This window comes from Nocardia iowensis (genome assembly GCF_019222765.1).
Taxonomy (GTDB): Bacteria; Actinomycetota; Actinomycetes; order Mycobacteriales; family Mycobacteriaceae; genus Nocardia; species Nocardia iowensis.
In genome coordinates this window covers 4923426-5038768 of record NZ_CP078145.1, presented here as the reverse complement: position 1 = coordinate 5038768, position 115343 = coordinate 4923426, and the positions used below count along the sequence as shown (strand labels likewise).

General features: G+C 66.3%; 64 protein-coding genes (1 of these 64 only partly in view). 40 read left to right on the top strand and 24 right to left on the bottom strand.

The genetic code is table 11. From position 1 onward, the window contains the following. The first annotated feature begins 389 nt into the window (after positions 1-389). Positions 390-1310, top strand: coding sequence for an alpha/beta fold hydrolase (locus tag KV110_RS23150; RefSeq protein WP_218469379.1), 921 nt, complete (start codon positions 390-392; stop codon positions 1308-1310). Positions 1311-1353: 43 nt separating this feature from the next. On the opposite strand, the gene KV110_RS23145 is transcribed toward KV110_RS23150, so the two are convergent. Continuing rightward, the gene (locus tag KV110_RS23145; protein WP_218469378.1) at positions 1354-2058 is read right to left on the bottom strand and encodes a TetR family transcriptional regulator; all 705 of its coding nucleotides are present in this window, start codon (positions 2056-2058) and stop codon (positions 1354-1356) included. A 77-nt stretch (positions 2059-2135) separates the two neighbouring features. On the opposite strand from KV110_RS23145, the gene KV110_RS23140 reads away from it, so the two are divergent. From KV110_RS23140 to KV110_RS23120, 5 genes are all read left to right on the top strand, one after another. Next, complete coding sequence (locus tag KV110_RS23140) at positions 2136-3023, top strand: alpha/beta hydrolase (RefSeq protein WP_218469377.1); 888 nt, start codon at positions 2136-2138, stop codon at positions 3021-3023. Positions 3024-3179: 156 nt separating this feature from the next. Beyond that, the gene (locus tag KV110_RS23135) at positions 3180-4325 is read left to right on the top strand and encodes an FAD-dependent oxidoreductase (RefSeq protein WP_218469376.1); all 1146 of its coding nucleotides are present in this window, start codon (positions 3180-3182) and stop codon (positions 4323-4325) included. Positions 4326-4460: 135 nt separating this feature from the next. Next, positions 4461-4646, top strand: coding sequence for a thiamine phosphate synthase (locus tag KV110_RS23130; RefSeq protein ID WP_218469375.1), 186 nt, complete (start codon positions 4461-4463; stop codon positions 4644-4646). Positions 4647-4672: 26 nt separating this feature from the next. After that, positions 4673-6574 (top strand): ABC transporter ATP-binding protein, encoded by a 1902-nt coding sequence (locus tag KV110_RS23125; protein WP_246633923.1) that lies wholly within the window; start codon positions 4673-4675, stop codon positions 6572-6574. 364 nt (positions 6575-6938) lie between these two features. Next, complete coding sequence (locus tag KV110_RS23120; protein ID WP_218469374.1) at positions 6939-7520, top strand: hypothetical protein; 582 nt, start codon at positions 6939-6941, stop codon at positions 7518-7520. 482 nt (positions 7521-8002) lie between these two features. Here the strand turns inward: KV110_RS23120 and KV110_RS23115 are convergent, their stop codons facing one another. Beyond that, entirely contained in the window at positions 8003-8326 is a 324-nt protein-coding gene (locus KV110_RS23115; RefSeq protein ID WP_218469373.1) for a hypothetical protein, read from the bottom strand. Continuing rightward, positions 8308-8634, bottom strand: a complete 327-nt coding sequence (locus KV110_RS23110; protein ID WP_218469372.1) for a hypothetical protein — start codon at positions 8632-8634, stop codon at positions 8308-8310. Before KV110_RS23110 ends, KV110_RS23115 begins: the two co-directional genes overlap by 19 nt. 288 nt (positions 8635-8922) lie before the next feature. On the opposite strand from KV110_RS23110, the gene KV110_RS23105 reads away from it, so the two are divergent. After that, a complete protein-coding gene (locus KV110_RS23105) occupies positions 8923-9207 on the top strand; it encodes a hypothetical protein (RefSeq protein ID WP_218469371.1) in 285 nt (94 codons plus the stop codon). Between the two features lie 655 nt (positions 9208-9862). Continuing rightward, positions 9863-10588, top strand: a complete 726-nt coding sequence (locus KV110_RS23100) for a hypothetical protein (protein ID WP_218469370.1) — start codon at positions 9863-9865, stop codon at positions 10586-10588. A 426-nt stretch (positions 10589-11014) separates the two neighbouring features. Here the strand turns inward: KV110_RS23100 and KV110_RS23095 are convergent, their stop codons facing one another. The 6 genes from KV110_RS23095 to KV110_RS23070 all read right to left on the bottom strand — a co-directional run bounded on the left by KV110_RS23095 (position 11015) and on the right by KV110_RS23070 (position 18320). After that, positions 11015-11341 carry a hypothetical protein gene (locus KV110_RS23095; RefSeq protein ID WP_218469369.1) on the bottom strand — a complete coding sequence of 109 codons (327 nt, stop codon included), beginning with the start codon at positions 11339-11341 and terminating at the stop codon, positions 11015-11017. Positions 11342-11676: 335 nt separating this feature from the next. Then, positions 11677-12321 (bottom strand): hypothetical protein, encoded by a 645-nt coding sequence (locus KV110_RS23090; RefSeq protein ID WP_218469368.1) that lies wholly within the window; start codon positions 12319-12321, stop codon positions 11677-11679. Between the two features lie 607 nt (positions 12322-12928). Continuing rightward, a complete protein-coding gene (locus KV110_RS23085) occupies positions 12929-14767 on the bottom strand; it encodes a glycosyltransferase family 39 protein (RefSeq protein ID WP_393539231.1) in 1839 nt (612 codons plus the stop codon). Positions 14768-14918: 151 nt separating this feature from the next. After that, entirely contained in the window at positions 14919-16502 is a 1584-nt protein-coding gene (locus KV110_RS23080; protein ID WP_281427675.1) for a sensor histidine kinase, read from the bottom strand. After that, positions 16496-17209: a response regulator transcription factor gene (locus KV110_RS23075; protein WP_246633922.1), complete on the bottom strand. Its 714-nt coding sequence runs from the start codon at positions 17207-17209 to the stop codon at positions 16496-16498. The genes KV110_RS23080 and KV110_RS23075 overlap by 7 nt, the downstream gene beginning before the upstream one ends. Positions 17210-17333: 124 nt before the next feature. Beyond that, entirely contained in the window at positions 17334-18320 is a 987-nt protein-coding gene (locus tag KV110_RS23070) for a helix-turn-helix domain-containing protein (protein WP_218469365.1), read from the bottom strand. A 47-nt stretch (positions 18321-18367) separates the two neighbouring features. Between KV110_RS23070 and KV110_RS23065 the strand changes: the two genes are divergently transcribed. Both KV110_RS23065 and KV110_RS23060 read left to right on the top strand, forming a co-directional pair. Continuing rightward, positions 18368-18724 (top strand): cupin domain-containing protein, encoded by a 357-nt coding sequence (locus KV110_RS23065; RefSeq protein ID WP_393539660.1) that lies wholly within the window; start codon positions 18368-18370, stop codon positions 18722-18724. Positions 18725-18831: 107 nt separating this feature from the next. Beyond that, positions 18832-19431, top strand: a complete 600-nt coding sequence (locus KV110_RS23060; RefSeq protein ID WP_218469363.1) for a methyltransferase family protein — start codon at positions 18832-18834, stop codon at positions 19429-19431. Positions 19432-19464: 33 nt separating this feature from the next. Here KV110_RS23060 and KV110_RS23055 read toward each other — a convergent pair whose 3' ends face one another. Then, on the bottom strand, positions 19465-22758 hold the full coding sequence (locus tag KV110_RS23055; protein WP_218469362.1) for an AfsR/SARP family transcriptional regulator: 3294 nt from the start codon (positions 22756-22758) through the stop codon (positions 19465-19467). A gap of 572 nt (positions 22759-23330) precedes the next feature. On the opposite strand from KV110_RS23055, the gene KV110_RS23050 reads away from it, so the two are divergent. The 3 genes from KV110_RS23050 to KV110_RS23040 all read left to right on the top strand — a co-directional run bounded on the left by KV110_RS23050 (position 23331) and on the right by KV110_RS23040 (position 60545). Continuing rightward, the gene (locus KV110_RS23050; RefSeq protein ID WP_218469361.1) at positions 23331-38687 is read left to right on the top strand and encodes a non-ribosomal peptide synthetase; all 15357 of its coding nucleotides are present in this window, start codon (positions 23331-23333) and stop codon (positions 38685-38687) included. Then, entirely contained in the window at positions 38687-59614 is a 20928-nt protein-coding gene (locus KV110_RS23045) for a non-ribosomal peptide synthase/polyketide synthase (RefSeq protein WP_218478785.1), read from the top strand. The genes KV110_RS23050 and KV110_RS23045 overlap by 1 nt, the downstream gene beginning before the upstream one ends. A gap of 205 nt (positions 59615-59819) precedes the next feature. Beyond that, positions 59820-60545 (top strand): DUF899 domain-containing protein, encoded by a 726-nt coding sequence (locus KV110_RS23040; protein ID WP_218469360.1) that lies wholly within the window; start codon positions 59820-59822, stop codon positions 60543-60545. Positions 60546-60578: 33 nt separating this feature from the next. On the opposite strand, the gene KV110_RS23035 is transcribed toward KV110_RS23040, so the two are convergent. Continuing rightward, the gene (locus KV110_RS23035) at positions 60579-60974 is read right to left on the bottom strand and encodes a hypothetical protein (protein WP_218469359.1); all 396 of its coding nucleotides are present in this window, start codon (positions 60972-60974) and stop codon (positions 60579-60581) included. A gap of 623 nt (positions 60975-61597) precedes the next feature. On the opposite strand from KV110_RS23035, the gene KV110_RS23030 reads away from it, so the two are divergent. Then, entirely contained in the window at positions 61598-68404 is a 6807-nt protein-coding gene (locus tag KV110_RS23030) for a non-ribosomal peptide synthetase (RefSeq protein ID WP_218469358.1), read from the top strand. Positions 68405-68504: 100 nt separating this feature from the next. Here KV110_RS23030 and KV110_RS23025 read toward each other — a convergent pair whose 3' ends face one another. Both KV110_RS23025 and KV110_RS23020 read right to left on the bottom strand, forming a co-directional pair. Beyond that, positions 68505-69245, bottom strand: coding sequence for a hypothetical protein (locus tag KV110_RS23025; RefSeq protein WP_218469357.1), 741 nt, complete (start codon positions 69243-69245; stop codon positions 68505-68507). 350 nt (positions 69246-69595) lie between these two features. Continuing rightward, positions 69596-71008, bottom strand: a complete 1413-nt coding sequence (locus tag KV110_RS23020) for an aldehyde dehydrogenase family protein (protein ID WP_218469356.1) — start codon at positions 71006-71008, stop codon at positions 69596-69598. Between the two features lie 297 nt (positions 71009-71305). Here KV110_RS23020 and KV110_RS23015 point away from each other — a divergent pair, with 297 nt between their 5' ends. The 19 genes from KV110_RS23015 (at position 71306) to KV110_RS22925 (ending at position 89413) form a co-directional block, all read left to right on the top strand. Beyond that, positions 71306-72694, top strand: coding sequence for a cytochrome P450 (locus tag KV110_RS23015; RefSeq protein ID WP_218469355.1), 1389 nt, complete (start codon positions 71306-71308; stop codon positions 72692-72694). A 128-nt stretch (positions 72695-72822) separates the two neighbouring features. Then, complete coding sequence (locus KV110_RS23010; protein WP_218469354.1) at positions 72823-73530, top strand: LmbU family transcriptional regulator; 708 nt, start codon at positions 72823-72825, stop codon at positions 73528-73530. Beyond that, positions 73527-74537: a ferritin-like domain-containing protein gene (locus KV110_RS23005; protein ID WP_218469353.1), complete on the top strand. Its 1011-nt coding sequence runs from the start codon at positions 73527-73529 to the stop codon at positions 74535-74537. The genes KV110_RS23010 and KV110_RS23005 overlap by 4 nt, the downstream gene beginning before the upstream one ends. Beyond that, entirely contained in the window at positions 74534-75703 is a 1170-nt protein-coding gene (locus KV110_RS23000; protein ID WP_218469352.1) for a steroid 3-ketoacyl-CoA thiolase, read from the top strand. The genes KV110_RS23005 and KV110_RS23000 overlap by 4 nt, the downstream gene beginning before the upstream one ends. A gap of 10 nt (positions 75704-75713) precedes the next feature. Then, complete coding sequence (locus tag KV110_RS22995; protein ID WP_218469351.1) at positions 75714-76934, top strand: CaiB/BaiF CoA transferase family protein; 1221 nt, start codon at positions 75714-75716, stop codon at positions 76932-76934. A 124-nt stretch (positions 76935-77058) separates the two neighbouring features. Continuing rightward, positions 77059-77799: a 3-oxoacyl-ACP reductase FabG gene (gene fabG, locus KV110_RS22990; protein ID WP_218469350.1), complete on the top strand. Its 741-nt coding sequence runs from the start codon at positions 77059-77061 to the stop codon at positions 77797-77799. Continuing rightward, positions 77796-78254 (top strand): 3-hydroxyacyl-ACP dehydratase FabZ family protein, encoded by a 459-nt coding sequence (locus tag KV110_RS22985; RefSeq protein ID WP_218469349.1) that lies wholly within the window; start codon positions 77796-77798, stop codon positions 78252-78254. The genes fabG and KV110_RS22985 overlap by 4 nt, the downstream gene beginning before the upstream one ends. Then, the gene (locus KV110_RS22980) at positions 78254-78775 is read left to right on the top strand and encodes a 3-hydroxyacyl-ACP dehydratase FabZ family protein (RefSeq protein ID WP_218469348.1); all 522 of its coding nucleotides are present in this window, start codon (positions 78254-78256) and stop codon (positions 78773-78775) included. The genes KV110_RS22985 and KV110_RS22980 overlap by 1 nt, the downstream gene beginning before the upstream one ends. Beyond that, complete coding sequence (locus KV110_RS22975) at positions 78772-79029, top strand: acyl carrier protein (protein WP_218469347.1); 258 nt, start codon at positions 78772-78774, stop codon at positions 79027-79029. The genes KV110_RS22980 and KV110_RS22975 overlap by 4 nt, the downstream gene beginning before the upstream one ends. A gap of 2 nt (positions 79030-79031) precedes the next feature. After that, complete coding sequence (locus KV110_RS22970) at positions 79032-80249, top strand: beta-ketoacyl-[acyl-carrier-protein] synthase family protein (RefSeq protein WP_218469346.1); 1218 nt, start codon at positions 79032-79034, stop codon at positions 80247-80249. Beyond that, positions 80246-81310 (top strand): beta-ketoacyl synthase N-terminal-like domain-containing protein, encoded by a 1065-nt coding sequence (locus tag KV110_RS22965; protein WP_218469345.1) that lies wholly within the window; start codon positions 80246-80248, stop codon positions 81308-81310. The genes KV110_RS22970 and KV110_RS22965 overlap by 4 nt, the downstream gene beginning before the upstream one ends. Then, complete coding sequence (locus tag KV110_RS22960; protein WP_218469344.1) at positions 81288-82412, top strand: beta-ketoacyl synthase N-terminal-like domain-containing protein; 1125 nt, start codon at positions 81288-81290, stop codon at positions 82410-82412. The genes KV110_RS22965 and KV110_RS22960 overlap by 23 nt, the downstream gene beginning before the upstream one ends. Before the next feature lie 224 nt (positions 82413-82636). Next, positions 82637-83440, top strand: a complete 804-nt coding sequence (locus KV110_RS22955; protein ID WP_218469343.1) for a beta-ketoacyl synthase N-terminal-like domain-containing protein — start codon at positions 82637-82639, stop codon at positions 83438-83440. Then, a complete protein-coding gene (locus KV110_RS22950; RefSeq protein WP_218469342.1) occupies positions 83433-84362 on the top strand; it encodes an acyl-CoA thioesterase in 930 nt (309 codons plus the stop codon). The genes KV110_RS22955 and KV110_RS22950 overlap by 8 nt, the downstream gene beginning before the upstream one ends. Beyond that, on the top strand, positions 84362-85087 hold the full coding sequence (locus KV110_RS22945) for a 2-hydroxychromene-2-carboxylate isomerase (RefSeq protein ID WP_218469341.1): 726 nt from the start codon (positions 84362-84364) through the stop codon (positions 85085-85087). The genes KV110_RS22950 and KV110_RS22945 overlap by 1 nt, the downstream gene beginning before the upstream one ends. A gap of 16 nt (positions 85088-85103) precedes the next feature. Next, positions 85104-85856 (top strand): class II aldolase/adducin family protein, encoded by a 753-nt coding sequence (locus KV110_RS22940; protein WP_218469340.1) that lies wholly within the window; start codon positions 85104-85106, stop codon positions 85854-85856. Positions 85857-85866: 10 nt separating this feature from the next. Further along, the gene (locus tag KV110_RS22935; protein WP_218469339.1) at positions 85867-86595 is read left to right on the top strand and encodes a nitroreductase family protein; all 729 of its coding nucleotides are present in this window, start codon (positions 85867-85869) and stop codon (positions 86593-86595) included. Beyond that, positions 86592-88169: an AMP-binding protein gene (locus KV110_RS22930; protein WP_218469338.1), complete on the top strand. Its 1578-nt coding sequence runs from the start codon at positions 86592-86594 to the stop codon at positions 88167-88169. The genes KV110_RS22935 and KV110_RS22930 overlap by 4 nt, the downstream gene beginning before the upstream one ends. Further along, a complete protein-coding gene (locus tag KV110_RS22925) occupies positions 88166-89413 on the top strand; it encodes a cytochrome P450 (RefSeq protein ID WP_218469337.1) in 1248 nt (415 codons plus the stop codon). Before KV110_RS22930 ends, KV110_RS22925 begins: the two co-directional genes overlap by 4 nt. Here KV110_RS22925 and KV110_RS22920 read toward each other — a convergent pair whose 3' ends face one another. The 8 genes from KV110_RS22920 to KV110_RS22885 all read right to left on the bottom strand — a co-directional run bounded on the left by KV110_RS22920 (position 89414) and on the right by KV110_RS22885 (position 97697). Next, the gene (locus KV110_RS22920) at positions 89414-89815 is read right to left on the bottom strand and encodes a VOC family protein (protein WP_218469336.1); all 402 of its coding nucleotides are present in this window, start codon (positions 89813-89815) and stop codon (positions 89414-89416) included. It abuts the gene before it with no gap. A gap of 84 nt (positions 89816-89899) precedes the next feature. Further along, positions 89900-90925, bottom strand: coding sequence for a methyltransferase (locus KV110_RS22915; RefSeq protein ID WP_218469335.1), 1026 nt, complete (start codon positions 90923-90925; stop codon positions 89900-89902). Continuing rightward, positions 90922-92634 (bottom strand): carbamoyltransferase family protein, encoded by a 1713-nt coding sequence (locus KV110_RS22910; RefSeq protein ID WP_218469334.1) that lies wholly within the window; start codon positions 92632-92634, stop codon positions 90922-90924. Before KV110_RS22910 ends, KV110_RS22915 begins: the two co-directional genes overlap by 4 nt. A gap of 69 nt (positions 92635-92703) precedes the next feature. After that, on the bottom strand, positions 92704-93069 hold the full coding sequence (locus KV110_RS22905) for an MmcQ/YjbR family DNA-binding protein (RefSeq protein WP_218469333.1): 366 nt from the start codon (positions 93067-93069) through the stop codon (positions 92704-92706). Positions 93070-93085: 16 nt separating this feature from the next. Continuing rightward, complete coding sequence (locus KV110_RS22900) at positions 93086-94096, bottom strand: methyltransferase (protein ID WP_218469332.1); 1011 nt, start codon at positions 94094-94096, stop codon at positions 93086-93088. Then, positions 94096-95319, bottom strand: coding sequence for a cytochrome P450 (locus KV110_RS22895; protein ID WP_218469331.1), 1224 nt, complete (start codon positions 95317-95319; stop codon positions 94096-94098). Before KV110_RS22895 ends, KV110_RS22900 begins: the two co-directional genes overlap by 1 nt. Then, positions 95316-96347 (bottom strand): methyltransferase, encoded by a 1032-nt coding sequence (locus KV110_RS22890; RefSeq protein ID WP_218469330.1) that lies wholly within the window; start codon positions 96345-96347, stop codon positions 95316-95318. The genes KV110_RS22895 and KV110_RS22890 overlap by 4 nt, the downstream gene beginning before the upstream one ends. 138 nt (positions 96348-96485) lie before the next feature. Next, the gene (locus KV110_RS22885) at positions 96486-97697 is read right to left on the bottom strand and encodes a cytochrome P450 (RefSeq protein WP_218469329.1); all 1212 of its coding nucleotides are present in this window, start codon (positions 97695-97697) and stop codon (positions 96486-96488) included. Between the two features lie 282 nt (positions 97698-97979). Here KV110_RS22885 and KV110_RS22880 point away from each other — a divergent pair, with 282 nt between their 5' ends. Genes KV110_RS22880 through KV110_RS22865 form a run of 4 tightly spaced genes read left to right on the top strand, consistent with a single transcriptional unit; the run spans position 97980 to position 108727 of the window. Next, entirely contained in the window at positions 97980-101420 is a 3441-nt protein-coding gene (locus KV110_RS22880) for a non-ribosomal peptide synthetase (RefSeq protein WP_218469328.1), read from the top strand. Beyond that, a complete protein-coding gene (locus KV110_RS22875) occupies positions 101417-106402 on the top strand; it encodes a non-ribosomal peptide synthetase (RefSeq protein ID WP_218469327.1) in 4986 nt (1661 codons plus the stop codon). The genes KV110_RS22880 and KV110_RS22875 overlap by 4 nt, the downstream gene beginning before the upstream one ends. Further along, positions 106399-107526 (top strand): Gfo/Idh/MocA family oxidoreductase, encoded by a 1128-nt coding sequence (locus KV110_RS22870; RefSeq protein WP_218469326.1) that lies wholly within the window; start codon positions 106399-106401, stop codon positions 107524-107526. The genes KV110_RS22875 and KV110_RS22870 overlap by 4 nt, the downstream gene beginning before the upstream one ends. Before the next feature lie 58 nt (positions 107527-107584). Then, on the top strand, positions 107585-108727 hold the full coding sequence (locus KV110_RS22865; protein WP_218469325.1) for an acyl-CoA dehydrogenase family protein: 1143 nt from the start codon (positions 107585-107587) through the stop codon (positions 108725-108727). 3 nt (positions 108728-108730) lie between these two features. Here KV110_RS22865 and KV110_RS22860 read toward each other — a convergent pair whose 3' ends face one another. Beyond that, entirely contained in the window at positions 108731-109954 is a 1224-nt protein-coding gene (locus tag KV110_RS22860) for a cytochrome P450 (protein WP_218469324.1), read from the bottom strand. A 91-nt stretch (positions 109955-110045) separates the two neighbouring features. Between KV110_RS22860 and KV110_RS22855 the strand changes: the two genes are divergently transcribed. Then, positions 110046-111320: a condensation domain-containing protein gene (locus KV110_RS22855; protein WP_218469323.1), complete on the top strand. Its 1275-nt coding sequence runs from the start codon at positions 110046-110048 to the stop codon at positions 111318-111320. A gap of 99 nt (positions 111321-111419) precedes the next feature. On the opposite strand, the gene KV110_RS22850 is transcribed toward KV110_RS22855, so the two are convergent. Further along, on the bottom strand, positions 111420-111740 hold the full coding sequence (locus tag KV110_RS22850; RefSeq protein ID WP_218469322.1) for an acyl carrier protein: 321 nt from the start codon (positions 111738-111740) through the stop codon (positions 111420-111422). Next, positions 111737-113443: an AMP-binding protein gene (locus KV110_RS22845; RefSeq protein WP_218469321.1), complete on the bottom strand. Its 1707-nt coding sequence runs from the start codon at positions 113441-113443 to the stop codon at positions 111737-111739. The genes KV110_RS22850 and KV110_RS22845 overlap by 4 nt, the downstream gene beginning before the upstream one ends. Before the next feature lie 314 nt (positions 113444-113757). Here KV110_RS22845 and KV110_RS22840 point away from each other — a divergent pair, with 314 nt between their 5' ends. Together KV110_RS22840 and KV110_RS22835 are read left to right on the top strand one after the other, a co-directional pair. Further along, positions 113758-114909 carry an LLM class flavin-dependent oxidoreductase gene (locus KV110_RS22840; protein ID WP_218469320.1) on the top strand — a complete coding sequence of 384 codons (1152 nt, stop codon included), beginning with the start codon at positions 113758-113760 and terminating at the stop codon, positions 114907-114909. Continuing rightward, positions 114906-115343 carry the start of a (2,3-dihydroxybenzoyl)adenylate synthase gene (locus tag KV110_RS22835; protein WP_218469319.1) on the top strand. It continues 1206 nt past the right edge of the window, so the window shows 438 of its 1644 coding nt (coding positions 1-438); it begins with the start codon at positions 114906-114908; the stop codon falls past the right edge of the window. The genes KV110_RS22840 and KV110_RS22835 overlap by 4 nt, the downstream gene beginning before the upstream one ends.

Here is a 115343-nt window from a genome sequence, read left to right as displayed (position 1 = left end):
CCTGCGGTTGACCTCCAACGCATCGTTGTTGCGTTGGATACATCCAACAGATGGATGACGCGGCTTGCTCCCGGTTCAGCGCATCTGATGTTGGCGGGCAACGTCGTTCATTACCGCTTGCGCGGCGTGTACCGCGCACCACCGAACGCGCGGCAAGGCCGATTTCCGTGCACGTCACGTTGACGGCGGATGTGTTCGATGATGAGGACTTTTGCGGCGTGACTTTCGACGAGTTCGATCGCCTCGTCCCTCGAGTTGTCTGTGCATTACGAGCACGCTTCAAAAGGCAAGCGACACGGCCGAGGTGTGACTTGACGCACACCTCGTCACAGCGAGCTGCGCTCTCCTGTCCAAGTAGCAGAAAGATCCGTTCGTCAGAAGGTTCCGCAATGACATCGAAGCTGCTCAAAACATTCGCCGCCGTGGCGGTCGCGTTGGTCGGCGCGCTCACGATCCACGCCCCCGTGGCATCGGGACAGCCGCAGAGTTCGCAGTACCTGACTCGTGTGGAGTCCTCGTTCGTGGACACCGATCTCGCTCGCTTCCACTACACCCGGACCGGCGCCGGGTCGCCCGTCGTGCTGATCGCCGGGGGTGGGCTGTGGGGGTATTCCTGGCGGGATACGGTCCCGGCTCTGGCGGCTGAGCACACCGTCTACACCGTAGACCTACCCAGCCAGGGATTCACCGAACTGCACCGGCGCGATTTCGCCTACGACCTGCCCGCCATGTCGCGGGCGCTCGCGACTTTCCTCGATGCCCTCGGTCTGCACCGGGCAGCTCTCGTTGGCCACTCCTGGGGCGGGGCCTGGAGCCTGTACTTCGCCGAAGAGCACCCCGACCGCGTCGAACGCCTCGTCCTGCTCGACGCGCCCGGACTGGACGCCGAAAAGGCCCCAACCACACCGTTGTTCACCACACCCGTGCTCGGCGAGCTAGCCACCACCCTGACCGACCGTACCTTGTATGCCGAGAGCATCCGCGGCACCTTCCACAACCGCGAACTGGTAACCGACGAGGTAATCGACGAGCTCTACGCACCATTCTCCCGGCCCGCCAACCGTGCCGGCTTCCTGGCACTGTGGCGCAACCTCGACTATCGGCTCACCGACGCCTGGCTCGGCCGGATCACCGCGCCCACGCTGGTGCTCTGGGGCGCCGAGGACACCTGGCTGCCCGCCTCGCAGGCGCACGGACTGGCGGCACGGATCCCGGGTGCCACCGCGGCCACCCTCCCCGGTTGCGGACACACCGTCCATGAGGACTGCCCGACCCCAGCCAATTCGATGATCAGCGAATTCCTGCGCTGACGAGCAGGGCCGGGAGGTCGCATCTCATAATCAGATCTCATAACTATTTGTTTTTGAGATGGCGGTAGAGAGTCGCGCGCGATACGCCGAACCGATGGGCGAGTTCCTCGGCGTCGGCACCGTCGGCGTACAGCGAGCGCGCCTGTTCGACCTGTTCGCCGGTGAGCTTCACGGGCCGCCCGCCGTTACGGCCTCTGGCCCGCCCGCGCGGCCGAGCCGGGCCTGGTTCACCCAGCAGCGCCCGGGCGCCGTCCAGGATCAGCCACCGGAGCCGGTCGGCCGGTTCGTGGCGGAACAGCACCACCGGATCGGCCAGGCCCGCAACCACCTGGGAGGCCCGCACCCGCTGCTCGATCCCGGCCCCTGGACCCGCCACCAGCTCGTTAGCCAAGGCGATCGCGGTCCGGAAACGGTCGCCGACCGGGGCCTCGACCAGCAGGGTCATATCTCTGACGAGCATGGTCAGCGTGTGGCGGTGACGCAGGTGCACATCGACGTAGCCTTCGATCGCGCGCCACCGCACCGCCTCTGCGGTCGGTTCGGACTCGGCCGCGGCCAGCACCGCGTCCAGTTCGTCGAGCAGCGGCCGGGTGAGCTGGTGCAGGATCGTGTCTTTGGAGTCGAAGTAGTAGTAGAGGCCGGCCTTGGTGATACCCACCTCGTCCGCGATGGCCTGCATCGAGGTCGCGCGGTAGCCGCGGGCGGCGAACAGGGTGCGCGCCGCCGCCAGGATTCGCTCGAATGTCATTCAACCACTTACCTACGGTCAGGAGATTCGCTATGGTGCTTACCGATAGTCAGTCTATTGCCGTAGGGGCGATCCGTATGCGAACCAAAGTCTCGTTCAACGCCGCCGGAACCCGGTGCGCCGGATATCTCACACTTCCCGCCGAGACCGTAGGCCTGCCCTGTGTCGTGCTCTGCCACGGCTTCAGCGGAACGATGGACCGGCTGTTCGACTATGCCGAACGTTTCGCGAGCGCCGGCTTCGCGGCTCTCGTGTTCGATTACCGCAGCTTCGGCGAGAGCGCCGGCGAACCACGGCAGCTTCCCGATATCGGCGGCCAGCTCGCCGATATCCGTGCCGCGGTGGCGTTCGCCCGCTCACACGAACGCATCGACGCCGAGCGAATACTGCTGTGGGGCAATTCTCTCGGCGGGGCACACGCGGTGGCCGTCGCGGCCGACGACCCACGCATCGGGGCCGTCGTGGCGCAGATACCGTTCAACGGGTTCCCGAAGCAGGTCGAGGGCAGAAAGGCCCGTGAGACCTGGAAACTGCTCGGTGCGATTGTCTACGACCGACTGCGTGGCGCCGCGGGCATGCGGCCGTACTACATTCCGATGGTCGGCCGTCCGGGTGAACTTGCCGTCACCGCGACATCGGAAGCGGACAACCACATCCGCACCCTCACCGGCGGTGGAGAAACTTTGTGGCGCAATAGGATCGCGCCCCGAGCGCTGCTGAGCATGATGCGCTACCGACCCGGCGCGGCCGCCGGGCGGCTGTCGTGCCCATTGCTGGTCTGTGCCGCCGCCGACGACCGCGAAACACCGGTGGCTACGAGTCGCGAACTGGCCGAGGCAGCCCCGGAGGGCGAGTTGCGGGTCTATCCCGGAACACATTTCTCCTTCTACACCGATCCGTCGTTCCGCGACACCGTCGTCGCCGACCAGATCGACTTCTACCGGCGAGCACAGGCCGAGGTCTGACACCCCGCCACATCTACGCTCCCATCAGCCCGGAACCCGCGGCGGCCGAACGCCCGGTTCCTCTTCTCGCCGCCGAGCATCTCCGTGGCACATGCTTGCCGACTTCCGTTGGCCACCACTCGTCGACAAACCCGAACTCGACCCCAAGGAGTCACCATGAACACCCCGATCGCAGACGTTCTGATCGTCGGAGCCGGACCGGTCGGCCTCACCGCCGCGGTGGCGCTGAAACAACTCGGCCACGACGTTGTGGTCGTGGACCGGCAGGCCGAGGGCGCCAACACATCCCGCGCGGCGGTGGTACATCCGCACACCTTGGAAATCCTCGAGCCCTACGGCGTGGTCCCGGCGTTGGTGCAACGGGGCGTGCACACCCCGACCTTCGCCATCCGCGACCGGGATCGGCTGCTGCTGGCGGTGCCGTTCAGCGATCTGCCCACCGCTTACCCGTACACCCTGATGATCTCGCAGGCCGACACCGAGAAATTCTTGCTGGAACGGCTCACCGAACTCGGCGGGAAAGTGACCCGCCCGGCCGTGGTCACCGGTCTCACCCAACAACCGGATTCGGTCGTCGCCGCGCTGTCCGACGGCGAACCGATCGGTGCCCGCTACCTGCTCGGGGCCGACGGAATGCACAGCCTGGTCCGGGAACAGTCGGGTATCGGGTTCACCGGCGGCACCTACGCCGAATCGTTCACCCTCGCCGACGTCCATCTCTCCGGCGGGGTGCCCAGGGACGAAGTGATCCTGTATTTCTCACCCGCCGGGCTCGTGGTGGTTGCACCGTTGCCCGACAACCGATTCCGGATCGTGGCCACGGTCGACGAGGCTCCGCACGATCCCGATATCGCGTTCGTGCAAGGGCTGCTCGACGAACGCGGACCTCAGGCCAACCCCGCAACAGTCGACGACGTGGTGTGGGGTTCGCGTTTCCGTGTCCATCACCGGATCGCCGACACCTTCCGCCACGGCCGGGTCCTGCTCGCCGGCGACGCGGGCCACGTGCACTCACCCGCCGGCGGGCAAGGGATGAACCTGGGAATCGAGGACGCCGTGAACGCCGCGACAACCCTGTCCCGGGTCCTGGCCGGGGAACCGGACAGCTTGCTCGACGACTACGCCGCCGCCCGGCGCCGCACCGCCGACGCCGTGGTCGCCATCGCGAGTCGGCTCACCGACCTCGCCACCGCCTCGGCGCGCGTGCGCCCGCTGCGTAACACCGCCATGGCACTGGCCGGGAAGGCTCCGGCTGTACGGAACAGGCTGGCCTGGCGCCTGTCCGGCCTCGACCGCCGCTGAACCCCACTCAGTCCGCCTCACCACACCCACCGAGAACGGTTTTTCTGCTCCTCGCCGCCGAAACAGGCGGCTGGGCCGGGCCTTTCCCGCTGCGGCCCGAGCCCGGCGTCGCGCCCTCGCCCGGATCCGCCCGCTGTGTGCGCAACTGGCCCGGCCCGCCCGTGCTTCGCCATCGGTGGCATCGACCGAGAGCGCCTGGACGAGGTGCTCGCCGCCGGTGCCGACCGAGTGGTCGTCGTGCGTGCCATCACCGAGGCCCGCAACATTGAGGCCGCCGCGCGGGCGTTGAAGCAACGCTTGCTGGAAAACGGTTTGCCATAGCTCTTTTCGACGACCATGATTCCGCCGTGCCCGATGGACCGAATTCACCGGCGGTTTCCGACGAAGCGCTCGACAAGACCGCCGACCCGTGGGCGGCATACGACGAGACGGTTGCCGCGACCGGCTTCTGGACTATGGCCCGACAGTTACCGGCCACCTTCGGCCGGGTCCTTCGGGAGTGCTGGCAGGTAAGCCGGAGCGATACCGCCGCGTTGGTGCTGTGCACGCTGATCGCCGAGATCGGTACGGCGGTCGGATTGTTGGCGACGACATCGATACTCGATCACCTCCTGGAGGCCGGGCCGACTCCCGACCGGATCCGCGCGGCAGCACCCGCGCTGCTGCTCGTGACGGCGATGGTGGTCGGTCGGGGCGTGATGCGAGAGGTCGCGGACTGGACACGATCGCGACTCACCCCTCAGCTTCGCCGTAGCCTCCAGATCCAATTGCTCAGGCTGACAACCAGTGTCGAGCTGGTGGCCTTCGACGACGACGCCTTCCAGAACACTTTGCATCGAATCCGCCTGCGCTCGCCCCATGCGATGGAGGCACTGCTCGACGGTGTCCTTCGGCTGCTGTCCGCCGCCATCGGGCTGGCCATGATCGCTGGCGTCCTGGGTGTCCTGCATCCCGTGCTGGTGCCGTTGTTGCTGCTCGCTCTCGCCCCGACCTGGTGGGCGTCGGTACGGTCGGCACGAATGAGCTATGAGGTCTACGCAGCGACCGGCGGCGCCGAGCGCAGGATGGAAACCCTCACCGATCTCATGGCCGACCGGGTGCCCGCCGCCGAGATCCGCGCTTACACAATGCGCTCCTTCCTACTCGGCGAGTTCGATCGGCTGTCCGCGCTGGTCCAGCAACGAGCTTTGCGTCTGGAGCGCAAGCAAGCGGAGACCCGCGCCATCGGCGGGGCGCTTGCGAGCCTGGGTGTCGGAGGGGTCTATGCGACACTGGGACTGCTGTTGTTCACTGCCGCAATGCCGTTGGCCGTGGCGGGCACCGCGGTCGTCGCCATCCGCACCGCCATGAACTCCCTGCGAGGACTTGTGGACAGCATGAACTGGAGCTATGAGAACGCGCTGTTCTTTCGGGACTACCTCGAATTCCGCGACCATGCCGCACAGCGACAGGAACGCAGCGGCGGCACGACGGCACCCGCGGACGTGGACAGGATCGTCGCCCGCGACGTCACATTCACTTATCCGAGTGCGGACCGGCCCGCGTTGAACAGTCTCAGCATCGACATCGAACCGGGGGAGATCATCGCCATTGTCGGCGAAAACGGCTCCGGGAAAACGACTCTCGCCAAGATACTCAGCGGCCTCTACCAGCCCGACAGCGGGTCGGTCACCTACGGCGGTGTGCCACTGCGCGAGATCGATCTGATGTCGCTGCGTGACCGAATTGCCGTGGTGGCCCAAAATTTCACCCACTGGCCGTTCTCGGCAAGGCAGAACGTCACCATCGGCCGCCACGACCATCGGGAAGCCAACGCCGGATTTGCCGCAGCAACCAGCGCATCCGGCGCCGACGAGGTTTTCGCCGGACTGCCCGCACGAGCCGATACACTGCTCGACCCGACCTATCAGGGCGGCGTCGAGCTATCGGGTGGGCAATGGCAACGCATCGCCGTGGCGCGCGGGCTCTATCGCGATGCCCCGCTGCTGATCTGCGATGAACCGACTGCCGCACTAGATGCGCGCACCGAGCATGCCATCTTCGAGACGATTCGCAAGCATGCCGCTCAGCGCACCGTCGTTCTGATCACCCACCGCCTGGCCACGGTCCGGTACGCCGACCGAATATTCGTGCTCGAACAAGGTCGTGTCATCGAACAGGGCAGCCACGACGAGCTGATGGCCCGCGATGGCGTCTACCGCGAGTTCTACACGTTGCAGGCGCAGGCATACCACAGGGCCTCCGCCTAACCCTTGCCCGGCGACGACCGCGTCCAGGCGTACCGGGACACCATTGAGACCGTGCTGTGGAACCGAAACCGGCAGCAACGGTCCTCCACTATCGAGCCGGCAGCACAGGCGATGGGACAACCAAGAATCTGGTGACCGCCTGATCACCCTGAGTGTGCTGCACAGTTTCCGGGTCTGCCATCCGTATGCTCATCTGCAACGAATATCCCTCCGGCCGGCCACTCCAGGTACGGGCGCATGACGGCTCGAGAAGCACCATGTCCGTGCCTGGCCACGGATCTGGGCAGGGCGGGCCGCGGAAAGGTTCGATCAATCACCGACCGGCCGAGCACAGCGTCCGGACACGAGACGGAAGGTCTGCCGCATGCGGAAGCCCTGCGCTTTCCTGCTCTCCACGCTCACGATCTCGACCATCCTGGTCCCTGTGTTGGCCGGAGCCGCCGCCGCCGCGGAGCCGACCCCGAACGACAACGACTTGAAACGCTATCTGCTCCGGGTTCCGTTGCCCGACGACGACAGCGACCTGAAGATCATCACGCCGGAGAAGTATCAGAAGCTCAACGAAGCGTTCTGCACCACAAATTCGATGTCCACGGAGATGCTGGCGGATATCGACAACGTGTACAAAAACGTTCTCCCGGTGACATTCGGTACGCCGGACACACCCGAGGACCCGATAGGCAAGGCTCGTCTGAAGGTCCTGGGCACGGCCGAGCTCACCGATAAAGCCAGGAAGAAGCTGTGTACGGAGGTAGATCTCCAATCCGACTACTACGAGGCATTAGTGCAGCAGATCGAAAAGGCTGGAACCACGGCCGTGCCCGAATTGCAGGCGGCCGGACTGACGGCCGAGAAGAAGAGGAAGATCACCACCAGGATCTGGACAGATCGGCTGATGGGCTTCAAAGCCGCCTTCCAGAACTTGCTCACCGGTACCGAGATCTGAGCCCCCGACCTCGCCTGCTCCCGAACGTCACCCCCCGCCTCGAGGCACGGGCTATACCGCGCGTCGCGTACGGCTGATGGTGATCAGCGGCCGCCCGTGCCGCCGGTTAAGGCCCGACATCGCCGCTGGGCGCGCGTTCTGCATGGCGAGATCAACTGCGGCGCAGGACATCCGATATTGCCGCGGTGCGCGCGTGTTCGACGGCCGCGTCGGCATCGTGGAGCGCGCTTCACTGGAGCGCGGAAGGTCAGTGGGCGCGTCGCCGAAGGACCAGGGGATTCCGCCCTTCGGCGACGCTCGTATCCGACCCGCGCGTTCGGCCGGGCCGCAGCCGGTGCCCGGCAGTCGATCTGGCGAACTTCCGGATCTGCCGATGTGCGTACCACAGGGCTTGACTCGCACCGGACGTCGTATCTGCCGCTGGCCCCGAGAGCGCTGCGCACCTGCATCACTGCCGCTGCAGGCGGTAGCTCGTCGGTTCGTTACTCATATTTACTGGCCAATGACTCTGCCTTCTCGTACAGCTCATCCTTCTTCTTGGCATCCGTTTCGTCCTCAGCCTGGAACGTTATCTGAAACGCCTTGAGCTTGTCTTTGAAGAAATCCTCCAGGCCCTTTTCTGTTGTACAGCACGGCTTGATATCGCCCTTCAAGTCGATCACGAACTGCTTGAGCTCTTTGGTATATTCCTTCATACCTTGACACATCTTCTTCAAGGTTTCCTGGTTCAGGCTCGCATCTCGGTACAGACTCTTGCGAGTTTCCGCCGGGATAGACGTGGCCTTTTTCAGCTCGTACGGTGCCATGTTCTAATGGTTTTATACCACCGATCCTCGTGCTTGTAGTCGTTCTCGTCATCGCACAACCGAGCCTGGATCTTTTTGACCAGCTTGAACTCCTCCTCTTCTGGATTCTCGGCGATAAAGGAGATCGGTTCCGCGACCGCAGGTGCGGCCAAGGTGTACGCGGACAGCGGGAAGTACAACGAGGCGTACTTCTCAACGCACGCAAATGCCGAATAGGTGGTGACTCGCGGCGCGAGGCGCTGTTGGTCCAGGGTTGCGAGCGGCTTGTCGCTGTTGGACGAGGACGCCGGTATCGCCCGGCAGGTCACGCTGGCGGGATTGCCTCACCTTGTCGGAGTCCCGCATCCAGCATTTCCTCACCCATCCCCGCTTTGTCACCAAAGCCGAACACACGACCCGCCTGCCGCACTACCGCCCTCACCGTGAAGGCGTAACCGAACAGCACTGATATAGCCGCAGGCACAGCGAGGAACCCCAGGCCCCACCATGAGCCGTACCATGTTGTGCCAGAGATCAACAACGCCGCGGTGATCCACAAGATGTGGCGGCGAGCTCGAGCGTCGGACTCCAGTCGCGACAGCCACGGAAACGTCAGCATGAGCACCGTGCAACACGGAAACACCATCATCAGCAGACTCAAATCGCTGCTCCCAGCCCAAAAGGCGTTCGTCAACGCGAAACACGACACCGCAGTAGCTATCGCGACCCTGCATATATGGCGGCGGGCCCGAGGATCGGTCTCCACCAACAACAGCCACGGAAATGTCGCCACGAACGCTACCCAGGTCGGAAGCATCAACGTCAGTGCCCCCGATCCATTGCTCGCCACCGCGAAGTACGCAATTGTGCCGACTATCGCGACCAGGCAGATCCCCCAGTAGTAGTCCAACGCACGTCGTCGCGGCGATCGGGTCGCGCTCATCATGGGATGAGCGTATCGACGAGCAGATGTCGGCTCGAAAGCAGGCGCGAGTCGCTCGGCAGGCAGCGATATCGATCCAAGCGGCACCAGCGACGACGGGCATGAACAGCAGCGTGGCCGAACGTCCGCTGCTGCCGCGACCCGCGCGTTCTTGAACGTCTGCATCGGCAGCGTCCGGCCCGGCGTGGATGTGGGCTGACCCGTCCATACGGCGGTCGGCACCGAATTCTGTCGTGGTACGCGCGGTGACGCACGATCACGGTGTGCCAGTTCGGATACGAGCTGCCGAGGAGGTGCCGGGTAGGTCATCTTCTCGGCAGCGCCGATCCCGTGTCCTGCGAACGTCCGTATCTGCCGCTGGGCGGGCGTTCTGCGTGGCGAAATGGATTGCGGCACAGAACGTCCGCTACTTAACTGTGAAGGATTGAGCTCACCTGTCAGCGGCGGAGGCAGTGGACGGTTCCGAGGGCCGGTCACGCCAGGCGTGACGCCACGCCCTCCACGGACTGACCGGTCCTGAACTTTTTCGGCATGCGGGTCCAATTGCTCGCCGCACATCCGGAGCGCGGTCAGAATGGAGGTTCCTACGCGCTGCGGCGCAGAAGGGCTGCACCATGGATGAAGCGGAAAGCTTGGACGACATCTCTGAACGGTTGCGCCAGATCCGGTTCGAACCATGGGGACCAGACGGAGTCCGGTACCTCTGCATCCTCTTCTGGAACGAACTCGGCTACCGGATGCTGTACAACCGCTTCAACAGCAGAGCCTGGACTCAATGGTCGAAATCGTCCGGCGACTTTTGGGACCTGCACTTGGCAGGATGCCACGGCTACAAGGACGAACCACCCAACGGACGCCGCAGCTCCCGGGGCGAAACACAGTCGCTCCCGCTCGCCACAGGGTGGACTAAGCGGCGCGCTATCTACTGGAACTATGACTCTGCGATGCGCTTCGCCGACGAGGTCGCCTCGGTAGCCTCCAGGGCGGGAGTGACGCCAGGCTGGCGGTTCGAAGGGCCCATAGAACTTGTGGTCATAGGGGCTCGCAGGCCTCACAGTACTGGGATCCCGTTCGACTCTCCTCCCGCTGCTGGGTGCACGATCGAATACGCTCACGAGCTCGACTGGGCGAGCATGCGCACCAAACAGTTCACCGCTGCCGAACTGCCGGACGCTGTCTCGTATTACACCGAAGCTCACGTCCTACACGATGCTGATGTCATACCCGACAATCTTCCGAAACCGGGCGACTTCGTTGATTCGTTGCCGGGGGAGATACGGCGAGATTTCAAGAAGCTGATCGGGCCGTTGGCGGGCCTCCTATTCAGGGCGGGGACCTAGGCGTTGTAGGTCATGACGGTGGGACACGGCGGGTCTTTCCTGCTGGGATAACCGGCGCGATTCGACCAGCTCCAGATCGGGCTTGAACGTGCGGAATGCCACTGAGCGCTCGGCCATGGCTCGGGCTGGTTCCGCGGCGAACGCACGCACATGCCGCGGTGCGGGCGTTCTGCGCGGCGAGATCGACTGCGGCGCAGAACGTCCGGTAGTGCCGAGTTGAGTGTCGTCGGCTGACTCGCCATCCAGGATGAGCCAGCCGGTTGCCGAACGTCCGAATCACCGCCGGTCGCCGCGGTGTCGCAGCCGACACCTGCTCGCTGCGTCGGGCGTCGCCGCGACGGCACGAGCACACTGACCGCCGGCATCTGCGACTGGTAGGTGTGGTTGGTGATCGGCGGTCGGACGCCAACCTCGGCGGGTTCGGTGCTATCCGAACAGGACGTAGGTCGGGTAGGGGGCGGAATACTCGTCTGATTGGCGGGAGCCGAGGTACCTCGGAGATGAGGTGCAGCTGGAGTTCGTGTAGAGGTGGGCGTCGGTGTCTGTGTCGTTGGTCGCCTGTGTTGCTCCGCCGTGAACGGCTATGCACTGGCCATTGGGTGTGCTGCCGAGGAGGGTCTGCTGGCCGGTGTCGGCTCTGGTGTAGAAGAACGTGCCCTCGGCAGCGTGAGACGTTCCGGTCAGACCGATCAGCATTGCAGCGGTCGCTCCGGTGGTCACCGCGATTCTCGGTATCGAGTGGAACTTGCGCATCGGGCGGGCTTCCCTTCTATCAGCCAGCACTGGCGTTGCCAGGGCCGGATGCGTTGGAGTCGACTCGGTCTGGGTTGTTCGCGATGGAGCTGGTGGTTGCTTCCACGTAGAGGCATTCGTCGCCGACGGTCAGTTGGACGGATATCCAGTGCGGTGTACTACCGAACGGGTGGTGGTGTTTTTCGGCTCGACCCGTTCGCGATGTCAATCGCACATCGACAAGAGCGCACGTTCTGCGCAGTCGATCTGGTCGCGCAGAACGGCCGCCACGCGGCATTACAGTGCGTTCGCAGCGGTCGGTTGTAGACATACGACAGACGGAGATGTCTACTGCGTCACTCGTCGATTTTCTCGATTTCCGGAGGTGCCTCTTTGTCGGGATACCGGATACGGACAGTGGCCCATGTGGCGGCCTCCTCAGCTTTCGCCGCGTCATTGGCCAGCTTCGTATCGGTAGGAGACTCCGCGGCGGCAGCTTCGGCGTCGGCGGCGGCACGAGCTGACTTTTCGGCTGCGCGGGCCCGTGGGAGCGCTTCTTCGGCTTCCTCCTTCGCGCGCGTGTGCAGGGCATCCTCGATCATCTGAGGAAGGACGCCGACGAGGCAGGTGTAGGCCGGGAGGGCGGCCTCGGCGGCATCGGCAGCGGCGCGGGATGCCGATGCCGCGTCCTCAGCCGAATCAGCCGCCTCGACTGCGCTTTTGACAGCTTTTTTGGCCTCGAGCTCGGGATCCTCACATTCCTTGGGCGTGAGAAAGGAGGCTACTACTCCGGTGCGACCCTCGACGTAGCGAGCACGGGTGCGAGCCTGGTCGATCAAAGCATCGTCGGAATCAGTAGCAATATGGATACCGACACCTGTGGTCGGCAGCGCCCGAGCGGGACCCGCCACCGGGCCGACGAAAGAGGGCACTGCTGCTACAGCAACAGCTGCGAGCGGCGCATACAGAACGCGTATACGACCTCCACCACCGAAACCCACGAACTCTCCCTCCAGACGACGAAAAGACATCGGTCCCCAGGTATTCGATCCAGAGCTGGCCCGAGATTGGTCGCCTACCGAAATCGCGCGATACCGACAGCTCGCACATCGGCATTACCGCGTGTTGTCAGGACCGCCGACCATGACAACCGAACTCGCCATCGCAGCCGGCCACCCGGTTGACGCAAGACACCGGAGGAGTTCAGCCCGTCACTGCGTCAGGTCGTCGAACCTCCGAGGCCTGTCATCGTTGACCTCGGCCAAGCGATCTCGACCCAACACTCAACCTTCGGCCCGAAGAAGTCGGTACCGCTACGGCTCAGATCGGGCGGCTTGCGCCTGACCGGAACCGTGCCCGGACTGCTGCACGCCTGGGCCCGGGCTTGGAACGGGGTATGGCTGGGACTCGTCGAGTTCATCGCCTCTACCGGTAACGGCCGCGGCCAGCTCGTCTTGCGCCGGTGGTGTCCCGAGCAGCCCCTAAAACCGCCGCCCAAGACGATCGTCTCCATGGCCGACACGGGCGGTAGCTGAAGTCCCACTCGCTGGAGGCGGAGGAATTGTGCAACAAACGAATACATGCATTCCACCGGTTCGGACGCCGCGATCAACTTGCGGTGTGTGGTGTTGTCAGGTCATAGAGGGTTATGCCGTCCACGGTGGTCGGTGTGAAGGTTTCTTGCACCCACTGGGTGATCTTCGCGCCCTCGGTGTCCGTCGACGCGCCCATTGCCTTGCCCGCAATGAAGTAGTGGATCCGGGCTTGGGCGACATCGTCCTGGAACTGCGCGAGGGTGGGCGCCGGGTCGCCACCGGCGAAACCGCCGATCGGCATCACCGGCCGCCCCGAATCCAGCTGGAACTCGGCCGCTTTCATCGAACTGACCGCGGCGGCCACCCAGGTGTAGTCGGTGCCGTTCTGCGTCAGCCGCGCTAATACCTGGTCGCTGGGTGCGCCGGCTGGCTCCGGGCCGCGCGCTTGCTCGTCGCGAACGGTGGGTCCGGCCAGCGGGATGCCGCCGGTGTGGGGGTTGGCGATGGTGTCTGCGGTATAGGCGGCTGGTCCGGCGAGCGCGACGAGCACAGCGGCCACTGCGGCGCCGGTGGCCGGACGTGACGCACCGAACGAGAGGGTAAGGGCGGTAACGACTCCGACGGACAGCACCACCCAGCGCAACCATGGCAGGAACACCGCGTCGCGGGATAGCATTACCCAGGCGGTGACGGTGGTCGCCAGCAGACATAGCGTCAGAACCGCACGCGTCCAACGCTTTTCCCGCTCCCGCCACAGCATGACCGCACCAGCCCCGACCACGGCGGCCACAGCCGGGGCGAGCGCCACGGTGTAGTACTCGTGGAAGGTGCCGCTCATGAAGCTGAATACCAGCCCGGTCACCAGGCCCCAGCCGCCGAACAGGATCAGCGCCGCACGCTGTGGATCGGTGCGCGCTGCCCGGCCGCGCAGCACCAACCCGGCTACCAGGAGCAATAGCGCCGCCGGGATGAGCCACGAAATCTGCCCGCCCACAGTGGAATCGAACAGTCGACCGATGCCCCTGCCGCTGGTGAACATCCTCACCCATGGTGAGTCGGAGGTCGCCGAAGGGGCACTTCCCGCGATCCGGTCGAGTCCGTTGTATCCCAGGGTCAATTCGATGATCGAGTTGTGCTTGGAGCCGCCGAACCAGGGGCGCGAGGAGGCGGGCCAGAGTTGCGCGATCAGCAGCCACCAGCCCGCCCCGGCGACCATTGCCGCAGCCGCGGCGAACAATTGGAGCACCCGTTTGCCCAGCTCGGGCGGTCCGGCGATGAGGTAGGTCGCTGCCAGGGCGGGCAGCACCAGCAGCACCTGGAGTTGTTTGGCGAGAAAGCCGAATCCCACCAGCGCGCCGCATAATACGAGCCACCGCCAGCGACCGTCGTCGAGTGCCCTGGTCATCGCCCACACCGCCGCGACCATCAGCAGCACGAGCAGCGCGTCGGGGTTGTCGAATCGAAACATCAACGCCGCCACCGGAGTCGACGCGAGCGCCAGTCCGGCGAGTAAGCCAGCGGTGGGACCGAAGGAACGGCGCACGGTCACCCACAGCAGCGCCACCGCCGCCACGCCCATCAGCACCTGCGGCAGCTGGATACTCCAGCTCGACAGTCCGAAGATCCGGACGCAGATCTCCATCGGCCACAACGACGCGGGCGTCTTGTCGACGGTGATCGTGTTCGCCGCATCCGAGGAGCCGAAGAAGAACGCCTGCCACGACTGCGAACCTGCCTGCACCGCAGCGGAATAGAAGGTGTTTCCCCAGCCGTTGGCGGACAGATTCCACAGGTAAGCGCACGCGGTGCCGAGCAGTAGCGCCGCCAACGCCACGTACTCACGACTCGCGTGGGGACGGCGCACGGCGGTGACGGCGGTGGCCTGGCCGAGGTCGCTCGCGGTTGTGGTCACCGGCCGACGCTCACCGGCGCGGTCGTGGCCGTACCGGTCGGGGCGGTGACGGGGACGATGGTCGGCTTGCTCATGTCGACAACGTTCGTCCGGCATCCTGCAAAGCCCCTGGACGGAAGCTGGGAGAATGCTGGGAACCGATCGTCCTGCCTCAACACCGTTCACCCACCGCCGGGGCGTGCGTCTGCTGAGAACTGTCGCCCTCGGCGGAGGACGGTGCGGCGGGGATGTCGTCGTTTCGGGGGAGGACGACCGTGAAAGTGGCGCCGTTGCCCGGTTCGCTGTCGACGCTGACGCGGCCGCCATGCGCGGCCACCAGGGCTCGGACGATCGACAAGCCGAGGCCCGTGCCGCCGCTGGCGCGGGTGCGAGAGGTGTCGGTGCGGTAGAAACGTTCGAAGATCCGCGCCGTGTCCTCGGGAGCCAACCCTGGCCCGGAGTCGGCGACTTCGATGCGGACGTCACCGGCACCTGGGATGAGTCGGACGACGATCGGTGTGCCGGGTGGGGTGTGGGTGAGCGCGTTGCCGAGCAGGTTCGCCAGGATTTGGCGCAGTCGTGCTTCGTCGCCGAGCACGACCATGGTGCCGTGGCCGCGGACCGCCAGGCTGATCGGCCGGTCGGGGGCATCGGGCTGTTGGCGTGCGGCCACGGCGTGCGCGTTGTGCACCGCGTCCCCGGCCAGCGCGAGCAGATCCACCGCCTGCTGTGCGAGCGGTCGGTTGGCGTCCAGGCTGGCCAGCATCAGCAGGTCTTCGACCAGCACACCCATTCGAGCCGCCTCGGCTTCGATGCGTGTGAGCAACTGGACCGGGTCGGTGTCGCCGCCGTGCCGATAGAGTTCGGCGAACCCGCGAATCGTGGTCAACGGCGTACGCAACTCGTGGCTGGCGTCGGCGACGAACTGCCGCATCTTCGCCTCGGAGCGGCGCGCGGCTTCCTCCGACGCCTCGGTCGCCGCCACGCCGTACTGGATTTGGGTCAGCATCGCGTTGAGTGAGCGGGCCAAATGGTCGACCTCGGTATCCACGTCGCGCACCGGCACTCGCTGCCTCAGGTCGCCCGCGGCGATGGCCGCGGCGGTGTGCTCGACCACGCGCAGTGGCCGCAGACTACGCCGGACCATCAGGTAGCCGAAGACCCCGAGGAGCACCAAGGCGCTTGCGCCAGTGGCAATTTCGACGATGACCAGCCACGTCACCGTCTGCTCGTTCTCGGTCAGTGGAAGCCCGATGGTCACCGAGCCGTATTGGTTGGTCGCGGTCAGCACCCGCCACCGGACGTCGGCGTCGCCGACCGATCCCACCGTCGTCGGTCCCACGGTGTTCGACGACGCCACGTCGGCCACGACCGCCGAACCGTCCGCGTCGCCGGGTATCTGGAAGTAGACCTGACCCTGCGGGCCGGTGCGCCGCTCGAAGAAGCGGTGCGGCTGCACACCGAAGGACGGTGGCGGCGCGGGAAAGCCAGCGGGTACCCAATGCAGGTGCCCGTCGCTATCGGCGATCTGCCGCATCGGGCTCGGCTCGGCCCAGGAGTGGGCCGCGTCGACGAGTTGCTCATCGATCCGATCGGTCAACGCACGGCTCATCACCGAGGTCAGCACCACCCCCGCGCCGAGCAGAACGCTCGCCGCCAGCGCGACGAGGACCACTACCAGCCCAACCCGTAACGGGATCGCCGCGATGCGTCGTTCCAGTGCCGCACCGAGCCTCGCCAAGCGACGTTTCACCACGAACCCGGTTGTGGTTCGCGCAGTACATAACCGACGCTCCGGAGGGTGTGAATCAACTTCGGCTCGGTGGTGTCGATCTTGCGCCGCAGATACGACACATACGATTCGACGACGCTGGCATCGCCGCCGAAGTCGTAGCGCCACACGTGATCCAGGATCATCGGTTTGCTCAGCACCTTGCCCGCATTGACCATGAAATAACGCAGCAGCGTGAACTCGGTGGGGGACAACAACACCGGCGCACCGGCCTTCCACACCTGATGGCTTTCGTCGTCGAGTTCGATATCGGCTACGGTCAGCCGCTCCACCCGGCCGCGGCCCAACGTCCCGGCGCGGCGCAGGATGACCCGCAATCGCGCGATCACTTCCTCCAGGCTGAACGGTTTGGTCACGTAGTCGTCCGCGCCGAGACTCAACCCGGTCAGCTTGGCCTCGACCTGATCGCGAGCCGTCAGGAACAACACCGGAGCATCGAACCCGCCCGCCCGCAGCCGCCGGAGCAGACCGAACCCGTCCATCCCCGGCATCATCACGTCCACGATCAGCACATCCGGCCGGAACCGGCGCGTCATGTCCAAACCTTCGTTACCACTGAGCGCGGTAGCCACCTCGAACCCCTGATAACGCAGGCTCGTGCGCAACAACTCCAAGATCATCGGCTCGTCGTCGACAACGAGAACACGGGTCAGAGGCTCGGCGCTGCTCATCCCAACAGAATGCGCCCGCCCCATCCAGCCAACCTGGACCCCAGCTGGGAGTTCCCTGGGAGTACCCCAATGCAGGCCGCCGAGCGGTACATGGTGGAGGGCTCAGGTGGGGGGCGGTACTCGGTCATTCCGCCAATTGTTCGTTCTGGAAGCCGACCGAGTGCTCCGGTTCGGTTCTGAACGCCCTACGGTAAGCACCCGGTGTCGTGCCGAGCGTGCGAAGAAAGCGCCTGCGGAGGTTGGTGGCCGAGGAGAGTCCGACGCGGCGTGCGACGGCGTCCACCGGCAGATCCGAGGTTTCCAGCAATTCCCGTGCGGCCGTGATTCGCCGGGTGAGCAGCCACTGTCCGGGGCCGACGCCGAGCTGGTCGATGAAGCGGCGGGCGAGCGTCCGTGACGAGACGCCGGCCCGCGCGGCCAGGTCCTCGACCGTGAGCGGTTCACCGAGCCGACCGATTACCCACTCCAGCAACGGCGCAAGCGAACCATCGATCTGCATCGGGTGTGGCGGTGCCGCGTACTGCAACTGCCCGCCCTCGCGGTGGGGTGGCATCACCATGCTCCGTGCGACCTGCGCGGCGTATTCGGCCCCCTGGTCGGTACGTACCAAATGCAGGCACAAGTCGATGCCTGCTCCGGCGCCCGCGCTGGTGGCTACGTCACCGTGATCGACGTAGAGCACGTCCCGGTCGAGCTGGACGGCTGGAAAGCGGGTGGCCAGTTCGTCCGCTCGGGCCCAGTGCGTGGTCGCCCGACGCCCGTCCAACACGCCGGCGTGCGCCAGCGCGAAGACGCCGGTGCAGATGCTGACCAGCCGCGCGCCGCGGGCGTGTGCGTTCCGCAGCGACCGGATGACCGCAGCTGAGGGCGGCTCGTCGGTGGGCAACCAGCCAGGGACGAGCACCGTATCCGCCCGGTCGAGCGCATCGAGTCCAGCTGTCACGAGCATGTCGTACCCGGCGGACGTCGCGACGGGTCCAGGGTGTTCCGTGCACACGTCGAACGCGTAGCGCGCCGGAATTCCTCCTCTCTCGATCCCGAACACCTCTGCCGCGCAACTGAGTTCGAAGGTCGACTGTGGTGAGCGGACAAGTGCCACAACGCGGTGCATGGCAGAAAAGTACCTCGAGATGTCATCTCTGACACTCGGCGGGAGGCATACCGGTCGGGGAGGCTGACTCCATGACGACAGACCAGAACATGTCCGGTTACGTGTGGTCCGCTGTGCAGGACGCCCCGGTTCGTGAGCTTTTCCCTGGCATCCGCTCGCGCTCCCTGTGGGTCGGCGACAACGGTGCGAAGGCATATTTCCTCGAGATGGATCCGAACGCCTGCTGGCAGGGGATCGACGTGCACGAACCGGGCCCCGAGGAGGTCTTCGTGGTCTCCGGCGTCTTCAATGACGGAAACCGGGACTATCCCGCCGGGTCCTTCATTCATGCCCCCGCAGGTTCCTCACACATCCCACAGACGACCACGGGTTGCACGCTGTTCGTCTTCTATCCCGAAGGTTAGGTCGCCGATCCGGCGGGCAGCGGCAGCATCCGGATCAACGAAACGGATACCGTGGGAGGAGTGGGGCCGACGTGGTCGGTGCTGGCCCGGGGAGAAGAGGTTCGGGGATGGCGTTAGCCGCGCTTGTCCTGATCGGCATGTGGTTGTTGGTGGCCGTCGGTGCGCGCACGGTCGTCCAGTTCCGGCGCACCGGGAACACCGAGATCCGAGTCCGTGACCGGCCCGGTACCGCTCAGTGGTGGGCGAAGACGATCTCCACCGTCGGCTTCCTCGGGATCGTTGCCGCGCCGATCGCCGAACTCGTTGGGCTGGAGCCCTTTCCGGTGCTCGATGCGCAACCGATTCGCGGCGCGGGTGCCGCACTCGCCGTCGTCGGCATCGCGCTCACCTTTGTGTCCCAGCTGGGCATGGGCGCGTCGTGGCGGGCCGATGTCGATCCCGGCGTGCGCACAGCGCTGGTCACTACCGGCCCGTTCCGGTGGGTCCGTAATCCTGTGCTGACTGGCGTAGCGGCCACCTTCTCGGGCCTGGCTTTGCTGGTCCCCAACGCGGTCGCGCTTGGCGGGCTCGTGTTCGCGGTGGTCGCCATCGAAATCCAGGTCAGACAGGTCGAAGAGCCGTATCTGCGCTCTGCCCACGGGGCCGCATACGGGGACTACGCAGCCCGCACGGGCCGATTCCTGCCCTTGCTCGGGCGGCAGCGGTAACTTCGCTGGCGGCCGGGACGAGGCGGCCAACCGTCATGGTGGCCCCGGGTCGACCATCATCGCCATGGCGGACGTGCGATGCGAGGGCGGAATATTGCACCGGAGCAAGTCCGCGGCTCTGCGGAACTCGGCCGAGCGCGATTCGGCGGCTTGCGTTGCCGTGCTGAGCACAGTGGAGTCGATGTCGGCGATATGGTCGGCGATGCGTTGGGTTTCGGGTATTCCCAGACCGGCGGCGATCGTCAGGGCAGCCTTCCAGTGCTGGCGGGCAATGGAAAAGCGCGCCGAGTGATGGTTGACCGCGGCGATAGCGTCATAGGCGAGCACCTCTTCGTAAGGTGAGCCGGACGCGTAGGCAATCTGGAGTGCGCGCTCGTAATGTGCGAGTGCTTCCCGAGGGTGTTCTTGCCGCCGATGGACATCGCCGATACCTAAATGTGCGCAACACTCGAGAATCAGATCATTGTTGCGCTCGGCGAGAGCCAGCGCCGTCCGGAAGTTGTCGAGCGCGTTCTCGTACTGCTTCGTAAGACAAGAGGCGTGCCCGATTCGAATCGAAAGATAGTTGTGGAAGAGGGTGTTCGACGACATCGGCGCCAGCGTTTTCCTGGCGTCCGCCAGGTGGGCGAGAGCGTCGTCATATCTGCCGATCCGAATGTCGGTGTCGCTCATGCGCATCAGAGCACAGGAGCGGAGGTAGGGGTCGCCGGTGTCGTCGGCGACGCTGAGGGCTTGCCGGAGATGGTCGAGTGCGTCGTCGCAGTAGCCCATCCGCTCGTAGACCTGCCCGATACCCTGTAGCGCGTAGCCTTCCATGAACTTGTCATCGATCGAGCGCGACAACGACAAGGCTTGGTGGTAGCCCATCAGCGCATCCCGATAACGAGCCAAGCGGAAGTAGACCAGCCCACTGTGGTGCATGGCTCTGGCCGCATTGGAATAGTCACCCATACCGTGGGCCAGCCGTATGGCATCGTCGAGCACCACCAGGGCCTGCTGGTAGTGCCGAATTCGCCAGAGCGTGTAGCCGAGATTGACGAGCAGACGGCACTCTTCCGCGTGTTCACCGCTGCTGCGGGCGACCTCGACAGCGTCGAAGTGCAATGTTATGACGTCGTCGGAGCATCGAAGGCCGGTCACGTACGGCCACCACAGCACTTCGGAGAACAGCCTGGTGTAGTCGGACCAGCGGGCCCGGGTCGCTTCTCTGGCAATGGCCAGCAAGTTGAGCCGTTCGCGGTGCAACCAGGCCACACATTCATGGTGACCGGCCAGTGCGGGTGTCGGTGTCGTCGGCTTGGGCAGGTGACCGATACGAATTGTGCGGTCCGGCAAGATTTTGCTGCCGACCGCCCAGGCGGCATACCGGTAGTAGTCGAACAACCGGGTCAACGCCGCGCTGCAGTCGATATCGGACGGCTCACTCAGGGTCGCGGCGTAATCCCGCACCAGGTTGTGAAATCGGTAGCGCCCGGACACCACTTGCTCCAGCAGATGAACATCGACAAGGCCTTCCAGGATCTGTTCGGCGGCGTCGACCCCGATGTCGGCCAGGGCAGCGGTGGCATAGGTATCGAAGTCGCGGCCAGGATGCAAGCCGAGCAGCCGGAACACGCGTTGTTGTTCGATCGGCAGATCTTGAAAGCTCGCGGTGAGTGCGGCGGCCACGCTCCTCGACCCCGCGGACAGGTGCTCGAGTCGATGGCTGGGGTGGCGAAGCCGCTCGGCCAAACGGTCGATCGGCCAGACCGGCCGCGCGCGGAGGCGGCCTGCCGCGATTCGGATCGCCAGCGGAAGATAACCGCACAGCCGAACGGTTTCGTCCACCGCGTCGGGCTCGGCCAGGACTCGGTCGTCGTTGACGATGGTGGTGAACAGTGCCGTAGCGTCCTCGGCCGAAAGCACGTCCAGCGACAGCGTTTTGGCGACGTCCAGCTCGACCAGCCGCCGTCGGCTGGTGATCAGGACCAGACAGCTGGGTGTGCCAGGAAGCAGCGGCCGAACCTGGTCGGCGTCGGCCACGTTGTCCAGGACGAGGAGCGCCGAACGGGAAGCGATCTCGGTGCGCCACAACGCCGCTCGGGCATCCAGATCGGGGGGTATCGACTCGCTCGGTACCCCTACGGCGCGTAACAGCCGGTCCAGCGCCACCATCGGTTCGATGGGCGCCCGTTCGTCGGCATGCCCGTGCAGGTCGATGTAGAGCTGAGCGTCGGGATAGCGGCTGCTGAGTCGATGGGCCGCGTGAATCGCCAGCGTCGTCTTACCGACACCGGGCATGCCGTCGATGGCCTCGATCAATACGGCCGGGCGGGCCTCGGTCGCCGGGGTGTCGGCAAGCAGGCGACGCATCTCGTCGTTGCGGCCGGTGAAGTCCGCGATATCGCCGGGAAGCTGGTTCCGGCTCGTCGCCACCTCGGGCCGCGATTCTGTGCTGCCGGCGTCGGTTGTACCACCGATGGCGCTTATCGTGGGGGCTCCTTCCGCCGGAATGTTGAAATCCGCGACGCCGTAGGCAGATTCATTCCGACCGGTCGGTGCTCCCGATGGCGCGTCGAGCGGTGGTTCGATCTCGTCGCGCAGGATCCGGCGGTGCAGTTCGCGAAGTTCGCGCCCCGGTTCGATCCCTATCTCCTCGGCGAGACGGCGTTGAGCGTCCTGGAAAACCATCAGCGCCTCGGCCTGGCGCCCGCAGTGGTAGAGACCGAGCATGAGCAGCGTCCGGAACCGTTCCTGCAACGGGTACGAACTGACCAGCGGGGCGAGTTCGGCGACTGCTTCGGCGTAGTGGCCGCGGGCGAGCTTGATCCCGGCACGGTGCTCGAGCGCGGTCAGGTAGCGCTCCTGCAACCTGCGGCGTTCGGCCTCGATGATCGGACCCGCCAGACCGCTGAACGGTTCACCGCGCCACAGTGCCAACGCGGCATCGGTGTGGGTGGCCGCCGCGTCGAGGTCGCTTTCGCGGCGGCATCGCTCGGCGGTCGCGATGAGCCGGTCGAACGCGACGTGGTCCGACAGCGAAGGGTCGCCATGTAGCACGTACCCGGTCTCGGCCCACACCAGCGCGGGTTCCGCGGTCTTACGGCACGGAGCAAGGACGCGACGTAGCCTGCTGACGTAGGTCTGCACACCGTTGCGCGCGTCACCAGGGGGGTGTTCGCCCCACACCCCGTCGATGATCGCGTTCACCGTTACCGGCCGGTTCATCTCTAGCATCAGTGCCGCAAGCACGGCTTGCTGTTTCGCTGGGCCCAACTCGATTTCACGGTCATCTCGCATTGCCGTGAACGAACCGAGCACCCCGTATCTGATCTGTGTGTGCGCCATGGACAAGCCCTCCTGAACCATGTGCTACCAGCGCTGAGCATAGGTGGCGCCGGACATTTCCGACGCAGGAACGCAGGATAGTTACCACTTTGACCAGTCATTTACGCACTAGTACAGCGGCAGTTACGCAGCTCGAGACATCCTGATCGAGTGTGCGGCAGCATGATTCGGGGGCTACGAGTTCATCGGCAGTCGACGAGCTGTCTGGTCAGCAACGGCTCATCTAGTTGTGAGCAAGCGTCCACTTCCCGGCTCTACCACGCGCCGCACCAGCTGAGTCACCGTTTCGCCCTGCTGTCGCGGGCCGCGGACAGGGTTGTCGCCCACGGGGATTCGGGGAGGGTGACGCGCCGGTGGTCAATGAAGCGACCCGGCGCGGATTCGTCGACGGGGGCGGCGGCAGTCGACCGGGGGCACCGCGTGTCCCCACCTTTGCCAGCACAGCGAGCAGGGCGCGCGGCGGTGCTGTCCGGCGATGCGCGTGCTGAGCGGCTGCACCGCCGAAAACGAATTCGTTCGGCCAGCAGTGGATCGGCACCGCCCGGCAAAGGTGATAAGCGAGGGAGTTTGTCATGCAATCCGGTAACAAATCACTGCTGCGCAGTCTGACTTCGATTCAGAAAGAACTCTGGTTAGCGCACGAGCTTTCGGATATTCCCAATAATTGTCTGATATATATCGAAATTCACGCCGAGCTGGAGCTCGGTCATTTCGTCACCGCGTTGCGGCGGGTGTTCGCCGAGTCGGAAGCGCTCACGGTCAATTTCGTCCGTGGCGCCGAGGGGCCGATGCAGGTCGAACGGGACACCCGGGATTGGCTGCCCGCCTACCTCGATCTCACCGAACAGCCCGCCCCGACGTCGATGGCTTTCGACTACATGTCCCGAGAACTCGAGGTCGCCTTCGATCTGGAGCTGGATTCGCTGTTGCGCGTCGCGCTGCTCAAAGTCGGTGCGGGACAGTACTTCCTGTCGATGTGCTTCCACCACATCATCATGGATGGCGTCGGTGTCGCCACCTGGGCCCAACGAGTGCTCGATGTGTACTGCGCCCTGGCATCCGGAACACCCGTCGAGCCGGCCGATTTCGTGCCGGTCGACGAGATCATCGACAGCGATCGCGCGTATCGCCGTCACCAGCAGGCGATCGATCGCGAGTACTGGCGCGGGCAGATCCCGCCCGGGATCGAACCGCTGAGACTTCCCGGCAACGCCGCACCCGGCGCGAAGCCGGGGCGGATCGGCTGCACACATGGCATTTCGGGTGCGGAGCTGGGTCGGCTGATCAGCTCCGCGCAATCGATCGGGGTCAAGCTGCCCTATCTGTTGATGTCCGTCGCGGCCGCCGCCATCCAGCGCTATTCGTTGCGCGATGAATTCTGTGTGCAGATGCCGGTCTCGAATCAAACGGCCATCGCGCGGCGAACGCCGTGCCAACTGTCGGATACCGTTCCACTGCTGGTCGATTCGAGCAGGGACCTGTCGCTGGGCCAGCTGGCCGAACGGCTCCAGGCCAGCATCGCCGGTGCCCGAGATCACCTCAGATACGGGATGTCGGAGATCCGGCGCGACCTGAAAATGCCGCCCGTCAAGGGGAACCCGTTCGGCCCGGTCATCAATATCATGTCGTTCTTCGGTGCCTTGCGAATGACCGGCGGGCAGGCTGACCTCCAGGTCTTCTCGGCGGGTAACAGCGGGGATCTCTCGATCGTCCTGCACTATGAAAGGCAGTCGGACCGTGGTGGATATCTGCGGATCGAGGGCGACGCGCAGCTCTACACCGAAGATGATCTCCGCGGCTATCTCGGATCGATCGCGCAGTACCTGCAGCAGGCGATAACCGATCCAGCGGCGCCTATCGGGGCAGTCGACATTCTCGGTGCGGACCGGTCGCTGGTAGTCGAGGCGTGGAACGACACAGCGGTGCCGGTTGATCCGGCCGCGACCTTGGTGGGGTTGTTCGAGGACCGGGTGCGCATTGCCCCGGACTCGGTGGCGGTGGTGTCCGGTGCCGCGGAGCTTTCCTATCGGGAGCTCGATACCTGGGCGGACCGTGTCGCGCGGACCTTGATCTCGCACGGTGTGCGTCCGGACAGCGTGGTGGCGGTGGCACTGCCGAGGTCAGCGGAGTTGATTGTCGCGATACTGGCGGTGTTGAAGGCCGGTGGTGCTTATCTGCCGATCGATCCGGGATATCCCGCCGAGCGGTTGGCTTTCGTCCTCGGCGATGCCGCACCGATCGCGGTCCTCACCGACGTCGCCACCTCGAAAACGCTCCCGCACAACAGAGTTCCCCTTATCCTGATCGACGAGGCCGACGTAGATCGGCATGAAGTAGCGCGGCCCGCTGCGCTGCTGCCCGGCAATCTCGCGTATCTCATCTACACGTCCGGTTCCACCGGCACGCCGAAGGGTGTTGCCGTCACCCACCGCAATGTGGCATCGCTTTTCCTGAGTACCGCGCCGTGGTGCGAATTCGATGCCGACGATGTCTGGGCTTGGTGTCATTCCCAAGCGTTCGACTTTTCTGTCTGGGAGATCTGGGGTGCGCTCCTGCACGGCGGCCGGGTCGTCGTCGTGCCGTGGGACGTGGTGCGCACGCCCGCGCAGCTGTGGGATCTCGTCGTCGGCGACGGGGTGACGATCCTGAATCAGACCCCGTCGGCTTTCCACGCGTTGGCCGAAGCTCGATCGGTGTCCGGCACTATCGATTCCGCCCTGCGCATGGTGATATTCGGTGGCGAAGCGCTGAATCACGCCCACCTGCAGCCGTGGTACTCGGTCGGCGCCACCGGCGGTCCAGCCCTGGTGAATATGTACGGGATCACCGAAACCACGGTGCATGTGACGAAGCTGGGCCTGCGGGAAGCACATGGCGCCCGGGGTGAGAGCCCGATCGGGACGCCGCTGGGGAACATGCGGGTGTTCGTGTTGGACTCGTCGTTGGCGCCGGTCCCGATCGGGGTGGCCGGTGAACTGTATGTGGCCGGTGCGCAATTGGCGCGGGGCTATCACGGTCGACCGGGGTTGACCGCGGCGCGGTTCGTGGCGGATCCGTTCGATCCGACCGGCGGCCGGTTGTATCGCACCGGTGATGTGGTGCGCTGGACGTCGGCGGGGGTACTGGAGTTCGTCGGCCGGGCAGACGACCAGGTCAAGATCCGAGGCTTCCGGGTGGAGCCGGGTGAGGTCGAATCGGTACTGGCTCGACATCCTTCGGTGTCGCAGGCGGTGGTGCTGGCCCGCGACACCGAAACCGGCGGCGACAAGCAGCTGATCGGGTACGTGGTCGCCGATCGAAGCGGCTCGGTCGAAGGCAACGGCGGGACGGGTGCGCACGCGCTCGATGGAGGACAGGTGCGCCGGTTCGCCGCGGAGCGCCTGCCGGAATTCCTGGTGCCGACCGTGGTGATGGTGATCGACCGCGTGCCATTGACACCCAACGGCAAGCTCGATCGAGCCGCGCTGCCTGATCCGGAGTTCACCTCCTCGATGGCGTATCGGGCGCCGGGCAGCGAGCGAGAACGGGTGCTGGCGGGGTTGTTCGGTGAGGTACTGGGAATCGACCGGGTCGGTGCGGACGACAGCTTCTTCGAGCTGGGTGGGCATTCGCTGTCCGCTACCCGCCTGATCAGCCGGATTCGGGTGGTGATGGGAGTCGAGGTGCCGATCCGGACGGTGTTCGACGCACCGACGGTGGCGCAGTTGGTGACCCGGCTCGATGCCGGTGTCACGATGCGTCCGACGCTGCTGGCCCGGCGGCGGCCGGACGTGGTGCCGTTGTCGTTCGCGCAGCGCCGGTTGTGGTTCATCCATCGGCTGGAGGGGCCATCGGCCACCTACAACATGCCGCTGGCCGCGCGGTTGACCGGTGCGTTCGATGCGTCGGCGTTCACCGCCGCGGTCGCTGATCTGGTTGCCAGGCACGAAAGCTTGCGCACGGTCTTCGTCGAAACCGACGGCGTGCCCGCCCAGCATGTGCTCGAGGCGGACAGCGTCGAGGTGCCGGTGACCATCGCCGACGTGGATCCCGCCGCGGTGGACGCGGCAGTCGCCGAGGCGGCGCGGTATCGGTTCGAGCTGTCCACGCAGATCCCGATCCGCGCCAGCGCGTTTCGGTGCGCGGCCGATGAGTGGATGCTGCTGGTACTGATTCATCACATCGCCGGTGACGGCTGGTCGGCGGCGTCGCTGCTGCGGGACTTGTCGATCGCGTACGCGGCGCGACGGGAAGGGCGGGCACCGCAGTGGGCGCCGTTGCCGGTGCAGTACGTGGATTACACGCTGTGGCAGCAGGAATTGCTGGGTTCGCCGACCGATCCGGACAGTGTGCTGTCCCGGCAGTTCGGTTACTGGCGCGCCGAACTCGACGGTCTGCCCGAGCAGTTGCGGTTGCCGACCGACCGGCCGCGTCCTCGGGTGGCCAGCTACCGCGGCGATGTGGTGTTGTTCGGCATCGATCCCGACGTGCGTTCCGCAGTGGAGCAGCTGGCGGCCCGTGAGGGTGCGACGGTGTCGATGGTGTTGCAGTCGGCACTGGCCGTGCTGTTGTGCAAACTCGGTGCCGGAGACGATATTCCGATCGGCTCACCGATCGCCGGTCGCACCGATGACGCACTGGCCGATCTGGTCGGGTTCTTCGTCAACACCTGGGTGCTGCGCGCAACTGTCTCTCCCGCAGCATCATTCACCGAGGTGCTGGGTACGGTTCGAGCAAAAGCGTTGGCGGCGTACGACAACCAGGACGCGCCGTTCGAGCTGCTGGTCGAGTTGCTCAATCCGGCCCGCTCGGCGTCGCACCATCCGCTGTTCCAGGTACTGCTGACGCTGCAGAACAACACCCTGCCCACCCTGCGGCTGCCGGGGGTGCGGGTAGCGCCCTGCATGCCGGCCACCAACACCTCCCGGTTCGACTTGACCTTCAACATCGGCGACGCCCCGTCCGGGGCGCGGAACAACCGCAACGGCTCCGCCGCCGGGTGGGACGGATACATCGAATACGCCACCGATCTGTTCGATCGCGCCACGGTCGAGGCCATGGCAGGTCGGTTGGTGCGGATCCTGCGGCAGGTGGTGTCGGACCCGGACACCGTGGTGAGGTCGGTCGATGTCCTCGATGTCGAGGAACGCGAGCTGGTGTTGCACCGGTGGAACAACACCGCTGTCCCGGTGGACCCGGACGGCACCGTGGCCGGATTGTTCGAAGCGCAGGTCGCTCGGACGCCCGATGCGGTGGCGGTGGTCTGCGGCAACAACGAAGTGTCTTATCGGGAACTCGACGCGCGCGCAGGTGAATTGGCGTGCGCCCTGATCGCACGCGGGGTGAGCCCGGACAGCATTGCCGCGGTGGCGTTGCCACGATCGGTGGAGTTGATCGTGGCGTTGCTGGCGGTATCGAAGGCCGGTGGTGGGTATCTGCCGATCGATCCGACGTATCCCTCGGATCGGTTGGCATTCATCCTAAGCGACGCCGCACCGGTGGTGGTCGTGACCGATTCCGCCACCGCCGATCTGCTGCCCGATACCGCGGCACCGCGCCTCTACCTCGACACCATCGACGTAGTGGACGAAGCCGCCTCGGATCGGGCCGTTGCGGCGGCCCCGCAGAATTTGGCGTACGTGACCTATACCTCGGGCTCTACCGGTGTCCCGAAAGGTGTTGCCATCACGCACCGCAACGTGGTGGCCTTCGCGACCAAGCCGAGTTGGCGCGACGGTGCGCACGCCAGCGTGCTGGTGCATTCTTCGGTCGCGTTCGATGCCTCCACCTATGAGATCTGGGTGCCGCTGCTGGGCGGTGGCCGAGTAGTTGTCGCGCCGCCGGGCCGCACCGATATCGCAGTGCTGGGTCGGCAATTGGTGGCGAATGGCGTCACCGCCGTATTCCTCACCACCCGGTTGTTCGAGTTGTTCATCGACCATCGCCCCGATGCGCTCGCCGGGCTTCGGGAGGTGTGGGTCGGCGGCGAGGAGATGCCGCCCGAGGTGTTCGGGCGGGCTTTGCGGCTGTGCCCCGACACCCGCGTCGTGCACGTGTACGGGCCCACCGAGACAACGACATTCGCGATCCGCCGACCGTTCGAGGCCGGGGAACACTTCGATGACGCGGTGGTGCCGATCGGGTCCGCGTTGGCCAATGTGCGGTTGTTCGTGCTGGATTCGTGGTTGGCGCCGGTTCCGGTAGGGGTGGCGGGCGAGTTGTATGTGGCCGGTGCGCAGTTGGGCCGGGGGTATCACGGCCGGGCGGATCTGACCGCGGCACGGTTCATCGCCGATCCCTTCGATCCGAGCGGTGGTCGCCTGTATCGCACCGGTGATCTGGTGCGTCGGAACAACTCCGGGCAGTTGGAGTTTCTCGGGCGAATCGATGATCAGGTCAAGATCCGCGGTTTCCGAGTCGAGCCCGGCGAGGTCGAATCGGTACTGGCGCAGCATCCTTCGGTCGCGCGGGCGCTGGTGGTGGTGCGCGACACCGACACCGGCGACAAGCAGCTGATCGGCTATGTCGTGGCCGACCGGGCAGGAGACGAATCGGGCGGCAACGGGCCCGCTCGAATCGACCTCGTTGGCGCGGACGTACGCGCGTTCGCCGCCGAACGGTTGCCGGAGTTCATGGTGCCCACGGTCGTGATGGTGATCGACTCGGTGCCGCTGACCGCGAACGGGAAACTGGATCGCGCGGCGTTGCCCGCGCCGGAGTCGGTGTCCTCGGTCCGGTATCGGGCGCCGGGCAGCGCGCGGGAGCGGGTGCTGGCCGAGCTGTTCGGTGCGGTCCTCGGACGTGACCGGGTGGGCGTGGACGACAGCTTCTTCGAGTTGGGCGGCCATTCGTTGCTGGCGACCCGGCTGGCCAGCCGGATTCGGGTGGAGTTGGGGATCGAGGTGCCGATCCGGACGGTGTTCGACGCGCCGACGGTGGCGCAGTTGGCGACTCGGCTCGACGCGGGCGTCCAGGTGCGTCCGGCCTTGCTGGCTCGACCACGGCCGGATGTTGTTCCGCTGTCGTTCGCACAGCAGCGGCTGTGGTTCATCCACCGACTGGAGGGACCGTCGGCCACCTACAACATGGCGTTGGCGGTGCGGTTGCACGGGGTGGATGTGTCGGCGTTGACCGCCGCGATCGGGGACGTGGTCACTCGGCACGAGAGTCTGCGGACGGTCTTCGTCGACGCCGACGGCGTGCCGTCCCAACGGGTACTCGACCCGGACAGTGTCGAGGTGCCGGTCGTGGTGGCCGAACGGAACACCGACGACGTGGATCCCGCCGAGCTGGACGCGGCGGTGACCGCCGCGGTGCGGTATGGATTCGATTTGTCGTCGGAGATTCCCCTCCGCGCCACCGTGTTCCGGTCGGGCGCCGACGAGTCCGTGCTGGTGTTGTTGATCCATCACATCGCGGGCGACGGCTGGTCGTTGACGCCGTTGCTGCGAGACTTGTCGGAGGCGTACGCGGCGCGACGGCAGCGTCACGAACCGCGGTGGCGACCGCTGCCGGTGCAGTACGCGGATTACACGCTCTGGCAGCGCGAGTTGCTGGGGTCGTCGACCGATCCGGACAGCGTGTTGTCCCAGCAGTTCGAGTATTGGCGTCATGAGCTCGACGGTCTGCCCGAGCAGTTGCGGTTGCCGACCGATCGGCCCCGGCCGCGGGTGGCCAGCTATCGCGGAGACATGGTGTTCTTCCGTATCGATCCGGAGATCCGTACCGCGGTAGAACATTTGGCGGCTCGCGAGGGCGCGACGGTGTCGATGGTGTTGCAGTCGGCGTTGGCGGTGTTGCTGTTCAAACTCGGTGCAGGGGAGGACATTCCGATCGGGGCGCCGATCGCCGGTCGGACCGACGAGGCGTTGACCGAGCTGGTCGGGTTCTTCGTCAATACCTGGGTGCTCCGGGCGGCCGTAGTGCCGGACGCATCGTTCACCGAGATCCTGGGCGTGGTCCGGGAAAAGGCGTTGGCCGGATACGAGAATCAGGATGTTCCATTCGAGTTGCTGGTGGAGTTGCTCAACCCAACCCGCTCAGCGGCGCATCATCCGTTGTTCCAGGTGACGTTGGCATTTCAGAACAACACCCTGCCCGCCCTCGAGCTTTCCGGAGTGCGGATCGAGCCCTATCCCGCAACCACCGCGACCGCGCGGTTCGACCTGTTCTTCAATATCGCGGAAGCCCCCGCCGGTGATCCGTGGAACGGATTCGTCGAATATGCGACCGAGCTGTTCGACCGGTCGACGGTCGAGGCGATGGCTGCTCGGTTGGTGCGCCTGCTGCGGCAGGTCGGGTCGGCTCCCGATGTCCCGGTGGGGTCGATCGATGTCCTCGACGCCGACGAGCGCGAGCTGGTGTTGCGCCGGTGGAACGACACCACCGTCGAGGTACCGGACAACACCACCATCACCGGTCTGTTTCGCGCGCAGGTAGCTGCGACCCCGGACGCGATCGCGGTCGTCTGCGCGGACAGGAAGATGACCTACCACGAGCTCGACATTCGCGCCGATCGGCTGGCGCGGGCCTTGATCTCGCGCGGCGTGGGTCCGGACGGTGTGGTCGCGGTGGCCTTGCCCCGGTCCACCAACCTGATCGTGACATTGCTGGGTGTGTTGAAGGCAGGCGGCGGGTATCTGCCGATGGATCCGGCGTACCCCTCGGATCGGTTGGCATTCGTCCTCGCCGATGCCGCGCCGATTGTCGTCGTGACCGACTCCGCGACCGCCCACGCACTGCCGCCGACCACGACACCACACCTCTATCTCGACTCCATGGAAGCGCTCGACACCGCCGAGGAGGGTGACCGGGCAGGACTGGACCGGGTTGTCGGGGTGGGCTCGCAGAATTTGGCGTGCGTGATCTACACCTCCGGCTCCACCGGTGTTCCGAAAGGCGTTGGTATCACCCACCATAACGTGGCCAACCTGGTTGCCCAGGCGTGGTCGGCGGGTGTCGAGGACCGGGTGCTGGTGCATTCGTCGATCGCGTTCGATGCCTCGACCTATGAGATCTGGCCCGCGCTGTGCGGGGGCGCGACGTTGGTGATCGCCGTCGAGCAGCGCTCGGATCCGGTGGAGATCACCCGGTTGGTGGGGTCGTGGTCGGTGACGAAGATGTTTGCGACGCCACCGTTGCTGTCGGCATTGGTCGAGCACGCGGAATCGTTGCCCGGCAGGCCTTTCCAGAGTCTGCGGCAGGTGAATACCGGCGCTGACACGCTTGCTTCCGGTTTGGTGCGTTCGCTGCGTGCCATAGGACAGGATCTGCGGATCGATAATCTCTATGGCCCCACCGAGGCGACGGTCGATGTGACCGCCTATCGCGTGCCCGATGGTGAGCTGGGTGCGGTGGTGCCCATCGGGGCGCCGGTGGCCAATACGCGGGTATTCGTGCTGGATTCGTGGCTGGTGCCGGTGCCGGTGGGGGTCTCGGGTGAGTTGTATGTGGCCGGTGCCCAGCTGGCGCGGGGGTATCACGGTCGGGCCGGGCTGACCGCGGCCCGGTTTGTCGCCGACCCGTTCGACCGGACCGGTGGTGGTCGGCTGTATCGCACCGGTGATGTGGTGCGCTGGACTTCGGCGGGCGTGCTGGAGTTCGCGGGCCGGGTCGATGATCAGGTCAAGATCCGCGGCTTCCGGGTCGAGCCGGGCGAGGTCGAAAACGTGCTTGCCCAACATCGTTCGGTCGCCCAAGCCGTGGTCGTGGCACACGACTCCGACGCGGGAAAGCAGTTGGTCGGGTACGTGGTCGCCGACGCCGGGGCGACCGCCGGGGAAGGCGAGTTGGTGGGGCAGTGGCGGCGGGTGTACGACGACCTGTACGGCCGAAACGGAAATGGAAAGTATGCCCGACCTGTCGACAGTGGCGAGGTCGCGTTCGGTACCGATTTCGGCGGCTGGAACAGCAGCTATACCGGGGCCGCGATTCCGGTGGAGCAGATGCGTGAATGGCGCGCGACCACCGTGGAGCGCATTCGGGCGTTGCATCCGCGCCGGGTACTTGAGATCGGTGTGGGGTCGGGCTTGATCATGTCGCACCTGGCACCGGACTGCGAGGAATACCGGGCGACGGATTTCTCGGCCGCGACGATCAGCACACTGCGGCGACAGCTGGGTGAACTGAACGGCGAGTGGGTCGACCGTGTCTCGCTGAGTGTGCGGAGCGCCGACGACACCGCGGGGTTGCCGGAGCACTATTTCGACACGGTGGTGTTGAACTCGGTGATCCAGTACTTCCCGAGTCAGAGCTATTTGCGTCGGGTGCTCGAGCGGGTGCTGCGGGTGCTGGCTCCCGGCGGGGCGGTGTTCATCGGTGATGTCCGGAATCTGGCACTGCTCGAGGAGTTCACCACCGCGGCGCAGATCGCGCGCAACGGTGGCGACGATCCGGTAGCGGTCGGTGAACGGGTCCGCCGAGACATCTCGGCCGAACAAGAATTGCTGCTGGCACCGGAGTACTTCCGCGCGCTGGGTGACGTTCTGGACCTCGGTGCCGTCGATATCGAACTCAAACGCGGATACTCGATGAACGAGTTGACGCGGTATCGATACGACGTGGTCTTGCACCCGGCTCCGACGAACGCGCTGTCCGTCGCCGAGGCTCCGAAAGTCGCTTTCCGCGACCATGATCGGTTGCGAGCGCTGCTGCGCGACCAGCATCCGGACGTCATTCGGGTGACCGGCATCCCGCACGCCGGGCTGGTCGGCGAGATCGAAGCGACCAACCGAATCCGGGCGGGGCACTCCGGCGTCGCTACCGACGCACTCGGCGTCGGTTTCGAGGGAACGCTCGACATGATCGCCGACCGTGCGGGTGCCGTGCCGGAGGACCTGTATGTGCTTGGCCGGCGAATGGGATACACCACCGCGGTCACCTGGTCCGCGCGGCCGGATCGGATGGAGGCCGTCTTCGTCGACGCCGCGACCGCTGACGGCAGGCCACTGACCGACGTCTACACCGCCCCCGCAGCCGTGGGCGACCCGGCCGGGTATGCCAACAACCCGCAGGCGGGTCTGCTGGCCGCCGACGTGCGCCGGTGGGCAGGCGACCGGTTGCCGGAGTTCATGGTGCCCGCGACGGTGATGGTGATCGGCTCGGTGCCGTTGACCACAAGCGGAAAGCTGGACCGGAAAGCATTGCCGGATCCGGAGTTCGCCTCGTCGGCGGAGTATCGGGCGCCGGACAGCGAACGCGAACAGGTATTGGCCGAACTGTTCGCCGAAATCCTCGGACTGGATCGGGTCGGCGTGGATGACAGTTTCTTCGCGCTGGGTGGTCACTCACTGCTGGCGACCCGCCTGGCCAGCCGGATTCGTGCGGTCACCGGAGTCGAAGTGCCGATCAGGACGATATTCGATGCGCCGACGGTGGCACAGTTGGTGACTCGGCTCGATGCCGATGTTCAGGTGCGCCCGCCGCTGTTCGCCCGGCCACGACCGGACGTGGTTCCGGTGTCGTACGCGCAGCGCCGTTTGTGGTTCATCCACCGGCTGGAGGGGCCGTCGGCGACCTACAACATGCCGTTGCCGGTCCGGCTGCGTGGCGTGTTCGACGCGTCGGCCTTCGCGGCCGCACTCGGTGATGTAGTTGCCCGGCACGAGAGCCTCCGCACGATCTTCGTCGAAGCCGATGGTGTGCCGACCCAGCAGGTGCTCGATGCGGGCAGTGTCGAGGTACCGGTCGCGGTCGAGGCGGAAACCGGCGAGATGGCGCCCACTGAGCTGGACGCGGCGGTGACGGCGGCGGTGCGGTACGGGTTCGATCTGTCCTCGGAGATTCCCATCCGCGCCAACGTATTCCGGTCCGGCGCCGACGAGTGCGTGCTGGTGCTGCTGGTCCATCACATCGCGGGCGACGGCTGGTCGGCGGCGCCGCTGTTGCGGGACCTGGCGAGCGCGTATGCCGCTCGCCTCGAGCATCGAGCGCCGGAATGGGCGCCGTTGCCGGTGCAGTACGTGGACTACACGCTGTGGCAGCAAGAATTTCTCGGATCACCGACCGATCCCGACAGTGTGCTGTCCCAGCAGTTCAACTATTGGCGTCGTGAACTCGACGGGTTGCCGGACCAGTTGCGGTTGCCGACCGATCGGCCGCGTCCTCGGGTGGCCAGCTATCGCGGAGACATGGTGGTCTTCGGCGTCGATGCGCGAACCAGGACGGAACTGGAGCGATTGGCGGCCCGTGAGGGTGCGACGGTGTCGATGGTGTTGCAGTCCGCACTTGCGGTGCTGTTGTTCAAACTCGGTGCCGGAGAAGATATTCCGATCGGCTCACCGATCGCCGGTCGCACCGACGAAGCGCTGGCCGATCTGGTCGGGTTCTTCGTCAACACCTGGGTGCTGCGCGCAACTGTCTGTCCGGCAACGTCTTTCACCGAGGTCATGGGCCAGGTCCGATCGAAGGCGTTGGCCGCGTACGAGAACCAGGATGTTCCGTTCGAGTTGCTGGTCGAGTTGCTCAACCCGGCGCGCTCGGCGGCGCACCATCCGTTGTTCCAGGTGTCATTGGCATTCCAGAACAACACGCTGCCGACACTGCAGCTGCCGGGCGTCGGGTTCGAGCCCTATCCGGCGTCCATCGCGGCTTCGCGGTTCGACCTGTTCTTCAATGTCGCCGACGCACCCGCCGGTGACCCGTGGAGCGGATTCGTCGAGTATTCGACCGACTTGTTCGATCGGTCGACGGTCGAGGCGATGGTTGCCCGGTTCGTGCGGATACTGGACCGGATCGTGTCGGACCCGGGCGGGCCGGTGGGGTCGATCGATGTCCTCGACACCGACGAACGCGAGTTGGTGCTGCGTCGATGGAACGACACCGCCGTCGCGGTCCCGGACATCACCATGGTCGGGCTGTTCGAGGCCCAAGTCGCCCGGACACCAGGGGCGATCGCCGTCATCGGCGGCGACACCGAAATGTCGTATCGGGAACTCGATATCCGAGCCGACGGGCTGGCGCGCGCACTCGTCGCGCGTGGCGTAGGGCCGGACACGCTGGTCGCGGTGGCGTTGCCACGGTCGGCGGAGTTGATCGTGGCGCTGCTGGGCGTGCTGAAAGCCGGTGGTGGGTATCTGCCGATCGATCCGGGCTATCCGTCGGAGCGGTTGGCGTTCATCCTCGCCGACGCCGCCCCGGTCGTTGTCGTGACCGACTCCGCGACCGCACTCTTCCTGCCCGACACGGCAGCCCCGTACCACTATCTCGACACACCGGGCAGCAACGGTGCTGCGCTCGGCGCCGAAACCGCCGGTGCGGTCACACCTGGCCCGCGGCCGCAGAATTTGGCTTACGTGACCTATACCTCCGGTTCCACCGGTGTACCGAAAGGTGTTGGGATCACCCACCGTAACCTGGTGAACCTGGTTGCCCGGGCCTGGTCGATCGATCCCGGGGATCGGGTATTGGCGCATTCTTCGATCGCGTTCGACGCGACGACCTATGAGATCTGGCCAGCCCTGGCCGGTGGTGCGGCGCTGGTGGTGGCCGGTGCGCAACGTTCGGATCTGGTGGAGATCACCGGGTTGGTCGAGACCTGGTCGGTCACGAAGATGTTTGCGACACCACCGTTGCTGTCGGCATTGGTCGATCATGTCGAGCCCTTGCCCGGCACCCCGCTGCGGAGTTTGCGGCGGGTGATCGTCGGCGGTGCCGAGCTGACAGCGGCCGTCGTGCACAGACTGAACGCGAAATACGCTGGCGTACAGGTGATGAATGGTTATGGCCCCACCGAAACCACGGCCTGTGTGACCGATTACGACGCGCGGGGCGACATCGAGGGCGCGGTTCCGATCGGCCGCCCGTCCGGGAATGTGCGGGTGTTCGTGTTGGATTCGTGGTTGGCGCCGGTTCCGGTGGGGGTCCCGGGCGAGCTGTATGTGGCCGGTGCCCAGTTGGCGCGTGGTTATCACGGGCGTGCGGGGTTGACCGCGGCCCGGTTCGTCGCCGACCCCTTCGATGCGACGGGTGGTGGTCGGTTGTACCGCACCGGTGATGTGGTGCGCTGGAACAACTCCGGGCAGTTGGAGTTCGTCGGCCGGGTGGATGATCAGGTCAAGATCCGCGGCTTCCGGGTCGAACCCGGTGAAGTCGAAACCGTGCTGGCGCAACATCCCGCGGTGTCCCGAGCAGTGGTCGTCGTGCGCGACTCCAGCACCGGTGGTCAGCAGTTGGTGGGGTATGTGGTGGCAGACCGGTCCAGGCCGGTCGCCGCGGAGCAGGAACTGGTCGCTCAGTGGCGTCGCGTATACGACGACCTGTATGGCGCGGCAGGCAAGAGCGCTGATACTCCCCGCAATGGCGCAGGCACTGCCAGAAACGGGAACGGTGGCGCGGATCGTGGCGGTGCCGCCGCTGAATTCGGTATGGATTTCGGCGGCTGGAACAGCAGCTATACCGGGACGTCGATTCCGGTGGCGCAGATGCGCGAATGGCGCGAGGCCACGGTGCAGCGGATCCGTGGCCTGGCACCGCGGCGAGTGCTCGAGATCGGCGTCGGATCGGGTTTGTTGTTGTCCCAGTTGGCACCCGACTGTGCCGAATACTGGGCGTCGGACTTCTCCGCCGCGACCATCAGCACGCTGCAACAACAGTTGGACGAGCTCGACGCCCGGTGGACCGAGCGAGTCTCGCTGAGTGTCCGGTCCGCCGAAGACATCGCCGGATTACCGGAAGACTATTTCGACACGGTGGTACTGAACTCGGTGGTCCAGTACTTCCCCGGTGAACGGTATCTGCGTCGAGTCCTCGAGCAGGTACTCGGACTGCTGGCTCCCGGTGGGGCGATATTCGTCGGTGACGTCCGGAATCTGGGTCTGCTGGAAGAGTTCACCACGGCCGTGCAGATCGCCCGCAACGACGGTGACGACCCGACGGCCATCCGGGAACGCGTGCGCCGCACCATCTTCGCCGAACAAGAACTGTTGGTCGCACCCGAATACTTCCACGCCCTGTGCCGCGCGACCGACTACGACACCGTTGATATCGAGCTCAAACGCGGCTATTCGGTCAACGAGTTGACCCGCTACCGATACGACGTGGTGCTGCGCAAGACGCCCACAAAAGCACTGTCCGTAGCCGAGGTGCCGAAAGTGCAGTTCCGCGACCATGATTGGTTGCGCACACTACTGGAGGATCGACACCAGGACGGTATTCGGGTCACCGGGATTCCGCACGCTGGCTTGATCGGCCAGATCGAGGCGACGAACCGGATCCGGACGGGTCACCCCGTCCCGGCCGGTGCGCGAACCGACCCGGACGCAGCGGCTTTCGAAGGAATACTCGCCGATTCCGCTGCTCGAATGGGTGCCGGATTGCTGCCCGAGGACTTGCACGTGCTGGGTCGGCGGCTGGGATACACCACGGCGGTCACTTGGTCGGCGCGGCCGGATCGGATGGATGCGGTGTTCATCGACACCGCGACGGCACAGAACCGGCCACTGACCGACGTCTATGTGCCGCCGACGGTGGTGGGCGATCCCGCCGCATACGCCAGCAATCCCCAGGACACCCTCCTCCCTGCCGCCGTGCGGGATCTGGCCGCCGAGCGGCTGCCGGATTTCATGGTGCCGTCGGTGGTGATGGTGCTCGACAGTGTGCCGTTGACCGCGAACGGCAAGCTCGATCGGGCCGCGTTGCCGGACCCGGAGTTCGCCGCCGCGGCGGAGTATCGGGCGCCGAGCAGCGAGCGGGAACGGGTGCTTGCCGGATTGTTCGCCGAGATCCTCGGACTCGACCGGGTGGGGGTGGATGACAGCTTCTTCGCGTTGGGCGGTCATTCCTTGCTGGCAACCCGCCTGGCCAGTCGGATCCGGGCGGTGCTCGGCGTCGAAGTCCCGATCCGGGTGATATTCGACGCCGCGACCGTCGCCGAGCTCGCCCGCAGATGGCCCGAACTGGCGCCATCCCGCAGACCGGCGCTGCGCAGGATGAATCGAGAGGTGGGTCTGTGATGATTCCGTTGTCGTTCGCGCAGCGCCGATTGTGGTTCATCCACCGGTTGGAGGGACCATCGGCGACCTACAACATGCCGTTGACGGTCCGATTGCGTGGTGTGTTCGATGCGCCGGCTTTCGCGGCGGCGATCGGCGATGTGGTTGCCCGGCACGAGAGCCTGCGCACGATCTTCGTCGAAGCCGACGGTGTGCCCGGCCAGCAGGTACTCGATGTGGATGAGGCCAAGTTGCCGGTCATCATCAGCGAGGTCGGCCCCGCCGAGTTGGCTACGGCGGTCACCGAGGCGGCCCGGTACGAGTTCGACCTGGCCTCGGAAATTCCGATCCGCGCCAACGTTTTCCGCTGTGGTGTGGACGAGTGCGTGGTGGTGTTGTTGATTCACCACATCGCCGGTGACGGCTGGTCGATGACGCCGTTGCTGCGGGATCTGTCGGAGGCCTACGCGGCTCGTCGGCAAGGGCGGGCGCCGGGGTGGGACTCGTTACCGGTGCAGTATGTGGATTACACGCTGTGGCAGCAGGAGTTGCTGGGTTCACCGGACGATCCGGACAGTGTCCTGTCCCAGCAGTTCGACTATTGGCGTCGTGAGCTCGACGGCCTGCCGGAGCAGTTGCGACTGCCGACCGACCGGCCGCGACCGCGGGTGGCGAGCTATCGCGGGGACATGCTGGTTTTCGGTATCGATGCGAAAACCAGGGGAGAACTCGAAGAGTTGGCGAGTCGGGCCGGCGCGACGGTGTCGATGGTTTTCCAGTCCGCGCTGGCCGTGTTGTTGTTCAAAATCGGTGCTGGCGAGGATATTCCGATCGGATCACCGATCGCCGGTCGCACCGATGACGCGCTGAACGAATTGGTGGGATTCTTCGTCAATACGTGGGTGTTGCGGACGGAGGTGCGTCCGGCGGCGTCGTTCACCGAGGTTCTGGGCCAGGTCAAAGCGAAAGCGTTGGCGGCCTACGAGAATCAGGATCTGCCGTTCGAGTTGCTGGTGGAGATGCTCAATCCGGCTCGCTCGGCGGCACACCATCCCTTGTTCCAGGTTCTGCTGAGCTTCCAGAACAACACCGCGGCCACCCTGGATTTGTCGGGGGTCGGCTTCGAACCGTATGCCCTTCCCGCGCTGACCTCGCGGTTCGATCTGACCTTCAATATCGGCGACGCCGCGACCGGTGCGCGGAACAACGGTGGCGGCGCGGCCGGGTGGGACATGCATGTCGAATACGCCACCGATCTGTTCGATCGGTCCACGATCGAGGCGATGGCGGCGCGGTTGGTGCGCATACTGCGGCAGGTGGTGGCGAACCCGAGTCTGCCGGTGGGCTCGGTCGACGTCCTCGATGTCGAGGAACGCGACCTGGTGCTGCACCGGTGGAACAACACCGCTGTCCCGGTGGACCCGGACGGCACCGTGGCCGGATTGTTCGAAGCGCAGGTCGCCCGGACGCCGGATGCGGCCGCGGTGGTCTGTGGTGCGGTGCGGCTGAGCTACCGGGAACTCGATGCCCGCGCGGATCGGCTTGCGCACCTGCTGGTTTCGTGCGGGGTGGGGCCGGACACCCTCGTCGCGGTGGCGTTGCCTCGGTCGGTGGAGTTGATCGTGGCGTTGCTGGGTGTGCTGAAAGCCGGTGGCGGGTATCTGCCGATCGATCCGGGCTATCCCTCGGACCGGCTGGCGTTCGTACTGAACGATGCCGCGCCGGTCGTCGTCGTGACCGACCGCGCCACCGCGGACACGTTGCCGCACAACACGACACCGCGCCTCTACCTCGACACCGCCGCGGACGAGGACCGGATCGGCATCGATCGAGTCCGCCCAGCGCGTCCGCAGAATTTGGCGTACGTGATCTACACCTCCGGCTCGACGGGTGTGCCGAAAGGTGTTGGCATCACGCACCGTAACGTGGTGAATCTGGTCGCTCAGGCGTGGTCGGTCGGTGTCGAGGATCGGGTGCTGGTGCATTCGTCGATCGCGTTCGACGCCTCGACCTATGAGATCTGGCCCGCGCTGTGTGGTGGTGCGACCTTGGTGGTGGCCGGTGAGCGGCGTTCGGATCTGGCGGAGATCACCCGGCTGACCGGGACCCGATCGGTGACGAAGATGTTCGCGACGCCACCCTTGCTCTCGGCGTTGCTCGAGCACGCCGAATACCTGTCCGACAACCCTTTCCAGAGCTTGACGGAGGTGCACACCGGCGCCGACTCGCTCCCTTCCGGGCTGGTGCACGCATTGCGGGCCAGCTGGGGAGACATACGGGTCGACAACCTTTATGGCCCGACCGAGGCTACGGTCGACGTGACGGCTTACACCGTCCCCGACGACGCGACAGGTGCGGTGGTGCCGATCGGCGTCCCGGTGGCCAATACCCGAGTGTTCGTGTTGGATTCCTGGTTGGCGCCGGTGCCGGTGGGCGTCGCGGGGGAGTTGTATGTGGCCAGCGCCCAACTGGCGCGTGGTTATCACGGTCGGTCGGGCTTGACCGCGGCCCGGTTCGTCGCCGACCCGTTCGATCCGGTGGGTGGTGGCCGGTTGTACCGCACCGGTGATGTAGTGCGCTGGAACAACTCCGGGCAGTTGGAGTTCGCGGGCCGGGTCGATGATCAGGTCAAGATCCGCGGCTTCCGGGTCGAGCCGGGGGAGGTCGAAACTGTTCTGGCGCAACATCCCTCGGTGTCCCGAGCGGTGGTGTTGGCCCACGACACCGGTACCGGCGACAAGCAGCTGATCGGGTATGTGGTCGGCGACCGAACCGGTTCGGTCGAGGGCAACGGGCACGGGCGAGTGAATGGGCACCGGGGCGGTGCCGATCGAGTGGCGGCGAAGCAGCTCGACGGTGCGGAGGTCCGTCGATTCGCCGCGGAGCGGTTGCCGGATTTCATGGTGCCGTCGGTGGTGATGGTCATCGACTCCGTCCCGTTGACCGCCAACGGGAAATTGGATCGTGCGGCGTTGCCGGTCCCGGAGCTGAGGTCCTCGGTGCGGTATCGGGCACCGGGCAGCATCCAGGAGCAAATGCTGACCGAGTTGTTCGCCGAGGTCCTCGGCCACGATCGAGTCGGCATCGACGACAGCTTCTTCGCGCTGGGTGGTCACTCGTTGCTGGCGACCCGACTGGCCAGCCGGATCCGGGTGGTGCTCGGCGTCGAGGTCCCGATCCGGACGATCTTCGATGCGCCGACGGTGGCGCAGTTGGCGATTCGGCTCGGCGACCGCACTCGGTTGCGTCCGGTGCTGTCGGCGCGGCAGCGCCCGGCCGTGATTCCGTTGTCGTTCGCGCAGCGACGGTTGTGGTTCATGCACCGCCTGGAGGGGCCGTCCGCCAACTACAACATCCCGGTGGCGGTGCGGTTGCACGGGGTGGATGTGTCGGCGTTGGCCGCCGCGATCGGCGATGTCGTCGCCAGGCACGAGAGTCTGCGCACGATCTTCGTGGAAACCGACGGGGTGCCGTCCCAGCGGGTGGTCGACGCCGACGAGATCGAGGTGCCGGTCACGGTGACCGAGCCGGATCCCGGCGACGTGGACGCCGCGGTGACGGCGGCCGTGCGATATGGGTTCGACCTGTCGATTCAGATCCCACTCCGGGTCACGGTGGTGCGTTGCGGCGTAGACGAGTGTGTTGTCGTGTTGCTGATCCATCACATCGCCGCTGACGGCTGGTCTGCGGCGCCCTTGCTGCGGGATCTGTCGATGGCGTACGCGGCGCGTCGGCAGGGCCGGGTACCGGAGTGGGAGCCGTTGCCGGTCCAGTATGTGGATTACACCTTGTGGCAGCAGGAACTGCTTGGCTCGCCGAACGATCAGGACAGCGTGCTGTCGCAGCAGTTCGAGTATTGGCGCGGCGAACTCGACGGTCTGCCCGAGCAATTGCCGCTGCCGACCGATCGGTCACGGCCGCGCGTGCCCAGCTACCGCGGCGATGTGGTGACGTTCGCCATCGATCCGGAGATCCGCACCGCGGTGGAACATTTGGCGCGCCGCGAGGGCGCGACGGTGTCGATGGTGCTGCAGTCGGCGTTGGCGGTGTTGTTGTTCAAACACGGTGCCGGGAAGGATATTCCGATCGGAACACCGATCGCCGGTCGGACCGACGACGCCCTTGCCGAGCTGGTCGGGTTCTTCGTCAACACCTTGGTGCTGCGGGCAGCCGTGGTTCCGGCGGCGTCGTTCACCGAGATCCTCGGTCAGGTCAGGGCGAAAGCGCTGGCCGCGTACGAGAACCAGGACGCGCCGTTCGAGTTGCTGGTCGAGTTGCTCAAACCGGCCCGCTCGGCCGCCCATCATCCGTTGTTCCAGGTGTCGTTGGCATTTCAGAACAACGCGTTGCCCACCCTCGAATTGTCCGGGGTGCGGATCGAGCCCTATTCCGCGTTCACCGCTACCTCACGGTTCGACTTGTCCTTCAACATCGGCGACGCGCCTGCCGGTGCGCAGTGGACCGGACTTATCGAGTACGCGACCGATTTGTTCGACCGACCCACGATCGAGGCGATGGCCGCGCGGTTGGTGCGCATACTGCGGCAGGTGGTGGCGAACCCGAGCCTGCCGGTGGGGTCGGTCGATGCCCTGGATACCGACGAACGCCAACTGGTACTGCAACGGTGGAACGACACCACCGCTGGAGTCGCGGGCCCCACGATCACCGGGCTGTTCGAGGCAAAGGCCGACGCGACCCCGGACGCGCTCGCCGTCATCTGCGGGGCTACCGAGATGTCGTATCGGGACCTCGATATCCGCGCCGACAATCTTGCGCGCGAGCTGATTTCGCGCGGGATGAAACCCGACAGCATCGTTGCGGTGGCGTTGCCCCGCTCGGTGGAGTTGGTTGTCGCGTTGCTGGGTGTGTTGAAGGCCGGTGGTGGGTACCTGCCGATCGATCCGGCGTATCCCGCGGATCGGTTGGCATTCGTCCTCACCGACGCCGCACCGTTTGTTGTCGTCACCGATTCCGCTACCGCGGACCTGCTGCCGCCGAGCTCCACGCCGCACCTCTACCTGGACGCACTCGACCTCGCCGCGACCGGGTCGGGCCGCACCGATCTGGATCGGCTAGGCACGGTGGGACCGCAGAACTTGGCGTATATGACTTACACGTCCGGTTCGACAGGGGCGCCCAAAGGCGTCGCCATCACGCACGGCAACGTGCTGAATCTGGTGTCCCAGGTGCGTCCCGTAGGCGCTGGGGATCGGTCGCTGATGCACCACTCCCTGGCCTTCGATGCCTCTACCTACGAGATTTGGCCCGCGCTGCTCGGTGGCGCGGCATTGGTTGTTGCCGAGGAGCTGCGTTCGGACCTTGTGGAGATCACGCGGTTGGTTTCGGCACGGTCGGTGACGAAGATGATCGCGACACCACCATTGCTGTCCGCCTTGGTCGACTATGTCGAGTCGATGCCCGGCGACCCCTTGCGGACGCTGAAACGGCTCATCGTCGGTGGTGCCGAGTTGGCAGCGAGTGTTGTTCGGAAGTTGCATGCGATAAACGCCGATGTTCAGGTCATCAACAGTTACGGGCCCACAGAGACTACGGTCTGTGTGACTGAATGCGAGGCCGCGGGCGAGGTCGATGGTGCCATCCCGATCGGGCGTCCGTTGGGCAATGTCCGGGTGTTCGTGCTGGATTCGTGGTTGGCGCCGGTGCCGGTGGGTGTTACGGGCGAGTTGTATGTAGCCGGTGCACATTTGGCGCGTGGTTATCACGGACGGGCCGGGCTGACCGCTGCACGGTTTGTGGCGGACCCGTTCGATCCGGCCGGTGGTCGGCTGTATCGCACCGGTGATGTGGTGCGCTGGAACAACTCCGGACAATTGGAGTTCGCCGGTCGGGTCGATGAACAGGTCAAGATCCGCGGCTTCCGGGTCGAGCCCGGCGAAGTCGAAGCCGTTCTGGCCCAACATCCTTCGGTTTCACGAGCGGTGGTGGTGGCACGTGGCACAGACGGTGGCAAGCAGTTGGTGGGATATGTGGTCGCCGACCGATCCGGCCCGCGCGAAGCCGAACTCGACGGCGCCGCGGTGCGCGAATTCGCTTCCGCGCGATTGCCGGAGTTCATGGTGCCCGCAGTGGTGATGGTGATCGACTCGGTGCCGTTGACCCAGAACGGGAAGCTCGACCGTGCCGCCCTGCCGGAGCCCCAGTTCACCGCTACGACGCGGTACCTGGCACCGCGCACGACCGAGGAGCGACTCCTGACGAGGGTGTTTGCCGAGGTCTTGGGGCTGGATCGGGTAGGCGTGGATGACAGCTTCTTCGAATTGGGCGGAGACAGTATTCGCTCGATCCAGGTGGTGTCGCGGGCGCGGGAGTCCGGGGTGGCGGTCAGTCCGCGCGAGGTGTTCGAGCATCAGACCGCGGCGGCGTTGGCCGCGATAGCTCGCGGTCGTGGTGTGACCGGTCCGGTGTTGAGCGAGCTGCCCGGTGGCGGTGTGGGGTGGATGCCGTTGTTGCCCGCGGCTCGGTTCGTGCGGGGGCTGGGTGCGGGGTTCGATGGTTTTACGCAGTCGATGCTGCTGGACCTGCCGCTCGGTATCGATCGAGCCGGGTTGCTGGCGACGTTGTCGGCGGTGATCGATCGTCATGATGTGTTGCGGTCGCGGCTGGTCGATGACGAGCGCGGGGCGGGCCTCGAGGTGGCGCCGGTGGGTTCGGTGGATGTGGAGCGGTTGTTGCACCGGGTCGAGATGGCTGTCCCCGAACAGCATTCAGCGGACCGCAGCGGTGAGCGGGCCGAGGTGATCACCGAGCACGTCGGTGCGGCCGTGCGCAGGTTGTCGCCGTCGACCGGGGTGATGGTGCAGTTCGTCTGGTTCGATGCGGGACCCGAGCAGTCCGGCCAGTTGTCGATCGTGGCGCATCACCTGGCGGTGGATGGTGTGTCGTGGCGGATCTTGCTGCCGGACTTGGCATCCGCCTGGCAGACGGTGTCGGCGGGATCGACACCCGAATTGCCGAGGACGGGGACCTCGATGCGGCGCTGGGCGCACGGGTTGGTCGAGCGCGCTGCCGCGCCCCAACTGGTGGAGCAGTTGCCTTGGTGGCGTTCGGTTCTGGACGGCCCGGACCCGATGATGGGTACCCGGCCGTTGGATCCGGAAATCGACGTGATGGCGACTGTGGAGCACGTGAGTGTCCAGCTTCCGGTGGCGGTGACCGAGGCGTTGTTGACCACGCTGCCCGCGGTATTCCACGGCGGGGTCGAGGACGGGCTGTTGGCCGCATTGGCAGCGGCGATAAGTCACTGGCGGGACGCCCACGGCAGCACCGAGGGCGACGGGGTGTCCGAGGTGCTGATCCGGTTGGAAGGCCACGGCCGCGAAGAATCGACGGTTCCCGGTGCCGACCTGTCCAGTACGGTCGGCTGGTTCACCAGTATGTTCCCGGTGCGCCTGAACGCGGCCTCGGCCGAGTGGGACGAACTCTGTGTGGGCGGTCCGGCGGCGGGCGTCTTGCTGAAGGCGATCAAGGAACAATTGCGTGCGACACCGGACAAGGGGATCGGGTACGGCTTGTTGCGGTACCTGAATTCGGACACCGCCGTTGTGCTGCAACAGTATTCGGCTGGTCAGATCGGATTCAACTACCTCGGCCGGTTGGACTCCACCGATCTTCTGCCGCAACGATTGCAGGGAGCCGGGTGGACCCCGACGGCGGATAGCGCGGCATTCAGTGCGGCCCCCGACCCAGCGCTGGCGGCGCTGGCGGTGCTGGATGTCAACACCTTGGTCGTCGACACCAGTGCGGGCCCGGTACTGCAAGCGGTGTTCGCGGCACCTACGGGGGTGCTCGGGAAGACCGAGACGGAGCAGCTTGCCGAACTGTGGCGGAGCGCGCTGACGGGGCTGGCTCAGCACGCCGGGACGTCGGGTGCGGGCGGGTTGACGCCGTCGGATGTGCCATTGGTTCGGTTGGGGCAACACGAGATCGAGGTATTGGAGGCGCGGTACCCGGGCTTGGTGGATGTCTGGTCGTTGACGCCGATGCAGTCCGGGTTGTTGTTTCATCAGGCGCTGGCGGGCTCGGGATTCGATGCCTATCACATGCGGGTGGTGTTCGAGCTTGCCGGACAGGTGGATCCAGGACGGATGCGTGCGGCGAGTCAGGGATTGCTGGATCGGTATCCGAATCTGCGGGTGGGCTTTGCCGCCGGCTCGCACGGCCAGCCGATCCAGATCGTACTGAATGACGTTGAATTGCCCTGGCGTGTGGTTGATTTGCGTCATCTCGACCAGGCCGATCGCGAGGTAGCATTGGAGCGGCTGCTCAGCGAAGACCAGCTCGCGCATTTCGATATGGCCGTCCCGCCGTTGCTGCGATTCACGCTGGTGCTGATGAGCGAGTGGCGTTCGGAGTTCGTCATGACTGCCCATCACGTCTTGATGGATGGTTGGTCGCTGCCGCTGCTGATTCGAGATCTGTTGCGGCTCTACGGTTCCTACGGTGCTGCCAGACAATTGCCGAAACCCCCCGCCTTCAAGGAATTTTTGAAGTGGTTGGCGGGCCAGGATGTCGAGGCGGGTGTGCGGGCGTGGCGCCGGGAACTCGACGGCGTGCACGAACCCACACTGCTCGCGAGCAGTGTGCACGGCACCGATGATGCCGCGGCCGAAGTCGAGCGGGTCGGTGTACCGCTGACCGCCGAAATCGGTTCGGCATTGAACAGGCGGGCAGGCGAACTCGGAGTCACCGTGAACACGGTCGTCCAGGCCGCGTGGGGCGTCCTGCTCGCCGCGGCGACCGGTCGCCATGACGTCATCGTCGGTGCCACGGTGTCGGGTCGTCCCCCGGAGATCGCCGGGGTGGATTCGATGGTCGGTCTGTTCATCAATACCGTGCCCGTGCGGGTGCTGTTCGGCCACCGCGACACGCTTGCCGATCTGCTCACCGACTTGCAGGCGCGCCAGACAGCCCTGTTGGACTATCACCACGTCGGATTGAGCGACATCCATCAGGCCGTCGGCTTGCACGTCCTGTTCGACACCCTCATCGCGTTCGAGTCCTATCCGGTCGACCACACCGGCATCGAGGCGGCGACCGACGCCAGCGGTATCACTATCAGCGACCTGCGCCCGGACTCGGTGACGCATTACCCGTTGACGGTCATCGCCGGCGCCGCACCCACTTTGACGCTGTATCTGGACTACCGCACCGGCGAGTTCGATCGGGCCGCGGTCGAGGCGATGGCGGGCCGGTTGACGCGGATCTTGCAGCAGGTGGTCGCGGACCCGGACGTACCGGTGGCCTCGATCGATATCCTGGGCCCCGACGAACGCGAACTGGTGTTGCATCGGTGGAACGACACCGCGGTCGAAGTCCCCGATACCACCGTCATCGGGCTGTTCGAGGCTCAGGTCGCTCAGGCACCGGAGGCGGTCGCCGTGAGCGGCATGGGCTTCGACGTGTCGTATCGGGAACTCGACAGCCGAGCCGATCGGCTTGCGCACGTTCTGGTTTCGCGTGGGGTGAGGCCGGACAGCATTGTCGCGGTCGCGCTGCCTCGGTCGGTGGAGTTGATCGTCGCGCTGTTGGCGGTGTGGAAAGCCGGAGGCGCGTATCTGCCGATCGATCCGGCCTATCCCTCGGATCGGTTGGCGTTCATTCTTTCCGACGCCGCGCCGGTGGCTGTGGTGACCGATCACGCTACCGCGAGCATTCTGCCCGACACCACAACGCCACTCCTCTACCTCGACACCACGGAAACACCGGCCACCGTGGATCGCTACGGTCGGGGCGAGGTCCGGCCGCAGAACTTGGCGTACGTGATTTACACCTCCGGCTCGACCGGCGTACCCAAAGGTGTTGGTATCACGCACCGTAACGTGGCGCATCATGTCTCTCAGGGTTGGTTTACCGGCCCGGACGAACGGGTGCTGGTGCATTCATCGATGGCCTTCGACGCTTCGACCTATGAGATGTGGGCGGCGTTGTGCGTCGGCGGCGGGTTGGTGTTGGCGAGTGAGTTGCGTTCGGATCCGGCCGAAATGCTGGAGCTGGTCGCGTCTCGTTCGGTGACGCGGATGTTCGCCACGCCTGCGCTGTTGGCCGTGTTGCTGGATCATGCGGAAACGCTGCCCAGCAACGCGTTCGAGCGTCTTACCCAGGTGATCGCCGGTGGCGCCGAACTCTCCTCGGCGTTGGTGCGCCGGGTCAAGCGGATTGCCGACGGTGCGGCGGTGGTCAATGGCTACGGTCCGACCGAGACCACCGTGTTCGCGACGGTGTTCGCCGCCGATGCGGTCTCCGAAGGGTCGGCGCCGATCGGCCGGCCGTTGGCCAATATGCGGGCGTTTGTGTTGGATTCGTGGTTGCGACCGGTGCCGGTCGGGGTCGCCGGTGAGTTGTATGTGGCCGGTGCGCAGCTGGCCAGGGGGTATCAGGGCAACGCGGGGTTGACCTCGGCGCGGTTCGTGGCCGATCCCTTCGATCCCGCCGGTGGCCGGTTGTATCGCACCGGTGACGTGGTGCGGTGGACTGCGGCAGGGGTGCTGGAGTTCGTCGGCCGGGTCGACGATCAGGTCAAGATCCGTGGGTTCCGGGTCGAGCCGGGCGAGGTCGAAAGCGCGCTGGCGCAGCATCCTTCGGTGTCCCGAGCGGTGGTGGTCGCGCGCGACACCGATGCCGGGGGCAAGCAGCTGATCGGGTACGTAGTCGCAGACCGGGCCGGTTCGGTCGAGGATGACCGGGCAGCGGATGGGCACGTGCTCGACGGAGGGCTGGTTCGGGAGTTCGTAGCCGAGCGGCTGCCTGATTTCATGGTGCCGACGGTGGTGATGGTGATCGATGCGGTGCCGTTGACGGCGAACGGCAAGGTGGATCGTCAGGCGTTGCCCGATCCCGAGCTGAGTTCGTCGCGCGAGTACCGGGCACCGCTTTCGGCGGAGGAGCAGATCCTGACCACGGTGTTCGCCGAGGTGCTCGGGCTTGACCGGGTAGGGCTCGACGACAGCTTCTTCGAGTTGGGCGGGGACAGTATTCGTTCGATTCAGGTGGTGTCACGGGCACGCGAGTTGGGGGTGGAGGTCACGCCGCGGGAGGTGTTCGAGTGTCGGACAGCGGGGGCGCTGGCGACCGTCGCCGCGGGCCGTGCGGTAGCCGGCCCGGTGCTGGCGGAGCTGGCCGGTGGGGCGGTGGGATGGCTGCCGTTGTTGCCGGTGGCTCGGTTCGTGCGCGAGTTGGGCGGCGGGTTCGACAGTTCGACGCAGTCGATGGTGCTGGATCTGCCGGTGGACGTGGATCGGGCGGGACTGGTGGCGACCTTGTCGGCGGTGATCGATCGGCATGACGTGTTGCGGGCCCGATTGGTCGATGACGAGCGCGGGCCGGGGCTCGAGGTGGCGCCGGTGGGTGCGGTCGATGTGGGCGGGCTGTTGTCACGGGTGTCGGTGGCGGGGATCGAGGACATGTCCGGGGCGGTGGTGTCGGAGATGGGGGCCGCGGTGGGGCGGTTGGCTGCCGCGGAAGGGGTGATGGTGCAGTTCGTGTGGCTCGATGCCGGTCCCGGTCGGGCGGGCTGGTTGGCCGTGGTGGCGCACCATCTGGTGGTCGACGGTGTGTCGTGGCGGATTCTGTTGCCGGACTTGGCAACCGCGTGGCAGGCGGTCTCCACCGGGTCGACACCGGTGCTGCCGAGGACGGGTACCTCCATGCGGCGGTGGGCCCACGGATTGGTCGAGCAAGCGGCCCGGCCGGAGCGGGTGACCGAGTTGTCTTGGTGGCGTTCGGTTCTCGACGGACCCGATCCGCTACTCGGCAGCAGGCCGCTGGATCCGGCGGTCGACGTCATGGCGAAGCTCGGTCACGCGCAGGTGCGTATACCGGTGCCGACGACCGAAATCTTGCTGACCACGTTGCCCGCGGCGTTCCACGGTGGGGTCGAGGACGGATTGCTGACGGCCTTGGCGGTAGCCGTCAACCGCTGGCGCGAGCACAGGGGTGTCGGTGAGCAATCGGTGTTGATCAGGTTGGAGGGCCACGGTCGGCAGGAAGACATCGTTCCCGGTGCCGATTTGTCGACGACCGTCGGCTGGTTCACCAGCATGTTCCCGGTGCGGTTGACCGCACCCGTAGCGGAGTGGGACGAGCTGTGCGCCGGTGGCCCGATCGCGGGTGCGCTGGTCAAGTCGGTGAAGGAACAGCTGCGTGCGGTACCGGAGAAGGGCATGGGCTACGGGATGCTGCGGTACCTGAATCCCGAGACCGCCGAAGTGCTGCAACAGTATTCGGCCGGACAGATCGGATTCAACTACCTCGGCCGCTTCACCTCGACGGATTTGTTGCCGCACCGACTGCGCGGCGCGGGCTGGACCCCCTCGGTCGATGCCGGACAGTTGATCACGCCGGTGGATCCGGCGTCGGCGCCGATGCCCGCGATGGCGGTGCTGGATGTCAACACGATCGTGCTCGACACCAGCGAGGGACCGGTGTTGCAGGCGATATTCGCCGCGCCCGTGGAAGTGCTGGCCGAGAACGAGATACAGGAATTGGCCACCCTGTGGCGCGACGCGATCGAGGGGTTGGCAGGACATGTGTCGGCCGGTGGGGGTGGTTTGTCTCCGTCGGATGTGTTGTCGAGCGGGGTGGGGCAAGCTGAGCTCGAGGTGTTGGAGCAGCGGTATCCGGGGTTGGTGGATGTGTGGCCGTTGACCTCGATGCAGTCGGGGTTGTTGTTCCATCAGGTATTGGCGGGGTCGGGTTTCGACGCGTACCACATGCAGATCGTGTTCGGGCTGGTCGGACGCGTGGATGCGGAACAGATGCGGTCCGCCGGTCAGCGATTGTTGGATCGGTACGCGAATTTGCGGGTGGGGTTTGTTGCCGATCGTCGTGGTGACCCGGTGCAGGTTGTCGTGGAAGGGGTGGAGCTGCCTTGGCGGGTCGTGGATTTAGGCGAGCTGGCGGCGGAAGACCGCGGTGTGGCGCTGGAGCGGTTGTTGGCCGAGGATCGGGACGCTCATTTCGATGTGGCGGTTCCGCCGTTGTTGCGGCTGATGCTGGTGCGGGTGGGTGCGGATCGTGCAGAGCTGGTACTGACGGCTCATCATGTGTTGTTGGACGGGTGGTCGTTGCCGCTGTTGGTGGTGGACCTGTTCCGTCTGTACGGCGGGGACGCTGAGCTGCCGCCCGCGTTCGAGTACAAGGAATTCTTGAAGTGGTTGGGGGAGCAGGACTTCGAGGCGGGCGTGCGGGCCTGGTGCCGAGAACTCGACGGCGTGCGCGAACCAACCCTGCTCGCCGACAGCGTGGGTGGCGCCGACAAGGCCGATGGCGCCGAGTTGCCCCAGGTGGAGCGGATCGAGGTACCGCTGCCGCCGGAAACGGCCATGGAGTTGACCCGGCGGTCGACGGAACTCGGAACCACCCTCAGTACTGTCGTGCAAGGCGCGTGGGGAGTGCTGCTCGCCGCATCGACGGGCAGCCACGATGTGCTGGCGGGCGCCACCGTGTCGGGACGCCCTCCGGTGATCGCTGGGGTGAATTCGATGGTCGGATTGTTCATCAATACCGTGCCGGTGCGGGTGCGGTTCGACCCCCGTGCCACTCTGACCGACCTGCTCATCGACTTGCAGGCGCGCCAGACAGCCCTGTTGGACTATCACCACGTCGGATTGAGCGACATCCATCAGGCCGTCGGCTTGCACGTCCTGTTCGACACCCTCATCGCGTTCGAGTCCTATCCGGTCGACCACACCGGAATCGGGGAGGTCACCAGCACCAGCGGCATCACGATCAGCGACTCGCGCCCGAACGCGCCGACTCACTATCCGTTGACGGTCATCGCGAATACCGCGCCCGCCCTGACGCTGCACTTCGAATATCGACCCGATTCGTTCGATCGGGGCGCGGTCGAGGCGATGGCGGGACGATTGGTCCGCATTCTGCAGCAGGTGGTTTCAGACTCGGACGTGCCGGTGCGCTCGATCGACATGCTGGGCGCCGACGAACGCGAACTGGTGTTGCGTCAGTGGAACGACACTGCCGCGTCGTTCCACGCTGATCGAACACTGGTGGGATTGTTCGAAACTCAGGTAACCCGGACGCCGGACGCCGTCGCGCTCATCGAGGCGGACACCGAAGTGTCGTATCGGGAGCTCGACGGTCACGCCGAGCACCTTGCGCAGCTGCTGATTTCGCGTGGTGTGGGGCCGGACCGCATTGTCGCGGTGGCGGTGCCCCGGTCCGCGGAGTTGATCGTGACGTTGGTGGCGGTGCTCAAGGCAGGTGGTGCGTATTTGCCGATCGACCCGGCCTATCCGTCGGATCGGTTGGCGTTCATCCTTTCTGACGCGGCCCCGGTCGTAGTCGTGACCGATCACGCAACCGCGAGCATCCTGCCCGATATGACAACACCCCTCCTTTACCTCGACACACTCGAAACAGTCGAGGTAGCGGGCCGAATCAGTCGAAGCGGAGTCGGGCCGCAGAATCTGGCGTACCTGATTTACACCTCCGGCTCGACCGGTGTGCCCAAAGGCGTTGCGATCACGCACGATAACGTGGCGAATCTCGTTTGCCAGCAGTGGTCGACGGGTCCAAGCGACCGCGTGCTGATGCACACCTCGGTGTCGTTCGATGTCTCGACCTACGAGATCTGGTCGACGCTGGGCGGTGGTCATGCGCTCGTATTGACCAGTGAGCTGCGTTCGGATCCCGCCGAAATGGTCGAGCTGATCGAGTCGCGGGCGGTGACCCGAATGTTCTCGACGCCTGGGCTCTTGCCGGTGCTGCTCGATCTGGTTGAGGCATTGCCTGGCAACACCTTTCGCACAGTGGCTCAGGCGGTGGTCGGTGGCGCCGAGGTGTCCGCGGCGCTGGCGCGCCGGTTGCGGGCCGTTGCTCCCGATGTCGAAGTCGTCAACGGCTACGGGCCCACGGAGGCAACGGTTTTCGCGACGGTGTGCGTGGCCGAACCGACCTCGGCGGGGAACGGCTCGGTGCCGATCGGGCGTCCTTTGACCAATGTGCGCGCGTTCGTGCTGGATTCATGGTTGGCGCCGACTCCGGTAGGGGTTGCCGGTGAGTTGTATGTGGCCGGTACCCAGACGGCGCGCGGGTACTACGGTCGCCCGGGGATGACCGCGGCCCGGTTCGTGGCCGACCCCTTCGATCCGGTGGGTGGGGGACGGTTGTACCGCACCGGGGACGTGGTGCGCTGGAACAGCTCCGGGCAGTTGGAGTTCCTCGGCCGGGTCGACGATCAGGTCAAGATCCGTGGCTTCCGGATCGAACCCGGCGAGGTCGAAAGCGTGCTGGCCCAGCATCCTTCGGTATCCCGGGCCGTCGTGGTGGCGCACCACACCGAGACCGGCGGCAAACAGCTGGTCGGCTATGTGGTGCCCGACCGAACGGGCGCCGAGGCGATCGATGCGGGACAGGTGCGCCGATTCGCCGCGGAGTTGTTGCCCGAGTACATGGTGCCCGCGGCGGTCCTGGTGATCGACACGGTGCCGTTGACCGTGAGCGGAAAACTGGATCGCAAGGCGCTGCCGACGCCGGAGTTCACCTCGTCAGCGGAATACCGCGCGCCGCGCGGCGAGGACGAACGGGTGCTGGCCGAGTTGTTCGGCGAGGTGCTCGGTCGCGACCGGGTGGGTATCGACGACAACTTCTTCGAGTTGGGTGGCCATTCGTTGCTGGCCACGCGTCTGGCCAGCCGGATCCGGGCGATGCTCGGGGTCGAGGTCCCGATCCGGGCGGTTTTCGATGCTCCGACGGTGGCGCAGTTGGCGACTCGGCTCGATGCCGATGCGCAGGTGCGTCCCGCGCTACTGGCCCGATCGAGGCCGGACGTCGTTCCGACGTCGTACGCCCAGCGCCGGTTGTGGTTCATCCACCGGTTGGAAGGACCGTCGGCGACCTACAACATTCCGGTCGCGGTGCGGATGCGGGGGTTGGCTGTGCCGGTGTTGCGCGCGGCGATCGGTGATGTGATCGCGCGGCACGAGAGTCTGCGCACTGTCTTCGTTGAGGCCGACGGCATGCCCGCCCAGCAGGTGCTCGACGCGGGCTCCGTCGAAGCGCCCGTGGTCGTCACCGACGCGGACCCCGCCGAGGTGGACGCGGCGGTGGCCGGGGCCGTGCGCTACGGGTTCGACCTGTCCAGCCAGATCCCGCTCCGGGTCACGGTGGTGCGTTCCGGCGCGGACGACTGTGTCGTGGTGTTGCTGATCCACCACATCGCCGGTGACGGGTGGTCGATGGCACCGCTGCTGCGGGATCTTTCGGTGGCGTACGCGGCACGTCTGGCGGATCGGACACCGGTGTGGGAGCCGTTGCCGGTGCAGTACGTCGATTACACGCTGTGGCAGCGGGAACTGCTGGGTTCGCCGGAGGATCCCGACAGCCTGCTGTCGCGGCAGTTCGACTACTGGCGTCATGAACTCGAGGATCTGCCGGAGCAGTTGCGGTTGCCGACCGACCGGCCGCGCCCGCGGGTGGCCAGCTATCGCGGCGACATGGTGCTGTTCGACATCGACGTGGCAACGCGGATCGGTGTCGAGCGGCTGGCGGCTCGTGAGGGCGCCACGGTGTCGATGGTGTTGCAGTCGGCCCTGGCCGTGCTGTTGTTCAAACTGGGTGCTGGAGAGGATATTCCGCTCGGTTCGCCGATCGCGGGTCGCACCGATGAGGCGTTGTCCGACCTGGTCGGCTTCTTCGTCAATACCTGGGTGCTGCGGACGAGGCTGTCCCCGGCGGCGGCGTTCACCGAAATCCTCTGTCAGGTCAGGGCGAAAGCGCTGGCCGCCTACGAGAATCAGGACGCGCCGTTCGAGTTGCTGGTCGAGTTGCTCAACCCGACCCGCTCGGCAGCGCACCATGCGCTGTTCCAGGTGACGTTGGCGTTCCAGAACAACAGCCTGGCCAATTTGGCGTTGCCGGGCGTCGGGTTCGAGCCCTACAACGCCTCCCTCGCCGCCTCGCGGTTCGACCTGTTCTTCAATATCGCCGATACCCCCGCGGGGCTGCCGTGGAATGGGCTCATCGAGTACGCGACCGAGTTGTTCGATCGGCCGACGGTCGAGGCGATCGCGGCACGGTTCGTGCACGTATTGCGGTCGGTCGTCGCTGATCCGGGTATCTCGGTGCGGTCGATCGACGTGCTCGACAGTGCCGAGCGTGAGTTGGTGTTGCATCGGTGGAACGACACCACGGTCGAGATCGACCAGGACCGCACCCTCGTGGGGTTGTTCGAGGCGCAGGTCGCTCGAACGCCGGATGCGGTCGCGGTGGTCTGCGCGGAAGCCGCGGTATCGTATCGGGAACTCGACCGACGCGCCGATCATGTTGCGCGGGTGCTGCTTTCGCGCGGGGTGGATCCGGACAGCATTGTCGCGGTCGCGGTACCTCGGTCGGTGGAATTGATCGTGGCGTTGCTTGCGGTGTTGAAAGCCGGTGGTGGATATTTGCCGATCGATCCGGCGTATCCGTCCGATCGGTTGGCGTTCATCCTCGCCGATGCCGCGCCGGTCGTTGTCGTCACCGACCGTGGCATCGCCGACGCATTGCCCGATACATCCACCCCGCGCCTGTATTTGGACGCACCCGAGACCATTGATGGGCCAGCTCTGGTCGACCTCGATCGGGTTGTGGTGCGGCCGCAGAACCTTGCGTATGTGATCTACACCTCCGGCTCGACCGGTGTCCCCAAAGGTGTTGGTATCACGCACCGTAATGTGGTCAATCACGTGTCGCAGGGATGGTTGACCGGACCGGACGAACGGGTGCTGGTCCATTCGTCGATGGCCTTCGACGCTTCGACCTATGAGATGTGGGCGGCGTTGTGCGTCGGCGGTGGATTGGTGTTGGCGAGTGAGTTGCGTTCGGATCCGGGCGAAATGCTCGAGCTGGTCGAAACTCGATCGGTGACCAGGATGTTCGCGACCCCGGCACTGTTGTCGGTATTGCTGGAGCGCGCCGAAGCGTTGCCCGGCAATGCTTTACATGGCTTGGTTCAGGTGATCGCCGGTGGCGCCGAACTCTCCTCGGCATTGGCTCGTCGAGTGCTGGCCGTGTCTGCCGATGTCGAAGTGGTCAATGGCTACGGTCCGACCGAGACCACGGTGTTCGCAACGACTTTCGCGGCTGTTGCGGAATCAGAAGGATCGGTGCCGATCGGGCGTCCACTGGTCAATATGCGGGCGTTCGTCCTGGATTCGGGGATGCTTCCAGTTCCGGTCGGGGTCCCGGGTGAGTTGTATATCGCTGGTGCCCAGTTGGCGAGGGGCTATCGGGGGCGGGCGGGGCTGACTGCGACACGGTTCGTGGCCGATCCATTCGATCCGGCCGGTGGTCGGTTGTATCGCACCGGGGACGTGGTGCGGTGGACCTCGACGGGAGCGCTGGAGTTCGTCGGCCGGGTTGATGATCAGGTCAAGATCCGTGGTTTCCGGGTTGAGCCCGGCGAGGTCGAAACCATACTGGCGCAACATCCGTCGGTATCTCAGGCGGTTGTTGTCGCGCGTGACACCGATACCGGCGGCAAGCAGCTGATCGGGTACGTGGTGGCCGACCGCTCCGGACCGGCCGTGGGCGAAGACGAGCTGGTCGGGCAGTGGCGCCGAGTCTATGACGACCTGTATTCCGCGCCCGCGGCGGCCGACGGCGGCCCGGGTAGCGACACCGACCGGATGCCGTTCGGCGCGGACTTCGGTGGCTGGAACAGCAGCTACACCGGGTCCGCGATTCCGCTGGAGCAGATGCGGGAATGGCGGTCGGCCACGGTCGAGCGGATTCGCGGGCTGCGGCCGCGGCGCGTGCTGGAGATCGGCGTCGGATCGGGTTTGTTGCTGTCGCAGGTGGCCCCGGCATGCGCCGAGTATTGGGCGACGGACTTCTCGGCCGCGACCATTGCCACGCTGCGGCAACGGTTGGACGAGCTGGACGAGGACTGGGTCGACCGCGTGGTGATGAGCGTGCGCGGCGCCGACGACACCGCCGGATTGCCGGAAAACTACTTCGACACCGTGGTGTTGAACTCGGTGGTCCAGTATTTTCCGGGCGAAGGGTATCTGCGTCGTGTCCTCGAGCAGGTCTCGGCGCTTCTGGCGCCCGGTGGTGCGGTGTTCCTCGGCGATATCCGCAACCTGGGCCTGCTCGAGGAGTTCACGACCGCTGTACAGATCGCACGCAACGGGGATGCGGATCCGGCGGCGGTCGGCGATCGGGTGCGTCGGGATATCGCCGCCGAGCAGGAATTGCTGCTGGCGCCGGAGTACTTCTCCGGTGTGTGCCGTGAGGTGAACGGGTTCGATGCCGTCGATATTCAGCTCAAGCGGGGATTCTCGGTCAACGAGTTGACCCGGTATCGCTATGACGTTGTCCTGCACAAGACTCCGACGAAATCCCTGTCGGTGGCCGATCTCCCGGAGGTCGAATTCGTCGACCTCGACCGGTTGCGTAGCCTGCTGTGGGCCCGGCACGGTGGCGGTATTCGGGTCACCGGCATTCCGCATGCCGGGTTGATCGGCGAAGTCGAGGCCACCGATCGGATCCGGGCGGGGCTGCCCGGCACCGCCACCGACGCGCTCGGGGTCGGTTTCGAAGGAGTACTCGGCACGGTCGCCGAGCGGGTGGGTGTGTTGCCGGAGGACCTGCATGTGGTGGGTGAGGACTGCGGATACACCACTGCCGTTACCTGGTCCGCGGAGGCGGGCCGCATGGATGCGGTTTTCCTCGACACCGTGACGGCGAAGCACCGCCCGCTGACCGATGTGTACCTCGCTCCATCATTCGTGGCGGATCTGGCGGTGTATGCCAACGATCCTCAGGCGAGCTTGCTGGCTGCTGACGTCCGCCGGTGGGTGGGTGAGCGGTTGCCGGATTTCATGGTGCCCGCGACAGTGATGGTCATCGACAGCCTGCCGTTGACGGCTAATGGAAAACTTGATCGTAGCGCGTTGCCGGACCCGGAATTGTTGTCTGCCAAGGAATATCGTGCCCCGCGCACTGAGCGGGAGCGGGTGTTGACGGAGTTGTTCGCCGAAATCCTCGGACTCGACCGGGTGGGTATCGAAGACGACTTCTTCGCGTTGGGTGGGCATTCGCTGCTGGCCACCCGCCTCACCAGCCGGATCCGGGCCGTGGTTGGGGTCGATGTCCCGGTCCGGGTGATATTCGACGCCCCCACCGTCGCCCAATTGGCGGCCCGGCTCGACGAAGGTGGCGCCGTGGGTACGGATTTCGATCCAGTTCTGGTGCTGAAGGAATCTGGTTCGCGGAAACCGTTGTGGTGCCTGCATCCCGGCGGTGGTCTCGGCTGGTTCTACCAGCAACTCGGCAAGCACCTGCCCGACCGGCCGGTGTATGCCATTCAGTCCCGTGGGCTGGACGGCGGGCCGACGGCCGGTTCCATGGCGGAGATGGTGGCGGACTACATCGACAGGATCCAGTCGCTCCAGGGCGAGGGCCCCTACTATCTGCTGGGCTGGTCGTATGGCGGAGTAGTCGCGCACGCGATGGCGGCCGAAATGTCGTGTCGGGGAATGGAAGTCGGATTCCTCGGCGCCATAGACAGCAAACCGCCGGAGGGGTCGGCCGCCGATTCCGACGTAACGGACGACGAGGCTATGGCCGGCGTCCGAGCCTGGGCAGTAGACCGATTCCAAGATCAGCTCGACGCTCCCGTCATCCAGGAACTGGTGGAGCGCCTGACAAAAGTCCTCGTCAACAACTGCAAACTGTGGGAAGGCTACACCTCGCCATTCTTCGACGGCGATATGACAATCTTCGGCGCCACCGTGGACGCGGAAGGCAACCGAACAGCCGATGTCGAAAACGAGCTCGAACAAGCCTGGCGCCCTCACATCAGCGGCCACATAAAAGTACTCGAGGTGAACTGCGCCCACGGAGACTTCGACCGCCCAGAAAACATGCAGCTCGTCGGCCAAATGCTCAACAACCTCTTGAATTCGGCGTTCCCGAGCCCAAAGTAGGCACTTTGGGCACACGCTCCTCCTGGCTACGGGTGTGCCGCGAAAGTGATGTCGCTGCCGAGCCCGCCATCGTGAGCCGATCGCGGTAACGGCCGGATCAGGCGCGCGTCGGCGGTGGTGCGGACGATCACCGTGGGCGTATCGTTCGAGAAGTCGAGCTGAAAGCTACGAAAGCCGTTCGGCACTTGAAGGGCGGGTGCGGCAGATGACGGATGATCCGTGGGGCGGCGAGGTGTCCCGGCATCGGATTGGTACGCGGGAGGAGTGGCTGACCGCGCGACTGGAGTTGTTGGAAGCCGAGAAGGAACTCACTCGCCGCAGTGACGAGCTGGCACGGCAGCGGCAGGCGCTGCCGTGGGTGCGGGTCGACAAGGACTACCGCTTCGAGACGGGTGAGGGCACGGCGTCGCTTCGCGACCTGTTCCGCGGCCGGTCGCAGTTGCTCGTGTACCACTTCATGTTTCCGAGTTGTCCTAGTTGCGCTTCGATGGCGGACGGGTTCAACGGCTTTGTCGTCCATCTCGAGAACCACGACGTCGCCATGATCGCCGTGTCGCGGTCGCCGATCGCGGAATTGACGGCCTTCAAGAAACGGATGGGTTGGAGCTTTCCGTTGGTGTCCTCCCTGGGTAGCGACTTCAATTTCGACTTCGGCGTCTCCTTCACCGACCAGCAATTGGCGGACGGAGCGGTGTACAATTTCCGCGCGCTCCCGCCGGCCGACCCGGAAAGCCTCCCCAACGACTTGCCCGGCACCAGCGCCTTCGCTGTGCAGGACGACGTCGTGTATCACACCTATTCGTCGTACGCCCGCGGCGGAGACGTCCTCTGGGGCATGTACCAGTGGCTTGATCGTGCTCCCAAGGGACGCAACGAGTCCGGTGAAGAATGGGTTCGACTGCGCGACGAATACGACAACGAGACACCCTGACCAGCCGTCCTCGCCTGGGTGTCAACGCGGGCGCTACCCCAGCGAGACCGCCTTGGCTTGCCCGGCGATCACGGTCTCCTCGCGATCGACCAACGCGACTCGCACCTGCACTCGCTGCCCCGCCGACACCGGCTCTCCGTCGAGCATGACCACGGTGGACTGGTTGGTCCCGTCGCAGGTGATCTCGTTCTGCGTGCCGGTGGCCGACGGACTCTCCGCATCGGGTTCGCCCACCATCACCCGGATAGCGGCCACCCCGGCCGAGGCCTCACAGCTGTAGTCGATCGCCACGTTGGCGGGACCGATAGCGGTGGCGTCGATGGTATTGGCGGCGAGAGTGGGAGCAGCGGCCGAGACAACGGCGAATCCCATCGCACCGAAGACGGTCACAATGAGGGCAGCATGTCGGTAGTTCCGAATAGTCACCATAGATCTTCGTCCTCCTGAGTAGCGGAAGTAGATCGCGGAAACAATCAGAAAACACCACGGCGCTCACGCACCGCATGTCCATCTTGCCTTACCCGGCGTGCCGGGTGGCGTAAACCGAAAGCGTCTCAGGAATTCGCAACCATCCCGGCGGGCAATGGGCGTTGAGTCGCGGAGGTGTCGCGTGTTGGGTAAAGTAGCAAATCCGAAGCAATGTGGGCGGGCACAATGTGTTCGCCAAGGGGACGTCTGCCGTTAATCTCGGCATGATCCTGTGTGCCCGTCAGGCGGCAGTCCTATGCCGATGTCGAGGAGGCGCGGACATGTGAACCCTCTCGGGTAGCGGGTTCGCGACGGAGTCGACAAATAGCTATCGCTTAGCTACTTTCAGATGGAAGGCTCGGTGCGGAGTCCAGCCGTCCGGTTCGTGATAAGAATCCGGCGGGTGGCGACGGTGCGGTCGCGGACTCGGGAAAGCCGATGTGTCACAAACTGGTCAGTTGACCAATAGTGCTGGCGGGCGGTGAGCGATCTGCGGACGTAATCGATGTGCAGGGGAGAGCGATGTGAGGGCTATGGCGTCCGTTGAGACTGGGTCGGTACGGGATACGGGACGGACGCGCCCAGTGCGTACGCGACGGTCCGGGGTGACCACCTTGCCGCGGTTGCTGGCGGTGGCAGCGGAGGCCGATCCCGACGGTACGGCTGTAGCGTTCGGCGGGGCTTCGCTCAGCTATCGCGAGCTCGACGAGCTGTCGTCGCGGTTGGCGCGGTTCCTGATCGGGCGCAACATCGGTGCGGGGGCTCTTGTCGCGGTGGTCATCGAGTCGTCGATCGAGGCGGTGTCGGCGATGTGGGCGGTGGCGAAGACCGGTGCGGGGTTCGTCGTGATCGACGCGAATGCACCCGCGCGGCAGGCTGAGCGCCTGCTGTCCGAAGTGAAACCGGTCTTCGGCCTCACTGTCGCGGCGTCATGGCCCGGCTTCGAACCGAATACACTTCGGACGCTGCGTGATTCGATCGAGTGGCTGCGAATCGATGATCCCGGCGTGCGACGCGAACTCGCCCAATTGTCCGGCGAGCCGGTGACGTACGCGGATCGCTTGCGTCCGATCCGGGAGGACGACATCGCCTATGTGACCGCCGCCGCCGCACACTCGGTCGACGCCGTGAGTGTGACACAAGCAGAGTTGGCCGCGATCGGTCTGCGACCGGACCGGCCCCACCTGCCGAAACCGCTCACCGACTTCTTCGCCACAGTGTTCACCCGCTCCACTCATCCCGGAAAGACACTGGCCGAGTTGTTCGGCCGCGCAGTGGCGGCATACCCGGACGCGATCGCGGTCAAATTCGGCGCTGAAACATTGACCTATCGCGAACTGGACATTCGAGCGAACAGGTTGGCGCGCAAGCTGATAGCGATGGGTGTCGGCCCGGAGAAGCTGGTGGCGGTGGCACTGCCCCGATCGCTGGACCTGATAATCGCATTGCTTGCGACGATGCAGGCGGGCGGTGCGTATCTGCCGGTCGACCCGGCGTATCCGGCGGACCGGATCGCCTACTTGCTCGCCGACGCCGAGCCGGTGTGTGTGGTGACGGGACCGGGCATCACCCTGCCGACCGCAGCCCCCTCGATCTTGGCGACCGGCACCGACCTCTCCGGTATGGACGGCTCGCCGGTCGGCGATGAGGACCGATCGGCGCCGCTGCGCCCCGCGAACCTCGCCTATGTGATCTACACATCCGGTTCGACGGGGCGTCCCAAGGGGGTGCAGATCCCGCACCACAATGTCGTGGCGTTGTTCGCGAACACTCGGCCGCAGTTCGGCTTCGATCACCGTGATGTGTGGACGATGTTCCATTCGTACGCGTTCGACTTCTCGGTGTGGGAACTCTGGGGTGCACTGCTACACGGCGGCACGTTGGTCGTCGTCGACCACGACACGTCGCGAGCCGCCGACCAGTTCCTGGAGTTGCTGCGTACCGAGCGGGTAACCGTGCTCAGCCAAACTCCCTCGGCGTTCTATCAGCTGGCCGAAGCGGACCGGATAGCGTCGGCGAGCGCGGATGTCGTCCCGTTGTCGTTGCGGTACATCGTGTTCGGCGGTGAGGCACTCGAATTTCGCCGACTCGACGACTGGCGCGCCCGCCACGGGGACTCGGCAGCGCACCTGGTGAACATGTACGGCATCACCGAAACGACCGTCCACGTAACCTGTCACCGGGTCGTGGCAACCGAGCGCAGCGTAATCGGTTCTGCGCTAACCGGTTTACGGATCTTGGTGTTGGACAACCGGTTGCGTCCGGTCCCGGCGGGGGTGCCGGGCGAGATCTATATCGGGGGTGCGCAATTGGCTCGTGGCTACCTCGGCCACGCGGGATTGACGGCGGGACGGTTCGTGGCCAACCCCTTCGCCGCCGACGGATCCCGCCTGTACCGCTCCGGCGACCTGGCCGTGTGGAACTCCGACGGCAACCTCGGATACCTGGGACGTGCCGACGATCAAGTGAAGGTGCGCGGATTCCGCATCGAGCTCGGCGAGATCGAGACCGCCTTACTCGCCCTGGAATCGGTCCGCCAAGTCGCCGTTGACGTCCGCGAGGACACTCCGGGTGACCAGCGGATCGTCGCGTATATAGTCGGGCGTTCAGACGTAGCGGAGGTGCGTACCGAGCTGGCGAGTAGGTTGCCCGACTACATGGTTCCGTCGGCAGTTGTCGTCATGGATGCGCTACCGCTGACCGCGCACGGCAAGTTGAACCGCAAGGCTTTACCCGCACCGATAGTCGAAACCGCGGTATTCCGTGCGCCGGAACATCCCATCGAGAAGACGGTCGCCGACGTGTTCGCTGCCGTGCTCGGTGTCGACCGAACCGGCTTGGACGACAACTTCTTCGCACTCGGCGGCAACTCGCTGTTGGCTACCCAGGTCGCGGCCCGGCTCGGCGCCGAATTGGACGCACGGGTGCCCGCGCGGCTGCTGTTCACCGCGCCGACAGTGGTCGCGCTGGCCGCCGAGGTCGGACGGCACCTGGGTGCGACGGGGCGGCGAGCATTGGTGGCCGAGCCTCGGCCGGAACGAATTCCACTGTCGATGGCACAGCAGCGAATGTGGTTCCTCAACCAGTTCGATCGGGATTCGGCGGCCTACAACATTCCCGTCGCGGTGCGGCTGACCGGCGTTCTGAACGTAGCGGCACTGCGACAAGCCATTTGGGATGTGATAGCGCGACACGAGACGCTGCGGACGTTCTACCCGCAGCACAATGGTGTTCCCTATCAGTCGATCCTGCCCGCCGAGCAAGCGGTCATCGACCTCACGCCGGAGCCGGTCGACGCTGCTGCCGTGCTGCCGCGGATTGCCGAGGTAGCCACCACCGGCTTCGATGTCGCATTCGAGGTTCCGTTGCGGGCCAGTCTGTTCCACGTCTACACCGGCGTGGTCACCGAGCATGTGCTGGTGTTCGTTGCGCACCACATCTGTAGTGACGGGTGGTCGATGGGGCCGTTGACCCGCGATGTGATGGTGGCCTACGCGGCTAGATCGGTTGGTGCGGAGCCGGATTGGGTTCCGCTAGTGGTGCAGTACGCCGATTTCAGCCGTTGGCAGCGGGAGGTGCTGGGTTCCGAGACGGATCCGGACAGCCTGATCTCCAGGCAGGTCGACTACTGGCGCACCACGCTGTCCGGCTTGCCCGATGAGCTCGCTCTGCCTTTCGACCGGCCCCGACCGGCCACCCGGTCGCTCGAAGGTGGGCAGGTGCTGTTCTCGATCGACGGCGAGGTATATCGCGGTCTGTGCGAGCTGGCCCGTGCGCGGAATGCGACATTGTTCATGGTGCTGCATACCGCGTTCGCCGTATTTCTGGCCCGCTGGTCGGGCACCGACGACATCGTCGTCGGCACCGCGGTGGCCGGGCGCGGCGAGCCCGAACTCGATGCGGTGATCGGTATGTTCGTCAACACCCTGGTGCTGCGCACCAAGGTCCGCGGGCAGGAGAATTTCGGGGAATTGCTCGAACGGGTCAGAGACGTCGATCTGGACGCGTTCGCGCATGCCGATATTCCGTTCGAGCGGCTGGTCGAGCTGCTGAATCCGGATCGGTCCACGGCACGAAATCCACTGTTCCAAGTCGGGTTGGTGTTCCAAAATCTGCCGGAAGCCACCTTCGAGCTGCCCGGATTACACGTCGCCGCAGTCGATTTCGAGACCCGCGTCGAGAAGTTCGATCTGTCGCTGGTTATCCGGGAGACAGGCGCGGGATTGGCCGCGCAGGTGTCTTTTGCGCGAGACGTGTTCGACGAAGCCACGATCCGGGCGATGACGGACCGGTTCACGCGGTTGCTGGCAGAGATCGTCGCCCGGCCGCAATCGCCGGTGGGCGATCTTCCGCTGCTTGCCGAAGACGAGTACGCCGCACTCACCGAGGTTCGTCCCGTGGAGGCAACGGCCGGTGCGCTGATGCCGGAGCTGCTGCTGCGTGGTGTGCGGTGGGGGCGTGACCGGGTCGCGGTGCGCGACCACGGCCGAACGATCACCTACGGTGAACTCGACGATCATTCGGCACAGCTGGCGCGCGTGCTGATCGATCGCGGGGTAGGGCCGGAAACCCTTGTTGCACTGTCCTTCCCGCGCTCCTACGAAATGTTGTCAGCGGTGCTGGCGGTCGCCAGGGCCGGTGGTGCGTACGTGCCCGTCGATCCGACGTATCCGGTGGATCGGGTGCGGCATATGGTGACCGATTCAGCGGCGGTGATCGGCTTGACTACGGCCGAATACGTGGCCCACCTGCCCGGCGAACTCACCTGGCTGGTGGTCGACCATCCGGCCATGGCGGCGCTGTGCGCGCAGCGGTCGGCGCTGCCGATCACCGACGCCGACCGTATTGCGCCACTGCGCCCGCACAATCCGGCGTATCTGATCTACACCTCCGGTTCGACGGGCGTGCCGAAGGGCGTCACGGTCACCCATGCCGGATTGGCCGGATTGATCGAGCATGCGGTGGGTGTTCTGAACCTCGAGCCGCAACATCGACTGCTGCACTCGATTTCGCCGAGTTTCGACCCGGCGGCATTGGAATGGCTGTGCGCGTTGTCGGTCGGCGCTACCTTGATCATCGTGCCGCCGACCGTGATCGGCGGGCCCGAGCTGGCGGCGGTGCTACGCGACGAGCGGGTGACGCACGGCAGCGTCACCCCCGCGGTGCTCAGCACCATCGATCCGACCGGTGTGCCGATCGGGACTTGGTTGGTCGGCGGTGACATCACGACACCGGAGCTGGTGGCGAAGTGGCAGCCGGGCCGCCGCTACATCAACGCCTACGGACCGACCGAAGCCACCATCGCCGCGACCTTCGGTGCGCAAACCGCTGGACGTGACATCACCATCGGCACACCGGTTCCCGGTGTGTCCGCAGTGGTCCTGGATTCCCGGCTGAATCCGGTGCCGCCCGGTGTCACCGGCGAATTGTATTTGGCCGGAGCGGCATTGGCCCGCGGCTACCACGAGCGGGCCGGGCTCACGGCAGATCGGTTCCTCGCCAATCCGTGGGGCGAGCCGGGAGCGCGAATGTTCCGGACCGGTGACATGGTGCGCCGGTGTGTGCCGCCAGAACAGTCGGCCGACGCTGTTTCCCAACCGCGCTGGGACCTGAAGTACGTCGGGCGGTCGGACTTCCAGGTGAAGGTCCGTGGCTTCCGTATCGAACTCGGCGAAATCGACGCGGTGCTCGGTGGCCACGAAGACGTCGACTTCGCAGTCACGGTCGGTCGCGAAACCGCTTCGAGGGAAACAGTTCTGGTGTCCTATGTGCGTGGGGTACCCGGACGGCAGCTCGACGCGGATCGTCTGACGGGGTTCGCCGCGCGCAGACTGCCACGGCACATGGTGCCCGCCGCGATCGTGGTGCTCGACGAGCTTCCGCTGACCCCGGTCGGCAAGCTGGACCGGAAGGCGTTGCCGGACCCGAGGTTCGAAGCCGCGGCCTTCCGTCCGCCGTCCACACCGACCGAGGAGGCCATTGCGGAGGTGTTCGCGCAGGTGCTCGGTGTCGAGCAGGTCGGTGCCGACGACGACTTCTTCGCGCGGGGCGGCACTTCATTGCTCACTCTTACCCTGCAACACGCGCTGTCGACCCGACTCGGCGTCGATCTTCCGGTGTCGACGCTGTTCAGCGCCGCCACCGTGCGCGGCCTCGCCGCTCGCATAGCCGGTCAGGACGCGCCGGTGCACGACCCGGCCGTGATCGCCGCCGATGCCGTACTCGGACCGGAGATCTCGACCGCGGGCCGCGCACCGAGCCGCCAGGGACCCGCGCGCGACGTGCTGTTGACCGGAGCGACCGGTTTCGTGGGGGCATACCTGCTGCGGGAACTGCTCGATCGCACCGACGCCCTCGTCTGGTGTCTGGTCCGTGCCGACAACGGCCGTCAGGGCCGCGACCGGATCCACCGTGCCTTGCGGCGCTACCAGCTGTGGGACGACGCGCTGGAGGCCCGGATCGTCGCCGTGCCAGGCGATCTCGCCGCACCGTCGTTCGGGCTGTCCGCCGTCGCCCATGCGTGGCTCGCCGATCGCATCGACGCGATCTACCACAACGGCGCCAAGGTCAATCACCTCGAGCCGTATTCCCGGTTACGGGCCGCCAATGTCGGGGGGACCCGGGAAGTGTTGCGGCTCGCGACAACTCGGCGGATCAAGCCCGTACATTTCGTCTCCACCGCCAACACCGTGATCGCCACCGTGCGCCCCGGCGCCGTGGTCCGCGAGACCACCCGAATCACTGCGGACGAGTTGCCCGCGCAGGGGTACGTGGCGAGCAAATGGGCCGCCGAGCAACTGGTCCGGCACGCGGGCGAGCGCGGTGTACCCGTCCGGATCTACCGGCCCGGGCTGGTTTCCGGCGACCTTCGGCTCGGTATCAACAGTGCCGACGACTCGTTCTGGAACATGATCCGCGCGGCGGTGATCCTCGGTGTCGCACCCGAGGTCGGGGCCGCGACGATCTCGCTCGTTCCGGTGAATTACGTGGCCCGCGCCATTGTGGAGATTTCCATCGGTCCCGCGGCCGGTATCGAATACCACTTGGTGAACGACGAACCGGTAGCGATCCGCGACATCTTCGACTGCCTACGTAAACACGGTCTAGCTATCGAGACCGAGTCACTCGACAAGGTCCAACAGCGGCTCGCCGACGAAGCCCACACGCGCTACCTGGCAGGTGACGACTCCTTGGTTCGTGCGGCCCTGCTCGGCAGCAACTACACAGGCGGCGCGGCCGACGTCGTGCTGGACAGCACCAACACGCGACGGGCGCTCGCCGAGAGCGCGATCTCCTGTCCACCGATCGATGAGAACGTGCTCGACACCTACATCGGTGCCTTCATGGAATCAGGATTCCTGCCCACGCCGATCGGGACTTCCCGCGAATAGCGATCGACGAGCATCCGGGGGTAGTGGTGGTGCGCACTGAGAAGGCTCGTCTCCGGGCTGTGCGGCAGGGAGACGAGCCTTATCCCGCATCCTCGGCATGCTATCCGGCAGCGGGCTGCGGGATGCCGATGGCGTGCGCGGCCTGTTGCAGGCCCGCCTGGATTTGCTGTATTCCCGTCTCGATGACGTCGGCTTCAGGTGCGGGGAAGTCCGTCGTGCTCGGTAGTGCGGTTTGCGTGTCGGGGATGGCTTGTGCGGCAGTGGGAGCCGTGGCGGAATCGGTGGTGGTCGGCGGTGGCAACTGACGGGCGATTCCGTCCGATGTCCCGAGCACGACGCCGGACACCGCGCCGACAGTAGTGCCGACAGCGAAACCGATTGTGGCGCCGAGGATCGCGCCGACCGGGCAGCCGACGATCAGGAACGGAAGTCCGGCCACGCAGCCTAGGCCCAATCCGAATGCGGTTCCGGCCACGCCGCCGATCGCCCCGCCGGTCAGGCCGCCGATGATGGCGCCTGCTTCGGCGCTGGGAAACACGTGGGCGGGGTAGTCGGGCAAGCCACCGATCGGACGTTGGGCTACCGGAGTCGCGGCCACCGGTTGGGCGTCGTCGGTGGTGGTGGTGGTGGAACTAGCGGATGCGGCCGGTATCGGCTCGCCGAAAAGCTGCGTAATGAGTTGGCGCTGAGCGTCTTCGGGTGCGAATTCGGCCGCGGCGACGGTTACCGGTGCGTAGCCAGGCGAGGCGACCGCGGCCCCAGCGGGTATCAGCGAACCGGTGGCGACTGGCACGGCTGTGGCGACGAGCGCGACCATGAGCTTGGAAGTTCTTGTATGCACGGATAATCCCCAATCTTTCGAACTGCCTGACGGGGCGAAATTATCAAGTGGAAGTAACTTCGGCAAACTATCAGCAATCACTCAGTTCGCGGAGTCGTTGAAGAATCGGCGGTAACTACCGTGTCTCGGCACGATCGGTCGAGGTAGTCGGCGCGAAGCCGACTGTCGATGAGCCGAAAGTGATTGTGCTCACAGACCAGCCTAAAAGTGCTGTAGGCCAGGCGTTATGCGAGGTTTGTCGGCGCTGTCGAACTGACCACCATCGGATCCGTACCGAAGTGGCCAGCGGAGGGTCGGGCGGTTGCGGAAAAGAACCAACAACAACATGGTGCTGACTCGGCAGCTACCCATCAAGTTCCGCTGGGGCCGGAGATGACCTGCATCGAGGTGAATTCGTGCAGGCCCCAGATGCCGTTCTCTACACCGATACCGCTGTACTTGTGCCCGCCGAAGGGGAGGTGCGGCCGGACCGCGCCACCGTGGGCGTTGATCGACACCTGCCCGCAATCGAGCCGGGTGGCAATCGAGTGCGCCCATTCGGGGTCGCCGGACCACACGGACGCGGTGAGACCGTACCTGCCGTTATCGGCGCGAGCGACGGCGTCGTCCAGGTCGTGATAGCGAATGATCGGCAGAGCGGGTCCGAACTGTTCGTCATCGACCAAGCGGATGCCGTCGGTCACGTCGGTAACGATGGTTGGCGCGCAGAAGAATCCGGGTGGGCCGACGGCCTGTTTGCCTGCCGTGGCGGTCGCGCCGTGCCGCACGGCATCGGCGACCAATCCGCGGACCCGGTCGAGTTGGTGCCCGTTGATCAGCGGTCCGAGTTGGACGCCGGGCTGCCTACCGTCGCCGACCCGGACGCGACCGGCGATCTCGATGAGCGCGTCGGCGACCTCGTCGTGCAGCGCATCGGGAACGTAGACCCGCTTGACGGCGAAGCAGGTCTGCCCGTTGTTGCCGAACGCGGCCCAGAACAATGCTTCGGCCACCTCGGCGGGGACGACGTCGTCAAGGAGGATTGCCGGATCATTTCCGCCGAGTTCCAGCGTCGCGGGCTTCAGTGCCTGTGCGGCAGCTACTCCGACGAGCCGACCGGTCGAGATGGATCCGGTGAAGCTGATCTTGCGGGGAGTCGGGTGTGCGGTGATCGCCGCGCCGAGCGGATCGGTCCCGGAAACGACGTTCAGGACACCGGCAGGCAGGACACCGGCCAGAATTCGGCCGAGCTCGAGCGACGACAGCGGTGTGCACGGTGACGGTTTGAGCAGCATCGTGTTGCCCGCGCGCAGGGCGGGTGCGATCTTCCACATGGCGAGTGCGATCGGGAAATTCCACGGCGTGATCGCGGCGACCACACCGAGCGCTCTGCGATAGATCCGCGCATGGCTGTGCTTGCCGTTGCGCACGATCTCCGGAGCCAGCTCCAGTTGCGCGAAGTACCGCAACCACAGTGCCGCACTGGCAATTTCGCGTCGCGAGTCGGCCAGTGGTTTGCCTTGCTCGGCGGTGAGCAGCTCGGCCAGCGGATCGGCGGCGGCGAGTACCGCCGCGGCCGCGGAGTCGAGCACCTCGCGTCGTCGGTCGTCGTCGGCCGCCCAGTCGGTGAACGCGGACAGCGCGCTGTGCATTGCGGCGTCGAGTTGCGCGGGCGAGCACTCCGGAGCCTGGGCGAACACTTCGCCGGTTGCCGGATCGACAACTTCGAACATGCGGTGGCCGATGACGTGGTCGCCTTCGATGGTCATCCCGAATTCGCTCATCGCGCAATCATTTCGCCGCTGAAGGCCAATCGAGTTGTTTCGGAAGGGATTCGGCGCGAACGCTGTCCGGTGCGTCGACCAATTGATCTTTGCGGCCGCCCGACATTGAGTGAACAGGTGTGCGGGATCGGCCGAGGAGCCGCCTTTTGACGGCGGGCCGACCGTAGACTTGCCTGCGTGCCCGGCCTCCACGGACACCGCCACCTGGGTCACCGGCGGGTGGGGGTCGAGCATTCGTCGGCGTAGCGTGCTCGGGCGCATACTTCGCCGGCTCGGTTTGATCCCTGGGAGGGGAGTATGACGACATCTGGCCAGATGCCGAAGACGCGCCCGTCAGCTACCGATCGTTTATACAGTTGGAAGCCGCAGGACGCGCCACGGAGCAAGCTCACCCCGGCCGATCTCGACGGTTTACCGCCCGGCCCGACCGGCTCGGTCGGTCTGCAGACGATGCGATTATGGAAACGCAGGGATCGTTACCTACCGGCCCTACACGATCGCTATGGGGATATCTTTACCTTGCGAGCCGAACCGGCGGGTGTGCTCGTCGTCGTCAGGGATCCGGATCATATCCGCCAGATATTTCGCGGCGAATCCGATGTCTTCGAGGCCGGGCGCGCGCAGGCGATGATGGTTCCCATGGTCGGACACAAATCCGTGCTGGCACTGGACGGCAGCGAACACGAAATCCAGCGAAAGTACATGATTCGCGCGCTGCACACGGAGCAAATTCAGGCAGTTGTCGCGTTGGTCGAAGAATTGACCGAGCGGGCGGTCGCGGACTGGCCGGTAGGCCGGGTATTCCCGTTGTTGCCGCGTATCGAAACGCTGTCGCTCGATATCATGATCACCGCGCTGTTCGGCGATGTCGGGGAGGCGGGGTCCCGCGAGCTCGCTCGCGCTGTCCGGGCGATCATGGAGGTGCGGTTCTTTCATCTGGCGATGCTGTTGCATCCGCCGATGAGTCGCTATTGGCCCTGGCGGCGGGTCATTCGTGAATTGGACTACGCGGACACACTGATCTACCGACTGATCACCGAGCGGCGAGCGAATCCGGCGGCAGCGCGGCGTTCCGACATCCTGTCCCAACTGCTGGCGGCGAATCCCGACGACACCTCGGTGCGCGACGGCCTCGTCACGTTGCTGACCGCCGGACACCAAACCTCCGCGATCGCGTTGACCTGGACCTTCGAACGGCTGCTTCGTCACCCGGACGCGTTGGCGAGGGTGCGCGATGGCCTCGACGACCCGCGCGATCCCTATCGCACCGCGGTCGTGAAGGAGGCGCTGCGGGTGCGTCCACCGCTCTACACCGTGGCTCGGCGGCTGGCCGAACCGGTCGAACTGGCCGGATATCGGCTTCCTGCCGGGGTTTTCGTGGCGCCGTCGATCGGCGGCCTGCACTCCGACACCGAGGTCTGGGGTCCGGACGCGGCGGCGTTCCGTCCCGAGCGGTGGCTGGCGCCGGACGTCCCACAGTTCGCCTGGATTCCGTTCGGCGGCGGTGATCGCAGGTGCCTCGGCGCCGGATTCGCGCAATCGGAGATGGAGACGGTGCTTCGCGTCGTGCTGCGCGAGGTCGACCTGCACCCGGATCGTCCGAGCGACGAGCCCGCCGAGATGAACAACCTGCTGGTGGTCCCGAAGCACGGTGGACGGGTGCGGATACCGCGTCGGCTTGCCTGATACGCCGCGCACCTCCCTCGACACAAGAGGCTCGAACAACAATTTTATTTGCCTCCTGCCTGCGCGTTAACACACAACTTCTCGATAGCGAACTGTTCCAAAAGACTCATCTAGTAGGAAGAAAGAAAATGGGTAGCCTTGTCCGTGGGGGGGAAGATCTCGGAATATCCGTGGACTGCGATCGCCCCGAAGGTAAAGTAATTTCTTGGCGTGAGCCGCGAGCACAACAGCTGCTGGCCGGCGCGATTTTCGGCTCCGGACCAGATCAAGGCGGTCGAGCCAGGCCTACCGGTCTTATATTGCCGCACAGCCTGTCCTATGAGTCGTGGCGCGAGATCGGCTCGAAGATTTTTACGATAGCCAATTCCTCGGCATGGTGGGTTGGTGATTGGCTCATTTACGGTGAGGATGAATTCGGCAACCGTTATGAACAGGCGATCAAGGAAACGTCTTTTCGCTATCAGACGCTGCGCAACTGTGCCTGGGTGGCCCGTAAGTTTCCGATGTCCCGCCGGCGGGACAGACTGAGTTTCGGTCATCACGCGGAGGTGGCCGCGCTGATCGAGGCGGAACAGGACACGTGGCTGGCCCGAGCCGAGCGATTGCAATGGTCCCGCAACGAATTGCGGCGGCGCCTGCGTGCCGCGCAAATGGTCGAACGGAATGGCCGCAACGGCGTCATACAGTTGCCGAAACTGGCCTCGCCCTTGAAAATCGACCTGACCTATGAACGTCAGGAACACTGGCGTACCGCAGCGGAACGCGCAAACTGTGACAATCTCGCCGACTGGGTGGTCGGCACCCTCGACCGGGCGGCACGGGAGATCCTGGAATGAACAGCGATATGGGCCTGACCCGCTCGGCCCACGGAAACGAACACGAATGGCACGTGGACGCGCCGATCACCGCACGCCTCACTTGGGATTACGAACCACGTTCGCCGCGAACGCTTTCCCTCATCGAGCGGGCGCGCGCCGCGCAGTGGAGTGCGAAGTCGGATGTCGACTGGTCGACCGAGGTAGAGTTCGGTGCTCCACTGCCGAATGATTCGACCTTCAGTATGTCGTCGTTCGAGAGTTCGCCATTCGCGCGACGCGGCCGGGAAAGCTGGGATCTGTACCGGTGGGAATTCCAATCGTGGATGATCAGCCAATTCCTGCACGGTGAGCAGGGCGCCCTCGTCGCCGCGGCGCGGCTCGTCGAGATGCTGCCCGATCTGGAGAACAAACAGTTGGCGGTCAGTCAGGTCGTCGACGAGGCGCGGCATGTCGAGGTGTTCTCGCGATACCTACGCGAGAAAGTTCCTGAGCCGTATCCGATTTCCGACTCACTGTCCACCTTGCTGGGCGACATACTTTCCGATTCCCGGTGGGACGTCACCGCACTCGGCATGCAGATCATGGTCGAGGCGCTGGCGATGGCGGCGTTCCGGATGGCGAACACGACCTTCCACGATGACCTCATCCGCGACATCACCCGGCTGGTTGCCCGCGACGAGGCGCGGCACGTGTCGTTCGGAGTGCTCAGCCTCAAGGAGTTGTACACCGAGCTCACCGACGCGGAACGGCGTGAGCGCGAGGAGGTCGTGCTGGACGCCGCGCAGCTGATGCGGCGCCGGTTCCTGCTCGAGGACATCTGGGACCGCATCGACGTCACCCGTTCCGACGGCATGCACTACGCGCTCACCGACCCACTGATGATCGCCTACCGGCAGGCGATCTTCGCGAAGATCGTCTCCGCGCTCAGCCAGATCGGTCTGCTGACCGAGCGGGTGCGCGACGGAATGTCGCAGATGAATCTGCTGGGGTTCTCGGCGAATCGCCGTGTGCTGGCGGCGCGATGACCGTGGCGCCAGTCATCGTGGCGGCCGTACGGACGCCGATCGGCAAGCGCGACGGCGCGCTGGCCGGCGTCAAAGCGGTCGAGCTGCTTCAGCATGTGCTCGTCGAGGTCATCCGGCAGGCGGGTATCGAGCCGGGCGAGGTGGAACAGATCATCGGCGGCTGCGTCACCCAGGCCGGTGAGCAGAGTTTGAATGTCACGCGCAATGCCTGGTTGAACACCGGACTGGACTATGGGGTGGCGTGCACGACCGTCGACGTGTCGTGCGGATCCGCCCAGCAGGCCAACCATTTGGTCGCGGCGCTCATCGCCGCCGGTGTCATCGACGTGGGTATCGGCTGTGGCGTGGAATCGATGAGCCGAGTGCCGATGGGTGTCAACTTCCGCAACGGGCCGGGCCATTACAAGACGAAGAGCTACAGCTGGGACGACCCACGCGGCGGCCAGTTCGGTGGCGCGGAACGGATCGCCCGCCGGGAAGGCTTGTCGCGCACCGAGATCGACACCTACGGATGGCGCTCGCAGCACCGTGCGGCCGCCGCATGGGCGGCCGGTCGCTTCGACCGGGAGGTCGTCCCGATCCAGGCGCCTGCCCCGAGCTCGGACGGTGCGCCGACCGAATCTCTGACGGTGGACCGGGACCAGGGTCTGCGCGCATCCTCGATGAGCGACCTGGCCTGCTTGCCGCCCACCATCGACGGCGGCCTGCACACCGCCGCGACCACCTCCCAAGTGTCCGACGGCGCGGCGGCGGCGCTGTGGATGTCCGAACGCAAAGCGCGGGCACTCGGCATTCGGCCGCGGGGACGGCTGCTGCATCAGCTGGTCACCGGCGCCGACCCCTACTATCTGCTGGACGGTCCCGCCGTGGCTACCGGCAAGATCCTCGACCGCGCTGGAATGTCGTTGCAGGACATCGACCTGTACGAGATCAACGAGGCATTCGCGGCGGTCGTCCTGTCCTGGGCGCGGGCGCACAAGGCGGACCTGGACAGGACCAATGTGAACGGCGGGGCGATCGCGCTCGGTCACCCCATGGGCGCGACCGGCGCCCGGCTTCTGGTATCGGCGCTGCACGAGCTCGAGCGCACCGGCCGGGAAACCGCGCTGATCGCCATGTGCTGCGGCGGCTCGCTCGGCACCGCGTCGATTCTGCAGCGGATGTGACGGGTAGCCGATGAAGAAGACGGAGTTCTACCGCCGCTCTCGGACCGATCTGGACGGGCCGCTGCACGGGGTGCGGGTGTTGGATTGCACCACGGTCTGGTCCGGCCCGATGGCCAGCTGCGTGCTCGCCGATCTCGGCGCCGACGTGCTGCGGATCGAGATGCCGCGAACCCGGGCGGGCAGGTTGCCACCGGAAATCCCCGGCACCGGGCTGTCCTGGTTCGACCAGACCGTCAACCGGAACAAGCGCAGTGTCTCGCTCGACCTTCGGGTTCCGGCGGCTCGCGACGTGTTCTTGCGTCTGGTGGACACGGTCGACGTGGTCGTCGAGAACTTCCGGCCCGGCACGTTGGCGGGCTGGGGAATCGACTACGAGCACTGCTGTGCCGTGAAGACCGACATCGTCTTCGTGTCGATTTCCGGTTGGGGGCAGTTCGGCCCCGATGCCACGCGCAGCGGCTATGACCCGATCACGCAGGCCAGCAGCGGGTGGTCTCGGCTCAACGGCGACCCCGCGGCCGCGACGAGCAAGGCGCCCACCTTCCTTGCCGACGACTTGGCGGGACTGCACGCCGCCATCGGTGCGCTCGCCGCGCTACGGCATCGCGACCGCACGGGCGAAGGCCAGCATGTCGACGTATCGATGCTGGACGCACTGCTTTTCCAAAGCGATGGCTACCTGACGCTCGCGGCCACCGGCGTTCCGCTCACCCGGTGGGGTGATCAGAGTGAATTCGTGGTGCCGAGCAATTCCTACGAATGCCGTGACGGCCGGGTCTACCTCGCCATCGCGCTGGACAAACAATGGCGCCGGTTCGCGGCCGCGATCGGGCGTCCGGAGTTGGCGAAGGCGCCCGGATTCGCGGTCAACGCCGAACGGGTGGCCAATCGCGCAGAGGTGAATCACGTTGTCGGGCAATGGTGCGCGGCCCACCCGGTCGAGTACGTGCGCGCCGTCCTTGACGCCGCCGATGTCCCCGTGACGATCGAGCGAAGCCTCGCCGAGGTCGCGTGCGACCCGCATGTGCTGGAGCGGGACATGCTGCAGCAGACCACTCTGAGCAACGGGACGACCGCGCCGATCACCGGACCGGCGGTGAAGTTTTCGCGGACGCCGACGCGGGTTCGTTTCGGGGCGCCCGCGCCTGGATCGGCCACCGAAACCGTACTGGCCGAAATCGGTTTGAGCGGGTCGGACATCGCCGCACTCCGCGGCGCCGGTGCGATTTAACAGGTACTCGCTATGGACAATAATCGCCTCGGCATTCGCGCAGCGATGCGTTCTGGTTGCTCGCTTTCGGAAGTAGAATTGCCTACGACTCCAAATAGCAGCATCGGCAAATCCGGAGGGTGCCTTGGCTGATCATTTCTGTGCACTCGTCACCGGCGCTTCCCGGGGAATCGGACGGACGCTCGCACTGCATCTCGCTGCCCGCAATTACGCGATCGCGGGATGCTATTCGGCCGAAAGCGAAGACTCGATGAAGATCAAAGCCGAGCTCGCGGCCATTGGTGTGCCGTTTTATCTCGGGGCATGCGATGTCCGTGACTCGGATGCGGTCGACAGGTTTGTGACCGCTGCGTACCGATCGGTGGGCCCGGTGGGCGCGTTGATAAACAATGCCGGGATCGTCCGGGACAATCCGATCGTATTGATGCCCCGGGACGACTGGGATGCCGTCATCGACACCAATCTCACCGGCACCTGGAATTTCTGTCGATCGGTGCTGTACAGATTCATGAAGCGTAGACGCGGGGTTGTCGTCAATATTTCGTCGGTTGCCGGTATCTACGGAAGCGCGACGCAAAGCAACTATTCGGCGTCGAAGGCGGGCATCATCGGGATGAGTAAATCGCTGGCCAAGGAGGTGGCGCCGTACGGTGTCCGCGTCAATGTGGTCGCGCCCGGCTTCATCGAGACGGACATGACCAAAGGGCTCCCCGCGGCAAAGCGAAAGGACGCGCTCGATTCGATTCCGCTGGGCCGCCTCGGCGAACCCGGTGATGTCGCTCCGCTGGTGGCTTTCCTCATTTCCGATGCGGCTTCCTACATCACCGGCCAGACGTTCGCCGTCGACGGAGGCCTGACATTGTGACCGGCAGCCTCGACCGCTATCGTCCGCTGGCGCCCGTGCGTGGCATGCGGGCCGCCCCGCTCGCCGCGGTCGATGAGCTGCGGGTGCCGCCCGATCTCGATGCGTGGGTCGCCGACGGCCGACGGGACGAGCTGGTCTTTCGCGCGGTCAAGCACGTTATGGACGACGAACCCTATCTTGTCGGGCATTTTCCCGGCTTTCCCGTGCTACCAGGGGTTTTCATCCTGGAATGCCTCGACCAGGCGATCCGCCAAGTGCTCGCCGGGCGTTCGGTCCGGCTGTCGGCGGTGCGGTCGATGCGCTTCCTGGCGCCGATCTTCCCGGGGGACACGATGCACCTGGACGTCAGCGTGCGAGCGAGCGCCGAACCCGGCATCTTCGTCGTCCGGTCCCGGTGTTGTCGAGACGACGGCCTCCGGATCGCCGCGATCACCGCGGAATTCGCGGGCAGCTGATGACACGGGAACTGATCATGCGCGACCACGGACAGATCCGGCGCTTGCTACCGCAGCGTTATCCGATGCTATTGCTGGATCAGGTGCTCGATCTCGTGCCCGGCGAATCCGTGCACGCGATCAAGGCGGTGACCGCCTGCGAGCCGTGTTATCAGGGCATCGCTGAAACGGCGGATTCGGACGCGTGGGCATATCCGGTATCGCTGCTGCTCGAGTCGTTCGGCCAGGCGGCGGCACTGCTGTGGATAGCGGGGCGCGAGTCCGCAGCGGATGGCGTGCTGTTGTTCGGGGCGGCACGGAATTGCCGAATACATTCCGCCGCCTACCCGGGCGATCTGCTGTGCCATCGAATTTGCCTCGACGCGCAGATCGGTGACACCGCGTTCGCGTCGGGGACGACCTCGATAGGGGACCGGCTGGTGGCCGAGGTCGGCACCTTCGCCGCCACGGTCCGGCCGTCGTCGGCAGTACGCCCGCATATCAAGAACCGAGAAAATGTCACGGAGCGAGAGGCAGAATGACCATGGTGCCGAGCAAAGAACTGAAGGCGCAATTGCGCGAAATCGTCGCCGAAGTGCTCGAAATCGAACCCGAAGAGCTATCGGACACAGCGGATTTCGTGTCGGAGTACGACGCGGATTCGTTGCGGGCAATCGAGATCCTGGCGCGCATCGAGAAGCGATTCGGCATCGACGTGCCGCAGTACGAATTGCCGGAAATGCGCAATATGAAGGCGGTCGAGGACCTGGTGCAACGTTATCTGGACGCGGGCTGACAGTGGACCGGGTTGTCGTCACCGGCCTCGGCCCGGTGTCGAGTATCGGCATCGGTGTCGCCGACTTCGGCCGAGGATTGCGGGCCGGGCGGATCGGCACCTCCGAGATCGCCGGCTTCGATTCGACCGGCTTCCCCTACGTGCACGGCGGAGAGGTCCACGGGTTCGCGCCACAGGCCATGGTCCGCCGGGTCGACCCGGCGAGTTGGGGGCGCACCAGCCTGTTTGCCGCGGCGGCGGCGCGCTTGGCCGTCGACGATGCCGGGCTGGGCATGGGCGACGTAGCGCGCGACCGCATCGGTGCGGTAGTGGGCACGACGAGCGGGGAATCGCAAGTCGTGGAGGCACTTACGGCCCAGCAGGTGGCGGGCGGGTTCGAGGCACTGGATCCGAAGCTGGTCGAGCTCGTGCCCGCCGCACGCCTCGCACATGCGGTGAGTGAGGAACTGGATGCGTCCGGACCGTCGATCACGATCACGACCGCGTGTTCGGCGAGCAATTACGCGCTGGCGTACGCCTACGAGCACCTGTGCTCCGGCAGCGCGGACGTGATGGTTGCCGGCGGCGCGGATTCGGTGTGCCGGTGGGCGCACGCCGGCTTCTACCGGATGGGTGCGCTCGCGGAGCGCGCCTGTTCACCGTTCGATCGGGACCGTTCGGGCATCCTCACCGGCGAGGGCGGCGCCGCCCTCGTGCTGGAGACATTCGAGCACGCGCGGGCTCGCGGCGCGCGGATCTATGCCGAGATGCTCGGCTACGGCCTCAACTGCGACGCCCACCATATGGTGGCACCGAACCAGGACGACATCGCCGAGTGTGTCCGGCAGGCGCACCGCAGTGCGGGCGTCGCACCAGGCGACATCGACTACATCTGCGCGCACGGAACCGGTACGCGGGCCAACGATCTCGTCGAGGCGAGGGCGATCCGTGACGTGTTCGGCGACCGGCCGCCGCCGGTGAGCTCCATCAAGTCGATGCTCGGTCACACGATGGGGGCGGCGAGTGGGTTCGGCGCGATCGCGTCGACGCTGGCCATCGCCGACGGGTTCCTTCCGCCGACCGTCAATTGGCGCAACCAGGATCCCGACATGCCGTGGCTGGACCCGGTTGCCAATGTTGCGCGGACCGCGCGCGTGCGCACGGTCCAGAACAACGGGTTCGCCTTCGGCGGCAACAACGCGATCACCATCTTCGGTGCCATGGACGAGGTGCGGGCATGACCACCGGGGTGACGGGCTGGGGAATTCTGAGCGCGGCAGGCGTCGGCCCTCAGGTCTTCGCCGACGCACTCCACGGCCGCCGCGGCACCCGGCACCCGATCGACACCATGTACGACGAGGTGCTGCCGGAGGCGCAGGCGCATGTCGTCACCGATTTCGACATCAAAAGCCATCTCGGCCGCAAGGGCACAACATTTTACGACCGTGGCACCGGACTGGCTTTGGTCGCGACCGCGCAGGCGCTGGAAGATTCCGGGCTTCGCGTTGATGACAAGAACCGCCGCCGTGTCGGCGTGGTCTTCGGCACGACCGCGGGCAGTCTCAGCTCGACGATGACCTTCAGCAAGGACACCTTGATCCAGGCCCGCCCGTATCTCGTCAATCCCGCGCTGTTCCCCAACACGGTGATGAATACCGCTGCCGGGCAAGCGGCGATCCGCTTCCAGCTCAAGGGGGTGAACACGACCCTGGCGGGCGGGCCGGTGGCATTTCTGAACGTCCTGCGCTACGCCCAGAACACACTGGACCGGCTGCGCGCCGACGCGTTGCTGGTCGGTGCGGTCGAGGAGTTCACGCCGCATTCGGCGTGGGCCGGTCGGCATATCGGTATCACTCCGGGTGAGGCGGCCGGTGTGTTCGTGCTCGAGCGGGCCGACGAGGCGCGACGCACCGGACGGCAGGTGCACACCGAGTTGTCGCCGGTGGTCTGCCGATTCAGTCCCGGCGGCCCCACCGTGGACGCGGTGCTGGCTTGCGCGGATGCGGCGCTGGACCAAGCCGCGACGACGTGGGATGCGCTGTCGCATTCGCTGATCTCCGGGACGGACGGCCCCATGGCCGCGCACATCCGCGCGGCCATGGCGCTGCGCGCGCCTAGAGCGCGGCAACTCGATCTCGAGGTCACTTTCGGCGACTGCCGGGCGGCGGCGGGTGTGGTGCAACTGGCCGCCTCGCTGGTGGTCGGCGCTGCGGCGGCGCTGATGGTCGGCTGGTCCGAGGACGGCGCGCTCGCGGCCGCGGTGGTCAGGGGGTGTGCGGATGTCCGTGGTCATCGAGGCTAGTGCGTGTCGAACCTGCTTCGGCGATGGTGACGCGACCTTCCTGGCGCTGCTCGACGGCCGCAGCGGGATCGCACGGCTACGGTATGTAGATTCTGGAAAAGTCAACGTGCGGTGCGGATTTCATGCCGAGCCCAGAACCGAGGAAGAGACCTTCCGGGCGAGTCGCTGGCTCGGTGAATGTGTCGCTGAGGCTTTGGCCCGTTCGGCGGTCGATCCCCGGCGGCATCGAGTGCGGGCGATCATCGCCACCGGATTGCGGGAATTGCGTGCGGTGGAGCGGATGGCGCTGGACTCGGACGCCGAGTTCGCCGCCGACGCATTGCATTTCGGTACCGTGGTGCGTCGGGCGGCACCGGGCATTGCGGACGTGCTGACAATCTCCAACGCGTGCAGCGCGGGCGGATACGCGCTGGCGCTCGCGCAAGATCTGCTCGACGCGGGGGAGGCGGACGCGGTGGTGGTCGGCGGCACCGATTCGATGACGGCATCGATGCTGGCGATGATCGGCAAGGTCAGCGAGACACCGACGACGGCGGTGCGGCCCTTCGACACCGACCGGACCGGAGTGTTGCTCGGCGAGGGCGCGGTGGTCTTGGTGGTCGTCCGCGAGAGCCTGGTCGGCGCGCTGGCCAGGGCTCGCTTGCTGGCCACCGGGTTGTCCTGCGACGCGGCCCGCGAGACCGCGCTGGATCACGACGGCATCTGCCGGGCGATGCGGGAAGCTTTCGAGCGGGGTGCGCGGGACCCGTCATGCGTGGATCTCGTTGTCGCGCACGGCACCGGCACCGCGCTCAACGATCCCGCCGAAGCCACCGCATTGTCCGAGGTGTTCGGCGCGGCAACACCATTGGTGACCGCGCTGAAAGGCGCGGTAGGGCATACCTCCGGCGGTTCGGCACTGCTCAGTACCGAGATCGCCATCCGATGCATGGCGGCGGGGATGGTGCCACCCGTCGTCGGACTGCGGCAAGCGCTACCGGAGGCTGCCCACCTACGCCTGGTCGCGGGACGGCCGGTTACGGCGTCCGTCCGGACGGCCCAAGTGAACTCGTTCGGTTTCGGGGGAGTCAACGCCGTCACGTTGCTGGAGGCTGTCGCATGAACGAGCGCGGCGCCCGAACAGCGGGGATGGCTGAGCCTGGCAAGGGAGGAGTCGGCCTGGCTGATTCCGGTGGCCGAAGGGGCGGCATGGCTGGGCCCGGCGAGCGAACAGCGGGTGTGGCTGACCGCGGCGAGCGAACGGTCCGCACGGTCGAGCGCAGCAAGCGAACAGCGGAGGAGACTGGGGGACTTGCGGATACCGCTATCACGGGGTGGGCTCTGCACTTGCCGTCCGGGTTGTCCGGCGACCAGGACAAATCCGACCTTCCGCCGGAGCGGGTGCACGAAATCTTGGGCCGAAAAGGCTTGTTGCACAAGGAACCGGCGACCCGGCTCGCGTTGTGTGCGGTGCATCGGGCGCTGGGTCTCCCTGCCGGAGCGTCGCGGAACCTGGGCCCGCCGCAACCGCGCACCGCGGTGGTGGCCAGCTCGAACCTCGGCAATGTCGCCACCGTGGCGCGTCTCGCGCGCACCGTGGCGGCAGGCGATCTGCGCGGGGTCAGCGTGCTCGACGCGCCGAACGCGTCGAGCAATGTGCTGGCGAGTGCGGTGGCGATCTGGTTTCGCTGCGGCGGGCCGAATGTGATGGTGTGCTCCGGCGCGACCTCCGGTCTCGATGCCGTGGCGACCGGTCGGTTTCTGATCAACGCGGGCCGCGCCGAGCGGGTGATCGTCGTCGGCGCCGAGCCGGATGACGAGATCGCCGCGGCGTTGTATCGCCATGCGGTCGCACCGGACCAGGTCCTGCTGCGGTCGGCGGCCGGATGCGTGGTCCTCGAGCGCGCCGATCGCGTCACCTGGCCTGCGCCGGTGATCGGAACGATGCACGCAGGACCGCCACCCACGCAACCACCACCGGACGACTTCGACGCGACCTTCGGTGCGTGCGGTGTGCTGCGCACAGCGGCGGCGGCCGCATCGGTGCTCGAACACGACCACGCCGTCACCGTGGCATGCGGCAGCCGGGCCGATGGCTGGAAGTGGCTGCGAGTGACACCGACGGAGCAGGGAGGTGCGACGAGTGAATAACGCGGTGAACATCCGCGCGGCGCAGCGCGGCGAGATGACGGTACGACCCCGCTACGACAGCGCGAACATCCGGACCTGGGTGGGCTTCAAACAGTTCATGTGCTTGGTCGAAGAGGCTGTGCTGCAATGGTTTCGCGATAGCGGGCTGGGTCCGGGCACCCTGTTCCACGACTACGGACTCGGCTTGGAGATCGTCGACTCTTCGGTGCTGCTGCCCGCGGTGCTCGACATCGACGACCAGGTCACCGCCGAGGTCAGCGAGCGCGGCTCCGGCCGCTTCCAGGTCCGGCTGACCGCGTCCAGGGGTGGAACGGACGTGCTGGTCGCGCGCGCGACGGTGACCGTCGCCCTGGTCCGAGAGCGCGGCCGAGCCGTCCTCGCGCCACCCCCTGACCTGGTCGAGCTCGTCGTCGGCGGCATCGGTCCGCCGGAATACGCTGCCCAGCAGGTGGTTTCGCCCGGCACCGAGGTGCGGCGGGCGCTCGGCATCGGCCCTACCGGGTTCCTGTGGTCCTGGCGGGTCCCCTACTTCTACTGCCACTACTCGGATCGGTTGCAGCATTCGGGATACGTGCGCGCACTCGAGGACGTCGTCGACCGGTTCCTCGACAGTCGCGGAATCTCGGTGGGCCGCATGCTCGCCGACCGCGGCTGGATACCGGTCGTCTCCAAGGCCCGCGTGCACATGCTCGCCGACGTGCACATGGAAGAAACCGTGCACACCACATTCACCGTCGAAGAGATCCTGCGCGGCATCAGCCATCGGGGTCGGATGGATTGCTACGTCGAGCGGGACGCGACGATGGTGCACACCGCGACGGCAGGCATTCTGCACGGATACGCGATCGTGGACGGTCCTGGCGCGGGTACCCTCGCCGAGTTCGATCCGCCGACGATTGCCGCACTCCTGGGAGATCGCTGATGAAACGCGGTGCGCGGGTGTTCTTTTCGTTCCGCAGTCCCTACACGTGGCTGGCCGTGCGCAAGCTCGGTCAGGCGATACCGAACCTGCACCGCACGGTCGAGTTCATCCCGTACTGGGATCCGGACGAACGCACGTCGGCGGCACTGCGCGAACGCGGCGCCGAGTTCCATTACGTGCAGATGAGCAAGGCCAAACATATGTACCTGCTGCACGACACCAAGCGCCTGACACGACAGCTGGGGATTCCGATGGCGTGGCCGATCGACGTGAACCCGTGGTGGGAGGTGCCGCACCTGACGTGGCTGGCAGCGCGGCGCGGTGGCCTCGGTGCCGAGTTCTTCGATGCGGTAATGGCCGCCCGGTGGGAGCGCGGCGAGAACATCTGTGACAGCACGGTGATTCGCGGGCTCGCCGAGTCCGTGGGTGCGCCGCCGGACGTGCTGGCCCGAGCCACCGAGGACGCGCAGATCCGGGAAGAGGGCGTCGACTGCCTGGTCGAGGCCTACCTGGACGACATCTTCGGCATCCCCTACTTCCGGATCGGCCGCCACCGCCTCTGGGGACTCGACCGCGTCGACGCATTCATCGATCTGCTGGCGGCACAGGATGATTCGCCTAGGCAGGTCGATTCGCCGACGAGACAGGTTGATTCGCCGCCAACACAGGACACGCTGCTCGTCCCGTTCGCCTACGACCGCGACACCGCAGGCGGATGCGGTTGATCTGGAAGGACTTTCGATGACGAGCGCGACACACCCGTCCGGCCGGGACAATGCCGCCGAACGCGTCCACCGGCAGCGCCAACTGGCCGCAAGCTTACGACTGTTCGCCAGGTACGGCTTCGACGAAGGGGCGGGCGGTCATCTCACCGCTCGCGATCCGGAATTCCCGGACCGATTCTGGATCAACCCGTTCGGGCTGCACTTCGGACAGGTACGGGTCGCCGATCTGCTCCTGGTCGACCGGGACGGAACGGTCGTGCAGGGGAGCGGACGAATCAATCCCGCCGGGTTCGCGATTCACAGCCAGGTGCACGAGGCCAGGCCGGATGTCGTCGCGGTCGCACATACCCACTCGGTGCACGGGCGGGCCTGGTCCACACTCGGGCGTCTGCTGGATCCGCTCACCCAGGACGCCTGTGCCTTCTTCGAAGATCACGCGGTTTATGCCGAATACCAGGGCGTCGTCCTCGGTCTCGACGAGGCGAAGCGGATCGCGGCGGCGCTCGGCGCGGGCAAGGCGCTGATCATGCGTAACCACGGGCTGCTGACGGTCGGTGGTTCGGTGGGCGAGGCGGTCTGGTGGTTCATCGCCATGGACCGCTCGTGCCAGGTGCAACTACTCGCCGAGGCGGCCGGTGACCCGGTGCCCATCGATCCGTCGTCGGCCCGGTCCACCCGCGACACCATCGGCAGCCCCGAGTTGGGTCGGCTGAACTTCCGCCCGTTGTTCGCCGACATCGTGCACCGGGAACCGGGCCTGCTGGAGTGAGGGAACGGCGATGAGCACACCGATCCTGCCCGCGCCCGATGCGCAGGCACTGAACCCTACGGGTATCGAGCAGGTCAGCCAGTGCGTGCGGACGCTGCGGTCGGTGCGCCGCTTCCGAAGCGACGACGTGCCGATCACGCTGCTCGATTTCGTGCTGGACCATGCCGTGTGCGCGGGCTCGGGCAGCAACCGGCAACCATGGCGCTTCATCGTCGTCCGCGATCGGACACTGCGCGGCGAACTCGGCGACTGGTATCGAGAGGCGTGGCAGGTGCTGGAGAACAGCGGATATACCGCGCGGCCCGGCGGGTCCGTGCGAGCGAGTGCCCGCCGGATCACCGCTTCGGCGCGGTACCTGGCCGAGCATTTCGAGGACGTGCCCGTCGTAGTGGTCCCGTGTTTTCTTCCGGTGCCGCGCAATCCGGTCGACCTGTTCGGCGGCGCCTCGATCTATCCGGCCGTGCAGAACTTGCTACTGGCGGCGCGGTCGGTCGGCCTCGGCACCGTGCTGACCACCCCGCACGCCATCTGCGCGCTGGACCGGACCGGGCGACCGACCGCGCACGAAGCGCTCTACCTGCGCCTGTGCGAGCTGCTCGCCATTCCGGCGGGCGTGGTACCCGCGGCGCTCATACCGATGGGCTGGCCCGCCGAAACGTTCGGGCCGTCGCGGCGACGACCCGCGCGAGAAATGACTTACCGAGACCGCTGGGCTCAGGAATGGGGAAATGTGCAATGAGTGCTTTGTTGCGGCGGATGGTCCGTGATCGTCCCGAGGACGTTGCCATCATCGACGAATCCGGTTCTGTCAGTTGGGCGGAGCTCGACGACAGGGTCGATCAATGGGCCGCGATGCTGCGGGCGCGCGGGCTGAAGGTCGGCGATCACGTCTGCTTCGTCACCGGTAACCGGCGCGAGACGTTCGAGGCGCTGCTGGCCTGCCTGCACACCGGGCTCACGGTCACCCCGGTGAACTGGCATCTCACGCCGCACGAAATCGCACACATCGTGGCCGATTCGGGGAGCCGCTGTGTGCTGACCGAGCCGCGTTTCGCCGAGACGGCCGCGACAGGCGCCGCTCAGGCGGGCGGTGTCGATGTCCGCCTGACCTTCGGTGACCAGCGGATCGGCGACTTCATCGCCGTCGAACCGTTGCTGACCGGCGCGGCGGCGGGCATCCAGGACGAGTGCTCGGGTGCGGTCCTGCTCTACACCTCCGGGACGAGCGGCCTGCCGCGCGGAGTGGTCTCCGACCGGCTCGTCGCAGGCGCGCCGCTGGAGCGTGTCGAGGTGTTGCTGACCATGCTCGGCGAACGCCTCGGGCTGCCTGACCAGGGTCGGGTCCTGGTGGCGGGGCCGTGGTATCACTCCGCGCAGACGTTCTTCTCGCTCTACCCGCTGCTGCGCGGCTGCGCGCTGGTGCTCATGCCACGGTTCGACGCGGCCGAGGCCTTGCGGCTGATCGACGAGCAGGCCATCACGTTGTCTCATCTGGTGCCGACCCATTTCGTCCGCATGCTCCGGCTGGACGACGCGACGCGCGAGGCGTTTCGCGGGACCAGCCTGACCCGGATCTGGCACGGCGGCGGTCCATGCCCACCAGATGTCAAGTGGCGCATGATCGACTGGTGGGGCGAGGTGTTCAGCGAGTACTACGCCGCCACCGAAGGCGGCATCGCCACGTTCGTGGACTCCGCCACGTGGTTGACCCGGCCCGGCACAGTCGGCAAGCCACTGCCGCCGACGGAACTCGTGATCGTCGACGCGGACGGCGAACCGGTCGGCCCCGGGGTTGTCGGGAAGGTGTACGTGCATACCCCCGGACAGTCGTTTCACTATCACAACGCACCCGAGAAGACCCTGGCCGCGCAGCTGACCCCGGACACCGCCACCTACGGTGACCTCGGCTATCTCGATGACGACGGCTACCTCTTCATCGTCGGCCGCACCCTGGACACCATCATCGCCGGTGGCGTCAACATCTACGCGGCCGAGGTCGAAGCGGCGATCCTGACCCATCCCGGGGTGCGCGATGCCGCGGTCTTCGGGATTCCGGACGAGGAGTTCGGCGAGCGAGTCGCCGCCGTCGTGGAACTGCAGCCCGGCACCGGACTCACCGCCGACGCGGTGCCCGCGGAGTTGGACCGGGTGTGCCGGGAACGGCTGGCCGGTTTCAAGACGCCGAGAGCCTATGCGGTCGTGCCGAAACTGCCACGGGATCCCTCCGGCAAACTCCGTAAGGCGGCGCTGCGCGACGAGTACTCACGACGGGCGCTCGCCCGCCCCGCTTCGATGACGGCGGCCCGACGATGATCGAATCCCTGCCGATCGAATCCATCGCCGATCCGCGCACCTACGCCGACGGTGTACCGCACGCGGTCTTCGACCACCTGCGCGAGCATCAGCCGGTCGCCTGGATCGAGGAGCCGCTGCTGGCCCGTGGCGGGGTTGGCGGTGCGCGCGTGCGGTGGAAGGGCAGTGGCTACTGGGCCCTCACCCGCCACGGCGATGTCGCCGAGGCGTCGCGGCGGCCCGCGGTCTTCTCCTCGGCGGCCAAGGGCGCATTTTTGGTCGATCCGCGGACCAGGGCGGATCTCGAGCGCGACCGGCAGCTGCTGGTGAACATGGACGACCCGCAGCACGTCACGTTGCGCAAGGCGATCAACTCGGCCTTCAGCCGAAAGGCGGTGCGGCACTTGCACGCCGACATCGCCAGGCACGCGCATGCCGTCGTTGCGATGGTACTGGCCGCCGAGCGGTTCGACGCGGTCACCGACTTGGCCGCCGAATTGCCCCTGCTGGTGCTTGCCGAGCTGCTCGGGATGCCGCCCACGGACCGCCGATTGCTGTACGACTGGAGCAACCGGCTCGTCGGCTTCGACGATCCCGCTTTCGGCGGCGGCGACATCCAGACCTACCGGGACACCTTCGCGGAGGCGTACGCCTACGCGCTACGCCTCGCGGCCGATCGCCGCCGCAATCCGGGCGACGATATCGTCAGCATGCTCGTGCACGCCGATATCGGCGGGCGGCCGATCCGCGAGGTGGAGTTCTGTCAGCTGTGGGTGCTGCTCGTGGTGGCGGGCAACGAGACCACCAGGAACCTGATCTCCGGTTCACTGCTCGAGCTGGCGCGAGACCCCGCACTGCTGACCGAAGCCACCGATACCGCGCGCGCCGTGGAAGAACTGTTGCGCTGGGTCACCCCGATTATGCAATTCCGGCGGACGGCAACCGAGGACACCGCACTGAGCGGCCAGGTGATTCGAGCGGGTGACAAGGTGGTGCTGTACTACATCTCGGCCAATCGGGACCGGCGCGTGTTCGACGCGCCGGACCGGCTGCGATTGACGCGAGATCCTAACCCGCACTTGGCATTCGGGGTCGGCCCGCATTTCTGCCTCGGCGCCCATCTCGCCCGGCTGGAGGCGGTGACGCTGTTCGACGAGCTGCGGCCGCACCTGCACCGGTTCGAGCTGCTCGGCCCGGCGACCCGGCTCGCGTCGAATTTCACCAACGGCATCACCTCGCTGCCCGCGAGGTTCGCCGCTAGCTAGTCAGGCCTGCTTTCGCTGCTGGAAGTGCCACAGGTGCCCTTCGACATCGGCGGCCTGGTAGCGGCGATCTCCCCAGAAGGCCTGCTCGGGCTCGATGATGATCTTCGCGCCGGCCGCCCTTGCCCGCGCGCAGTGCGCGTCCACGTCGTCGACGTCGATCATCGTCGTCGAACTCACCCCGACCTTCGGGCTGACGCCGTGCACCGACGGCGCGGCCAGCATGATCAGGCCACTGCCGTCGACTTCCAGTTCCGCGTGTACATCACCGTCGCTGACGATTCTGGTGTCGGGGCGCTCGGTGAAGCCGAAGGCTTGCTCCAGCCACCCGATCATGGCGACCGGATCGTCGTAGACGAGCAACGGCACGATGCGTGCCGTTGGGTTCGATTGTTGCTGGCTCATGATCACATCTCCCAGGTCGTTGTATGGCGTCCGCATCCTCCGGCACAGGCCGGGCCAACCTGAACGTTCACTGTCCATGGTCCGCTATCGCGGCCCGCGCGTCCGGCATTCGAGGAGCGTGCGAGTCGCTGTCCGGCGTGCCGCGACGACGGTGAGCCCGGCCGATTCGATCAACGTGCGCATCTGCTCGTGCGTGCGCTCCTTGCCGCCCATCGTGACCAGCATCCGGAGGTCGAGTGTGGTGGACACGGCAGGCGGCAGATCCCCGTCCGCGAGTCCCTCGACGACGAGCACGGTGCCGCCCGCGCCCGCGGCGTGCGCGCAACTACGCAGGATCGCGCGGGCCTGCCGGTCGTCCCAGTCGTGCAGTACGACCGAGAGCACGTACACGTCGCCGCCCGTTGGCAGCGGCGCGAAGAAGCTGCCTTCGACGACGGTGCAGCGATCGGCCAGTCCGGCTTCCTCGAAGACCCGAGTCGCCGCCTTCGCGGGTCCCGGCAGGTCGACGAGTGTGCCGGTGAGCGTGGGATAGGTGCGCAAAAGCTCGGTCAGCAATGCGCCAGCGCCGCCGCCGACATCGACGACGTGCCCGACCTCGGACCACGAAAAGCCTTGTGCGACTTCGGTGGCGACATCGCCGACCTGCGCCGCCATCATCGTGTCGAAGGCCTGCCCTAGCTCGGGATGCTCGGCGAGATCGTCCCAGAAGGGCTTGCCGAAGATGGCGGGATACGACGCCGAACCGGTGCGGACGGACTCCAGCAGACCCGCCATCGGACGATCCAAGCGCCCGCCGAGACCTTCGAGATCCAGCAACGCGCGCAGGTTGCCCGTGCTGTCGCTGCACAGCATGCGTGCCGCCGGAGTGAGCCGGTAGGTGTCCGGTGCGGTCTCGGCGAACACGCCGCGGCAGGTGAGGTATCGCATGAGCCTGCCGAGCGCGTCGGGTTCGGCCCCCGCAGCGGCGGCCAGGTCGGTGAGCTCGCAGACTCCGTCGGCCAGGAAGTCGGCCAGCCGCAGCGTGGCGGCGACCCGCACCGCGTACGGGAACACCAGATCCGCTGCCTCCGCGAGATTGCCCCGCCGCCGCGGGCGAACCGGCTCGGTCATCGGGCGTCCTCTGCGGCGATCACGGTGTCGAGCTCGCTCTCGCTCTTGGCGATCATCAGGTTGTCGAGGACAAGGAGGTCGGCGCCCGACTGTACGAAGGTGGCGACGGCGTCCTCGGCGGTGTGCACGATGGGCTCGACCGCGAGATTGAACGACGTGTTGACGACCGTCGGAATGCCCGTCAACTGCCGGAAGTGTTCGATCAGCGACCAATACAGCGGGTTGGTCGCCCGGTCGACCAGTTGCGGCCTTGCCGAACCGTCGACGTGGGTCACCGCGGGAATCACCCGGCGCATGGCGGGCCGGATACTCGCCGCCGCCAGCATGAACCGAGCCGGGTCATCGACGGGGCTCTCGAAGATCTCCCGGATGTGCTCGGCGAGCACGCTGGGCGCCAGCGGTCGCCACATCTCCCTGCCCTTGATGGTGTTGAGGCGTTCCCAGGTGCGCCGGTCGCGCGGATCGGCGAGCACACTGCGCGCCCCGAGCGCGCGCTGGCCGATCTCGGCCCGGCCACGCGCCCACATTACGATCCGGCCGTCGGCGATGGCGGCCGCGGCGCAGCGGGCGAGGTCCGGCTCGGGCAGTGCCCGGCAATGCAGCCCGGTGGGTGCCACCGCCGCCGTCGCGGACCGCGCGGTGATGGCCGACTGCCAGTACGGATGGTCGATGTGGGTAGGCGCGAACGGCCGGTGCCTGGCCGCGGCGACCAGCGCGGCGCCGAGCGACACCCCGGCATCGGTGGCCACCGGGGTGACGTAGATCCGGTCGTAGATGCGGCTCTGGATCAACTTGCCGACCATCGAACAGTTCATCGCCACGCCGCCGGCCAGCGCCAGCGTCGAGGACGCGATCCGCTTCCTGGCATGCAGCGCGAGGCCGAACGCCGCCTCCTCCAACTCGTGTTGCACCGTCGCCGCGAAATCGGCGTAGGACAGCGCGTCTTCGCCATGCCGGGGCACGAACGGATAGTGCCGGGCGAAGGCGGTGGTCACCGACCGTTCGAAGGCCGCGGGGATCTCCAAGCGGATCGCCTTGGACCGGTCGGCTCCGGTGGCGTGATGCGATACCGAGTCATCCGCGGCGGTGATCCAGTAACCATCCGGACGCCGCTCCAGTCCGATCGGTGCCTGCGGTCTGCCGTATCCGGCCAGGCCCATCAGCTTGCCCGGCCCGAAATGCAGGTGCAGCCCGGCCCATTGCGAGGCCAATCCGTAGTAGAAACCCAGCGACTGGCTGATCGGCCATTCCTGCAGGATCTCGATGTTGCCCCGGGATCCGTGCGCCAGCGTGGTGGCCTGTGTCTCGCCTGCACCGTCGACCACCAGAATCGCGACATCGTCCTCGCCACACGTGTAGTAACAGCTGGCCGCGTGGGCGAGGTGGTGCGGCACCCACTCCAGCGCGGGCATGGTGCTCGTCACTTTGCGATCGGGAAATAGCCACCGCCGCACGCCATCCGGGGTGAATCGTCTGCTGCCCGACAGCGGTGTGTCCGCGATATTCCAGCCGAATGCGATCGTGTCCACCGAATCGAGCGTGATGCCCGCCTCGGCGAGACACGCGCGCGCGGCGTCGGCCGGTGATTCGAAGACGGCGTGTTTGCGGCGACTTATTCGTTCCTGTTCGATGAGGCAGATCAGGGCGCCGTCGCGCAGCAACGCGGCCGAGGCATCATGCGGGCTGATATTCAATCCGAGGATGTACATTCCACCAACCACTGACTTCCTGCTGGGGAGTGGTGAAGAATTATCGAGAATTCCTCGAGTATTAGTTTTTCAGCCGCCCGCGCGCTTGTCGAGCTCGCGGACAAGGTGTTTCGAGGCAATATTGCGGTAGCTTTCGACGACCCAGTCGGTCAAAATCTCGTAGGACATTCCGTCGTGCAGCGGGATGGTGACCCAGCCGTGCGGCCCGAGATTGTGCCGGGCCGGCGTCGCGCCGTCGACGGCCAATGCCTGTTCCCTGGATTCGTCGAGCTTCACGCCGATGACGCGTTCGGCGCCGTCGGTGGGTCCGAGAAAGACGAAGACTTTCCCGTTCACCTTCATCGCCGGTCGGCCCCAGGGAAAGTCTTCCTGCGCACCGGGGAGTTGCGCGCTGAATTCCCGCAGCCGGGCGTGCAGACGGTTTCGGTCGGCCATGTCGCCCATTGTCGTCTCAGACCGGCTTGACCTCCAGGATCGGGTACATCCTGGTGGGGATGACGCGGCTGCTTTCCAGCCCGGCCCCGCGTAGCAGCTCGGCCAGCTCGGGCTCGGTGCGCACCCGTCCGCTGCTCAGCACGAGCATCATCAGGTCGATCCGCAGTGCGAGCTCGTCGCCGGGCAGCGCGATGGGTTCGATCACCAGCAGCCGACTGTCGGGTCGCATCGCGGTGCGGATCGCGCCGAGAATTCGGGTGGCGCTCGCGTCGTCCCATCCGTACAGAATGCGTTTGAGCACATAGAGATCCGCGCCCGCGGGGATCGGTGCGGTGAAGAAGCTACCGGCCTCGACTCGGCAGCGCTCACGCACGTCGGCGAGCACCTCGGGCGCGGTCGCGACGGCCTCGGGACGGTCGAACACCACACCGTGCAAGCCCCGGTATCGGTTCAGCAGCGTGGCGAGGAAGGTCCCGTCGCCGCCGCCGACATCGACGATGGTGGCCGCGCTCGCCCAGTCGAACGCGCGCAATACCGCGAGCGCTTCGAGTCGCGTCGAGTCGCGTTGGGATCGGTGGAACCATCGGGCCAGCTCCGGATTCGCGGCCAAATGGGTCCAATAGTCGGTACCGTTGGCGAGCTCGAAAGGAGTTGTTCCCGAGGTTATTCCGTCCGCCAGCGCGGTCCATGCCGCGATTTCCGACGGGATGAGGCGCAGTGCCGTCGCCATGGACAGCGGATGGTCGGCGCGCAGGAATTCACCCGCCGCGGTGAGCTCGAACAGGCCGGGCTCCGGTTCGGCGAAGATGCCCTTGCGCACCATCGCGCGCAGTGCGCGCCACAGCGACGGCGCGTGCGCGTCGAGCGCCCGCGCCAGGTCGGCCACCGATCGAGGACCGTTGCCCAGTTCGTCGGCGACTCCGAGGGTGCACAGCGCCCGCAGCGTGAAAGGGCTTACGTCGTCGGCCAATTCGGTCAGGTCGATGATCGACCGCAGATCGAGCCGGTCCACCGCTGGTCGTCGCATCACCGGCTCCTTCCCACGCGTACCGGGACGTGCTGGTAGGACCGCAAAGTCGCGGACCCGGCCAGCACCGGCTCACCGTCCGGCTCGAACACGGCAAAACGTTCCAGCAGCTGCCGCAGCACAATGGCGCCTTCGAGGCGGGCGAGTCCGGCGCCGACGCAGTAGTGCATGCCGGAACCGAAGCTCAGATGCGGGTTCGGACGGCGGGTGACGTCGAACGTCTCGGGGGCGCGGAACTGGCGCTCGTCGCGATTCGCCGAGGCGATGAGCAGGAAAACCACTCGCCCTGCCCGCAAAACCCGGTCGCCGACCGGGACGGGTTCCAGCACGATCCGCCCGGTGATCCGGGTCGGCGGATCGAAGCGAAGGACTTCTTCGACCGCCGACGGCACCAGCGCCGGGTCGGCGCGCAAGATGTTCAGTTGATCCTGGTGACGGGGCAGCCCGGCGCACAGGCTGGAGATCATCGTCATGGAGGTTTCCAGACCGGCGAACAGCAGGAAGATGGCGTTGTCCAGCAGTTGCGCGCGATCGACCGTCCCCGCCGCCTGCGCGTGCGCCATGCGGTCGAGCACGGTGTCGGTCCCGGCACCGGCGGCGACCAGTTGCTCGACGTAATCCCGCAGCCAGGTGACGGCCGCGTCGGCGCTGGCGCGATCCTCGTCGGAGAGCACGGCGGTGAAGATCTTCGCGAGCTCGAGCACCTGATGCCCGACCAGCTCCCGCTCGTCGGGCGCGATCCCCAGCAGTTCGCCGAGGATGGTCAGCGGCAGCGGAAACGCCAAGTCCTCGACGGCGTCGAAGCCACCGGTGTCGGCGGCGGCGTCGAGGAGTTCGCCTGCCCGACTCGAGATCCGGTCGGACATGGCCTGCACCCGCGCGGAGGTGAACGATTCCGCGAGCAACCGCCGGACCGGCCCGTGCGCGGGCCGATCGAGCCCGGCGACCACGCGCTGGGTGAAGCTGTTCGCCGGGCCGTCGCCGAGGGACTGGCGCAGGGTGGCGGGGAAGAGCCGGTAGGCGTCCGCGAACTGGAACTGGCCGAGCCTGGCGTCGCGCAGCAGCCGGGACACTTCCTGGTAGCGCGGGATCAACCACTGGGCGGGTCCGCCACGGCAGACGGCGCCCGCGGCGCGCATCTCGGCGTACAGGCGAGCCGGGTCGTCGTGCTCGGTCTGCTGAAACGGATCGAATCGGGCAGGCAATATTCGCTCGGTCGTCACTGCGCGACCACCTCGACGATCGGCAGGGTCACCCGGGGGATCACCTGCGTCGGGCGCAATCGCGCACTCGCGAGCAGGCGTTCGTAGTCGTCCATCGTGCGATCCAGTCCGCCGTACAGCAGCAGCGTGCGCAGGTGGACGACATTGCCCAGAGTGAACTCCTCGCCGTAACCCATGATCGGCTCGAGCACGAGCAGCGTGCTGTCCTGGCGCATCGCGGCGCGGACAGTACGCAGGATCGCGACGACGTGCTCGTCGTCCCATCCGCCGACAACGGTCTTGAGGACGTACAGATCGGCTCCGGCGGGCACCGAGTCGAAGAAATCACCACCCACCAGCACACAGCGCGCGGCGACATCGGCACCGTACTGCTCCGGTCGCGCCTGGGCGACGACGTGCGGCAGATCGAACAACGTCCCCCGCATCGCGGAAAACCGTTGCAGCAGCGCGAAAATCAACGCACCGGTGCCGCCACCCACATCGACGACGGTGCGCGCCGCGGCCCACGGATAGCCCCGGATCAAGGTGAGCAGATCGAGCCGGGTGCCCGCGTGCTGAGCCCGGTCCAGCTCCGCGTCCTCGATCGGGTTCCGGCTGCGATAGGTCGCGAGATCGCAGCCGTGCACCCGTTCGAACGCGGCGGCGCCGGTGCGCAGGCTGTAATCGAATGCCCCCCAAGCGCGCACGTCGGCACCGGCGCCGGAATACACGTCCCGCAGCGAGAACGGATGCTCGGTGCGCAGCAACTGCGCCGACGGCGTCAGCTCGAAGATCCGAGGCCGCGGTTCGGCGAAAATACCCTTCACGGCCAGCGCGCGCAGTAGCCGGTACAGCGGATCAGGTTGCACACCAACGGCTTCGGCGAGTTCGGTGACGTGCCGTTGACCATCGGCAAGGTGATCGGCCACCCCGAGCCTGGCCGCCGCGCGCACCGCGAAGGCGAACGCGTAGTCCGCGGTCGCCGCCAGCGTCGCGATGGGCATTGCGGCCCTGCTGTTCCTGGCCTTGGTGGTAGTTGTATCCGGCACTGCCAGCACACCTCGCACGATCTCGTGGTCGAGGACCGTTGCCCGGCACGGCCTCTCGGAGCACCTCCGATTAGGGCACATGCCACCGGGCGCGGCACCACCGAGCACCGAAATTGCTCAACCCGGATGCGTCGCGGGTCAACGTGGTAACAGCCGCATCGGCACCGCGCTGTAGGTGCGGAAGGCGCCGTCGAGTTGGCGGACCGCGGGGCCTGCCGGCTCGATGGTGGGGAATCGTTGGATGAGTTCGGTGAACAGGACGGTGGCTTCGATGCGGGCGAGGGTGGCGCCGAGGCAGTAGTGGATGCCGCCACCGAAGGACAAGTGCGGGTTCGGATTTCGGGTGACGTCGAGGCGCTCGGGGTCGCTGAATTGGCGTTCGTCGTGGTTGGCCGAGCCGATCGACAGCAGGACCACGCGCCCTGGCCGGAGGGTCCGGTCCGCGATTCGTAACGGCTCGAGCACTAGTCGCAACCGGCTCTGAATCGGTGCGTCGTAGCGGAGGAATTCTTCGATGGCGTGGGGTATGTGGGTGGGTTGTCGGCGGAGTAGTGCGAGTTGGTCGGGGTGTTGGAGGAGTGCGGCGGAGCCGGTGGCGATGAGGCTGGTGGTGGTTTCGAAGCCGGCGAAGAAGAGGAAGACGGCGTTGTCGACGATGTCTTCGTGGGTGAGGCGGCGTCCGTCGTCTTCGGCGGTGAGCATGCGGGAGAGCAGATCGTCACCGGGACTGCGACGCCGCTGCGCCAGCAGGTTGTCCAGGTAATCGCGCAGCCAGACCACGGCGTCATCGGCCGCCGCCCGGTCGGCCGCGCCGACGCTGGTCGAGAATGCCTTGCCGAGATCGAACGCCCGCGGTCGAATAGCGTCGCGGTCGTCAGCCGGGATACCGAGCAGTTCGCAGATGACCAGGACCGGAAGCAGATAGCCGAGATCGGTCACCGCGTCGATCTCGGCGCGCTCGCGGGCGTCCGCGAGCAGGTCGTCGACCAGTCGCTCGATCCACTCGTGCATGGTGCGCACCAGTCCGGGCCCGAAGGCGCTGCCCGTCAAACGGCGTAACACGGTGTGGTCGGGCCGATCCCGATGCAGGATGACCCGCCGCAGGAATTCTGTCGCCGGGCCGTCGCCGAGGGAGAACCGGTGGTATTCCTCCGGGAACTGGCTGCCGAGCCGGTGATCCTTGAGCAGATTCGCGACATCGGCATACCGCGTGACCACCCACTGCGCGGGCCCGCCACGGCACAATGGTCCGGCCGCGCGAAACCTGGCATAAGCCGGGTACGGATTCTCCCGCAGCGCCGGACTCGACGTGTCGAAACGTGGGGCCAGTTCGGACCGAACCTCTCGCATGCCGATCACTGTCGACGCGCGGACAGAAACCTCGCAAGAGCGCGGCCGATATTCGGCCGGACGGTTGGCGTGGCGCGTTGACCTGTCCCGCCAGCGGGACGGCGGAAATCGTCGAACGCACTATTCGCGGGCGGCATCTCATATTCGCTGCGACGGGTTGAATAGGGCTGTGTGTCTCGGCGCAGGCGTCCTGTCGGGGGAGGCTTCGGTGTTCGAAATCGCCTATGTCAAACCCCGTTGGTCGTTTCCGTTTCGGGAAACGACGTGAATTGAGATTGTGTCGTGAGTGAGCGTAGCCAAACCGGAACTGTCACGATCGAAACGGTGCGTCGGATCGTGGCGCGGCAGTTGCGAGAAGACGACTCGGCCGCGCAACTACCCGCTGCCTACTCCGACAGTGCCGATCTCATCGCCCTCGGTATCGATTCGCTCCGATTGATGCATGTCGCCAGTGCGTTGCGTACGCACGGCGTCGAGGTCACCTTCGCCGAGCTGATCGAGACGCCGACCGTCGCCGCTTGGTGGCAGTTGGTGCGCGAATCCCATACCAACGGAACACCATCCACCTCGACGCCGGTCCGCGACACCGAGCCGTTCGATCTCGCGCCGATGCAGCAGGCGTACTGGATCGGCAGCGCGGGCGGGTCGGCGCTCGGTGATGTCAACGCCCACTACTACGCCGAGCTCGACGGCCACGGCGTCGTAGCGGACCGGCTCGAACAGGCGATGCGGCTGCTGGTGCATAGGCACCCGATGTTGCGTGCGGTGTTCCTGGACGACGGGCGGCAACGGGTGCTGCCGGACAGCCCGTGGCCCGGCGTCATCGTGCACGACCTGCGTGAGTTAAATTGCGCGGCAGTCGATCACGAACTCGCCGTGCTGCGTGCCCGGCTCGCGAGCCTGCGGATGGACAACGCACGGGGCGAGGTGTTCGACGTCCGGTTGTCATTGCTGCCGGACGGCCGGACGCGGCTGCACCTGAACATCGACATGCTCATCGCGGATGCCACGAGTTTTCAGGTCATCCTCGACGAACTCGCGACGCTCTACCGAGACCCGGCGGCATCGTTGCCGCCGGTGGAATACGGCTTCGCGCAGTATCTGGCCGAACTCGGTGACCGGCGTGCTGCCGAGCGCAGCCGCGCGCAGGCCTACTGGCAGCAGCGAATCGCGCAGCTGCCCGGTCCGCCTCGGCTGCCCCTTGCCGTCGATCCGGAGCGGTTGAGCCGGGGCACATCCGGGCGCAGCCACCATTGGTTGAACGCCACCGAGAAGGACGTGCTCGCGAAACGGGCCAAGGCCGCGGGGCTGACGCTGCCGGTCGTGCTGGCCACCGCGTTCGCGGAGGTCATCGCGATGTGGAGCGAGGAATCCCGCTTTCTGTTGAACCTGCCGGTGTTCGACCGTGAGCCGGTGCATCCCGACATCGGGCGGGTCGTCGGCGATTTCACCAATATTGTGCTGCTGCAAGTCGATTGCGCCGTGCCGCACACCTTCGCCGAGCACGCCGCCGGGTTGCAGCGTCAGTTGCACGCCGATCTGGCGAACACCGCCTACACCGGACTCGATGTCGTGCGCGACATCATGCGTGAGCGTCCTGGCACGGCATCGATTGCGCCCGTGGTGTTCACCAGCGCCGTCGGCATGGGTGAGCTGTATGGCAGGAACGTGCGGTCCTGTTTCGGACAGCCGGTGTGGACCTCGTCCCAAACGCCGCAGGTCTGGCTGGACCAGCAGGTGACCGAACACGACGGTGGCCTGTTGATCAACTGGGACGTGGTCGAGGAACTGTTCCAGCCGGGCGTAGTCGACGAGATGTTCGCCGCCTATCTGCGCCTGCTGCGCTGGTTGGGGCAGCAGGACGTGGACTGGGATCGGCTCATCCCCGAACTGCTGCCCGGCGCGCAGGCCGAAGTGCGGGCTCGGGTGAACGCGACCGAGGGACCATCCCCGGCCTGGCTACTGCACGAACGATTCTTCGAGCGGGCGGCCGAGTCGCCGCAGCGGCCCGCCCTCTGGTTCGGCGAGTCGGTCACGTCCTACGGCGAACTCGCGCACCTGGCGCGCGGCATTGCCGCGATGCTGCGGGGCAAGGGGCTCGCGACCGGGGAACCCGTCATCGTCAACGTGGCGCGGGGACCGGGCCAGATCGCCGCTGTGCTCGGGGTGCTTGCCGCAGGCGGGGTCTTTGTCCCGGTTGGGATAGATCAACCCGTAGCGCGCCGCGAGCGAATCCGTGCCGGTGCGCAGGCGCGGTGGGTGCTGGTGGACGCGGCGGGGCCGACCTGGGCGGCTCCCGCGCAGACCCTCGACATCGGGGATGCCGCCAGTTGGCCGCCGATCGATGAGCCTGCGCGGACCTCGCAGGCGGCACCCGCATACGTGATCTACACCTCCGGTTCCACCGGCGAACCGAAGGGTGTTGAGGTATCCCACCTGGCGGCGGCGAACACGGTCGACGACATCAACTCCCGGTACGGCATCGGTGCGGACGACCGCATGCTCGCCGTGTCGGCGCTCGACTTCGACCTGTCCGTCTACGACATCTTCGGTGCGCTCTCGGCCGGTGCGGCGCTGGTCCTCATCGATGAACAGGACCGTCGCGACGCGGCGGTGCTGGCTGAGCTGGTCCGGCGACACCGCGTCACGGTCTGGAATTCGGTACCGGCCTTGCTCGACATGCTGCTGGTCGTCGGCGATCGGCTACCGTTGGGCGAGAGTTTGCGGCTGGCACTGGTTTCCGGCGATTGGGTGGGCCTGGACCTGCCCGGCCGGTTGGCCGCGCAGGTGCCGCACTGCCGGTTCGTGGCGCTCGGCGGGGCCACCGAGGCAGCGATCTGGTCCAACAGTTTCGAGGTCGGCACGGTGGCGCCGGAGTGGAAGTCCATTCCATACGGCTTCCCGCTGCGCAATCAGCAGTACCGGGTGGTGGACGAGCGAGGCCGGGATCGCCCGGACTGGGTCCCCGGCGAATTGTGGATCGGCGGAACAGGAGTCGCGCGCGGATACCGCAACGCCCCCGACCTGACCGCGCATTCCTTTGTCACCCACCACGGCGAGCGCTGGTACCGCACCGGCGACATCGGCCACTACCTACCCGACGGCACCCTCGTCTTCCTCGGTCGCCGGGACCAGCAGATCAAGATCCGCGGTCACCGCATCGAGATCGGCGAAATCGAAGCCGCGCTGGAGGCCGACGATCAGATCACCCGCGCCGTCGTTTCGGTCGTCGGGTCACCGCATCGGCGGCTTGTCGCGACGGTGACGTCCGCTGATCCCGAACTCGATCCAGCCCGGGTTCGATCGAACATGGTCGATCGCCTGCCGAGCGCCATGCTGCCGGACCGGATCGTCGTCGTGGACCGGCTGCCGGTCAGCGGCAACGGAAAGATCGACCGTGCGGCGATCGCCGCCGGGCACGAGCGCGACGAGATCGAATTGCCGCCGCCGACCACCGCACCGGTGACACCTACCGAGCAGACGATCTGCGAGATATGGGCGCGGGTGCTGTCGAGCGCACTGCCCGATCGCGGGATCAGTTTCTTCGTCGCTGGCGGCGACAGCCTGACCGCCACCCGCCTCGTCGAGGCACTGAACCGGCATTTCGGGGTGGCCATGACGTTGCGAAAGCTGTATAGCGCCAACACCGTTGGTGAGCAGGCGGCAATCATCGATGCCGAGCTGGCCGGGCGGACGACGGCATTCGAGGAGGGGACCGTATGACGACGGTCGCGGAGCTCATCGTCGAATTCGAGGCGGCGGGCATCACCCTGTGGGAGGAATCGGGGGCACTGCGTTTCCGCGCGCCGAAGGGCGCGATGACCACCGATCGGCGCGATCGGCTGCGGGAGTGCCGGGCAGCGGTCATCGCGCAATTGCGCGACGGGCCCGAACTGGCCCTGGTGCCCGATCCCGACGCGCGGCACCTACCGTTCCCCCTGACCGACGTCCAGTCGGCCTACCTCCTCGGCCGCTACACGCTGTTCGACTACGGTGGTGTTGCCTGCCACGGTTACGGCGAAATCCCGTTCCCACACTTGGATTTCGATCGTTTGCAACGCGCGTGGCAACACCTCGTTCGACGCCACGACATGCTGCGTGCGGTCATCGACGCCGACGGTTCGCAGCGGGTGCTACCGAGCGTGCCCGACTACCGGATCCGGGTCGTGGACGTGCGCGGCACCGTCGACGGCGCTGCCGTGGCCGTCGCGGCGGCCAGGGCCGAGATGAGCCATCAGATGCACGACCCTGGCGTCTGGCCGTTGTTCGAGTTGCGGGTGACCCTGGCCGAGGAGACCAGCATCCTGCACTTCTCTATCGACCTGTTGATCGCCGACTTCGCCAGTACCCAACGCCTGCTTGCCGAATTGCACCTGCTGTACACCGATCCGGAAACCACCCTGCCCGCCCTCGACATCACGTTCCGGGACTATGTCCTGGCCACAGCGGACAAGCAGCACACGATCGAGTATCAACGCGACCGCGCCTACTGGCTCAGCCGGATCGACACCCTGCCGCCCGCGCCCGAGCTGGCGATGAGCGACCCAGCCGCGCCTGGCCTGTCGCCTCGATTCCGGCGCAGGTCAACGGCTTTGAGCGCCGCCGAATGGACGGCCTTGCGCGCGTACGCTGCCGAGTCGGCCGTCACGGATTCGGGTGCGCTACTCGGCGCGTATGCCGAAACCATCGGCCGATGGAGCCGACATCGGTCGTTCACGCTGACGGTGACCATGCTCAACCGCTATCCCCTGCACCCGCAGGTCGGTGCCCTCGTCGGTGACTTCACCTCGACGAACCTGCTGGCGATCGCGCCACCGGAGGGCAGCAGTCTCGCCGGGCGGGTGGCGGCGGCGCAGGCCCAGCTGTGGTCGGATATGGACCATCGGCGATTCACCGGCTTGGACGTGACCAGAGAGCTGGCTCGCCGCGCGCACGGCGAATCCGTCCTTTTCCCAGTGGTTTTCACGAGTGCCCTCGGCCTCGGCGCGGACGCCGACACCGCGGGAGTCGGCGAATTCGGCTACGGCATCACCCAGACCCCGCAGGTCTGGATCGACTGTCAGGTGCTGCCGCGCCGCGACGGTGTCGCGATCAACTGGGACATCCGCGAGGGTGTGCTGCGCGACGACGTGGTCGACGACATGTTCGATGCCTTCGCGGCGCTGCTGCGCCGGATGTCTACCGGACCGGACATCTGGCGTCAGCACCACCCGATCCCGCTGCCCGCCGCACAACAGCGCTGCCGGGCCGCCGTTCGGCCGTCGGCCCCACTGTCCGGCGCGCTGCTGCACGAGGGTGTGTTCGCTCAGGCGGCGCGGACACCGGATGGCGTCGCAGTCGTCGATACGCGGCAGACACTGACCTACAGGCAGTTGTGCGATCGCGCGGCTGCAGTAGCGAATGCACTGCAGGACAATGGTTTCGATCCCGGTGAGCTCGCGGCCGTGGTGATGGACAAGGGTGCGGCGCAGGTCGTCGCCGTGCTCGGCATCCTGCTGGCGGGCGGTGCGTACCTGCCGGTGGACACCAGCCAGCCGCCGATGCGGCGCCGGGACATCCTCGCCGATGCCGGTGTGCGGCAGGTACTTACCCAACCCTGGATCGAGCCCGACGAGTCGGACGGCACGACCTGGCTCGTCGTCGACACGACGGCACCCGTGCCGCTCGAACAGCCGCGCGCCGAACGGCACCGCCGCGATCCCGGAGACCTCGCCTATGTCATCTACACCTCCGGTTCCACCGGACGCCCCAAGGGCGTGATGATCAGTCACCGGGCCGCCGTCAACACCCTTGACGACATCAACCGGCGGTTCCAGGTCACCGCCGCTGATCGGGTGCTCGGGCTGGCTCAGCTGGGTTTCGATCTGTCCGTGTACGACATCTTCGGCACCCTCGCGGTCGGCGGCACCCTCGTGCTGCCCGCGCCGGAGCGCCGCAGCGATCCGGCGCATTGGGCCGAGCTGATCGCCGAATGCGGAGTCACGGTCTGGAATTCGGTGCCCGCGCAGTTGCAGATGCTGGACTACTACCTGGATTCCGGCGTCGAGTGCGATCTGTCCGCGCTGCGTCTTGCCTTGCTCTCCGGTGATTGGATTCCCGTCGAACTGCCCGATCGCCTCCGCACCCGGCTACCGGGCCTGTCCATCGTGAGTCTCGGCGGTGCGACCGAAGCCGCGGTGTGGTCGATCTGCTTCCCGATCGAGGACGGGTCGAAGTCGTGGCGCAGCATCCCGTACGGAACGCCGCTGACGAACCAAACCGTGGACGTCCTAGACGATTTCGGGCAATCATGTCCCGACTGGACGACCGGCGAGCTGTACATCGGTGGTGCGGGCGTCGCCCTCGGCTATCTCGGCGACCCGCGGCGCACCGCCGAAAGGTTCATCGAGGATCCCGAGACCGGCGTACGGCACTACCGCACCGGTGATCTCGGGCGCTTCCGCGACGACGGCGTCATCGAGTTCCTCGGCCGGGAGGATCGGCAGGTGAAGGTCCGCGGCCACCGGATCGAACTGGCCGAGATCGAATATTGCCTGGCCACCCATCCAGCGGTGTCCGGTGCCGCACTGGTAGCCGGCGGCGACCGGCAGGATCGGCGGCTCGCCGCATTCGTCACGGCGGCAACGCTGCCCGGTGCGGTTGAGACGGCGGGTTCGGCGGGTCTGCCTGCCGCGGCCGAAACGCCCAGCGCGGACACTGATCCGGCCGAGTACGCGGAGTACTACTCGGCACTCACCGCGAAGGCAATCGCGGTGATGTGGTCGACGCTGCGCACTCTGGGGTTCTTCGATTCGATCACCGACCGGCACCGGGCCGAGCAGATCACCGCCGCCGTGCGGCCCGAACATGCCAGGCTGGTTCGGCGCTGGCTGCGGACGCTCGTCCGGTCCGGTCGACTGCGCGTGGAAAACGGCGAGTACGTGTCCGCAGCTCCGCCCGAGGACGAACCGCGGTGGGATCGAATCGCCCGCATGGCCTATCGATTCGGCGAAGCGGAGCTGACCCGCTACGTCCGTGCGTCCGCCGACAAGCTGCCCGACCTGCTCACCGGCGCGCAAGACCCGCTCGGTCTGTTGTTTCCACAGGGACGTTCCGACGTGGCCGAGGCCGTCTACTCGTGTTCGGCAGGCAGCAGGGGCGCGACCGCGCGAGTGGATGCCGCGCTGCGGCACCTCATCGCGGCCTGGCCGTCCGGTCGCCGGTTGCGGGTGCTCGAGGTGGGCGGCGGCGGTGGCGGCTCCGCGCGCGGGCGGATCGAGACGGCCGCCGACCGCGACATCGACTACCTGTTCACCGATCTGTCGACGTTCTTCCTCGGCGACGCGCGGCAACGGCTCGGTGCCGCACCGTGGTTGCGGATGGCCGTGTTCGACCTCGAACAGGATTATCGCCCACAGGGTTTCGCGCCCAATACCGTCGACGTGATCGTCGCGGCCGATGTGCTGCACGCGACCAGGGACATCGACGGCGTGCTGCGCCGCCTCGGCGAACTGCTCGCCCCCGGGGGCTGGCTGCTGTTGTCCGAGATGACGCGCGATCACCCGCACGTGATGATCTCCCTCGAACTGTTACTCGGGCACGCCGACGACATCGTCGACGAGCGCGGTGGCCGGGACGAGGTCTTTCTCGGTACGGAGCAGTGGCAACGGGCCCTCGGCCGAGCGGGTTTCCGGAATGTGCGGCAGCTGCCGGAGTCCGACGCGGCGGTCGCCGGACTCGGCATCGCGGTATTCGCCGCACAGGCCAAACCGGACCGCGCGCGGATCGACACCGGTGAACTCACCGATTATCTGCGACAGCGCCTGCCCGACCACATGGTGCCGTCCGAACTACAGGTGATCGATGCGCTGCCGCTGACCGGGAACGGCAAGGTCGATCAGCGAACGCTCGAATCGTGGCTGCCGCACCGGACAACCGACCGGTCCGCCGCCCTCGACGAGGAACGCGGGTCCGAGTTGGAAACACAGCTGGCGAGCCGATGGGCGCAGGCGTTGCGCCGCGACACCGTCGGACGCAACCAGAACTTCTTCGAACTCGGCGGCGATTCGCTCGTCGCCGCTCGGCTCGCCCGGCTGGTGGGGGAGACCGTGCCCGCCGCCGAGCCGATCCTTTTCGACGACCTGCTGCGAATGATCTTGACCGCGCAAACGGTCGCGGGCATGGCCGCCGAGATCGCGGCGCTCGACACGGTCGATACGGGGCCCACCGGGCCACGCCTGGAATTGCGGCAGATCCTAGGCCCGCCCGACAGCGAATCAGCGACCGTCCTGTTCGCCGACGACACCGGACAGCTGCCCGACGGCTACCGAGCCGGTGCGGTGTTCGCGGCCGTCTGCGGCCCGGACGCCGGGCGGGTGACTCCGCTCGCCGACGAGTGCGCGGCCACGCTGCTGGACCGCGGCATCGACCAATTCCAGCTCGTAGGACTAGGTTTCGGCGGCCTGCTCGCCGTCGAGACCGCCTGCGCCCTCGCCGAGGCAGGCGCGCGGGTGAACAGCGTCACCGCGATCGGAATGAGCCATCCCGACGCCTTTGTCGCCGGGCCCGCCGCCGACGCACTCGACGGATTCGAAGCCCGTGTATACGCGGGCGATCTCATGCTGGTGCGCGACGGCGAGTCCGACCTGGCGTGGTCGGACACCATCGCCTACTGGACCGGCCGCTGCCTCGGTGAGCTGCACATCGTGGAAGCCGCACCGTCGTGACCGCCGTTCCGGCGGGCGCGACCGGCGGTGCGCCCCGGACACTGGTGTGCGGCACCGGTTTCGGTCGAACCTACCTGGAAGCGTTTCGGCAGCCGGGCTTTCCCTTGCAGCTGGCAGGCATCCTCGCGCGCGGCAGTCCGGAATCACTCGACTGCGCAAGCGAGTTCGGCGTTCCCCTGTTCAAGACGGTCGACGAGCTACCGGCAAGCATCGATATGGCGTGCGTGGTGATCCGCTCCGGACTGCTCGGCGGGCCAGGAACCACGCTCGCCCTCGAACTGATGGCTCGCGGTATCCCTGTGCTGCAAGAACATCCGGTACATCACGACGAGTTGGCCGAGTGCCTGCGCACCGCCCGCCGCAATGGTGTCGGCTACCAGCTCACCACCTTCTACCCGCAGCTGCCGGTCGTGCGCGCCACCATCGCTATGACCCGAGCCCTGCTGCGCCGCCAGCGGCCGGTGTACCTCGACGCGGCATGCGGCTTTCAAGTGGCCTATGCCCTGCTCGACATTCTCGCCCGGATGGTCGGCGGCGTACGACCGTGCGAATTCGCCGACCCGGCACCGGTTCCCGAGGCCCCGGCCGGCGCCCCCTTTCGCAGTTTGCACGGCGTGCTGGCCGGGGTCCCGGTGACGCTGCGGGTGCACAACGAGCTGGACGCGGGCGATCCCGACCGGCACGCGCACCTGCTGCACCGCATCTGCCTCGGCACCGAGGGCGGAAACCTGACGATGCTGAGCACGGACGGCCCCACGATGTGGAGCCCGCGCCCCTGGTTCCCTCGGCACGGCGCGTTCGATGCGTCCGAGGTTGACCAGCCGACCCCGACGATCATGGTCGCCCCGGAACCGGTCGACTATCGCGCTCTGTACGGCAAGGTCTGGCCCGCGGCCGCTGGGCGCGCCATGGCGCACGCCTGGATCAGCGCGGCCGCCGGTTCGGATCTGTTGCGGGAGGGGCAATATCACCTTGCCCTGTGCCGGATCTGGCAGGACGTCGCGGCTCGGCTCGGCCCGCCCGCGCCGGTGCGGTTCGGCCCGGTGCACCGGTTGTCCGCCGACGACCTGCGGGACATCGCCGACGCCGCCCAGCACAGCGACCCGGCGGAGGCGCTGCGATGACACCAAGGGCCCGCCGCCGGGCGCCCGGTTTTCGGTGCGCGACCCGACAGGAGCAGTGATGGAATCATCAGCCCGGATTCTGGAGAACCTCGACAGCGTGCTGCCGCATATCGCCAAGCGTGCGGGCGAAGCCGAACGCGCGCGCCAACTTCCGGACGATCTGTTCGCCGAGCTGACCGCCGCCGGGTGCTTCCGGATGCTCGTGCCACGCTCGCACGGCGGAGCCGATATCGGCCTGCCGGACGCACTGCGTGTCATCGAGCGGGTCGCGCGGGCGGACGGCGCTGCCGGGTGGCTGGTCGCCGTGCTGAGTTCGGCGCCGCTGATCTTCGGCCTGCTGCCGGACGCGTCATTCGACGAGATCTACGCTGCCGGACCGGATGTCATCGGCGCGGGAGCGCTCGCCCCGAAGGGTGCCGCGGTCGAGGTGGCCGACGGCTGGCGGGTGACCGGACGGTGGCCGTTCGTCAGCGGGTGCCGCTACGCCGAGTGGTTCTACCTGCACTGCGTCGTCTTCGAAGACGGCAAGCCGCTATTGGATACCGCGCAACGTCCGGTGATGCGCATGATGGTGGTGCCGACTGCCGCGGCCAAGGTGATCGACACATGGCAGTCCTTGGGCTTGCGTGGCACCGGCAGCCACGACGTCCGGGCCGCCGCGACACAATGTCCGGCGTCGTACAGTTGCACGGTCCTCGGCGAGGCGGGGGTGCGCCGCCAGGACGGGCTCGTCATCAACGACCAGCTCGGCTTCGTCATCGGTGCGGTCGCGGTGGGTATCGCGGCGGGTGCGCTGGCCGAAATCTGCGAGCTGGCCGCGGTGAAACGACCCGCGTTCAGCGCGCAGGGACTGGCACAGTCACCGGTGTTCCAGGACCGGCTCGGGGAAGCGCAGATGAAACTCGTTGCGGCACAGGCTTTACTGGCCGACCAGGCGCGAGTCGCGGTCGAGCCGAGCCCCGAACCGGTCGACCGGCTCACCTTGCGGGCGACCGGTGCGACGGTGACCCGGCTGGCGGCGAGCGTGGTCGACACCGCCTACGAACTCGCCGGTGGCTCTTCGGTTTTCGACAGTTCACCGGTGCAGAGGCGGTTTCGGGACATCCACAGCGTGACCCAGCATGCGGTGACCGGGCGTGAGTTCTTCCGCACCCTCGGTGCGGGGCTGGCCGGGCTGGAAGGCGATGCGGTGTGGCGCTGAGAGTCAGGACGTCGCGGCACGATCGGATAGGTAGACCGGCAGCCGGGCGAACGATCGGAAACTCGCACCGAGTTGGCGAACGGGCGCGCCCGCGGGTTCGATCGTGGGGAATCGTTCGATGAGCCCGGTGAACAGGACCGTGGCCTCGATCCGGGCGAGGCTGGCGCCGAGGCAGTAGTGGATGCCGCCGCCGAAGGACAAGTGCGGGTTGGGGTCACGGGTGACGTCCAGCTGCTCTGGATTGTGAAACTGCCGTTCGTCGTGGTTGGCCGAACCGATCGACAACACCACGACCCGCCCCGGTTTGATCGTCCGGCCTGCGATCGCGATGGGTTGTTTGGTGAGCCGAGCGGTCACCTGAACCGGTGCGTCGTAGCGGAGGAATTCTTCGATGGCGTGGGGTATGTGGGTGGGTTGTCGGCGGAGTAGTGCGAGTTGGTCGGGGTGTTGGAGGAGTGCGGCGGAGCCGGTGGCGATGAGGCTGGTGGTGGTTTCGAAGCCGGCGAAGAAGAGGAAGACGGCGTTGTCGACGATGTCTTCGTGGGTGAGGCGGCGTCCGTCGTCTTCGGCGGTGAGCATGCGGGAGAGCAGATCGTCGCCGGGCCTGCGACGGCGTTGCGCCAGTAGTTCGTCGATGTAGGCCCGCAACCAGGTGACCGCACGGCCGCCCGCGAGACGCTCCTGCTCGGGGACCACCGCGGCGAATGCCTTACCGAGGTCGATCGCATGCGGCCGGACCTCGTCCTGGTCGTCGGCGGAGATGCCGAGTAGTCGGCAGACCACCATGACCGGAAGCGGAAAAGCGATGTCCGCGACCAGATCCAGAGTGCCCTTGGCCTGAGCGTTGAGCAGCAGGTCGTCGACCAGCGTGGTGATGTCCGCGTGCAATCGCCGGACCAGACCAGGACTGATCGCCTGCCCCATCAGTCGGCGCAGGTGCGTGTGATCCGGCCGGTCCCGGCCGAGGATGATGCGCTGGAAGAACGATCGAATCGGGGTGTCCCCGGCCGAAAACCGGTGATACGCCTCCGGAAATTGGTGGGCCAGCCGCGGATCCGACAGCAGCGCGGCCACATCCACGTATCTGGTGACCAGCCACTGCGCGGGCCCGCCCCGGCACAACGCCCCGGCCTGCCGCAGTTCCGCGTACTTCGGATACGGGTCATTCAGCATCGTCAGGGTGTGCGCCTCTATCCGGGGCGGCAAGCCGGATTTGTCGACGTCCACCTGGTCAGTATCGGTGCGCTGTTGTTCGTAAAGCAATATTGTCGACCGCAGCGGCAATTGCTGTTTTCCTCGTGTCATCAAAGGGGTTTCGATGACCATTCGCGAAGAACCCGCATCGACCGGACAGCGGCTGCTGTGGTTCCTGGAGCGATATCGGGATCGGCACGGCGCGCTCAACTGTCCGACCCTGTGCCGCCTGCGCGGTGCAGTCGACTCGGCTGTCGTGGATTCCGCATTGTCGGCCCTTGTCGAACGGCACGAAGCGCTGCGGACCACATTCACCGGTAAGGGCCGGGAATTGACCCAGGCCATCGGGGAGCCGATTCCGGTGCGGGCGAATGTCGTTGATCTTTCCGGGCGGTCCGATGCCGCCTCGGTCGCTTTCCAGGAGGTATACCGGGAACTGCGCACGCCGATCGACGCGACCGTGCGCCCGCTGCGCGCGGTGTTGTGGAAATTGGGCGACCGGGAAGCGATTCTCTGCCTCAATGTGCACAATATGTTGTGCGATCTGTGGTCCAGCACAATCCTTTTGGAGGACTTCGCCGCCCTACTCGACGGCCGCGATCCCGAGCCCGTCGACTGGCAGTTCGCGGACTTCGCCGCGGCAGAACGGCGCTACCTGGCCGGTCCGCAAGGCCGCCGCCACCGCGAATACTGGGAGGCTCGCCTCGCCGGGTTGCAGACACTCGAGCTGCCGCTGAAGCCGCTCGAGGCGGGCGTGACCGGAAAGCGGACGAGCCGCAGTCGCACGCTCGGTCAGCCGGTGTCCCAACAGCTCGCGCAGTTGGCGCGGGACTGCCACACCACGGTGTTCGCGGTGCTGCTCGCCTGCTTCTACGTCCTGCTGCACCGCCTCAGTGGACAAACCGACCTGTCGGTTGCTTCCTTGTTCGCCAACCGTTCCCGGCGTGAGACGCAACGTACCGTCGGCCAGCTCACGAACCTGCTTGTGCTGCGTAGCTTTTGCGCGCCGGACGACACGTTCACCGAACTCGTAGGCCGTGCGCACGAGGCGGTCGTCGGCGCGTTCACCCACCAGGGCATGCCCTACCATCTGCTCCGCACCAAGGCCAGCGGGGCGGGGACGCCGGTGGACAGCGTCGTCTTCCAGGCCGCGGCCGCCCCGATCGAGCGGACGATCACCGCGGGTGACATCGCCATCGAGGCGCTGGTTCCCGATGTGCTCAGCCGCTTCGACCTGGAATTCGCGGTGATGCCGTCCGCTCATGACACGGCGGTCCGGGTGTTCTTCACCGAGCAACGACTCGATCCGGGCACCGCCGACGCGATGCTCGCGGACTATGCAGAGATCGCCGCCGCGGTTGCCGCGGCACCGGGACGTCGCATCCGTTCACTCGGTTGACCGGCGTCCGCGGCTGACGGGCTTCCGCACAGCCAGCTGCGTTCGTTCAGCCCAGCTGCGTTCGGCCGAGTTATGTTCGTTCGGCCGAGTCGCGTCCGCTCAGCCGACCTGCGTCGCATCGGCCAGGTCGCCGCGCTGTGCCAGTTCGGCGACCACGTAGTCCCCGACATCGCGCATCGTCGCGATCTGGCGAGCCCTCGCCTCGTCGATCGGTTCCAGATCGAACTCGTCCTCGAGGGTGAAGGCCATCTCGATCAGCGCCAGCGAATGGAATGCCAGGTCGTCGACCAGGCGGGCGTCGCCGTTCGCGTCGGCACGGTCGGGTGCGGGCGCCAGTTCGAGGATGAGAATCCTGATGAGCGAGCGGATCTCGTCCTCTGAACGCATGCGTCCGTTGTCTTCGGGCAGTGAGTCGTTCACGAGCGTCGGCCTCCTGTAGCCAGCTTCGGTTCCTGGGTGTCGTACAGCACGGTCCCCGGCAGCTGCCCGGTGACGAACGCGTTCCACAACTGACGGCGGCGCACTTTGCCGCTCGATGTCCGCGCGATGGCGCCGCGCGCGGCGGTGACGAGCACGATCCTGGCGGTCTCGGTGCGCCGCCGCAGCAACGCGACCAGAGTGTCGATCGCGGATTCGCTCAATTCCTGTTCGAGCATCGCGACGACGGTGGGCTGCTGCCGATGCATACCCAGCAACACCGCGCACCGGTGTGCGCGCAGGCCCAGGCCCGCCATCGCGGCCTCCAGATCTTCGGCGAAGACCGTGGTGCCCCGGATCTTGATGCTGTCGCCGAGCCTGCCGAGCACGAACAGCTGCCCGTCGAGGACGAAACCGGCGTCGCCGGAACGCAACTCGCCAGCGCTGAGGGTGGTCGTCCTGGTGTCACGACTGTCGGCGTAGCCGTCGGCGACCGAGGACCCGCGCACCACGATCTCGCCGACGGTGCCTTCGGGTAATTCGGCTGGTCCGTTCGAGAGTTCTGCCCGATCACTGTCGACGATGCTGACGGTCAGTCCCGCGAGTGGTCGGCCGCATCCGACTATCGGCTGCCCGTCCGGCACCTGACGCAGTGGGGATCCGACCGCGAGCGCATCGGGATCGACTATGGCGCAGGTCCAGTCTTCGTCCAGCGGTACTCCGGTGACGGCCAGCGTCGATTCCGCGAGCCCGTACGCGGGCAATAGCGCCTGGCGGGAGAGCCCGAACGGAGCCAGCGCCGCGTGGAATCGCCGCAACGAATCCGGATCGATGTGCTCGGCGCCGATGATGACGGCCCGCCAAGCCGTGAAGTCGCAGTCCGTCAAGGCATCCGGGGATACCCGGCGGGTCACGTATTCGAGTCCGAAATTCGGCATCGCGGTCAGCCGTGCGCCGAACTCGCCGAAGCATCGCAGATATCGCGCTGGCTCGCGGAGAAAGTCACCGGGTGCGAGCAACCACAGATCGCCGCCCATGACCACCGGCGCGACCAGGCACCCGATCAGGCCCATGTCGTGATGGACGGGCAGCCACGATGCCGTGGCATCGGCCGGTGTCCAGCGCAGCCACCGATGGATCGCGGCGACATTGCTCGCCAGCGCCCCGTGCGACACCTCGACACCGCGAGAACGTCCGGTGGAGCCGGAGGTGAATTGGAGCAGCGCCAAATCGCGCGCTGACGTTCGGCCGGTCCGGTCGGCTGGTTCGGTCGCGGGCACGTCGCCGAAATCGGCGACCGGTGGCGCGGCGGCCGCATCGGCCAGGATTTCTCGGATGGTGTCGACCAGTTGGGCATCGGCCACCACGAGAGCCGAACGCGCCGTGTGTACGAGGCCGTTGACATGGTCGGCGTAGGCGGCGATATCGCCGAAGACCAGCGGCGGCGCCGCCGGTGACGGCACGGCCCCCGCCAGCATCGCACCGAAGAACGAGGCGACGAAATGCGGGCCGGAACTCTGAATAAGGGTGACCCGCTGGCCGTTACCGATGCCGCGCTGGGTCAGCCCGGCCGCGAATTGTCGAGTCAGCGCGGCAAGGCGCGAATAACTCCAGAAATCCCAGGTGCCGTCCGGACCGGAAAACCGGATCCCGTTGTCTTCGGCCGGGTTTTCGAGCCAGTCGAGTACCGATCGAGCTGCTGCCAACAATTCCACCGCCTGCGCGAATAATCGCCTTGATCGAAAGACTGGAGAACGTCCGGGCCCCGGCCCCGTCCGAACGATGATGCCCTGAATTGTATGCGCGCCATCGTCGGGCGACACCGCCGTCCGATTCGATTCGCAGGCCGTATGTTTCGCTGCCCCGATCGCGGTGCACGTCGATGACACCGGGACACCTGCGGACTAGCGTGCAATTCATCTCATCGCGCCGAGCCCGCCGGCCGCCCGGCCGCGTGTCCCGCCGGCGAGACGCGATTCCCGCGGAAGAGCCCGACCGGCGTCTCGATATGGGAGAAATAATGACGCTGCGACTCCACTGGTTCATTCCCTCGCACGGCGACGGCCGCAATATCGCGCGCCCGGCCGGTGGTGGAACCACGACCGCCGCCGACGTCCGCCGCGAGCCGGACATCGACTATCTCGCCCAGGTCGCCATGGCCGCCGACCGGCTCGGCTTCACCGGAGCGCTGGTGCCGTCCGGGCTGTTCTGCGAAGACCCGTGGCTGGTCGCCGCGGCGCTGAGCGGGCAGACGACCCGGCTCCAGTTCATGGTCGCCTTCCGGCCCGGCCTGCTGTCGCCGCTGACGGCCGCGCAGATGGCCACCACCTGTCAGCGGTTGTCGGGTGGGCGCCTGCTGCTCAATGTGGTGATGGGCGGCGACGAAGACGAGCAGCACCGGTACGGCGATTGGCTCGGTCACGACGAACGCTACGAGCGGGCAGGCGAATTCCTCACCGTCATGCGCGGCGCGCGCGAACATCCCCCGTTCCATTTCGAGGGGAAGCACTACCGCGTTGCCGCGGCAACGCTGACCCGTCCCTGGCCCAGCGCGCCGCCGGTGTTCTTGGGCGGTTCCTCCGACGCGGCGCGGACGACCGCGGCGCGACATGCCGACGTTTACCTCGCCTGGGGTGAGACGCCGCCGCAGATATCGCGAATGTTCGATCAGGCACGCGAATGTGCCGCGCGGGAAGGCAGATCCATCCAGCTCGGCACCCGCTTCCATGTGATCAGCCGGGACACCGCCGAACTGGCGTGGGCGGAGGCCGATCGCATCCTGCGCGGCATGGATCCGGTCCGGGTGCGCGAGGCGCAGCGCCGCTTCGAACGCTCACAATCCGAGGGGCAGCGCCGAATGGCGTTGCTGCACAACGGCGCATCTGGCCAATCGGCCGCTTCGCTGGAGATCTACCCGAACATGTGGGCAGGCTACAGTCTGGTCCGGCCGGGTGCCGGTGTCGCGCTGGTCGGCAGCCACGAGGAGGTCGCCGACCGCATTACCGAATTACACGCACTCGGCGCCGATCATCTGATCCTGTCCGGCCAGCCACATCTGGAGGAGGCGTACACGTTCGGTGAGGGTGTGCTGCCGTTGCTCCGGCGCGCGGGCCTGCTCGACCCGCCGGACCGGGCCGATGCCGCTGTCCCGCTGACTATTTCGGCACGATGAACGGCCGCGGCGACTTTCCCGGCACGCCACCGGCCGATGCGGCGCGATACCGACGCGACGGCTACTGGCGTGGCGAGCGGCTCGGCGACCTGCTCCGGACCGCCGACGACCGGCAGGCAGGCAAGATCGCGGTCGTCGCCGGACGACGCCGATGGAGCTACGCCGAGCTCGATCACTGGGCGGACCGCATTGCCTGGGGGCTGCTCGAACGCGGTTTTCAGCCGGGTGACCGGGTGGTCGTCCAACTGCCGAACATCGTCGAGTTCGTGGTGGTCTGCGTCGCGCTGTTCCGCGTCGGCGTCATCCCCGTGCTGGCCTTGCCCGCGCATCGCCAGACCGAGATCACTCAGCTGTGCCTGCACACCGACGCGACGGGTTACGTTGTCGCCGACCGATATCGAGGCATGGACTATCGCGCGCTGGCGCGCGATGTC

What these genes read in the sequence shown, in the direction of transcription:
- KV110_RS22910 (WP_218469334.1), bottom strand. Translation starts at nt 92,634, where the DNA reads ATGTACATCCTCGGATTGAATATCAGCCCGCATGATGCCTCGGCCGCG.
- KV110_RS23010 (WP_218469354.1), top strand. Translation starts at nt 72,823, where the DNA reads ATGGGTAGCCTTGTCCGTGGGGGGGAAGATCTCGGAATATCCGTGGAC.
- KV110_RS23115 (WP_218469373.1), bottom strand. Translation starts at nt 8,326, where the DNA reads ATGGCACCGTACGAGCTGAAAAAGGCCACGTCTATCCCGGCGGAAACT.
- KV110_RS22960 (WP_218469344.1), top strand. Translation starts at nt 81,288, where the DNA reads ATGTCCGTGGTCATCGAGGCTAGTGCGTGTCGAACCTGCTTCGGCGAT.
- KV110_RS23070 (WP_218469365.1), bottom strand. Translation starts at nt 18,320, where the DNA reads ATGCACCGCGTTGTGGCACTTGTCCGCTCACCACAGTCGACCTTCGAA.
- KV110_RS23140 (WP_218469377.1), top strand. Translation starts at nt 2,136, where the DNA reads ATGCGAACCAAAGTCTCGTTCAACGCCGCCGGAACCCGGTGCGCCGGA.
- KV110_RS23100 (WP_218469370.1), top strand. Translation starts at nt 9,863, where the DNA reads ATGGATGAAGCGGAAAGCTTGGACGACATCTCTGAACGGTTGCGCCAG.
- KV110_RS22935 (WP_218469339.1), top strand. Translation starts at nt 85,867, where the DNA reads ATGAGCACACCGATCCTGCCCGCGCCCGATGCGCAGGCACTGAACCCT.
- KV110_RS23060 (WP_218469363.1), top strand. Translation starts at nt 18,832, where the DNA reads ATGGCGTTAGCCGCGCTTGTCCTGATCGGCATGTGGTTGTTGGTGGCC.
- KV110_RS22885 (WP_218469329.1), bottom strand. Translation starts at nt 97,697, where the DNA reads ATGCGAGAGGTTCGGTCCGAACTGGCCCCACGTTTCGACACGTCGAGT.
- KV110_RS23050 (WP_218469361.1), top strand. Translation starts at nt 23,331, where the DNA reads ATGCAATCCGGTAACAAATCACTGCTGCGCAGTCTGACTTCGATTCAG.
- KV110_RS23055 (WP_218469362.1), bottom strand. Translation starts at nt 22,758, where the DNA reads ATGGCGCACACACAGATCAGATACGGGGTGCTCGGTTCGTTCACGGCA.
- KV110_RS23120 (WP_218469374.1), top strand. Translation starts at nt 6,939, where the DNA reads ATGCGGAAGCCCTGCGCTTTCCTGCTCTCCACGCTCACGATCTCGACC.
- KV110_RS22980 (WP_218469348.1), top strand. Translation starts at nt 78,254, where the DNA reads ATGACACGGGAACTGATCATGCGCGACCACGGACAGATCCGGCGCTTG.
- KV110_RS23105 (WP_218469371.1), top strand. Translation starts at nt 8,923, where the DNA reads ATGAGCACCGTGCAACACGGAAACACCATCATCAGCAGACTCAAATCG.
- KV110_RS23035 (WP_218469359.1), bottom strand. Translation starts at nt 60,974, where the DNA reads ATGGTGACTATTCGGAACTACCGACATGCTGCCCTCATTGTGACCGTC.
- KV110_RS23150 (WP_218469379.1), top strand. Translation starts at nt 390, where the DNA reads ATGACATCGAAGCTGCTCAAAACATTCGCCGCCGTGGCGGTCGCGTTG.
- KV110_RS22965 (WP_218469345.1), top strand. Translation starts at nt 80,246, where the DNA reads ATGACCACCGGGGTGACGGGCTGGGGAATTCTGAGCGCGGCAGGCGTC.
- KV110_RS22900 (WP_218469332.1), bottom strand. Translation starts at nt 94,096, where the DNA reads ATGCGACGACCAGCGGTGGACCGGCTCGATCTGCGGTCGATCATCGAC.
- KV110_RS23135 (WP_218469376.1), top strand. Translation starts at nt 3,180, where the DNA reads ATGAACACCCCGATCGCAGACGTTCTGATCGTCGGAGCCGGACCGGTC.
- KV110_RS22975 (WP_218469347.1), top strand. Translation starts at nt 78,772, where the DNA reads ATGACCATGGTGCCGAGCAAAGAACTGAAGGCGCAATTGCGCGAAATC.
- KV110_RS22945 (WP_218469341.1), top strand. Translation starts at nt 84,362, where the DNA reads ATGAAACGCGGTGCGCGGGTGTTCTTTTCGTTCCGCAGTCCCTACACG.
- KV110_RS22855 (WP_218469323.1), top strand. Translation starts at nt 110,046, where the DNA reads ATGACCATTCGCGAAGAACCCGCATCGACCGGACAGCGGCTGCTGTGG.
- KV110_RS22875 (WP_218469327.1), top strand. Translation starts at nt 101,417, where the DNA reads ATGACGACGGTCGCGGAGCTCATCGTCGAATTCGAGGCGGCGGGCATC.
- KV110_RS22995 (WP_218469351.1), top strand. Translation starts at nt 75,714, where the DNA reads ATGAAGAAGACGGAGTTCTACCGCCGCTCTCGGACCGATCTGGACGGG.
- KV110_RS23000 (WP_218469352.1), top strand. Translation starts at nt 74,534, where the DNA reads ATGACCGTGGCGCCAGTCATCGTGGCGGCCGTACGGACGCCGATCGGC.
- KV110_RS22905 (WP_218469333.1), bottom strand. Translation starts at nt 93,069, where the DNA reads ATGGCCGACCGAAACCGTCTGCACGCCCGGCTGCGGGAATTCAGCGCG.
- KV110_RS23020 (WP_218469356.1), bottom strand. Translation starts at nt 71,008, where the DNA reads ATGAGCGAATTCGGGATGACCATCGAAGGCGACCACGTCATCGGCCAC.
- KV110_RS23145 (WP_218469378.1), bottom strand. Translation starts at nt 2,058, where the DNA reads ATGACATTCGAGCGAATCCTGGCGGCGGCGCGCACCCTGTTCGCCGCC.
- KV110_RS22915 (WP_218469335.1), bottom strand. Translation starts at nt 90,925, where the DNA reads ATGACCGAGCCGGTTCGCCCGCGGCGGCGGGGCAATCTCGCGGAGGCA.
- KV110_RS23015 (WP_218469355.1), top strand. Translation starts at nt 71,306, where the DNA reads ATGACGACATCTGGCCAGATGCCGAAGACGCGCCCGTCAGCTACCGAT.
- KV110_RS23075 (WP_246633922.1), bottom strand. Translation starts at nt 17,209, where the DNA reads ATGAGCAGCGCCGAGCCTCTGACCCGTGTTCTCGTTGTCGACGACGAG.
- KV110_RS23040 (WP_218469360.1), top strand. Translation starts at nt 59,820, where the DNA reads ATGACGGATGATCCGTGGGGCGGCGAGGTGTCCCGGCATCGGATTGGT.
- KV110_RS23005 (WP_218469353.1), top strand. Translation starts at nt 73,527, where the DNA reads ATGAACAGCGATATGGGCCTGACCCGCTCGGCCCACGGAAACGAACAC.
- KV110_RS22930 (WP_218469338.1), top strand. Translation starts at nt 86,592, where the DNA reads ATGAGTGCTTTGTTGCGGCGGATGGTCCGTGATCGTCCCGAGGACGTT.
- KV110_RS22925 (WP_218469337.1), top strand. Translation starts at nt 88,166, where the DNA reads ATGATCGAATCCCTGCCGATCGAATCCATCGCCGATCCGCGCACCTAC.
- KV110_RS22920 (WP_218469336.1), bottom strand. Translation starts at nt 89,815, where the DNA reads ATGAGCCAGCAACAATCGAACCCAACGGCACGCATCGTGCCGTTGCTC.
- KV110_RS23045 (WP_218478785.1), top strand. Translation starts at nt 38,687, where the DNA reads ATGATTCCGTTGTCGTTCGCGCAGCGCCGATTGTGGTTCATCCACCGG.
- KV110_RS22940 (WP_218469340.1), top strand. Translation starts at nt 85,104, where the DNA reads ATGACGAGCGCGACACACCCGTCCGGCCGGGACAATGCCGCCGAACGC.
- KV110_RS22840 (WP_218469320.1), top strand. Translation starts at nt 113,758, where the DNA reads ATGACGCTGCGACTCCACTGGTTCATTCCCTCGCACGGCGACGGCCGC.
- KV110_RS23095 (WP_218469369.1), bottom strand. Translation starts at nt 11,341, where the DNA reads ATGCGCAAGTTCCACTCGATACCGAGAATCGCGGTGACCACCGGAGCG.
- KV110_RS22865 (WP_218469325.1), top strand. Translation starts at nt 107,585, where the DNA reads ATGGAATCATCAGCCCGGATTCTGGAGAACCTCGACAGCGTGCTGCCG.